At 54.0% G+C, this 115,343-nt stretch carries 108 protein-coding genes, 3 tRNA genes and 1 pseudogene (1 of these 112 running past the window's edge); 55 read left to right on the top strand and 57 right to left on the bottom strand.

The window, feature by feature from the left end; all coding sequences use genetic code 11:
* The 12 genes from tuf to AB1598_00060 all read left to right on the top strand — a co-directional run.
* A partial coding sequence (gene tuf / locus AB1598_00005; protein MEW6143381.1) for an elongation factor Tu occupies positions 1-129 on the top strand: 129 nt, incomplete at its 5' end.
* A 9-nt stretch (positions 130-138) separates the two neighbouring features.
* The gene (gene rpmG, locus AB1598_00010) at positions 139-297 is read left to right on the top strand and encodes a 50S ribosomal protein L33 (GenBank protein ID MEW6143382.1); all 159 of its coding nucleotides are present in this window, start codon (positions 139-141) and stop codon (positions 295-297) included.
* 20 nt (positions 298-317) lie between these two features.
* A tRNA-Trp gene (locus tag AB1598_00015) sits at positions 318-391 on the top strand.
* A gap of 15 nt (positions 392-406) precedes the next feature.
* Positions 407-610, top strand: coding sequence for a preprotein translocase subunit SecE (gene secE / locus AB1598_00020; protein ID MEW6143383.1), 204 nt, complete (start codon positions 407-409; stop codon positions 608-610).
* 26 nt (positions 611-636) lie between these two features.
* A complete protein-coding gene (gene nusG, locus AB1598_00025; protein ID MEW6143384.1) occupies positions 637-1,194 on the top strand; it encodes a transcription termination/antitermination protein NusG in 558 nt (185 codons plus the stop codon).
* Position 1,195: 1 nt separating this feature from the next.
* Positions 1,196-1,612 carry a 50S ribosomal protein L11 gene (gene rplK, locus AB1598_00030; protein MEW6143385.1) on the top strand — a complete coding sequence of 139 codons (417 nt, stop codon included), beginning with the start codon at positions 1,196-1,198 and terminating at the stop codon, positions 1,610-1,612.
* Positions 1,613-1,705: 93 nt separating this feature from the next.
* Positions 1,706-2,431, top strand: a complete 726-nt coding sequence (gene rplA, locus AB1598_00035; protein MEW6143386.1) for a 50S ribosomal protein L1 — start codon at positions 1,706-1,708, stop codon at positions 2,429-2,431.
* Positions 2,432-2,505: 74 nt separating this feature from the next.
* Positions 2,506-3,036, top strand: a complete 531-nt coding sequence (gene rplJ, locus AB1598_00040; protein ID MEW6143387.1) for a 50S ribosomal protein L10 — start codon at positions 2,506-2,508, stop codon at positions 3,034-3,036.
* Between the two features lie 56 nt (positions 3,037-3,092).
* The gene (gene rplL, locus AB1598_00045) at positions 3,093-3,488 is read left to right on the top strand and encodes a 50S ribosomal protein L7/L12 (protein MEW6143388.1); all 396 of its coding nucleotides are present in this window, start codon (positions 3,093-3,095) and stop codon (positions 3,486-3,488) included.
* 246 nt (positions 3,489-3,734) lie between these two features.
* Positions 3,735-7,847: a DNA-directed RNA polymerase subunit beta gene (gene rpoB / locus AB1598_00050; GenBank protein ID MEW6143389.1), complete on the top strand. Its 4,113-nt coding sequence runs from the start codon at positions 3,735-3,737 to the stop codon at positions 7,845-7,847.
* Positions 7,848-7,872: 25 nt separating this feature from the next.
* Positions 7,873-11,958 carry a DNA-directed RNA polymerase subunit beta' gene (gene rpoC, locus AB1598_00055; GenBank protein MEW6143390.1) on the top strand — a complete coding sequence of 1,362 codons (4,086 nt, stop codon included), beginning with the start codon at positions 7,873-7,875 and terminating at the stop codon, positions 11,956-11,958.
* Positions 11,959-12,060: 102 nt separating this feature from the next.
* Positions 12,061-14,748 (top strand): valine--tRNA ligase, encoded by a 2,688-nt coding sequence (locus tag AB1598_00060; GenBank protein MEW6143391.1) that lies wholly within the window; start codon positions 12,061-12,063, stop codon positions 14,746-14,748.
* A gap of 307 nt (positions 14,749-15,055) precedes the next feature.
* Here the strand turns inward: AB1598_00060 and purF are convergent, their stop codons facing one another.
* Positions 15,056-16,474: an amidophosphoribosyltransferase gene (purF, locus tag AB1598_00065; protein ID MEW6143392.1), complete on the bottom strand. Its 1,419-nt coding sequence runs from the start codon at positions 16,472-16,474 to the stop codon at positions 15,056-15,058.
* Entirely contained in the window at positions 16,461-18,671 is a 2,211-nt protein-coding gene (gene purL, locus AB1598_00070; protein MEW6143393.1) for a phosphoribosylformylglycinamidine synthase subunit PurL, read from the bottom strand. Before purL ends, purF begins: the two co-directional genes overlap by 14 nt.
* Positions 18,672-18,896: 225 nt before the next feature.
* Here purL and AB1598_00075 point away from each other — a divergent pair, with 225 nt between their 5' ends.
* The 3 genes from AB1598_00075 to alaS all read left to right on the top strand — a co-directional run bounded on the left by AB1598_00075 (position 18,897) and on the right by alaS (position 23,780).
* The gene (locus tag AB1598_00075; protein ID MEW6143394.1) at positions 18,897-19,889 is read left to right on the top strand and encodes a PrsW family intramembrane metalloprotease; all 993 of its coding nucleotides are present in this window, start codon (positions 18,897-18,899) and stop codon (positions 19,887-19,889) included.
* Between the two features lie 165 nt (positions 19,890-20,054).
* The gene (gene rlmN / locus AB1598_00080) at positions 20,055-21,116 is read left to right on the top strand and encodes a 23S rRNA (adenine(2503)-C(2))-methyltransferase RlmN (GenBank protein MEW6143395.1); all 1,062 of its coding nucleotides are present in this window, start codon (positions 20,055-20,057) and stop codon (positions 21,114-21,116) included.
* 30 nt (positions 21,117-21,146) lie between these two features.
* Positions 21,147-23,780 (top strand): alanine--tRNA ligase, encoded by a 2,634-nt coding sequence (alaS, locus tag AB1598_00085; GenBank protein ID MEW6143396.1) that lies wholly within the window; start codon positions 21,147-21,149, stop codon positions 23,778-23,780.
* A 13-nt stretch (positions 23,781-23,793) separates the two neighbouring features.
* Here the strand turns inward: alaS and rpoH are convergent, their stop codons facing one another.
* Positions 23,794-24,690 carry an RNA polymerase sigma factor RpoH gene (gene rpoH, locus AB1598_00090; GenBank protein ID MEW6143397.1) on the bottom strand — a complete coding sequence of 299 codons (897 nt, stop codon included), beginning with the start codon at positions 24,688-24,690 and terminating at the stop codon, positions 23,794-23,796.
* A gap of 190 nt (positions 24,691-24,880) precedes the next feature.
* Here rpoH and AB1598_00095 point away from each other — a divergent pair.
* Positions 24,881-24,956 (top strand) — tRNA-Asn (locus AB1598_00095).
* Positions 24,957-25,064: 108 nt separating this feature from the next.
* Here the strand turns inward: AB1598_00095 and AB1598_00100 are convergent.
* A complete protein-coding gene (locus tag AB1598_00100) occupies positions 25,065-25,301 on the bottom strand; it encodes a hypothetical protein (protein ID MEW6143398.1) in 237 nt (78 codons plus the stop codon).
* 230 nt (positions 25,302-25,531) lie between these two features.
* Between AB1598_00100 and AB1598_00105 the strand changes: the two genes are divergently transcribed.
* Entirely contained in the window at positions 25,532-25,756 is a 225-nt protein-coding gene (locus AB1598_00105; protein MEW6143399.1) for a hypothetical protein, read from the top strand.
* Positions 25,757-25,761: 5 nt separating this feature from the next.
* Here the strand turns inward: AB1598_00105 and AB1598_00110 are convergent, their stop codons facing one another.
* On the bottom strand, positions 25,762-26,493 hold the full coding sequence (locus tag AB1598_00110; GenBank protein MEW6143400.1) for a DUF72 domain-containing protein: 732 nt from the start codon (positions 26,491-26,493) through the stop codon (positions 25,762-25,764).
* A gap of 35 nt (positions 26,494-26,528) precedes the next feature.
* Positions 26,529-29,243, bottom strand: a complete 2,715-nt coding sequence (locus AB1598_00115) for a glucosidase (protein MEW6143401.1) — start codon at positions 29,241-29,243, stop codon at positions 26,529-26,531.
* Between the two features lie 623 nt (positions 29,244-29,866).
* Here AB1598_00115 and AB1598_00120 point away from each other — a divergent pair.
* The 8 genes from AB1598_00120 (at position 29,867) to AB1598_00155 (ending at position 36,020) form a co-directional block, all read left to right on the top strand.
* Entirely contained in the window at positions 29,867-30,307 is a 441-nt protein-coding gene (locus AB1598_00120) for a hypothetical protein (protein MEW6143402.1), read from the top strand.
* Between the two features lie 32 nt (positions 30,308-30,339).
* A complete protein-coding gene (locus AB1598_00125) occupies positions 30,340-30,558 on the top strand; it encodes a hypothetical protein (protein ID MEW6143403.1) in 219 nt (72 codons plus the stop codon).
* Between the two features lie 115 nt (positions 30,559-30,673).
* Positions 30,674-31,300 carry an aquaporin gene (locus AB1598_00130; protein ID MEW6143404.1) on the top strand — a complete coding sequence of 209 codons (627 nt, stop codon included), beginning with the start codon at positions 30,674-30,676 and terminating at the stop codon, positions 31,298-31,300.
* A 311-nt stretch (positions 31,301-31,611) separates the two neighbouring features.
* Positions 31,612-33,069, top strand: coding sequence for a lytic transglycosylase F (locus AB1598_00135; GenBank protein ID MEW6143405.1), 1,458 nt, complete (start codon positions 31,612-31,614; stop codon positions 33,067-33,069).
* A gap of 110 nt (positions 33,070-33,179) precedes the next feature.
* Entirely contained in the window at positions 33,180-33,998 is an 819-nt protein-coding gene (locus AB1598_00140; GenBank protein MEW6143406.1) for a DUF2092 domain-containing protein, read from the top strand.
* Positions 33,995-34,642 (top strand): hypothetical protein, encoded by a 648-nt coding sequence (locus AB1598_00145; protein ID MEW6143407.1) that lies wholly within the window; start codon positions 33,995-33,997, stop codon positions 34,640-34,642. Before AB1598_00140 ends, AB1598_00145 begins: the two co-directional genes overlap by 4 nt.
* Before the next feature lie 81 nt (positions 34,643-34,723).
* Positions 34,724-35,146 carry a hypothetical protein gene (locus tag AB1598_00150; GenBank protein ID MEW6143408.1) on the top strand — a complete coding sequence of 141 codons (423 nt, stop codon included), beginning with the start codon at positions 34,724-34,726 and terminating at the stop codon, positions 35,144-35,146.
* Positions 35,133-36,020, top strand: coding sequence for a hypothetical protein (locus AB1598_00155; protein MEW6143409.1), 888 nt, complete (start codon positions 35,133-35,135; stop codon positions 36,018-36,020). The genes AB1598_00150 and AB1598_00155 overlap by 14 nt, the downstream gene beginning before the upstream one ends.
* Before the next feature lie 48 nt (positions 36,021-36,068).
* Here the strand turns inward: AB1598_00155 and AB1598_00160 are convergent, their stop codons facing one another.
* From AB1598_00160 to AB1598_00190, 7 genes are all read right to left on the bottom strand, one after another.
* A complete protein-coding gene (locus tag AB1598_00160) occupies positions 36,069-37,778 on the bottom strand; it encodes a cation:proton antiporter (GenBank protein ID MEW6143410.1) in 1,710 nt (569 codons plus the stop codon).
* A 220-nt stretch (positions 37,779-37,998) separates the two neighbouring features.
* Positions 37,999-40,650, bottom strand: coding sequence for an AMP-binding protein (locus AB1598_00165; GenBank protein ID MEW6143411.1), 2,652 nt, complete (start codon positions 40,648-40,650; stop codon positions 37,999-38,001).
* Between the two features lie 273 nt (positions 40,651-40,923).
* A complete protein-coding gene (gnd, locus tag AB1598_00170) occupies positions 40,924-41,940 on the bottom strand; it encodes a phosphogluconate dehydrogenase (NAD(+)-dependent, decarboxylating) (protein ID MEW6143412.1) in 1,017 nt (338 codons plus the stop codon).
* A 327-nt stretch (positions 41,941-42,267) separates the two neighbouring features.
* Positions 42,268-42,540: a hypothetical protein gene (locus AB1598_00175; protein MEW6143413.1), complete on the bottom strand. Its 273-nt coding sequence runs from the start codon at positions 42,538-42,540 to the stop codon at positions 42,268-42,270.
* A 205-nt stretch (positions 42,541-42,745) separates the two neighbouring features.
* Entirely contained in the window at positions 42,746-42,961 is a 216-nt protein-coding gene (locus AB1598_00180) for a zf-HC2 domain-containing protein (protein ID MEW6143414.1), read from the bottom strand.
* Positions 42,962-43,100: 139 nt separating this feature from the next.
* Positions 43,101-43,766, bottom strand: coding sequence for a sigma-70 family RNA polymerase sigma factor (locus AB1598_00185; GenBank protein ID MEW6143415.1), 666 nt, complete (start codon positions 43,764-43,766; stop codon positions 43,101-43,103).
* A 38-nt stretch (positions 43,767-43,804) separates the two neighbouring features.
* Positions 43,805-44,068, bottom strand: a complete 264-nt coding sequence (locus tag AB1598_00190) for an STAS domain-containing protein (protein MEW6143416.1) — start codon at positions 44,066-44,068, stop codon at positions 43,805-43,807.
* Positions 44,069-44,512: 444 nt separating this feature from the next.
* On the opposite strand from AB1598_00190, the gene AB1598_00195 reads away from it, so the two are divergent.
* Positions 44,513-46,678, top strand: coding sequence for a sigma 54-interacting transcriptional regulator (locus tag AB1598_00195; protein ID MEW6143417.1), 2,166 nt, complete (start codon positions 44,513-44,515; stop codon positions 46,676-46,678).
* Between the two features lie 20 nt (positions 46,679-46,698).
* On the opposite strand, the gene AB1598_00200 is transcribed toward AB1598_00195, so the two are convergent.
* From AB1598_00200 to AB1598_00300, 21 genes and pseudogenes are all read right to left on the bottom strand, one after another.
* Positions 46,699-48,702, bottom strand: a complete 2,004-nt coding sequence (locus tag AB1598_00200) for an amylo-alpha-1,6-glucosidase (protein ID MEW6143418.1) — start codon at positions 48,700-48,702, stop codon at positions 46,699-46,701.
* Between the two features lie 58 nt (positions 48,703-48,760).
* Complete coding sequence (locus AB1598_00205) at positions 48,761-51,457, bottom strand: glucosidase (protein MEW6143419.1); 2,697 nt, start codon at positions 51,455-51,457, stop codon at positions 48,761-48,763.
* Between the two features lie 45 nt (positions 51,458-51,502).
* Complete coding sequence (locus tag AB1598_00210) at positions 51,503-51,850, bottom strand: hypothetical protein (GenBank protein ID MEW6143420.1); 348 nt, start codon at positions 51,848-51,850, stop codon at positions 51,503-51,505.
* A gap of 79 nt (positions 51,851-51,929) precedes the next feature.
* A complete protein-coding gene (locus AB1598_00215) occupies positions 51,930-52,109 on the bottom strand; it encodes a hypothetical protein (GenBank protein ID MEW6143421.1) in 180 nt (59 codons plus the stop codon).
* A 40-nt stretch (positions 52,110-52,149) separates the two neighbouring features.
* Entirely contained in the window at positions 52,150-52,716 is a 567-nt protein-coding gene (locus tag AB1598_00220) for an NADPH-dependent FMN reductase (protein ID MEW6143422.1), read from the bottom strand.
* A 21-nt stretch (positions 52,717-52,737) separates the two neighbouring features.
* Positions 52,738-53,769 (bottom strand): VOC family protein, encoded by a 1,032-nt coding sequence (locus AB1598_00225; GenBank protein ID MEW6143423.1) that lies wholly within the window; start codon positions 53,767-53,769, stop codon positions 52,738-52,740.
* A 62-nt stretch (positions 53,770-53,831) separates the two neighbouring features.
* Entirely contained in the window at positions 53,832-55,382 is a 1,551-nt protein-coding gene (locus AB1598_00230) for a GMC family oxidoreductase (GenBank protein ID MEW6143424.1), read from the bottom strand.
* 13 nt (positions 55,383-55,395) lie between these two features.
* The gene (locus AB1598_00235) at positions 55,396-55,878 is read right to left on the bottom strand and encodes a DM13 domain-containing protein (GenBank protein MEW6143425.1); all 483 of its coding nucleotides are present in this window, start codon (positions 55,876-55,878) and stop codon (positions 55,396-55,398) included.
* A gap of 170 nt (positions 55,879-56,048) precedes the next feature.
* Positions 56,049-57,110 carry an SMP-30/gluconolactonase/LRE family protein gene (locus AB1598_00240; protein MEW6143426.1) on the bottom strand — a complete coding sequence of 354 codons (1,062 nt, stop codon included), beginning with the start codon at positions 57,108-57,110 and terminating at the stop codon, positions 56,049-56,051.
* Positions 57,111-57,112: 2 nt separating this feature from the next.
* Positions 57,113-57,547 (bottom strand): annotated as a pseudogene (msrB, locus tag AB1598_00245) (peptide-methionine (R)-S-oxide reductase MsrB).
* 295 nt (positions 57,548-57,842) lie between these two features.
* Positions 57,843-58,475, bottom strand: coding sequence for a TMEM175 family protein (locus AB1598_00250; protein ID MEW6143427.1), 633 nt, complete (start codon positions 58,473-58,475; stop codon positions 57,843-57,845).
* Positions 58,476-58,533: 58 nt separating this feature from the next.
* A complete protein-coding gene (locus AB1598_00255; GenBank protein ID MEW6143428.1) occupies positions 58,534-58,968 on the bottom strand; it encodes a DUF417 family protein in 435 nt (144 codons plus the stop codon).
* Positions 58,969-59,053: 85 nt separating this feature from the next.
* The gene (locus AB1598_00260) at positions 59,054-60,052 is read right to left on the bottom strand and encodes a sugar phosphate nucleotidyltransferase (GenBank protein MEW6143429.1); all 999 of its coding nucleotides are present in this window, start codon (positions 60,050-60,052) and stop codon (positions 59,054-59,056) included.
* Positions 60,053-60,088: 36 nt separating this feature from the next.
* Entirely contained in the window at positions 60,089-61,729 is a 1,641-nt protein-coding gene (locus tag AB1598_00265; protein MEW6143430.1) for an SMP-30/gluconolactonase/LRE family protein, read from the bottom strand.
* Positions 61,726-62,223, bottom strand: a complete 498-nt coding sequence (locus AB1598_00270) for a heme-binding protein (protein MEW6143431.1) — start codon at positions 62,221-62,223, stop codon at positions 61,726-61,728. The genes AB1598_00265 and AB1598_00270 overlap by 4 nt, the downstream gene beginning before the upstream one ends.
* Positions 62,224-62,242: 19 nt before the next feature.
* Entirely contained in the window at positions 62,243-63,103 is an 861-nt protein-coding gene (locus AB1598_00275) for a heme-binding protein (GenBank protein ID MEW6143432.1), read from the bottom strand.
* 96 nt (positions 63,104-63,199) lie between these two features.
* Positions 63,200-63,613, bottom strand: a complete 414-nt coding sequence (locus AB1598_00280) for a hypothetical protein (protein ID MEW6143433.1) — start codon at positions 63,611-63,613, stop codon at positions 63,200-63,202.
* A gap of 34 nt (positions 63,614-63,647) precedes the next feature.
* Positions 63,648-64,472, bottom strand: coding sequence for an aquaporin (locus AB1598_00285; protein ID MEW6143434.1), 825 nt, complete (start codon positions 64,470-64,472; stop codon positions 63,648-63,650).
* A 26-nt stretch (positions 64,473-64,498) separates the two neighbouring features.
* Positions 64,499-65,605 (bottom strand): glucose 1-dehydrogenase, encoded by a 1,107-nt coding sequence (locus AB1598_00290; GenBank protein MEW6143435.1) that lies wholly within the window; start codon positions 65,603-65,605, stop codon positions 64,499-64,501.
* 124 nt (positions 65,606-65,729) lie between these two features.
* Positions 65,730-66,500: a TIGR00730 family Rossman fold protein gene (locus AB1598_00295; GenBank protein MEW6143436.1), complete on the bottom strand. Its 771-nt coding sequence runs from the start codon at positions 66,498-66,500 to the stop codon at positions 65,730-65,732.
* Positions 66,501-66,625: 125 nt separating this feature from the next.
* Positions 66,626-67,789: a DUF6607 family protein gene (locus AB1598_00300; GenBank protein ID MEW6143437.1), complete on the bottom strand. Its 1,164-nt coding sequence runs from the start codon at positions 67,787-67,789 to the stop codon at positions 66,626-66,628.
* A 268-nt stretch (positions 67,790-68,057) separates the two neighbouring features.
* On the opposite strand from AB1598_00300, the gene AB1598_00305 reads away from it, so the two are divergent.
* From AB1598_00305 to AB1598_00315, 3 genes are all read left to right on the top strand, one after another.
* A complete protein-coding gene (locus AB1598_00305) occupies positions 68,058-68,741 on the top strand; it encodes a hypothetical protein (GenBank protein MEW6143438.1) in 684 nt (227 codons plus the stop codon).
* 11 nt (positions 68,742-68,752) lie between these two features.
* Positions 68,753-69,442 carry a hypothetical protein gene (locus AB1598_00310; GenBank protein ID MEW6143439.1) on the top strand — a complete coding sequence of 230 codons (690 nt, stop codon included), beginning with the start codon at positions 68,753-68,755 and terminating at the stop codon, positions 69,440-69,442.
* 144 nt (positions 69,443-69,586) lie between these two features.
* Positions 69,587-69,796, top strand: a complete 210-nt coding sequence (locus AB1598_00315) for a cold-shock protein (GenBank protein ID MEW6143440.1) — start codon at positions 69,587-69,589, stop codon at positions 69,794-69,796.
* Between the two features lie 76 nt (positions 69,797-69,872).
* On the opposite strand, the gene AB1598_00320 is transcribed toward AB1598_00315, so the two are convergent.
* The gene (locus tag AB1598_00320; GenBank protein ID MEW6143441.1) at positions 69,873-70,709 is read right to left on the bottom strand and encodes a DUF2092 domain-containing protein; all 837 of its coding nucleotides are present in this window, start codon (positions 70,707-70,709) and stop codon (positions 69,873-69,875) included.
* Positions 70,710-71,053: 344 nt separating this feature from the next.
* Here AB1598_00320 and AB1598_00325 point away from each other — a divergent pair, with 344 nt between their 5' ends.
* Together AB1598_00325 and AB1598_00330 are read left to right on the top strand one after the other, a co-directional pair.
* Positions 71,054-72,274, top strand: a complete 1,221-nt coding sequence (locus AB1598_00325; protein MEW6143442.1) for a hypothetical protein — start codon at positions 71,054-71,056, stop codon at positions 72,272-72,274.
* Between the two features lie 33 nt (positions 72,275-72,307).
* Positions 72,308-72,514: a hypothetical protein gene (locus AB1598_00330; GenBank protein MEW6143443.1), complete on the top strand. Its 207-nt coding sequence runs from the start codon at positions 72,308-72,310 to the stop codon at positions 72,512-72,514.
* Positions 72,515-72,574: 60 nt separating this feature from the next.
* Here the strand turns inward: AB1598_00330 and AB1598_00335 are convergent, their stop codons facing one another.
* From AB1598_00335 to AB1598_00350, 4 genes are all read right to left on the bottom strand, one after another.
* Positions 72,575-73,276, bottom strand: coding sequence for a hypothetical protein (locus AB1598_00335; protein ID MEW6143444.1), 702 nt, complete (start codon positions 73,274-73,276; stop codon positions 72,575-72,577).
* A 95-nt stretch (positions 73,277-73,371) separates the two neighbouring features.
* Positions 73,372-73,899 (bottom strand): DinB family protein, encoded by a 528-nt coding sequence (locus AB1598_00340; GenBank protein ID MEW6143445.1) that lies wholly within the window; start codon positions 73,897-73,899, stop codon positions 73,372-73,374.
* Between the two features lie 16 nt (positions 73,900-73,915).
* Positions 73,916-74,263 (bottom strand): hypothetical protein, encoded by a 348-nt coding sequence (locus AB1598_00345; protein ID MEW6143446.1) that lies wholly within the window; start codon positions 74,261-74,263, stop codon positions 73,916-73,918.
* A gap of 124 nt (positions 74,264-74,387) precedes the next feature.
* Complete coding sequence (locus AB1598_00350) at positions 74,388-74,867, bottom strand: hypothetical protein (protein MEW6143447.1); 480 nt, start codon at positions 74,865-74,867, stop codon at positions 74,388-74,390.
* A gap of 196 nt (positions 74,868-75,063) precedes the next feature.
* Here AB1598_00350 and AB1598_00355 point away from each other — a divergent pair, with 196 nt between their 5' ends.
* A complete protein-coding gene (locus tag AB1598_00355) occupies positions 75,064-75,474 on the top strand; it encodes a hypothetical protein (protein ID MEW6143448.1) in 411 nt (136 codons plus the stop codon).
* Positions 75,475-75,652: 178 nt separating this feature from the next.
* Here the strand turns inward: AB1598_00355 and AB1598_00360 are convergent, their stop codons facing one another.
* Entirely contained in the window at positions 75,653-76,081 is a 429-nt protein-coding gene (locus tag AB1598_00360; protein MEW6143449.1) for a hypothetical protein, read from the bottom strand.
* A gap of 107 nt (positions 76,082-76,188) precedes the next feature.
* Here AB1598_00360 and AB1598_00365 point away from each other — a divergent pair, with 107 nt between their 5' ends.
* Both AB1598_00365 and AB1598_00370 read left to right on the top strand, forming a co-directional pair.
* A complete protein-coding gene (locus AB1598_00365) occupies positions 76,189-76,815 on the top strand; it encodes an SCO family protein (protein MEW6143450.1) in 627 nt (208 codons plus the stop codon).
* 49 nt (positions 76,816-76,864) lie between these two features.
* On the top strand, positions 76,865-78,331 hold the full coding sequence (locus AB1598_00370; protein MEW6143451.1) for a multicopper oxidase family protein: 1,467 nt from the start codon (positions 76,865-76,867) through the stop codon (positions 78,329-78,331).
* A 60-nt stretch (positions 78,332-78,391) separates the two neighbouring features.
* Here AB1598_00370 and obgE read toward each other — a convergent pair whose 3' ends face one another.
* Positions 78,392-79,411, bottom strand: coding sequence for a GTPase ObgE (obgE, locus tag AB1598_00375; protein ID MEW6143452.1), 1,020 nt, complete (start codon positions 79,409-79,411; stop codon positions 78,392-78,394).
* A 162-nt stretch (positions 79,412-79,573) separates the two neighbouring features.
* On the opposite strand from obgE, the gene AB1598_00380 reads away from it, so the two are divergent.
* The 3 genes from AB1598_00380 to AB1598_00390 are packed head-to-tail and all read left to right on the top strand — an operon-like array spanning position 79,574 to position 82,178.
* Positions 79,574-80,371, top strand: coding sequence for a DUF2470 domain-containing protein (locus AB1598_00380; GenBank protein MEW6143453.1), 798 nt, complete (start codon positions 79,574-79,576; stop codon positions 80,369-80,371).
* A gap of 6 nt (positions 80,372-80,377) precedes the next feature.
* Positions 80,378-81,349, top strand: a complete 972-nt coding sequence (locus AB1598_00385; protein ID MEW6143454.1) for an FAD-dependent oxidoreductase — start codon at positions 80,378-80,380, stop codon at positions 81,347-81,349.
* Positions 81,333-82,178: a fumarylacetoacetate hydrolase family protein gene (locus AB1598_00390; protein ID MEW6143455.1), complete on the top strand. Its 846-nt coding sequence runs from the start codon at positions 81,333-81,335 to the stop codon at positions 82,176-82,178. Before AB1598_00385 ends, AB1598_00390 begins: the two co-directional genes overlap by 17 nt.
* A 46-nt stretch (positions 82,179-82,224) precedes the next feature.
* On the opposite strand, the gene AB1598_00395 is transcribed toward AB1598_00390, so the two are convergent.
* The 6 genes from AB1598_00395 to AB1598_00420 form a co-directional block, all read right to left on the bottom strand.
* Positions 82,225-82,644, bottom strand: a complete 420-nt coding sequence (locus tag AB1598_00395) for a hypothetical protein (GenBank protein MEW6143456.1) — start codon at positions 82,642-82,644, stop codon at positions 82,225-82,227.
* Positions 82,645-82,714: 70 nt separating this feature from the next.
* Positions 82,715-83,380 (bottom strand): tetratricopeptide repeat protein, encoded by a 666-nt coding sequence (locus AB1598_00400; GenBank protein MEW6143457.1) that lies wholly within the window; start codon positions 83,378-83,380, stop codon positions 82,715-82,717.
* A 69-nt stretch (positions 83,381-83,449) separates the two neighbouring features.
* Positions 83,450-83,782, bottom strand: coding sequence for a hypothetical protein (locus tag AB1598_00405; protein ID MEW6143458.1), 333 nt, complete (start codon positions 83,780-83,782; stop codon positions 83,450-83,452).
* A 10-nt stretch (positions 83,783-83,792) separates the two neighbouring features.
* A complete protein-coding gene (locus AB1598_00410) occupies positions 83,793-84,521 on the bottom strand; it encodes an N-acetylmuramoyl-L-alanine amidase-like domain-containing protein (protein MEW6143459.1) in 729 nt (242 codons plus the stop codon).
* 215 nt (positions 84,522-84,736) lie between these two features.
* Entirely contained in the window at positions 84,737-85,099 is a 363-nt protein-coding gene (locus AB1598_00415; protein MEW6143460.1) for a VOC family protein, read from the bottom strand.
* Positions 85,100-85,140: 41 nt separating this feature from the next.
* Complete coding sequence (locus AB1598_00420) at positions 85,141-86,361, bottom strand: alpha/beta hydrolase (protein ID MEW6143461.1); 1,221 nt, start codon at positions 86,359-86,361, stop codon at positions 85,141-85,143.
* A 204-nt stretch (positions 86,362-86,565) separates the two neighbouring features.
* Between AB1598_00420 and AB1598_00425 the strand changes: the two genes are divergently transcribed.
* The gene (locus tag AB1598_00425) at positions 86,566-86,910 is read left to right on the top strand and encodes a spore germination protein GerW family protein (GenBank protein MEW6143462.1); all 345 of its coding nucleotides are present in this window, start codon (positions 86,566-86,568) and stop codon (positions 86,908-86,910) included.
* Between the two features lie 41 nt (positions 86,911-86,951).
* Here the strand turns inward: AB1598_00425 and AB1598_00430 are convergent, their stop codons facing one another.
* Genes AB1598_00430 through hemE form a run of 4 tightly spaced genes read right to left on the bottom strand, consistent with a single transcriptional unit; the run spans position 86,952 to position 90,858 of the window.
* The gene (locus tag AB1598_00430) at positions 86,952-87,380 is read right to left on the bottom strand and encodes a secondary thiamine-phosphate synthase enzyme YjbQ (GenBank protein ID MEW6143463.1); all 429 of its coding nucleotides are present in this window, start codon (positions 87,378-87,380) and stop codon (positions 86,952-86,954) included.
* A 24-nt stretch (positions 87,381-87,404) separates the two neighbouring features.
* Positions 87,405-87,884 carry an SRPBCC family protein gene (locus AB1598_00435; GenBank protein MEW6143464.1) on the bottom strand — a complete coding sequence of 160 codons (480 nt, stop codon included), beginning with the start codon at positions 87,882-87,884 and terminating at the stop codon, positions 87,405-87,407.
* A gap of 52 nt (positions 87,885-87,936) precedes the next feature.
* Entirely contained in the window at positions 87,937-88,875 is a 939-nt protein-coding gene (gene hemH / locus AB1598_00440) for a ferrochelatase (GenBank protein ID MEW6143465.1), read from the bottom strand.
* 27 nt (positions 88,876-88,902) lie between these two features.
* Positions 88,903-90,858, bottom strand: coding sequence for a uroporphyrinogen decarboxylase (gene hemE / locus AB1598_00445; GenBank protein ID MEW6143466.1), 1,956 nt, complete (start codon positions 90,856-90,858; stop codon positions 88,903-88,905).
* 162 nt (positions 90,859-91,020) lie between these two features.
* Between hemE and AB1598_00450 the strand changes: the two genes are divergently transcribed.
* The 5 genes from AB1598_00450 to AB1598_00470 all read left to right on the top strand — a co-directional run bounded on the left by AB1598_00450 (position 91,021) and on the right by AB1598_00470 (position 95,289).
* The gene (locus AB1598_00450; GenBank protein ID MEW6143467.1) at positions 91,021-91,614 is read left to right on the top strand and encodes a 2-hydroxychromene-2-carboxylate isomerase; all 594 of its coding nucleotides are present in this window, start codon (positions 91,021-91,023) and stop codon (positions 91,612-91,614) included.
* 45 nt (positions 91,615-91,659) lie between these two features.
* Positions 91,660-92,253 carry a 2-hydroxychromene-2-carboxylate isomerase gene (locus tag AB1598_00455; GenBank protein MEW6143468.1) on the top strand — a complete coding sequence of 198 codons (594 nt, stop codon included), beginning with the start codon at positions 91,660-91,662 and terminating at the stop codon, positions 92,251-92,253.
* Positions 92,254-92,366: 113 nt separating this feature from the next.
* A complete protein-coding gene (gene lysA, locus AB1598_00460; protein MEW6143469.1) occupies positions 92,367-93,623 on the top strand; it encodes a diaminopimelate decarboxylase in 1,257 nt (418 codons plus the stop codon).
* A 24-nt stretch (positions 93,624-93,647) separates the two neighbouring features.
* On the top strand, positions 93,648-95,180 hold the full coding sequence (locus AB1598_00465) for an AMP-binding protein (GenBank protein MEW6143470.1): 1,533 nt from the start codon (positions 93,648-93,650) through the stop codon (positions 95,178-95,180).
* Positions 95,167-95,289 carry a hypothetical protein gene (locus AB1598_00470; GenBank protein ID MEW6143471.1) on the top strand — a complete coding sequence of 41 codons (123 nt, stop codon included), beginning with the start codon at positions 95,167-95,169 and terminating at the stop codon, positions 95,287-95,289. The genes AB1598_00465 and AB1598_00470 overlap by 14 nt, the downstream gene beginning before the upstream one ends.
* A gap of 159 nt (positions 95,290-95,448) precedes the next feature.
* Here AB1598_00470 and AB1598_00475 read toward each other — a convergent pair whose 3' ends face one another.
* Positions 95,449-95,688, bottom strand: coding sequence for a DNA-binding protein (locus AB1598_00475; GenBank protein ID MEW6143472.1), 240 nt, complete (start codon positions 95,686-95,688; stop codon positions 95,449-95,451).
* Between the two features lie 171 nt (positions 95,689-95,859).
* On the opposite strand from AB1598_00475, the gene AB1598_00480 reads away from it, so the two are divergent.
* Positions 95,860-96,909: an LLM class flavin-dependent oxidoreductase gene (locus AB1598_00480; protein MEW6143473.1), complete on the top strand. Its 1,050-nt coding sequence runs from the start codon at positions 95,860-95,862 to the stop codon at positions 96,907-96,909.
* 45 nt (positions 96,910-96,954) lie between these two features.
* On the opposite strand, the gene AB1598_00485 is transcribed toward AB1598_00480, so the two are convergent.
* Positions 96,955-97,506, bottom strand: a complete 552-nt coding sequence (locus AB1598_00485; protein MEW6143474.1) for a hypothetical protein — start codon at positions 97,504-97,506, stop codon at positions 96,955-96,957.
* A gap of 174 nt (positions 97,507-97,680) precedes the next feature.
* Here AB1598_00485 and AB1598_00490 point away from each other — a divergent pair, with 174 nt between their 5' ends.
* On the top strand, positions 97,681-98,133 hold the full coding sequence (locus AB1598_00490) for a thioesterase family protein (GenBank protein ID MEW6143475.1): 453 nt from the start codon (positions 97,681-97,683) through the stop codon (positions 98,131-98,133).
* Positions 98,134-98,213: 80 nt separating this feature from the next.
* On the opposite strand, the gene AB1598_00495 is transcribed toward AB1598_00490, so the two are convergent.
* Positions 98,214-99,410 (bottom strand): acetyl-CoA C-acetyltransferase, encoded by a 1,197-nt coding sequence (locus AB1598_00495; protein ID MEW6143476.1) that lies wholly within the window; start codon positions 99,408-99,410, stop codon positions 98,214-98,216.
* Between the two features lie 167 nt (positions 99,411-99,577).
* Here AB1598_00495 and AB1598_00500 point away from each other — a divergent pair, with 167 nt between their 5' ends.
* From AB1598_00500 to AB1598_00525, 6 genes are all read left to right on the top strand, one after another.
* Positions 99,578-100,696, top strand: a complete 1,119-nt coding sequence (locus AB1598_00500; GenBank protein MEW6143477.1) for a D-alanine--D-alanine ligase family protein — start codon at positions 99,578-99,580, stop codon at positions 100,694-100,696.
* A 346-nt stretch (positions 100,697-101,042) separates the two neighbouring features.
* Positions 101,043-104,225 carry a PDZ domain-containing protein gene (locus tag AB1598_00505; GenBank protein MEW6143478.1) on the top strand — a complete coding sequence of 1,061 codons (3,183 nt, stop codon included), beginning with the start codon at positions 101,043-101,045 and terminating at the stop codon, positions 104,223-104,225.
* 7 nt (positions 104,226-104,232) lie between these two features.
* On the top strand, positions 104,233-104,658 hold the full coding sequence (locus AB1598_00510) for a hypothetical protein (protein MEW6143479.1): 426 nt from the start codon (positions 104,233-104,235) through the stop codon (positions 104,656-104,658).
* A gap of 157 nt (positions 104,659-104,815) precedes the next feature.
* Positions 104,816-105,352 carry a peptide-methionine (S)-S-oxide reductase MsrA gene (gene msrA, locus AB1598_00515; protein MEW6143480.1) on the top strand — a complete coding sequence of 179 codons (537 nt, stop codon included), beginning with the start codon at positions 104,816-104,818 and terminating at the stop codon, positions 105,350-105,352.
* A 73-nt stretch (positions 105,353-105,425) separates the two neighbouring features.
* On the top strand, positions 105,426-105,728 hold the full coding sequence (locus tag AB1598_00520) for a carboxymuconolactone decarboxylase family protein (protein ID MEW6143481.1): 303 nt from the start codon (positions 105,426-105,428) through the stop codon (positions 105,726-105,728).
* 124 nt (positions 105,729-105,852) lie between these two features.
* Positions 105,853-105,929: transfer RNA gene (locus tag AB1598_00525), tRNA-Pro, on the top strand.
* Positions 105,930-105,933: 4 nt separating this feature from the next.
* Here the strand turns inward: AB1598_00525 and AB1598_00530 are convergent.
* The gene (locus AB1598_00530; GenBank protein ID MEW6143482.1) at positions 105,934-107,370 is read right to left on the bottom strand and encodes a lipase maturation factor family protein; all 1,437 of its coding nucleotides are present in this window, start codon (positions 107,368-107,370) and stop codon (positions 105,934-105,936) included.
* A 275-nt stretch (positions 107,371-107,645) separates the two neighbouring features.
* Here AB1598_00530 and AB1598_00535 point away from each other — a divergent pair, with 275 nt between their 5' ends.
* Positions 107,646-108,899, top strand: coding sequence for an SGNH/GDSL hydrolase family protein (locus AB1598_00535; GenBank protein MEW6143483.1), 1,254 nt, complete (start codon positions 107,646-107,648; stop codon positions 108,897-108,899).
* Here AB1598_00535 and AB1598_00540 read toward each other — a convergent pair.
* A complete protein-coding gene (locus tag AB1598_00540) occupies positions 108,877-109,176 on the bottom strand; it encodes a hypothetical protein (protein MEW6143484.1) in 300 nt (99 codons plus the stop codon). The genes AB1598_00535 and AB1598_00540 overlap by 23 nt on opposite strands.
* 300 nt (positions 109,177-109,476) lie before the next feature.
* On the opposite strand from AB1598_00540, the gene AB1598_00545 reads away from it, so the two are divergent.
* From AB1598_00545 to AB1598_00555, 3 genes are read left to right on the top strand one after another with little or no spacing between them, the layout of a single operon-like run.
* A complete protein-coding gene (locus AB1598_00545) occupies positions 109,477-110,931 on the top strand; it encodes a TolC family protein (protein ID MEW6143485.1) in 1,455 nt (484 codons plus the stop codon).
* A gap of 6 nt (positions 110,932-110,937) precedes the next feature.
* A complete protein-coding gene (locus tag AB1598_00550) occupies positions 110,938-112,050 on the top strand; it encodes an efflux RND transporter periplasmic adaptor subunit (GenBank protein ID MEW6143486.1) in 1,113 nt (370 codons plus the stop codon).
* Positions 112,051-112,055: 5 nt separating this feature from the next.
* Complete coding sequence (locus AB1598_00555; GenBank protein MEW6143487.1) at positions 112,056-115,235, top strand: efflux RND transporter permease subunit; 3,180 nt, start codon at positions 112,056-112,058, stop codon at positions 115,233-115,235.
* A 76-nt stretch (positions 115,236-115,311) separates the two neighbouring features.
* On the opposite strand, the gene amrB is transcribed toward AB1598_00555, so the two are convergent.
* A protein-coding gene (amrB, locus tag AB1598_00560; GenBank protein MEW6143488.1) for an AmmeMemoRadiSam system protein B crosses the window boundary here: on the bottom strand, positions 115,312-115,343 show its end. It continues 826 nt past the right edge of the window; 32 of the gene's 858 nt are visible here — the last part of the coding sequence; its start codon lies beyond the right edge, outside the window; it ends in the stop codon at positions 115,312-115,314.

Below are 115,343 nucleotides of genomic sequence, written 5' to 3' on the forward strand. Positions count from 1 at the left end.
CCTGGGGACAATATTAATATGGACGTAGAGCTGATAGCGCCTGTGGCGTTAGAGGATCAGTTGAGGTTCGCGATAAGGGAAGGGGGAAGGACAGTAGGCGCTGGCGTTGTTACTAAAATCGTGGAGTAGTGGAGAGCTATGGGTGACAATATTCTAGTCGTTGCACTTGCGTGCGTTGAATGCAAGAGAAGGAATTATTCGACAACCAAAAACAAGCAGACTAACAAGGAAAAGATTGAGCTTAAGAAATACTGCAAATGGTGTAAGCGGCATAACGTTCATAAAGAGACGAAGTAGGTCTATATAAAATTCTGAATAGGGCAGTAGCTCAATTAGGGAGAGCACTGGACTCCAAATCCAGCGGTTGGGGGTTCGATTCCCTCCTGCCCTGAATTAGGAAACGTTAATGGACAGATTAAAAAACCTGAGCACGGATGCATCCCAGTTCGCAAAGGACATCGAGAGCGAGGCGAAGCGCATAACCTGGCCGTCAAGGCAGGAAACTGTGAAATCCACTCTGGCTGTCGTTGTGATTTCGGCTGTATTCGCCTCTTTTTTAGGGGTTGTGGATTATTTATTCTCGTGGGTTATCAGGCTCATACTCAGTTAAGAGATCGACGGAGATAATGGTTTTCTATGGCTAAGAGATGGTACGTGGTTCATACCAATACGGGATTCGAAGACAGAGTTAAATCCTATATTGAAGACAGGGCAAAAATGGAAGGCGTCGAAGACCTGGTTTTTGAGGTCCTGGTTCCTACCGAAACCATAGTAGAGCCGGTCAAAGGCGGGAGGAAAAAGACCTCGGTCAGGAAATTCTTCCCAGGATATATTTTGATAAAAATGGAGCTCAACGACAAAAGCTGGCATTTTATCAGGAATATTCCTAAAGTTATCGGTTTCGTGGGCGGCAAGCTGAAGGACGGAAGGATCGACCCCGACTCGGTGCCTGACATAGCCGAGCAGGAAGTGCTCAAGATAAAGCAGCAGATAGAGGAAGGCACGTTAAAGCCCAAGCCAAAGGTCTCGTTCGATAAAGGGGAGACGGTCAAGGTGATAGAAGGGCCATTCGCCAATTTCTCGGGCGTGATCGAGGAAGTGAGACCTGATAAGGCCAAGGTACAGGTGCTTGTGACGATATTCGGAAGGACGACGCCGATAGAACTCGATTTCAATCAAGTGGAGAAGATTTAACATGAAAAAAATAGACGGATACGTGAAACTCCTTGTCGAAGCCGGCAAGGCTACACCGTCCCCTCCGGTAGGGCCGGCTCTCGGTCAGAGGGGAGTTAATATCATGGAATTTTGCAAGGCGTTCAATGCACAGACGCAGAAGGCGGAAGGGGTTCTTCCCGTCGTAGTAACGGTTTACTCGGATAAATCTTTCTCTTTCGAGGTTAAAACGCCGCCTGTTTCGTACCTTCTCAAGAAGGCCGCGAAGATAGAAAAGGGATCGGGTGAGGCTCTGAAGAAAAAGGTTGCGAAATTGACCAGGTCGCAGGTCGAGGAAATAGCGAGGCTCAAGATGCCGGATCTGAATACAAATGACCTGGAAGCGGCCGTAAAGATAGTATCGGGCACCGCGAGGAGCATGGGGATAGAGGTAGGATAGGCCGGCGCCGTAAGGCCTGAGGCGCCTCTCATTTTCCGGGGCGTGGCCGTGGTCGGCTGTGTATTTTGAGATTTGGCAGCGAGGAGATTAGAGATGGTAAAGAAAGGGAAAAAATATACGGAAGTCAGGAAGGCAGTCGACGCCAAGGTTAATTATGGAGTTGATGACGCCATCAGGCTTATCGAAGAGACGAAGACGGCCAAGTTCGACGAAACCGTCGAAGTGGCGGTTACGCTCGGGATCGATCCGAGACAGGCGAACCAGCAGATCAGGGCCGGTATGGTGCTGCCTCACGGCATAGGAAAGGACATAAGGGTGGTCGTTTTCGCCAAAGACGACAAGCAGAGGGAAGCAAGGGAAGCGGGTGCAGACTATGCGGGCCTCGAGGACCTCATAGAAAAGATCTCGGGCGAGAACTGGCTCGAATTCGACGTGTCGATAGCAACTCCCGACGTGATGAACATAGTCGCCAAGCTCGGTAAGGTACTGGGACCGAGAGGCCTCATGCCCAGTCCCAAAGTGGGCACCGTGACGTTCGATGTTGCCCAGGCGGTCAAGGAAGCCAAGGCAGGCAGGATAGAGGTCAAGAACGACAAGGGCGGTGTGGTGCATGCCCCTATAGGGAAGGTTTCTTTCGGGACGGGAAAACTGAAGGACAATTTCCTCGTGTTCATGGACACGCTCCTCAAGATGAAGCCGCCTTCGTCGAAAGGCGTGTTCGTGAGAAAGATTACGCTGTCCAATACCATGGGGCCCGGGATAAAGGTAGATATTTTAAAAGTAAGAGATGAATTAAAGAGCGCGCAGATCGCGGCATAAGCCGGGGATCGGGAATAATGCGGGAGTTTACATGCAAGACTTGTCGAAATCGTTATTGATTAAGGAGCAGAGAAATGCTGAGTAAAGCGGCTAAGAACGAGCTGGTTCGGGAATTTAACGATGTTTTCAAAGCCAACCCGTCGGTTATGGTGGTTGAGTACAAGGGGCTCACTGTAAAGGAACTGGAATCCCTGCGGGCGAGTCTCAGGAAGGCGGACGCAGAGCTCAAGGTCGTTAAGAATACCCTTCTCAGGATAGCCGCCAAAGACACGCAAATTGAACAAATCAACGATTTGTTCGAGGGGCCTACGGCAGTCGCAATATGCGAGAAGGACGCTACGGCCGTAGCCAAGGTGTTCGTGGAATCGTTGAAGAAGTTGCCTCTCCTGAAGATAAAGGGCGGCATAGTGGAGGGAAGCGTCATAGGCGAGGGCCAGATTTCAGACCTTTCGAAGCTCCCTTCGAGGCAGGAGCTTATCTCCCAGTTCCTCGGACTCCTGAAGAGCCCGGTTTCCAACTTCCTCGGGACCCTCAACCAGCTCCAGTCCAAACTGATATATGCGCTCAACGCTGTTAAGGACTCTAAGGAAAAAGAAAATAATTAGAAAAGGACAGTAAAGTAAAGAACATTTTTATTTCATTCAAGGAGGTTTTTTGAATCATGGCTGACATCACGAGGACAGACGTTCTTACGTATCTCGAAAAGGCAAGCATGCTTGAAATTTCGGAGTTGATCAAGGAGATCGAAGTTAAATTCGATGTCAAGGCGGCGGCTCCGCAGATAGCGGTAGCTGCAGTACCCGGCGCCGGAGCAGGCGGCGAAGCCCAGGCGGAGCAGGCTGAACAAACCGAGTTTACAGTGGTTCTTAAAGCGGCAGGCGGGAACAAGATCCAGGTTATTAAAGCTGTAAGGGAAGTTACGTCGCTCGGTCTTAAGGAAGCAAAAGACCTGGTCGAGGGAGCCCCCAAGCCTGTAAAAGAAGGCGTGGATAAACAGGAAGCGGAAAATATTAAGAAAAAGCTTGAAGAAGCGGGCGCTCAAGTAGAAGTAAATTAAGCGTTTGGCCAAAAGTCAGGTATAATATTATATTTACATTGCGGATATGTATATCTGACTTTTGAAGCCTTTTTCCGATCTTGTTTCTATCTCATAATATATGTCTTTTTTTTCGGATAGAAAGCCGAGTCTCTATAGCGGAAAGCTTGATTAGGAATTAGACAGAGGTGGTATGTCCGCCGACAGGCGGATTTTTGTTTAATTGTTTGCTTGAGATTTACATAACATAACGGGGGGTAAGACACATTGAGTCTTGATGGTCTAGAAACGTATCAATTAAGAAAAAGCTTTTCCAAATTACCATCTGTTCTCGAAATACCTCACCTGCTCGAAGTCCAAATCAAATCCTACCACGAATTTCTCCAAGCCGACGTGAAGCCGGAGGACCTTAAGGACATAGGTCTTCACAATGCGTTCAAGACGGTGTTTCCGATAGAGGATTACAACGAGAAAGCCTCTCTCGAATATATAGGGTACAGGTTCGACAGGCCCAAATACGAGGCCCAGGAATGCAGGCTGAAGGGGTACACCTATGTGGCGCCCCTCTACGTGACGTTCCGTCTTGTAATCTGGGATACCGAATCGGGCGCCGAGCGCACAATCAGGGACGTTAAAGAACAGGAAGTTTACTTCGGCGAAATACCTCTCATGACACCTAACGGCTCGTTTATTGTGAACGGGACCGAGAGGGTGATCGTCAACCAGCTCCACCGTTCCCCGGGAGTGTTCTTCGACCAGGTAAGAAACAAGGACAGCGGCGTCGGCAGGTCTTCCTTTTCTGCCAGGATCGTACCGCACGACGGCAGGTGGATAGATTTCGAGTTCGACTCGAAGGATATCCTCCACGTGAGGATAGACAGGAAGAAGAAGTTCCTCGTGACCGTGCTGCTGAAAGCCCTCGGATATGACGAAAGAGAGATAATGCACTATTTCTACCCTGTCGAGACCATTCATATAGAGCCCAAGGGTATGAGCAAAAATGTGAATCACGAAGTCCTCCCCTATCAGAGGTCGAGCGCCGACATCATAGACCCGGCCACGAAAGAGGTTGTGGTGAAGAAAGGCAGGAGGTTCGTAAGGAATATTATCGAGAAGCTCAAGCGGGCGAACATAGAGAGGATACCGATCGATCCCTCCGAGCTGACCGACAAATTTGCGGCGGACGATATAGTGGACAGGAAGTCGGGCGAGGTGATTGTCAATTTTAACGAGCTTATCACCGAGCAGAAGCTCGAGCAGATCAAGAAAGCGGACATTACGGAATTCAGGATATTTTACATAGACAACGTGTCCGTCGTAGCCTCTCTCAGGAACACCATACTCGCGGACAAGATCAAGACACGCGAAGACTCTATAACGGAGATCTACAAGAAATTCAGACCGACCGACCCGCCTACGCTAAGCGTGGCGGAGTCTTTCTTCGACAACATGTTTTTCAATCCGGATACCTACAGGCTCTCACAGGTCGGGCGGCTCAAAATAAACTACAAATTGAACCACGGCATCCCGGACGACGTATCTACGCTCACCAGGGAAGACATAATGGAGACGGTGAGATACCTCTTGGCGCTTAGAGGCGGCAGGGGGACTACCGACGACATCGACCACCTGGGGAACAGGAGGGTGCGTACCGTCGGGGAGCTTATCGAAGACAGGTTCTATCACGGGCTCGAAAGGCTCGCGCGCTCCGTAAAGGAGAAGATGGGCTACCAGGCCGTCGAGAACCTCATGCCGAGCGAGCTGCTCATACCGAAGACCGTGATAGCAGTCGTAAAGGAATTCTTCGCGACGGGACAGCTCTCGCAGTTCATGGACCAGACCAACCCCCTTTCTGAAATCACGCACAAGAGGAGGCTGAGCGCTCTCGGGCCGGGAGGTCTCACTAGGGAGAGGGCGGGGTTCGAGGTCAGGGACGTGCATTCTTCCCACTACGGAAGGATATGCCCGATCGAAACCCCGGAGGGGCCGAACATCGGTCTCATTTCGAGTCTCAGCACGTACGGGAAGATCAACGAATTCGGATTCATTCAAACTCCTTACAGGGTCGTAAAGAACGCGAGGGTTACTGACGAGATCGTATACATGAACGCCCTTGCCGAAGAGAAATACATTATCGCACAGGCCAACGCCCCACTCGATAAGGACGGCAATTTCACGTCGGAATTCATTTCGGCGAGACACAGCGGAGAGTTCCTCATGGTCGAGCGTGAAAAGGTGGAGCTCATGGACGTTTCCCCTTCTCAGCTCGTTTCGGTTTCCGCTTCGCTCATACCGTTTCTCGAGCACGACGACGCGAACAGAGCCCTTATGGGATCGAACATGCAGCGCCAGGCGGTCCCCCTCATACGCACGAACTCCCCTATAGTCGGCACCGGTTTCGAAAGCACGGTGGCCAAGGATTCGGGAGTGACCGTAATCGCGAAGAGGGACGGCATCGTCGAATACGTAGATTCGGCGAGGGTGGTCGTGAGCTCTACTGGAGACGCGTCCGAATCGGAAGCCGGCGTCGATATGTACAACCTGTTGAAATTTCAGAAATCCAACCAGAGCACCTGCTGGAACCAGAAGCCCATAGTCTCGAAGGGCCAGGGCATAAAGGCGGGCCAGGTAATCGCCGACGGGCCTTCCACGGACTTCGGCGAGCTCGCTTTAGGGCAGAACGTGCTAGTGGCTTTCATGCCGTGGGGCGGATACAACTTTGAAGACGCAATCCTAATGAGCGAGAGGCTAGCCAAGGAAGACAGGTTCACCTCCATACACATAGAGGAGGTCGAGTGTATCGCCCGCGAAACGAAGCTCGGAAGGGAAGAGATAACGAGGGACATACCGAACGTCAGCGAAGACGCTCTCAGGAACCTCGACGAGAGCGGAATAATCAGGATAGGCGCCGAAGTGAAGCCCGGGGACATAATCGTCGGCAAGATCTCTCCCAAGGGCGAGACTCAGCTCTCTCCCGAGGAGCGCCTGCTCAGGGCTATATTCGGAGACAAGGCCGGGGACGTAAAGGACACTTCTCTCAGGGCCTCGCCCGGCATTTACGGCACGGTAATAGACGTGAAGATGCTCATATCGAGGGTCGTCGATAAAGACGAGAGGGCTAAGAGCATCGAGGATTTCGAGGTAACCCGTCTCAAGCAGGACAGGGACGACGAAATCAAGATATTGAAAGACGACGCTTTCGAGCGTATCAAGTCGCTTGTTATCGGCAAGACGTCTTCCGCCAAGCTCACGGTTTCGAGGAAGACCGTCCTTAAGAAAGGGGACAAGATAACGGAAGAGGTGTTAAAGACTATCCCCTTCGAGAAGTTTGCCGATATAACTATCGAAAGGGGAGACGAGGCGGAGGCGGAGATAAAGCGTATTATCGAAAGGACGCTCGAACAGATAGACCTCACTAACGTAGTCTACGATCAGAGGATCTCCAAGCTGACCAAGCCCGACGAGCTCCCGCCCGGCGTCCTCAAGGTGGTAAAGGTGAATATCGCCGTAAAGAGGAAGCTCCAGGTCGGAGATAAAATGGCCGGAAGGCACGGGAACAAGGGTGTAATCTCCAAGATTCTTGCCGAGGAGGATATGCCCTATCTGCCTGACGGAACGCCCGTCGACATGATACTCAATCCTTTGGGCGTGCCCTCCAGGATGAACGTCGGCCAGGTATTGGAGACTCACCTGGGCTGGGCCGCAAAGGAGCTCGGCAACCAGATAAACGAGATAATGGAAAGGGAATTCAGTCCCCAGGCATTGAAGGCGAAGCTGAAAGAGATATATAAATCCACCGGCACGGAAAAGCTGATCGACAAGATGGATGACGACGACGTTCTTTCCGTGGCCAGGAGGCTCCGGAGCGGCATACCGGTCAAGTCCCCGGTATTCGACGGGGCGTCGGAAGAAGAGATCAAGCACATGCTGGCCGCGACGGGCCTGCCGGACGACGGCAAGACCATACTCTTCGACGGACAGACGGGTGAGCCGTTCGACCAGAAAGTAACGGTTGGCGTTATGTACATGCTGAAGCTCCATCACCTCGTGGAGGAGAAGATCCACGCTAGGGCGATCGGACCGTACTCGCTCGTCACGCAGCAGCCGCTCGGCGGAAAGGCACATTTCGGAGGCCAGCGCCTCGGGGAAATGGAGGTCTGGGCGCTCGAAGCGTACGGGGCTTCGTACACTCTGCAGGAATTTCTGACAGTAAAATCGGACGACGTGATAGGCAGAACCAGGATTTTTGATTCGATCGTCAAGGGCGATATGAATTTCGAGCCGGGCCTGCCGGAGTCGTTCAAGGTCCTTCAAAAGGAGCTCCAGGCGCTCGCTCTGGACGTCGACCTTCTCGAGGAAGAAGAACAGGGCAGGAATTGAAAAAAAGATTAGGGAGGGAGTGAACGTGGACGTAGATACCCTTTTTGAAAAACCTAAGAATCCATCTGAGTACTCGGCGGTAAAGATATCTATAGCTTCTCCTGAGAAGATCAAGGAATGGTCGCACGGAGAAGTAAGAAAGCCGGAGACAATCAATTACAGGACATTCAAGCCGGAAAGGAGCGGCCTTTTTTGCGCAAAGATATTCGGGCCGGTCAAGGATTACGAATGCACTTGCGGAAAATACAAGAGACTCAAGCACAGGGGCATAACCTGCGAAAAATGCGGGGTCGAGGTAATCTCGTCCAAGGTCAGAAGGGAGCGTATGGCCCACATCGAGCTGTCGTCCCCGGTAGCGCACATATGGTTTCTGAGGAGCATACCTTCGAGAATAGGAATGCTGCTCGATATGACGCTCAAGGACCTGGAAAAGGCCCTTTACTACGAATCGTACGTAGTGCTCGATCCGGGAGGCACGAACCTCAAGTTCGGGGAAGTCCTGAGCGAGGATAAATACAGGAAGGCCGTCGAGGAGTACGGCCACAGCTTCAAGGTCGGAATGGGGGCGGAGACGATAAGGGAGATGCTCAAGAAGATCGACCTCGTCGAGCTCTCGGACCAGCTGAGGCACGAAATGAAGAACACGTCCTCCCCTATAAAAAGGGCGAGGATAGCGAAGAGGCTCCGTATATGCGAGGCGTTCAGGAAATCGAAGAACCGCCCCGAGTGGATGATCCTTACGAGGATACCCGTTCTGCCGCCGGATCTCAGGCCGCTTGTTCCGCTCGACGGAGGCAGGTTCGCGACGTCCGACCTCAACGACCTCTACAGGCGCGTAATAAACAGGAATAACAGGCTCAAGAAATTACTCGAGCTCGGAGCGCCCGATATAATCGTAAGAAACGAGAAGAGGATGCTCCAGGAGTCGGTGGACGCGCTGCTTGAGAACGGGCGCAGGGGAAGGCCGGTGCTCGGTCACAACCACAGGCCGCTCAAGAGCCTCTCCGATATAATCAAGGGCAAGCAGGGAAGGTTCAGGCAGAACCTCCTAGGAAAGCGGGTCGACTACTCCGGCCGTTCGGTCATCACGGTCGGCCCCGAGCTCAAGCTCCACCAGTGCGGAATACCCAAGCAGATGGGTCTCGAGCTTTTCAGGCCCTTCATATACCAGAAGCTCGAAAAGTGGGGAGCCGCCGCGACGATAAAAATCGCAAAGAAACTCGTAGAACAGGAGGCCCCGATAGTCTGGGACGCGCTCGACGAGGTGATCAAGGAGCACCCCGTGCTGCTCAACCGCGCTCCTACGCTCCACCGCCTGAGCATTCAGGCGTTCGAGCCCATACTCATCGAGGATAAGGCCATTCAGATTCACCCGCTCGTATGCCCCGCCTATAACGCGGACTTCGACGGCGACCAGATGGCCGTGCACGTACCGCTTTCGGTCGAGGCACAGACGGAGTGCAGGGCGCTCGTGATGTCAACTAACAACATTCTCTCCCCCGCCCACGGGAAGCCGATAATTCTACCTACCCAGGACATAGTCCTCGGCATCTACTACATGACGAGAGACATGGCCTACGACAAGGGGGACGGCAAGATTTTCTCGAGCATAGACGAGGTCCAGATGGCCTACGATTCCGGGGAGATCGGCATACACGCAAAGATAAAGGTGCGCGTGAAAGGCAAGCTTTACGAGACCACGGCCGGACGCGTGCTCCTCTACGATATCATGCCCAAGGACATACCCTTCGAGCTCGTAAACAGGGTCATGACCAAGAGGGCCATTGAAGAGCTCGTCGATACCTGTTTCAGGATGGCGGGCGGAAAGAACACCGTGATTCTGGCCGACAGGATGAGGACGCTCGGGTTCAAGTATTCGACGAGAGCCGGAATATCCATCTCGATCGACGACATGAGCATCCCGGAGAAGAAGAGGGACCTGCTCCAGAAAGCGCAGGACGAGGTGGTCAAGGTACAGAACCAGTACTCCCAGGGTCTCATCACGGACGGCGAGAGGTACAACAAGGTTATAGACATCTGGGCGCGTACGAGCGACGAAGTCGCCCAGGAAATGATGAGGGATATCTCGTACGAAGAGGTCATCGACAAGGAAGGAAACGTAAGGAGAGGGACGAGCTCAAACCCCATATACATGATGATAGATTCAGGCGCGAGGGGCAGCCAGACCCAGGTCAGGCAGCTCGCCGGTATGAGGGGACTCATGGCGAAGCCTTCGGGGGAAATCATAGAGACGCCCATTACGTCCAACTTCCGCGAAGGGCTGACGGTTCTTCAGTACTTCATTTCGACGCACGGCGCGAGGAAGGGTCTCGCCGACACCGCGCTCAAGACCGCGAACGCCGGTTATCTGACGAGGAGGCTCATCGACGTCGCTCAGGACGTGATGATAAAAGAATTCGACTGCGGTACGGTCGAGGGCATCACGGTCAGCGACCTCGTCGAGGGCGGTGAGATCATAGAAAGGGTGGGCGAAAGGGTGCTCGGAAGGGTTACCGTCGACGATATAATCGACCCGGTAAGCGGAGAGGTGATAGTCGCTGCCAACGAGGAAATCGACGAGCAGGCTGCGTCCAAAATAGACGAAGCCGGCAGCATCACTGAAGTAAAAATAAGGTCTGTATTGACGTGCGAGACGCGGATAGGCGTGTGCGTGCTCTGTTACGGCAGGAACCTCGCGACGGGTAAGCTAGTCAACATAGGGGAGGCGGTCGGTATCATAGCCGCCCAGTCGATCGGCGAGCCTGGGACGCAGCTCACCATGAGAACGTTCCACATCGGAGGCGCCGCGAGTCAGAGGGCTGCCGAAAGCACGCTCGAGTCGACCCACGAAGGCACGGTTAAATTCAGCACGGTGAGGACCGTAAAGAGCAAGGACGGGAGCCTCGTCGTCATTAACCGCACCGGCACGCTGATCATAGTCGACGATAAGGGCTACGAGAGGGAGCGTTATCCGCTCGCGCTCGGAGCCAGGCTGAAAATAAACGAAGGCGAGAGGGTCAAGGAAGGTCAGCTCCTGGCGGAGTGGGACCCTTACACGACCCCGTTCATTTCCGAATTCGACGGAAAGGTCGGGTTCGTAGACCTCGAGCAGGGTATAACTCTTAAGGAACAGGTAGACGAAGTAACGGGTATTTATAAAAAGGTTGTAATCGAATCCAAGAACCTCGACCTCCACCCGGGTCTCGTTATCACGACCGAGGACGGAAGGAGCATACAGTACTCCCTTCCGATAGGGGCGATCATCGAGGTGAACGAAGGCGACGAGGTGAGCGCGGGCGGAATAGTCGCTAAGATCGCGAGAGCGACCGCGAAAACGAAAGACATCACTGGAGGTCTCCCCAGGGTAGCCGAGCTCTTCGAGGCGAGGATGCCCAAAGACCCTGCGGTCGTTACGGAGATCGACGGTATAGTCAGCTACGGAAAGGACCTCAAGGGTAAGAGGCGGGTGGTCGTAACGCCCGAGATCGGCGAGCCCAAGGAATACCTGGTACCGAGAGGAAAGCACGTGCTCGTCAGGGAAGGCGAGCAGGTGGCTTCAGGGGACCAGCTCGTCGACGGCTCCGTCAACCCGCACGACATACTCAGGATTCGGGGCGAAAGGGCGCTTACGAGGTACCTAGTAGACGAGATACAGGAGGTCTACAGGCTCCAGGGCGTCAAGATTAACGACAAGCACATCGAGGCCATAGTGAGGCAGATGCTGAAGAGGGTAAGGATAAAAGACCCGGGCGACACCATAATGCTCGTCGGAGAGGCGATCGAAAAGCACATCTTCTTCGAGGAGAACGAGAGGGTTGTCGCGCAGGGCGGAAGACCCGCGTCTGCGGAGCCGCTCCTCCTCGGCATAACCAGGGCGTCGCTCAGCACGGACAGCTGGCTCTCGGCCGCATCGTTCCAGGAGACCACGAGGGTTCTCACCGAGGCAGCCTGCGAAGGCAAGGAAGACGGTCTCAGGGGCCTCAAGGAAAACGTGATCATGGGAAGGCTGATACCTGCAGGTACGGGACTCCCGATTTACAGGAACATAGACGTCGAAGTGCCCGTTCTCGAAGTGCCCGTGCCCGCGGCCGCTTCAGCGGACGAAGAATAACAATTGCGAATAAACCGGGTCGGGGAGCCTCACCGCTCCCGGGCCCGATATCTCTATTCTTTCAATCATTAAGCCGATATGCCTGACGAAAATAAAACCCAAATGGATAAGGTCTATGATCCGAAGAAGGTTGAAGAGAAGTGGTACGCCGACTGGATCGAAAAGGGTTACTATAAGTCGTCGACGTCGTCGGGTCAAAAACCCCCTTATTCCATCGTAATCCCTCCTCCGAACGTGACGGGGTCCCTCCACATCGGACACGCTCTCAACAACACGCTCCAGGACATCCTCATACGCTGGAAGAGGATGAAGGGGTCGGACGCCCTATGGGTTCCCGGCACAGACCACGCCGGTATAGCGACGCAGATGATGGTGGAGCGCGAGCTCGAGAAGGAAGGCACGTCCAGGGTGAAGATGGGCAGGGGCGCCTTCGTCGAGCGGGTCTGGAAGTGGAAGGAGGAGTCGGGCGATACGATCACGCGCCAGTTAAGGCGCCTGGGCGCTCTCCCGGATTGGGAAATGGAGCGGTTCACCATGGACGAAGGGCTTTCTCACGCGGTGAGGAAGGTATTCGTCGACCTCTACAATGAGAAGCTCATATACAAGGACAAGAGGCTCGTCAACTGGGACCCGAAGCTCTGCACGGCGATCTCCGATCTCGAGGTCGACCAGCGCGAGGTATCGGGGCATTTCTGGCATTTCAAATATCCTATCGAGGGCAGAAAGAACGAATTCATAACGGTCGCAACAACGAGGCCCGAGACGATGCTCGGCGACACCGCCGTCGCTGTGCATCCGGACGATGCGCGTTACAAGCACCTCGTCGGGAAGAACGCGGTTCTCCCGCTTGCCGAGAGGCCCATACCGATAATCGCGGACGAATACAGCGACCCCGAGAAGGGGACGGGGGCGGTGAAGATCACCCCGGCCCACGACTTCAACGACTTCGAGGTCGGGCGTCGGCACGGCCTCCCGATGATAAACATATTCGACGAGACCGCCCGCCTTAACGACAACGCCCCCGCTAAATACAGGGGGCTCGACAGGTTCGAGGCGAGGAAGCGCGTGATTGAGGACATGGAGGCTCTCGGCTTACTCGACAAGGTGGAAGATACCCGGCACACGGTCCCATACGGAGACAGGTCGGGCGCGGTGGTCGAGCCCTGGCTCACGGACCAGTGGTACGTTGACGCGGCGACCCTCGCTGTGCCCGCGATAAAGGCCGTGGAGGAAGGGAGGATAAGGTTCGTCCCTAAATACTGGGAGAGCACTTATTTCGAGTGGCTTAAGAAAATAGAGCCCTGGTGCATATCCCGCCAGCTCTGGTGGGGTCATCAGATACCGGCCTGGTACGCGCCCGATGGGGAGATATTCGTCGCTCTTACGGAAGAAGAGGCGCAGAAGGCTGCGAAAGAGCATTACGGAAAGGAAACGGAATTGAAGAGGGACCCTGACGTCCTCGATACGTGGTTCTCGTCCGGGCTCTGGCCGTTCTCGACGCTCGGGTGGCCCGAAGAAACACCCGAGCTCAAGAGATACTATCCGACGAGCGTACTCGTCACGGGGTTCGACATAATCTTCTTCTGGGTCGCGCGCATGATCATGCAGGGACTCCACTTTATGGGTGAGGTGCCGTTCAGGGAAGTCTACATACACGGGCTCATTAGGGACGAAAAAGGGCACAAGATGAGCAAGACCCGCGGGAACGTCATAGACCCCCTCGACGTGATAGAAGAAAACGGGGCCGACGCCTTGAGGTTCAGCCTGACCGCTCTCGCCACTCAGGGGAGGGACATAAAGCTCTCCATGCCAGTCATTCAGGGCTACAGGAACTTCATAAACAAGATATGGAACGCCTCCCGCTTCCTCATAATGAACCTCGGGGAATACGACGACAGCGTAAAAATTCCAGACGACGAGCTTTCCACGTACGATAAGTGGATACTCATGAAGCTGAACGAAACTGTAAAAGAGGTGGGCGACTCGTTCGAGGGCTATGAATTCGACAAGGCGGCGGGTGCCATATACAAGTTCTTCTGGTCGGAATACTGCGACTGGTATATAGAGTCTGTAAAGCCTGTGCTATACGGGGACGACCCACAAGGGAAGCAAAGGACGAAGGGCGTCCTCGTGCGTGTGCTCAAGACCGCATTACAATTGCTTCACCCGATTGCCCCCTTCATATCGGAAGAGCTCTACCAGAGGCTCCGCGTGTTCGGGGTTGAACTTAACGCCGTCGACGGCGGCGCTGCGGAGAGCATAGTGGTAAGCTCGTTCCCCGAATGTAACGAAACCCAGATCTTCCGCGACGAGCACGACGAGGTCGAGCTTATGAAGGAGATCGTCGTCGGGATAAGGAACCTCCGGGCAGTGATCGGGCTCCACCCGTCCGAGAAGGTGAGCGTCGTGCTTCTTCCCGAGAGCGCGAAGGCGCGTAAGCAGATAGAGGCCAACAGGGGCTTCATACTCAGCCTTGCGTCACTCTCCGGGTTCGAGATCGCGAAGAAAGACAAGCCTAAAAAGGCAATCGCCCAAGTCATACCGGGCGTCGAGATATTCCTCCCAGTCGAAGGGCTCATCGATGTCGGGAAAGAGACCGAGAGGATAAAGAAAGAGATAGGCAAGATTTCCAAAGACCTTGAACGAACCGAAAAGAAGCTCTCCAACCCCGAATTCCTCGAACGCGCCCCCGAAGAGGTCGTCCAGAAAGAGCGCGCAATCTTCGAGGAGCTATCCTTTCAGATAAAGAAGATGGAAGACGTGCTCAACAAGCTGAGCGAGATAGGTTAGATTATAAATCACTCAAATCTGTCTTGGATTTTCTCGCTACCCGCAAAAGCCATTAGCGCCTTTCAAGCTCCCGCTCCATCGCGTCGAGCACAATCTTGCTCATAGCGCAGTTGTGCTTTTTTGCCCTCATTTTGAGGCGCTTGTGCAAGGCGTCGGGGGTGTTTTTAATTTGAAGGTTTGCCATATCATGACGATAGCGCTTTATTATAATGACGACAACATGCTAAAGAAAGAGGGTCAAATAGATAATCTATTCAGAGAGTAGAAACCTGTGCTGGTAAGATAATATGAGTATTTTTCAGCTGTGTCACTCCCCGAAAAGGCCCAACTGTTTTTGTTTGGTCTTCTTGAGGTCGGTTAGCTCGACGGGGTATCTGCCGGAGAAGCAGGCGTTGCAGAAGCTCTCTGTGCCGTTCATCTTCTTGGTGTCGTCGACCGCCTTCATTACGCCTTCGAGGCTTAAATAACCCAGTGAATCGGATGTTATGTACTTTCTTATCTCGTCAATATCCAAAGAATTGGCGATCAACTCTTCCTTGAGCGGCGTGTCTATGCCGTAATAGCACGAGAACTTCGTCGGGGGCGAGCTTATTCTCATATGTACTTCCTTCGCTCCGGCCGCGCGCACCATCTTCACTATCTTCCTCGACGTTGTCCCCCTCACTATAGAGTCGTCCACTATCACGACCCTTTTGCCTTCGAGCACTTCCTTTATCGCGTTCAGCTTGAGCCTAACGCCGAAGTTCCTTATCGACTGCTGGGGCTCTATGAACGTCCTCCCTACGTAGTGGCTCCTAAGTAGCCCCAATTCGAGCGGGAGCCCGGATTCCTCGGAGAACCCCATGGCCGCGGGCACACCGGAATCAGGGACAGCGACGATTATATCCGCGTCGGCTGGCTGCTCTATTGCGAGCTGCTTTCCTAGTGCCCTCCTCACCTGGTACACGTTCCTTCCCGTCTGGAAGCTGTCGGGCCTCGCGAAATAGATGTATTCGAATACGCAGTATGCGTGCCTGGCCTCCGGGAAGGGCTTGAACGACTCGGTGCCGTTTTCATTCACTACGACTATCTCGCCCGGCTCTATCTCCCTGACAAACTCGGCCTCTATGAGATCGAAAGCGCAGGTCTCGGACGCGAACACGACCGAGTCCCCGAGCTTGCCCATGACGAGAGGCCTGAACCCGTAGGGGTCCCTCACTGCTATCATGGCTTCGGGCGTGAGGAAGAGGAGCGAATAGGCCCCCTTGCACTTGGCAAGGGCTTCTACGATCCTCTGGAGGAGGGTCTCTTCTTTCGATTTCGCGATTAAATGTACGATGACTTCTGTGTCCGTCGTGGACTGGAATATCGCGCCTTCGGCTTCGAGCTCTTCTCTCAATGTCCTCGCGTTAGTCAGGTTGCCGTTATGCGCAATGGCGAGGGCCCCGCGGAAATAGTTGATGACGATGGGCTGCATGTTCTTCGCCTGGCTCGAGCCCGTGGTCGAGTAGCGCACGTGCCCGATCGCGTTCTGCCCCGTGAGGTGCGATAGTATGTCTTCCGTGAAAATGTCGGAGACGAGACCCATGGCGCGGTGGTTGTGGAGGTTTACGCCGTCAGAGGTTACGATGCCGGCGCTTTCCTGTCCCCTGTGCTGGAGCGCATGAAGCCCCAGGTATGTGAGGTTTGAAGCCTCGACATGACCGTAGATGCCGAATACGCCGCACTCTTCTTTAAGCTTTGGCATAGCTTTTAAGGTTGTTCTCGAAACCCCCCGCCCAGGCTCTCCGGGCTTCCGATACCGGAATATCTATCAATCCCTTTATTAAAAACCCCTGCCCTCCGACCGTTCCAATTACGCTCATGGGTACATTATTTGATTCCGAAATTTTTCTAAGGATTCCTAAGTCTTTTTCGTCGAGTGAAACGACCGCTCTCGCCTGGGATTCCGAAAATAAGAGTGCATCCCTTCTGATTGAGCCTGACAGTTCGACCTCAATGCCTAAAGTGTATTCCGGGGTGAAACAGGATTCTGCGAGCGAAAGAGCTATCCCTCCCTCGGAAAGATCGTGCGCCGACTTAATTATACCCCTATCCGCCGCTTCTAGCAAAGCCCGGACAAGGTTCGATTCCGCCTCGAGATCGAGTACCGGAGGCTCCCCCGCAACTATGCCGCGGACCTGCTTCAAATACTCGCTCCCTCCCAGCTCTTCCTTCGTTTCTCCTAAAAGGACTATCGTATCCCCTTCGTCCTTAAACCACTGTGTTATATGCTTTTCGACATCGGCAATGAGGCCTACCATTCCGATCGCGGGCGTCGGGTATATGGCTTTACGGCCCGTCTGGTTGTAGAAGCTCACGTTCCCGCTCACGACAGGGGTGTTGAGGCTGAGCGCCGCCTCGGATATGCCCTCTATCGCCCGTTTGAACTGCCACATCACTCCGGGCTCCTCCGGGCTCCCGAAATTTAGGCAGTCGGTGATAGCTAGCGGTATCGCCCCCGAGCAGGCAAGGTTCCTGGCGCTCTCGGCGACCGCGATTGCTCCCCCCGTGTAAGGGTCGAGGTAACAGTATGTGGAGTTGCAGTTGACCGTCATCGCGAGGGCTTTCTTAGTGCCTTTTATCCTTACGACCGCAGCGTCCGAGCCCGGGAGCACGACCGTGTTCGTCCTGACCATGTAATCGTACTGCTCCCATACGGAGCGCTTCTCCGCAAGCGTGGGCGAGGAGAGGAGCTTCAAAAGCACAATGTTGAGGTCCTTCGGGACAGGTATGGAGGATAGATCCAGATTCCTCGTTTCTTTTATATACGCGGGCTCGCTGAAGGGCCTGTCGTAAACAGGCGCCTCTTCCGAGATGAGGCTTATCGGTATCTCTGCGACGGTCTTTCCCTCTTCCGCGATGACGAGCCTGCCCGAGTCCGTCACCTCTCCGATGACGCTGAAGTCGAGCCCCCATTTCCTGAATATTTTTTCAGCTATTTCCTCTTTCCCTTTTTCGAGCACGATGAGCATGCGCTCCTGCGATTCGGAGAGCATTACCTCGTAGGGCGTCATGGACTCTTCCCTCCTCGGCACCTTCTCGATGTCGATCCTTATGCCCGTGCCTGCCCTCTCGGCCATCTCCGTGGAAGAAGACGTGAGCCCTGCCGCCCCCATATCCTGTATGCCCACTACGACGCCCGTCTTGAATAATTCGAGGCAGGCTTCGAGGAGGAGCTTTTCGGTAAACGGGTCGCCCACCTGAACGGCGGGCCTTTTCTCCTCGGCTTCCTTGGTGAATGTCTCTGATGCCATTACGGCGCCGTGTATGCCGTCCCTTCCCGTCTTAGAGCCGACATAGATTACAGGGTTCCCCAGTCCCTTTGCGTAGCCCCTGAATATTTCGTCCTTATTCGTGATCCCGAGGGCGAATACGTTGACGAGGGGGTTGCCGTTGTAGCATTCGTCGAAGTAAACCTCCCCGCCCACGGTCGGTATCCCTATGCAGTTCCCGTAACCCGCTATGCCCGATACGACCCCGCCCACGAGGTATTTTGTCTTGGGCAGGGATGGGTCGCCGAACCTGAGTGAATCCAGTACCGCGATAGGCCTCGCCCCCATCGTGAATATGTCCCGCAATATGCCTCCAACTCCCGTGGCTGCGCCCTGGTAAGGCTCGATGAACGACGGGTGGTTATGGCTCTCCATCTTGAAAACGGCGCATTGCCCGTCGCCGATATCTATAATGCCGGCGTTCTCCCCGGGGCCCTGTATGACCACTTCGCCCGACGTGGGGAATTTTCTCAGGTGGACTCTCGAGCTTTTGTAGGAGCAGTGTTCGGACCACATGGCGGCTAGGATGCCGAGCTCGGTGATATTGGGCTCCCTGCCGAGTGTATCCACTATCTTTTTGTATTCTTCTTCGGTCAGCCCGTGGTCAAGAGCGGTTTTCAGGTCGGACATTTAGTCTCTATCACTCTCTATAAGTTAATATACCAGTTATTAGGGGTCTAATCACCGGATGTGCTTCGAACTACCTATATCTGCGGGATAATTTAATTTGACATCATTTTCGCCGTTGTCAAAATCGATGGATCACATCCATCCGTTTTTGTTAAGATATTGCATTACGGCGCACCGGGAGTCCTTGCAATCACGGTTATTAGACACTAATATGATTATCAATTTATGGACCACGCGATCATTTTCGTTTCATTGATAGTGGCTGTCGCCCCCATGGTGGCGCTGCTCTTTTTCATCTGGTGGGTCGACCAGTACGACAGGGAGCCGCTCAAATACGTGTTCGCGTCTTTCCTCTGGGGCGGTCTCGGGGCGATTGCCTTTTCCATACTCGGTACTGAAGCCGGAATAAGGATGCTGGGGGGCTTCGTGAACAGTACCGGGTTCGATTTTCCGGCCGTGGTCCTGGCCCCTTTCATAGAGGAATTCATGAAGGGTCTCATAGTTTTCTTCCTCCTCAGGTACAGGCATTTCGATAACGTAACAGACGGTCTCGTTTACGGCGCCGCCTCCGGTCTCGGGTTCGGCATGACGGAGAATTTCATGTACTTCACCCAGTTCGCCGGTAATTCGCCCGGCTACGAGTGGCTGAACCTCCTCTTCGTGAGGAGCATGATGACGGCGAACATGCACTGCGCGGCGAGCGCCACGTTCGGCGCCGGAATAAGCAAACTGAAGGACGGAGGGAAAAACGCCTGGCTGTCCGTGGGCGGATTTTATCTACTGGCCGTGTTCCTACACGCCACGTGGAACTTCCTCGTCACGTCGAGGGTTGAGGCCTACTGGGGACTTGCGGTTATCATCCTTTTCGTTTATATCGTTTTCATATTCGTGATTTTCGTGAAGGGGATTCTCGGAGAGAGGAAGCAGCGGGAAGTGGTCCTCGTAGAGGAGTTCGACCTGGGTGTCCTGCCCGCCGATCATAGAAAGATATTGATGTCCTACAGGGCGATGAGGAAGGGGGGCTGGTTCCCCGAGTATCTGAATAAGGACAAATACCTCTCGCTCGTAAGCAGGCTCGCCTTACGCAAAACATCTTATTACAAATCTGAGGGCAGCCGGCAGGCCGCCCTCCAGAAGGAGATAGTCGAGCTCAGGGTGGAGCTCAAGAGGTTCGCCGACCTATTGCAGCAATTACAACAGGAAAAGGCCGCGACTTAGTTACGTTTTTTTTTCGATTTGCCGGTTTCCCCCCCTGAAATCGTATTGCTCCGTCATGCCGTTTTTAAGGGTTCCGCCTATTGTATAAATTTTATGCCCCCTGTATCCTTACTTGGATAATAAAATCACGGGTTTAACGATATAAAGAAGAGATAGAAAGAAGAAATGAACATCAAGGATTTGAGTCCGGTGGAATTAGAAAAATTCATTACGGATAATGGATTAGAGCCGTTCCGCGCCCGCCAGATCGGCAAATGGCTTTACAGAAAGGGTGCCCTGTCGTTCGACGAAATGACGGATCTCTCCAAGGGCACTAGAGAGCTGCTCAAGAGCACATTCTCAGCGGGAGATTCGATGGAGATAGCGGAAGAGCAGGTATCGGCCGACGGCACGAGGAAGTTCCTTTTCAGACTCCTCGACGGCAAGCAGATAGAGAGTGTTCTGATTCCCGACAAGGGGAGGCACACGCTCTGCATATCTTCACAGGTCGGATGCGCGCTGGGGTGCACGTTCTGCCTCACCGGCACGATCGGGAAAATAAGGAACCTGACTCCTTCCGAAATTATAGATCAATACATGCTCGTCAACCGCCTGACGGGCGGCTCTGTCACCAATATCGTATTTATGGGAATGGGGGAGCCGCTGGACAACCTTGAGAACCTCGTGAGGGCGCTCAAGACCATGACGGACGAGAATTTCCTCGGTCTCTCGCCCAGGAGGATAACGGTTTCTACTTCGGGCATCGTTCCGAAAATAAAAGAGCTTGGCGAGCAGGTCTCCGTCAACCTGGCCGTGTCGCTCAACGCGCCGCGGGACGAATTGAGGGACGTCATTATGCCTATAAATAAAAGGTATCCGATAAAGGAGCTCATCAAGGCGAGCGTGAAATTCCCCGTGCCCCCGAGGAAAGCGCTCATGTTCGAGTATGTCCTTTTGAGCAAGGTCAACGATTCCGACAGGGACGCTTACGACCTGGGACACCTGCTATCCGGTATAAATTGCAAAGTGAACCTCATTCCCTTCAACGAGGCTGGTCCTCTGCCTTACCGCTCGCCGACTCGTGAGAGGGTGCTCCGTTTCCAGGAGATACTGGTGTCGTTCGGGTTGAACGTCAGGATAAGGAAGAGCAGGGGGCGGGATATCCTGGGGGCATGCGGTCAGCTTGCCGCCGAATACCCGGTCAGGAAAATAAAGAACATTAAAGTCTCGGCTCAGGCGGTTTTATAAGGTTAAAACAAACACGGGAATCTCGGTCATATGACAGGTTCGGAAATAAGAAACAGGTTTCTCGAGTATTTTGTGGGCAAGGGCCATACGGTCGTGAAGAGCTCTTCGCTTATTCCCAAGAACGACCCGACGCTCCTTTTCACTAACGCAGGTATGGTCCAGTTCAAAGACGTGTTCCTCGGGCTCGACAAGAGGGATTACAAGAGGGCCGCGTCCTCCCAGAAATGCGTCAGGGCCGGCGGGAAGCATAACGACTTGGAGAACGTCGGCTACACGTCGAGGCATCATACGTTTTTCGAGATGCTCGGCAATTTCTCGTTCGGGGATTATTTCAAGAAGGAGGCCATAGAGTTCGCCTGGGAGCTTATCACCGTTGTCTTCAGGCTCCCCGAGGACAGGCTATGGGTGACGGTATTCACGGAGGACGACGAGGCAGCTGAGCTGTGGCGGAAAGTCGTCGGGCTTCCTGCCGATAGAATCGTCAGGCTGGGTGAGAAAGATAATTTCTGGGCGATGGGGGAGACAGGCCCCTGCGGCCCGTGCTCCGAGATAATAATAGACCAGGGAGACGGTTTCGGCTGCGGGAAGCCGGACTGCGCGGTAGGGTGCGACTGCGACAGGTTCCTCGAGCTATGGAACCTCGTATTTATGCAGTACGACAGGGACAAGTCGGGCAGGCTCAATCCGCTGCCAAACCCGAGCATAGACACGGGCATGGGGCTCGAGAGGATCACGGCCGTGCTCCAGGGCGTGAAGAGCAACTACGATACAGACCTCTTGAGGGGGATAATTTCAAGCGTGGAAGAAATAGCCGGGAAGCGGTACGGGGGAGATCCGTCGACCGACGTATCCATGAGGGTTATGGCCGACCACGCGCGCGCGGTCACGTTCCTCATATCGGACGGCGTATTCCCGTCCAATGAGGGCAGGGGCTACGTGCTGAGGAGGATACTCAGACGCGCCGTCCGGCATGCAAAGAAGCTCGGTATAGAGGAGCCTTGTCTTTACAGGGTTACGGGCAAGGTCAGGGATATAATGCGGGACGCTTATCCGGAGCTCGACGAGAGGATCGGCTTCGTTGCCGAGGTCGTCAGGAACGAAGAAGAGCGTTTCTTCGAAACTATAGACAGGGGCCTCGAGCTGCTCAACGCGGAGATCGAAAAGAGGGAGGCGGAGAATGTCCTTCCCGGAGAGGTGGTCTTCAAGTTATACGACACGTTCGGATTCCCTGTAGACCTCACGCAGGACATCGCGCGGGAGCGCGGGCTCACGCTCGATTACGAGGGGTTCGACAGGGAGATGGAGAGGCAGAGGGAGAAGTCGAGGAAGGCATGGAAAGGGGCAGGCGAAGAGGGCCTCGAGCCTCACTATAAAGATTTCGTCTCGGGCGGGCTCACCGTTACGTTCACAGGATACAGTAAGACCCGCGATACGGGAAGAATAACCGCGATAGTCAAAGATGGCGTATTGGTCGATAGCGCGGCCCAGGGTGATAAAGTCGACATCATAACGGACAAGACGCCATTCTACGGAGAGTCGGGAGGACAGGTCGGCGACAAGGGGATAATGGAGGGCGAGAGCGGCACGGCCGAAGTCGTCGACACGAAGAAGCCTCTCCCCAATATAATCGTTCATCACGCGGTGATAAAGAAAGGCTCTCTATGGGTCGGGGACGAAGTCTCGCTCAGGGTGAACGAGAAGCTCAGGCACGGGGCGGAGACACACCATTCGACTACGCACATCCTGCACGCAGTGCTCAGGGAAGTGCTCGGAAAGCACGTGGGCCAGGCGGGCTCGCTCGTTGCGCCCGGGAGGCTCAGGTTCGATTTCACTCACCATTCATCCGTAGACGAGAAGGAGCTGAGGAAGATCGAAGACATCATCAACGAAAGGATAAGGTGGGACGACAGGGTCGTCACGGAGCCTGACGTCCCCTACGACGAGGCAATGAAAAGGGGCGCGATGGCGTTCTTCCAGGAGAAGTACGGGGACAGGGTGAGGGTCGTGAGCATAGGGGATTACAGCAAGGAGCTCTGCGGCGGGACTCACCTCGAATCGGCCGGAGAGGCCGGGCTGTTCAAGATAGTTTCCGAGACCGCATCGGCCGCGGGCGTGAGACGCATAGAGGCCGTATCGGGCGAGTCCGCATGGAACTTCGTGAGGGGCATTGAGGAAAAGCTCGCCGAGGCCTCCCGCATACTGAGGGTCCCGGAATCTGACGTAATACCCAGGATAGGGAAGCTCGTCGAGGAGAACGAGGCGATCAGGAAAGAGCTCGAGACCGTCAAGAGCAGGATGCTCAGCGAGAGGACAGGGGACATCATGGAGAGCGTAAAGAACGTGAACGGGCTCAACGTGCTGTCGGTAGAGATACCGGACGCCGACCCCGACCAGTTGAGGAAGGTCTGGGACGATGTGAGGTCGAAGCTCAGCTCGGGGATCGCCGTGCTGGGCACCAGGGACGACGGCAAGGCGTATCTGCTCGTCGGCGTTACGAGCGACCTCCACAAGAAATACCACTCGGGCAATATCGTGAAGGAGCTTGCGCCCGTGATAGGCGGGAAGGGCGGGGGCAGGCCCGACATGGCTCAGGCGGGCGGGAACAACCCCGAGAAGCTCCCCGAGGCGCTGGAGAAGGTCTTCGAGATCCTGGCCGCGGCCTGATCCGCGAATCCGCTTACTTACTTATTCCCCTCTCAGCGAGTACGTCCTTTATCTTCTTAAGCGCCGCGCTCTCTATCTGTCTGACTCGCTCTCTCGATATATTGAATTTGCTGCCGAGCTCTTCGAGCGTGAGAGGCTTATCGGCGAGCACCCGCTTCTCTATGATGTACCTTTCCCTCTCCTTAAGCGTTTTGAGGGCGACGGCCATTCCGCTCCTCACCCTCTCTTCCTCTTGGGCCTTCGTCAGCAGCTCTTCCTGTGTGGCTTCCCCTCCAGTGAGGAAGTCGAGGTGCGAGGCGTCCCGCTCGTCCGTAAGCCCCACGTCAAGCGACAGGTCCTTGCCGCCCATCCTCTGCTCCATCTCGATCACCGCTTCGTCCGGCACGTTGAGCCTTTCGGCGAGCTCCCTGTAGTCTTCTGAGCTCAGCGCCTCGCCGCCCATCTCGAGCTCTTTTTTCGTCGAGCGGAGCTTGTAGAAGAGCTTCCGCTGGGCTTGCGTCGTGCCTACCTTGACGAGGCTCCAGCTCTTTATTATGTAGTTCTGTATGTACGCCCTGATCCACCAGACGGCGTAGGAGATCAGGCGGTAGCCCTTGGTCGGGTCGAACCCCTTTACCGCGTGCATGAGCCCGACGTTCCCCTCCTGTATGATGTCCATAGTGCTGAACCCGTAGTTCTTGTATTCGTTCGCCACCCTGACGACGAATTTCAGGTTGGACGTGACGAGCTTGCGGGCGGCGTCGAGGTCGCCCTCGTCCCTGTACTTTTTGGCGAGCTTGTACTCTTCCTCCCGGCTGAGGACGGGGTAATTGCTTATCTCCGCGATGTATCTGTGGAGGGACGTAGTAGGGGCTGGGAGGAGTGTGGTCGCGTGCTTCTTTTCTTTCTTTTTTTCTTGATCCTGAGACATTTGGCCAGCTTATCTATCGAGAAGTATTAATTTAGTATACGTTTGCGGGCAGTGCTTATCAATAAACGATTTAGTCAGCTGTGTAACGCGCCGTGATCGTTATACATATGAAATTAACGGGAATCCCTTGACTCGAATACTCCTAATGGATAAATTATTCTCCCTTGGCTCAGAACTCATAAAAATCGGTTCCGGCGTAGCTCAGCTGGCAGAGCGGGTGGCTGTTAACCACCATGTCGGGAGTTCGAATCTCTCCGCCGGAGCCAATTTTCTTCAATAAAAAATCGGCATCCCCTTGAATTTTACTTACGGCTGCTATATTCCCGTATTCATAACTACTATGATCACCGGTGAAAGGAAGTACACTCCAACATCTACTCACCGTACGCCAGTCTGTCCATCATTTCGGCGAAGGAGGTCCATGGTATGCGTTTCCGTTTTTGACGGTTCCTGCCGTACCAGAAGAGCGATCCCCGGCCTATAATTAATTCCCCCAGCTTCTGCTTGCTTGCGAATATTTCCAGGTTGAGTGAGCTCCCCGCCTTGCTCAGCACGGGAACATGGAATGATGCTTTCACGGTATGTTTTTTTATCGCTTTCTTTTTTGCCATGTTTCCTCCTATACTAATCGATTATGGATTCATACTACCGGATTCGCTGCGCAATTTAATAAAATTGTCAATAAATTATACTACATGTCATCGAGCGATGTAAAATAGCCGTTCGCATTCCGGCTGAAATCCCGGATGCGCCATTCCGATTCCGCGTGTAATATAATGAAGCGTTCCGGACCGGATCATACGGACTGATAAATAAAGAAGAGGTGTCTCTAGGGGATTGTATGAAGCGGATAATCATTCTGGGTTTGGCTTTATTTCTCTCTAGCTGTTACGGGATATCCGAGCAGGACAGGTCTGTGGAGTACGAGCTGCGTTATCAGAAGAGGCTCGACTGCACTCAGACGAAGAATACGAGCGAGACCGCCAATATCACCCAGTGTCCGAAAATAAAGCCCGATACGGTTGACACTTCCAAGCTAAGCAATTCCGCAAACCAATCGGAATGATGCTATTACGCCACCATCTCCTGTAACCTCATCGCGTCCTGAGGCGCATAACCCGCTTCGTCGTTGTCGAAATAGCAGAATACCTCCATGCCTTGTTTCGCCCACCCCGAAAACGCGCCTGCCCAACCTTCAAGCACGTGGTCCGAATATTTTCCCCTGTACGGCCCGTCGGGCCCGTGAAGTCTTACGTAGACTATGTCCGCAGTGACGATCCTCGGGGATAGAACTCTGCCTATTTCGTATATGCAGAATGCCATGTTGTGTCTTTCGAGGATCTCGTAAACGCGTTTGTCGAACCAGGATGTGTCCCTGAACTCGAACGCATAGCTGCGGTTGCGGGGCAGCGATCTGACAAACGATTCCAGTCTCTCGGCATCGACGTGCCATCTTGGCGGGAGCTGGAATAAAATCGGCCCGAGCTTATTCTCGAATAGCGAAACCGTATTTACGAGAAAGGATACAGCTTCCAGGGGCTCCTTTAATTTTTTCATGTGCGTGATATAGCGGCTGGCTTTGACCGAGAATATGAATTTCTCGGGCACAGTGTCGCGCCATTCCCGGACGGTTTCCTTGTCAGGCATTCTGTAAAAGGAGCTGTTGATCTCCACCGTGTGGAAGAACTTCGAATAATATTCGAGGTACCTATCGCTTTTGATATGGTCTGGATAAAACGGGCCTTCCCAGTGCCCGTAATGCCAGCCCGACGTCCCGATGTGGATGTGCCTATCCTTAGCCATTAAGGGGCCTTGCTATTGATAATACGGCTGAAATGCTATTTCTTCTTCTTATACACCTCTGCGCCGCCGCGGGGGACTTCGAGAATGAGCTCACTCGTTACGTATCCGTACATCTGTATGAGCTTGGCTACGAGCCCCGTCCAGCCAGTCTGGTGACTCGCGCCAATGCCCGCGCCGTTGTCGCCGTGAAAATACTCGTAAAATAATATGTAGTCCCTGAAGTTCGGGTCGGACTGGAATTTCCCGGCCGCTCCGTAAACCGGCCTCCTTCCTTTTTCGTCTCTGGTAAATATGCTCTTCAGCCGCCTGGATATTTCATCGGCAGCTTCGTAAAGGGTCATGAATTTCCCGGAGCCGGTCGGGCACTCTACCTTGAACTCGTCGCCGTAATATTTATAGAGGTGGAGGAGCGCCCTGATTATCAGTATGTTTATCGGGAACCATATCGGGCCCCGCCAGTTGGAGTTCCCCCCGAAGAGCCCGGAGCTGGATTCGGCGGGCATATACTCGACCTTATACTCCTCGCCATGCACTTTGAATATATATGGATGCTCCCTGTGGTAGCGGGAGATGGAGCGTATGCCGTAGTCGCTCAGGAACTCGTTTTCGTCGAGCATGCTCGATAGCACGCGCCTCAGCTTGTCCTCATTGAGTATGGAAAGCAGGTACCTGTTCGCGTAACCGGTTTTTGCGATCGGATGTATGTTCGCGAGAAGGTCGGGCATCCTGTCGAGTCGTTTTTTCAACCGCTCCTTGAATTTCGGGAAGCGCTCTACCGTCTCATAATCGTAAACTGTCGATGCGCAGAGGGGAAGGAGGCCTACGAGCGACCTTACCTTCAGGCGCTCGGCGCTCCCGTCGGGGAACCTCAGTATGTCGTAGAAAAAACCGTCCTCCTCGTCCCACATCTCGTCGTGGCTCTCGCCCGTGCGGTCCATAGCGGATGCGATCCAGAGGAAATGCTCGGCGAACTTCAAGGCCATTTCCTCGTACGTCTGGTCGAACTTCGCGAGCTCGAAGGCTATCTCCAGCATGTTCTGGCAGAACATCGCCATCCACGCGGTGCCGTCCGCCTGCTCCAGGAACCCTCCTGTAGGCAGCGGCGAGCTGCGGTCGAATACCCCGATATTGTCGAGGCCGAGGAATCCGCCTTCGAAGATATTCTTCCCGTGACGGTCCTTCCTGTTCACCCACCATGTGAAGTTGAGCACGAGCTTGTCGAATACGTGCTTCAGGAACTCGACGCTCCCCTTTCCGTAGAGCTGCTTCTGGGTATTGTAGAGGAAGAGACAGGCGAAGGCGTGCACGGGCGGGTTCACGTCGCTGAAGTTCCATTCATACGCCGGTATCTGTCCGTTCGGGTGTAGATAGACCTCGCGGAGCATGAGCTCGAGCTGATACCTTGAGAAATCGGGGTCTACCATGTCGAGCGCGATAGTATGAAAGCCGAGGTCCCAGGCTGCGTACCAGGGGTATTCCCACTTGTCGGGCATCGATATCACGTCGTCGTTTATCATGTGGAACCATTCCCTGTTCCTCACGCTCTTCCCGGATCTCATGGTCATGATGTCTGCGCCGTGCTCTCGCAGCCACTTGTCGAGATCGAAATAATAGTATTGCTTTGTCCATAGCATCCCCGCCAGGGCCTGACGCATCACGTTCTTTGAATCCTTATCGATGGATGGAGGGGTAATGGAATCGTAGAACTCGTCAGCTTCCATCTTTCGCACGGCCGTTGTCTTGTCGAAATCCCTGAACGGGTTTCTACCCGCGGGCTCGGGGGATTTGTCGGATAAGACGAGGCGCACGGTCTTTTCCTCTCCGGCCGCGATCGTGAGGCTATAATGAGCCGAGACCTTGGTGCCTGTCTTGCGCGGATTGACTGCTTCTTTCCTCCCACTCACTATATAATCGTTGATCCCGTCCTTGACATAGGGGCTCGGGTTGGGCGTTCCGAAAATCCGCTCCGTGTTCGTTTCGTTCTCGGTAAATAAAAGGTCCGCTTTGCCCTCGTAGTATAGAAACCGTTGCCCGAGAATCTCGTGGGAAGCCTCGGCTGCAGTGAATTCTTTTCCTGTTTTTATCTGCCTGATCGAAGGCTTGGGAGTGGGTTCGGACCACGACCAGGTGTTCCTGAACCATAGCGTGGGAAGGACATGTAGCTCCGCGGTCTCTTTCCCGCGGTTGACGGCAGTGATGCTTATCAGAATTTCTTCCGGTGAATCCTTAGCATATTCTACGAAAACGTCGAAATACCTGTCGTCGTCGAATACGCCCGTATTTATCAGCTCGTATTCGAGCTGGTTTCTCGTTGCCTCTCTGTTCTTCCGCACCAGGTCTCGGTAAGGGTAAGCGGCATGAGGATATTTATAAAGGTATTTCATGTACGAATGGGTCGGCGTGCTGTCTATATAGAAGTAATATTCTTTCACGTCCTCTCCGTGGTTCCCCTCGCTGTTCGTAAGGCCGAAGAGGCGTTCCTTGATTATGGGGTCGTTGCCGTTCCAGAGAGCAATGGCAAAGCACAGAGTCTGCTTGTCGTCCGAGATGCCGGCGAGCCCGTCCTCGCCCCACCTGTAGGCGCGTGAGCGCGCGTGGTCGTGTGGGAAGTAGTCCCACGCGGTGCCCGTATCGCTGTAGTCTTCCCTCACCGTCCCCCACTGCCTTTCACTCAGATAAGGCCCCCACTTCTTCCACGGGGTTATCTTCTCCCTCGAATCGTCGAGGCGTTTCTTCTCTGCGTTGTCCACCTTAAACTCCTTTTGTATAACCTGTCGGCACCGGTCGGACTGTGTTCGTACTATTATAAATTTTTTGCCCGATTATTATTAATGCCTGACATCGTTCTCTTTATTATGGCTGGAAATAATACTATTTACCGGCGGGATTTACCACTAAAGGGAAAAGAACAGTTCCGGGTTTAAGCGAAGCCTGATTTTCCGCTTCAGTGCATCAAAATAAGTAACCATAAATGGCGGTTAAGGATAGATACCGCCGTATGTGCAAATATTTTATTTACAAATAACATTTTTATTCCATTTGAGCATCAGACGTGCTAGAATCGGAGTGTATTGCTTCTAAAGAGCAGGGGATACGTAGCGGGATTCCGTAGTCTGTTTGCTGTAACTGACCGAATGCTAGGGGGGTGATCGGGTTAATCCGGGCAAACAATAATTAAAGGGTGCTGCCTGCCGGGACGGGGTCTCTCACAAGATACGCGTTCTCATGACCTATTCGGATATTCTTTTCCGATCCGGGATTTTCCGAATCGGTAATTCCAGTACAATTTCCTGTTCCCTTTCCGATTCCGGCGTAACAGACAAGAATATTTCGATGGCGTTGAAAAAATCATATTAAATGCGGAGGGGTAGTCATGCGTAGATCGAGTGTGTTTCAATTTCTTTTGTTGTTATCGGTGGCCTGTATCGGAGCCGTCTCCTTCCCTTCGGGAGCCTCTTCGGAAGAAACAGTAGCGGAAGCCGTAGAAAGGGAGATGCCCGTGCTCAAGGGAGACCAGTGGCTGACCATGGATGAGAATGCGAAGGTCGCGTTCATATGGGGCGCCGGTCACGTCGTTATTATCGAAGAGGTGTTAATGGAAAGATATCCCGACCAGAAGCGGGATACGTTCGTGACGAAGGTCGTGGAGGCGTCCGCGAATTCTCCCATGACGATGAGTCAGGTCGCGGCCATGGTCGATAAGTTCTATCAGGACAATCCCGACAAGACGGATACGCCTGTTATGGCCGTGATTTGGGAGACTATGGTAAAACCCAATATTAAGACGGGTATTGCCGGGAAGCCTTTGAAATAAGCTGACAGGACTTCAAAAAAAGGAGATCAAAAATGAAAAAAATCAAATATCTGATTCTGGCAGCTTCTCTAATCCTACCCGTCGCGGGGTGCACAAATATGTCGAAGACTCAGCAGGCCACACTTAGCGGAGGCGCGATAGGCGCGGGCGCCGGGCTCGGCATCGCCGCTCTCTCTGGCGGGAACCTCTGGGTGGGGACGGCAGTTGGCGCTGGCGCCGGGGCTCTCACCGGATATATGATCAGCAAATGAGACCCGGATCGGCAAAGAGACTGTCTCCGTTTGATTTGACCAGGGCGGCGGTAAGCGAGGTGTATTGAGACAGTCGGTGACGTAACAGTATCCAGATTAGAGGGAGGGTAATGATATGAAAAAGTATGCGGTTGAGTTCATAGGAACTTTCTTCTTCGTGCTGACAGTGGGTTTGACGGTAATAGAGCCGGGGGCTGGCGTAATGGCTCCCCTCGCGATTGGCTCGGTGCTGATGGTGATGGTATATGCGGGCGGACACATCTCGGGCGGGCACTACAATCCGGCTGTGACTCTCGCTGTCTGGATGAGAGGGCGCTGTCCCTCGGCCGACGCGCCTATCTACATGATTGCCCAGTGGGCGGCCGCGGTCGTTGCGGGCTTTCTCGCTCTTTATTTGAAAGGCATGCCTGAGATCGCACCGTTAACGCCCAACGTCGTATATGCGTTAATCGTCGAGTTTCTTTTCACCTTCGCGCTCGCTTATGTTGTGCTCAACTCGGCGACTTCAAAGAATACCGCAGGTAATTCATTCTACGGGCTCGCCATCGGCTTTACGGTCGTGATCGCGGCCTATTCCGCGGGAGCCATCTCGGGCGGGGCGTTCAATCCGGCGATCGCTCTCGGGATAACCGTGATGGGAATATCAGCGGTGAGCAATATATGGATCTTCCTCGTCGCCAATTTCCTGGGCGGCGCCGTCGCGGCGCTCGTGTTCAACGCGCTCAACCCGGACGATAAATAATCAAAGCAAGTTCAGATACCTCGGCTGCTGGAAGATAGACAAGGTTCTCAAGAGAGTCACTTCGTTTATTCGAGGTTTCAACGGGACTTCAAAAGTGCGGCCTGATTGGCTCTCAAGCTATCAACATGTCTATCCCGGGGGTTCGAGAGTCTCTTGCGGGTGAAATTCTTGAGTTATAAACTTATACGTGAAAGGGTCTTATGTGCCGGGTCAGATTACCGATAGCATTATTTCTCATCTTGCTGGTGCTCGCTGCAATTTCGCTGATGGCCTGTAAGGGGAAGGAGGAGTCTCAACCGCCGGCGAATAAAATGGACAAGACTGCGCCAACCGAGGTTTCCGCGGATTCGGAAGAGGACGATTTTGGCTTTCAGGAAGCGCAGGACGATGAGTCGAACCCTATCTTCAGGAGCTTCCGTCCGGACAGGCAGCGGTTCGGCGACTTCGGCATGATGAAAAAAGAGCGTATAATCCGCGCTCTCGTACCTTACAGCCTGACATTCTATTTCGTGGATAAAGGAGTCCAGCATGGGGCTTCCTATGAATACCTCAAGGCCTTCGAGGAAAAAATAAATAAAGACCTGAAAACGGGCAACCTGAAAATCCACGTCATTATCATCCCCACATCCCGTGACCAGATGATACCCAGGCTCGTCAACGGTTACGGCGACCTTGCTCTCGGGAATTACACGATAACTGAAGGCAGGCTCAAGAAGGTGGATTTCTCGGCCCCTCTTTTCACAGGGGTGAGGGAAATAGTTGTGACCGGACCCGATTCCCCCGAGATAAAGACGCTCGACGACTTGTCCGGGCAGGAGGTCTGGGTGAGGATGTCGAGCAGCTACGACGAGAGCCTTGAGACGCTGAACGAGAGTTTGAAAAAGGCGGGGAAGAAGCCGGTCATCATCAAGGCCGCAGACGAGAACCTCGAGGACGAGGACATACTGGAGATGGTGAACGCCGGACTAATAGAGTTTACGGTTGTCGACAGTCACATATCGGAATTCTGGTCTCAGATTTTTGAGGAATTGGAATTACATCCCGACCTCGCCCTCAGGACGGACGGCAGTATCGCATGGATGATGAGAAAAGACAGCCCCGAGCTCAAAAAAGTAGTCGACGGCTTCATCGAAGAGCATAAGATGGGGACGCTTTTCGGGAATACGATTTTCAAAAGATACCTGCGGAGCACGGATTGGGTGGACGACTCGCTCGAAGGGGAAGACCGCGAAAGGTTCGATTCCATGGTCGAGTTGTTCAAGAAATATGCGGGGCGGTACGATTTCGACTGGCTGATGATCGCCGCGCAGGGTTATCAGGAATCGCAGCTCGATCAGAGTAAGCGGAGCCCGGCCGGAGCCGTCGGCGTAATGCAGATCCTTCCGTCTACGGCAAAGGACCCTAATGTCGGCATTCCGGACATTGATAAACTTGATAACAACATACACGCCGGGACCAAATACCTCCGCTTCATGACAGACCGGTATTTCGACGAGCCCGATATGAAACCCCCCGACCGCATGCTTTTCGCCTTTGCTTCTTATAATGCGGGGCCGAGGAAGATCGCTCAGATGAGGGAGCTTGCGGAGAAAAGGGGGCTCGACCCGGACATCTGGTTCAGGAACGTGGACATAGTGGTTTCCGACAAGATAGGGAGGGAGACCGTCACTTATGTCGGCAATATATATAAATATTACATCGCCTACCAGATGGCTCTCGAGCGGAATAAAAAGAAGGAAGCCGTCAGGCAGGCCCAAGGGTTGGAATGATTTCCGATTCGTGCACCAGCCTGCGCTGCCGATGCGTGTAGAGGTTGTCAGTATTAGCTTAGTGTTTTTTTTGATCAAAAGTTTGTTAGAATTAACAAAGGGGGTGTGTTATGAAGAGACAGGCTTTCAGGGTATGTACCTGTTTTACCATTCTTTTTTTCTTCTTCGTTTTACCCGCATATCCACAGACGGAGCAGGGCGTCGAGGTCAAAGACGCGCCCAGGATCGATCCCGAATCCATGTCTGATCTTTTGGAATCGCTCGAATTCCTCTCCAAGGCGGGGAGATTCAGCTTCACCGCGGAAACGGAATACGACGCACTTCAGGGGAACGGGCAGAAGATAGAGTTCGGAGGTGTCCATAAGCTGACGGTTGTCCGTCCCGACAAGGTGCGCTCGGATATAGTTTCAAGGGACGGGACGAAGAAGGTGTTCGTGTTCGACGGGAAGGACATCTATTTCTCCGACCTTGAGCAGAACGTCTACGCGAGCGTGCCGAGGCCGGGGGATATCAACCAGGCCATAGACTACTTCACCGAAGACCTCCAGATGCCGCTCCCGCTCGGACAGATCATCTCGACCGACGTGTCCGAGATGGTGAAGAAGGAGATTTACGCGGGAGGGTTCGTCGACCAGGCGACGATAAACGGGGTACTTTGCGACCACCTGGCGTTCAGGACGGAGAACATAGACTTTCAGGTCTGGATCGCAGCCGAGGGCGACCCGCTACAGATGAGGCTCGTCATCGACTACAAAAACGCTCCGGGAGAGCCGCAGTTCAGGGCGATGTTCAAGGACTGGAACTTCAAGCCCGAAGTATCCGGTTCGCTCTTCGTGTTCGTACCGGCGGAGAATATGCAGAAGATCGCTTTCGCGCCGGTCCTGCGCGCGGAGATAAAAACCGAGGAAAATGAGGGAGAGAAGAAATGAGAACCGACAAAACATTGCTGATGAAGATATTTATTTTCATGATGATTTTCATGTTTCTTGGAAGCATAGCTTTAGAGACCTATGCGAGGGGCAGAGGTTCAGGCAGAGGGGCGCACAGGAGTGCTAACAGGAACATTAGCAGGCAGGGACCGGCGAGGACGGGCTCGATGAGGTCGAGCGATTTCAGCCGGCAATCGAGCCGCTCGAGCTCCAGGCAAGTGCAGAGGAGCAGCCAGGCGGACAGACAGGCGAAGGTGAAGGATTATAGAGACACGCATGGAGACGGAGACAGAGATTTTCAGAAGGACAGGCAGGAATACCAGACTGAGCGAAGGGAAGACTGGCAGGACTATGGGGATAAAGCGCGGGAGGACCGTCAGGAGTATGCAGAGCGCTACGATTACAACGAATACAACGACGACTGGGAGTGGGGCGATGATATTGAGTACCCTTACGCAGCGGCGACCGTTATTGCGGTAGGCACTGCGCTGACAATCTCCGCATTCAACTCGCTCACGTGCACTCCGACGATCGTCTCTGTCGGCGGAGTGACTTATTACCAATGCGGCTCGAACTGGTATAACCAGGCTTATCAAGACGGGGACGTGGTGTATGTATCCGTCGGTGCTCCTCCGGGTTACTGACGATCACACCGCCGGGCCACTGGTATTGCAGAACTGCTCCGAATCTGAAGCTGGAAGCGGCATAGGTCGATGATTAAGTTCATGCGTATTAAGAGCTGTATCTGCTATATACCGGTAATACTGCTCATATCGGTCGCGCTGATTCAAATACTACTTGCCCATGCATACGGACTCGCCCCCTGGTCGGGCGGCGGTTTCGGGATGTTTTCAACCCAGGACGCGGCGCAGAGCAGGCACATACACGCCTACGCTCTCAGTCCCGGCGTAAGGAGAGAGCTGGTTATACCGGAGAGGCTGCGGGAGAGGGCTCTTAAGGTTGCGGCTTTCCCATCCGATTCCAGACTCAAAGGCCTGGCGCTTGAGCTTGCGGAAATTCCGACCCCTGACTCAGGGCCGCTCGAATCGATAGTCATACAAGTTTGGAAAACCGACTACGACAAGTCAACTCTGAGTCCGTCCGGAGAAATTGTGAAGTCTCTGGAGGTCAGGTTTGACGGGCGTTGATTCGAGTATCGATAAGCCGTTCAGACGGTACATTTCGGAAATAGCCGGGACGGGCGCCGTCGACCTCTCACTAAGGCTCACACTCCTCGACCTTCTGCTGCGGCCGGTCGGAGGCTGGACGGTGCGCCCTTTCACTCTGGCGCTCGCAGCCGCCGGGCTCCTGATGCCGGGACTTCTGCGAAGCCCGTTCGTCTGGTTTTCCCTTGCATATTTTACGGGTGCCAGGGTGCTCCTCGACTGGCCTCTCGCGGACAACCACGCGTTTCTACTCTTTTACTGGTGCCTTGCCGTCTCGATCGCAACCGTATCGCGCGATGCCGGACGGTGCCTCTCGTTAAACGGCAAAATGATGATCGGTCTCGCTTTCGCGTTTTCGGTCCTATGGAAAGTGTTCCTGTCCGGGGATTTTATGGACGGACGGTTCTTCAGGATAGCCATGCTTACGGATTACCGTTTCGAGTGGTTCGCATATGTGGTCGGCGGGCTGACTGCCGGGGAGCTCGAGAGCTTGAAGCAGTTCGTCAGTCAGCACGTAGACGGTCAAATGCCGTTTTCCGTGAGTGAAACTCCGGTTCAGCCGGCGCGTTTCATAATGGTTTCACAAATTCTCACTTATTGGACGGTATTTATCGAGAGCGCCGTCGCATTACTTTTTCTTATACCTGAAAAGACCGGAATTTCGCGGTTTCGGGACTTGCTCCTCGTTGTATTCTGCGTGACGACGTATTCCGTCGCTACCGTGGACGGGTTCGGGTGGCTCCTCATCGCGATGGGCGTGTCTCAATGCGGCGAGGGAAGGAGGGCTGTCAGGTTCCTCTATGTTGCGGCGTTCTTCCTCATTATCTTTTACGGATACCTGGCAAAGATGCGGTAGGACAATCGGAATGCCCTTTACGGTTCCGCCGCGTTCGTTTCTGTTGGGCTAAGCCGGCTGGGTCTCGACGGACGAGCTCTTCACGAGCGCTAGGAATTCCGTATAACTTTTTGTCTTTAACACCCGTTCAGTCATTCCGTATCCGCGGAAAAGCTTCGCCAGCTCGGCCGTGATTTCGAGCTGCGTATCCGGGTCGTTGACGGGGGTGAGGATGAGGAATATCACGTGCGCGAGCTTGTCGTCGGGCGCGTCGAAATCGATACCCGTGTCGGAGACGCCGACCGCCACTATGGGCTTGCTGATGCCGTCGATTCGGGCGTGGGGGAGCGCGACCCCGTTGCCGATCCCCGTGGGAAGCGTCTCCTCCCTTTCCCAGACGGCCGCTTCCACTTCGCTCGTGTTCAGGCCCGACGCTTCGCAAGCCATCGACGTAAGCTCGTGTATAGCCATGCGGCTCGAGAAGGCTTGCAGCTCGCGTGTAAAGAGCCTTGAGGAGATGGCATCCTGGAACGTCCTTTTCTTGCCGAGACGGAGTATCAGCTTCATAGCCGGGCCGCTCATCATCGAAGTGACGATGGCCATGATTACAAGTGCAACGAACAGGCGCGGTCGTATAATGCCCGCCTGCAGGGCGAGGAGGCCCAGGATTATTTCCATCGCGCCCCTGGCGTTCATCGCGAACCCGACCGCCCAGGCGTCGCGCTTAGGCATATTACCCCACCTTGCGCCGAGTATTCCGCCCGCGAGCTTGCAGACGCACGCGATCAGCAATACGGTCAATACGGGCGTGAGATCGAATTGTTTGACGAAATTTACATTCAATCCTATGCTTGCGAAAAATACCGGTGCGAAAATAAAGGAAACGAACTCGTCGATAATTACCCTTGTACGCTCGCGCAAGTGCGAGGAATCCCCTACCGCCACTCCTACTATGAAAGCGCCGAATATGGCGTGGATCCCGATCCATTCGGTAAACGCAGCTCCGAGAAGCGCCAGGATGAGAGCGAAACTCACCACTCCGCCGGGCCACCGTGTATAAGCCTGTAAAAAAGGGAGGGATCTATGAATGAGCGAGCGTCCTACTGTGAGCATGAATCCTGCGAACGTCAGAGTAAGCGCGATCGTCAAAAGAATGTTGTTAGAATGTCCTGCCTCGACGCCTATGAGACCTAGGATAATAGCGAAGATTATCCACCCTATAAGGTCGTTCAATATAGCGGCGCTTATGACCACCATTCCGAAATCGCTCCTGTATAGATCGAGGTCCATAAGCGTCTTGGCGATAACGGGGAGCGCCGTAATTGATAAAGCTGTAGCGAAAAAAAGACTGAATACGACAGGGTCGGCGTCTACGTCGCGGCCGAGAGCCAGCGGAGCGATTAATGCTACAATTAATCCAAGGAAAAACGGGATTACCATACCCGCGGTGCCGACTTTGAGCCCTATCCTGCCCTGCCTCCAAATGGTAGAGAGGTCGACCTCCATGCCGGCAACGAGCATCAAAAGTGTAACTGAAAGCGTTGTGATTGCGTTGAGAGCGACAGAGCTTGGACCGTCCTGCGGAAATAAATAAGCGCTTGTATCGGGCGAAATGCTTCCGAGGACTGTCGGACCGAGTATCACGCCCGCGAGGAGCTCGCCGAGTACGGCCGGCTGATGGAGCTTCTGGGCGAGCTCCCCCAGCACACGCGCCACCCCGAGCAATAAGCCGAGCGACAGGAAGAAGATTACAATATTGTCAGGTGTAAGGCTCTGCATAGCTGTTATTCCGAAAAAATGAAACCACCGCCCTGCATAGGCAGGATTAGCGTCTGTAATATTTTTTCATACCGGACCCGGTTTTATTTCTGTGTATTGGTTATGGGAGATAACCCATAAGGACGGGGACCCGTTTGCCCGTCTGAGTAATTTTGCCGGGTAATTAATGGTAAATCAATCAGGAATTGCGCATGCGCGCACTTTAGATTTTTTATGTCGGTTAGCTAGCTTGGAGGCGTGTGTTATGTGTTCCCTCCATCTCCTTCATATCGGAGAGCCATCGAGATAGGGTGGTCTCGTATAGCTCGTTCTTTTCCCGATCGCCTCTTGCCGGCTCGATCGGGTCCATGACGGTGAGTGTCACTGTCGGGAACCTCAAACCGGGGTTAAGTGGTGAGAGCGTTTTTAAAGCACCTTCGATATATACAGGCACTATAGGGACTCCGTTCTCGACACTCAACAGTCCGGCGCCTGCCCTTGGCTTCATCACTTTACCCGTGCTCGTGCGCTCGCCTTCGGGGAATATGCATACGGACATGCCCCGTTTAAGTCCTTCGGACGCGAGCCTCAGAGACTCCCCGTACGTCCTCGCGGTGCCCGTGAGTATTATCCTGAACGGACGGACTAACCAGGAAAGCGGAGGCCTGGCGAAGTACTCTCCGAATCCCGTGAACAGGAGCCGGTCGAGCATCCTGCCGGGAAGGAGCGCGAATACCAGTATGGGGTCGATCATGCTCTGGTGGTTGGGGCATATCAGCAGAGGGGTATCTGCAGGTATTTTGTCTGTATTCCTGATTTTTGCCCTGAACGCCAAAAGCACTATCAATCTGACTATTAACTGGACGGCTCTCATGGCCGTTCTCTTCAATACGCCCCTTCTTAAATTAAATATCTCGTCGAGAGATTCGCCTTCCCTCTCTTCACGCGGCGTTTTTTCTTCGCCCGCCGTTTGAGGACGCTGTCCCGGTAATTTCCTGAGTATGTCTCCGATTGTGCGGAGCTTCGGGATTTCGCTTTCGGGTATAAATACACTATACTCCTTTTCAAGGAGATCCATAATCTGGACGAGCATGAGGGAATCGAGTCCGAGGTCGAGCGTGAGGTCGTCGTCCGGGTGAAAGGGCCCGTCGAGATCGGTCATCTCGGAGAACCGATTTAGAAACGACGCCGATTGCGGCATCTTTAGTAATTCTGCGTCTTCTGCGTCCGTCATTTTTCGCAAAGGTTCTTCTCCACTCTTCAGCTCCTCTGCTATCTTTTCGATCTCGTTTCTTTTGAATTTGCCGAGCCTTGTTTTGGGCAGTTCTTCGTTGTATACGATCACGTCCGATATCTGCATGTATGACGGAAGGCTCGAGCCCTTCATGGAGATTATGGAACGGATCCTTTCGCTCACTCCGAAGATACCCCTTTCCTGTATCTCCTTCATCTCGGGCACCACTACCATACGGAGCCCGACGAGGCTGCCGGAAGGGGATTTTAACGGTATCACGCACATCTCCCTTATGAGGGGGCTCTCTTTATACAGGTTCTCCACGTCTTCGGGGTAGATGTTCTTTCCCGTCGGAAGCACTATGACCTCTTTCGCCCTGCCCGTGATGTATAGGTAGCCCTCCCGGTCGAGCGACCCCAGGTCCCCCGAGTAAAGCCAGCCCTCTCTCAGGAGCTCGCGCGTGGCGGCCTCGTTCTTGTAATAACCGACCGTGATGTTCGGACCCTTTATGCAGATCTCTCCCGTACCGGCAGCGTCCGGGTTGTCTATTCTGACCTCGACGCCAGGAAGAGGTTTCCCCGCGCTTCCCGGCGCAGGCTTATATGGAGAAGTCAGCGTGGATATAGCGGTAGTCTCCGTGAGTCCATACCCCTCGGCCATGCGGAACCCCAGGGAGAGGAAACCGCGGAATACTCTCGGGTCGAGCCTTGCCCCGCCCGATGTGAAAAATCTGAGCTGCCCGCCGAAAGGCTCGTGAATTTGTCCGAAGAATATCCTGCCCAGTCTCAAGCCGAGTATCTTCCATCCGAGCTCCGAGATTTTAAAGAGACTTCTGAACATAAGCCTTTGCGTGAGGGGCAGGCGAGCGACCCTTTTCTCGATATCGTTATAAATTAGCTCGAACAGCCTGGGAACCCCCGGGAAAATCGTGACCGTGGTCTCCCTGACCGCAGCCAGAAGGTCTCCGCTTTTAAGCGATTCCGAAAACGTTACGGAAGCCCCCGCAAATAGCGGGGACAGGAGCGCGACGATCGACGAATAGCCGTGGTGAAGCGGGAGAATATTCAGGATATTGTCGTCAGGCGATACGTCGACCGACTGCAATATCGCTTTCACGGTGCTGAGCACGTTGTCGTTTGTCAGCTGGACGCCTTTCGGTGTGCCAGTGGTGCCTGACGTAAATAATATAGCCATTACGTCATCGGGCTCCGGTATACTGGGCTCGATAGATAAGTCTTCAGGGAGTCCGCTGATTGCGTCATCCATAACGATAACGTTTATTCCGGGGCTCTTTCCGGTCAGCTCTGCTCTGAGTTTATCGGCGCGGGAGGGGTCTGTTAACACCGCTTTCGATTCCGAGAAATCGAGGAAGTTGATAATTTCACGCGCGCCGAATAATGAGTCGAGCGGTACGACGGTCGCCCCTAGAAAGTGGATCGAGAAATAGGAGATAACCCAGGAGATCGAGTTCTCTCCGTAAAGGGCTATGCGGTCTCCCGCCTTTAATCCCATCCCGGCGAGATTAGATTCCGCTGCGAGGCAGCTTCTGTATAAATCCCGGAAGCTCACCCGGGAGTACGCCCCTTCTTTATTTCTATACGCGAGGGCGGTCCTTTCGGGTTCTTTCTCGGCCCATTGCCTGAGTCGCGGCGCAAACATCAGTCAGCTCCTAAAACCATACCTAATAATTTAATTTAGACAGCGTAAGTATTCCATCGGATAGGTGATTGTAATCTGCTTTGACAGGGTGAAGGATTCGTTCCGGCATATATGCCTGTTAAACGGTGGGCCCGCATAAGCCCTGTATGCAGGCATAACCGAACGGACGATATAAGACACGCAGACCCGATATACGCGGATACCCGGTATTCAGGATGCCCGCTCGGCAGTGAATAGGGGGCATCCGTAGGGGTCGTATCAGTGATAAGAGTTTCATTTAGCTGATTTTTCCAGGTGTCCCCCGAACTCGTAACGCATGGCCGAGAGGAGCCTGTTCTGAAATTCCGCATCGCCCCGGGAGCTGAACCGCGCGTAAAGCGCCGTGGATAGAACAGGCACGGGAACCGCTTCGTCGATTGCGGCCTTAATCGTCCAGCGCCCCTCGCCCGAGTCCGAAACCCGTCCTGCGAAGTTGGAAAGGGCGGGGTCCTGGAGCAGTGCGGTCGCGGTCAGGTCGAGGAGCCATGAAGCTATGACGCTTCCGCGCCTCCACACCTCGGTGATGTCGGGCAGGTTCAGGTCATACTGGTAGTGCTCAGGGTCGCGGAGAGGGGTTGTTTCGGCGTCGATCTCGCTCTTCTGCTTGCCTATGTTTGCGGCCTTCAGCACCCCCAGCCCTTCGGCGTATGCTGCCATTATGCCGTACTCGATGCCGTTGTGGACCATCTTTACGAAGTGTCCCGCTCCGTTCAGGCCGCAGTGCAGGTAGCCTTGCTCGGACGTGCCGCCGACTTTATCCCGGCCAGGGGTGCGGGGAATGTCGCCCATGCCCGGCGCCAGAGTGGCGAAGATCGGGTCGAGGTGCTTCACTACGGAATCTTCACCGCCGATCATCATGCAGTACCCGCGCTCGAGTCCCCAGACGCCTCCGCTCGTCCCCACGTCCACGTAATGGAATCCTTTCGGAGCTAGCTCCTTTGCCCGCCTTATGTCGTCCACGTAATACGAGTTGCCGCCGTCGATGAGTATGTCCCCCGGCTCGAGATAGGGAATTATGCCGGAAATTGTTTCGTCGACTACTGCCGCCGGAACCATCATCCAGACCGCCCGCGGCTTCGCGAGTTTCTTTACGAAATCCTCCAGAGAGGAGGCTCCAACCGCCTTCTCCTGAGCGAGCTCGTTCACCGCTTTCTGTGACCTGTCGTATACAACACACTCGTGGCCTCCCTTGAGGAGCCGTCTAACCATGTTCCCGCCCATCCTGCCGAGTCCGATCATACCTAGCTGCATAATTGCCTCCTTTATGAGATGTGAGAATTATCACTTCAGCACTAGAGTTTAGTGCACGACTCGGTTTATGACAACCGGTATCGTTTCGGGTCTTCCACATCAGTTCTTTGACATTGAAGGTTCATCTCGGGATTCGATGCAGCGCCGGAGCCGGTAAGATTTACACGCACCTGCTGATCACACAGTCGGATCATCCAGCCTTATTGTATAAATCCATGCTTAAATTTGTAGCGGCAATCTTGTAAAACGAGTGATGTAATCGGTGAAGAAATGGATTGTGGGGGAGGGGAGATTTCAAATCTCCCCTCTTGTTTCTAGGTCTATAAATTAATCTACCCAGAGAATCCAGCCCTGGTTGTTACCCTCTATCTTCCCGGCGATGGTCACATTTTCTCTCTGGGGCATCAAGGAGACTTTCATCAACCCGTCCTGGAGACCCTGCAGGGTGTAGACGGTCCCTTCCTTCGTCATAATGACGTGCTGATGGGGCGGCAGGGTATTGCAAGGCCCCGTGGCTATAACGGGTGTAACGGTGCCTTTCTTGTAATCGGGTATCAGGCATATTACGGTACCCGTTACGCTGCCTGGCGTAGCCTTCATCGGTTCCTGAGCAAAAGATCCGACCGTGAAAAGACCGGAAAAAAGGACTGCTACTACTAATGTAAATGCAAGTACTCTTAACCTATACATTTTTAATACCTCCCTATATTGATTTTTTCTACTACTGCTTATTATACAATTATACGCAGCGAATAAGAATACAGATCCATTTTTTAATTTCTTGGAATACCGAGAAACGCCTTATTCATTTTTTGAGGAGAAATCTCTTTGTAAGTTCAATTGTTTTTTTATATGTGTTCAGGAAGGCTACGCAGTCCGGGCATATTTGCAGGTGCTTTTCGAACTCCGAACCGGTCTCCGGGCTGAGCTCCCCGCTCAGAAATTCGAGGATCAGACTGGTGGCATCTTTGCAAGTATCTACCGTTTGTATTTTGTTTCTCGAGTTGGATCGTCCGGCCATTTTTTTCCTTTTTATACGGTTAGACGTATCGAGGATAAAATGGGATCCGAAAAATTATGGGAATTTTTATTACCTTGAAATTTTACCTCGTTTCTGCCGCGGTGCCGGTATATGTTCTCCCGTAAATGATATTTATAGACTATGCCGCCGAATACCCCAGCTGGACCGCCAGCTTGGCGCGGAGGAAGAGTCTCGCCCTGTGGAGCCTCCCTTTCACCGCCAGGACGCTCAGGCCGAGGACCTTCCCGATCTCGGGATTGGTCAGCTCCTCTATTTCACTGAGCACCACCACGGTCCTGTCCATAGGTGAAAGCTGCTGCATTGCCTTTTCGATAATCGCCTGTATCTCCTTCTCCGCAACTTGTTTTTCGACCTCCTGAGACCAGTCCACTACCGGCCGCTCGGCATGGTGTCCGTCGTCCTCGAACCTCGGCATATAATCGTCGAGCGAAACGGTCCTGTCCCTTTTTATTTTCCTCAACCTGGATATAGCTTCGTTCGTAACGAGGCGGTACAGCCAGGTTGAGAACTTGGAATCGGTGCGGAAGGTTTGCGCTTTTCTAAATATCGTCAGCGATACCTCCTGGACCACGTCCTCGGCGTCGCTGTGATTGCTGGTCACTTTCAGGGCCGTGCGGTAGATCCTCTCCCTGTAGCGGTTCAGTATTTCGTTGAGGGCTTCTTCGCTGCCGTATTCCGCGATCAGGTGAACGAGGCTCTCGTCCGACCTCTTCGATATGTCCGTCAATGTCGTTTGTACCATCTTTACCCTGTCTTCAGTTTTTTTGGTCCTTACCATACTCATGATGCTGATTCTCCCTCGAGTCTTTTTTTTGTATGTCCTTAATCCGCGAGATCGCTAAGCAATGTCCTGATGAAAGGAGAGCATTTGACTATCCTCAGACGTCCGTCCTTTAACTTCGAAAGCGCTTCGAGACCGCCCTCGTCTATAAATGTCACACCCGAGAGATCGAGTGTGATGGTTTTTGCCGCACCGTCGAGGTGACATTTACAGGCTTCCTCCAGTTCATGCAGATACATTCCCTCGATCTTACCGTCCAGTTTCAAGGTAATGCTTTTTTCGTCGTGCTTAATTTTCGATATCATCAGCATTTCTCGGTTCTTCCTCGTATTCACAATTTTCTTATACAAATTCGACGCTGTTCGATTCCCCGGACTCGTCATCCATGTTTCTGTCAATCGTCGTTTCCATATGTTTTATTCAAATGCAACGACCGTGCCAAACCTGGATAAATTCGGTTAAAAGACTCCAACTGCTCTATATTATTGGTTATTATGGATTCGGCGACGAATCCGGCTGCGGCGAGTGACCCGTTATCATCCATGAAATATGGTGGCTCCCACGAAATATCGTGGCGGCGCGATAGGGATTATGATAGGGTAATATCGGATGCAGTGTTTGTATTGACATTGACCGGACCTGGAAAAATACTTTAATGAACCGGAAATGCGTAGATACATATGAGCGAAAACAAGCACTTGGACGAACTGAATAAGGTTTCGATTCAGATTTCTCCGAATCCTCGCGAGTTGAAGCGTTCGGAGGGAGCAATATCCGCGCCCGGGGCCGAATACGGAGTCGACGAGAATAACGAGGCGTATCCTGAGGGCGGAAACGGAATCAACGAGCTTGAGATACTCAACCACCTCGCCCAGGGCACGGCTTCGGTCGTAGGCGCTAATTTTTTTAATTCTCTCGTTCAGCACCTGGCCTCGGCAATGAAAGTCCGCTACGCGTTCATAGCGCAGTGTACCGACAGCACTATGACCAGGGTCCGCACGCTGTCGTTCTGGCTCGATGACCGCTTCGGCGAGAACATAGAGTTCGAGCTGAGGGGCACTCCGTGCGAAAACGTGATCGCGGGCAGCGTGTGCGTGTACCCCGAAAGGCTCCAGTCGCTCTTCCCCGAGGACGCGGGTCTCGTCGACATGAACGCTCAGAGCTATCTCGGAATACCCATACGTGACACCTGGGAAAACGTGCTCGGTCATATAGCCGTGATAGACGATAAACCCATGACTCAGGAGCCATTGGGAATAAACGTGCTCCAGATATTCGCCTCCCGCGCGGGTGCGGAGATAGAGCGCAAACGAGCCGAGGATTCGCTCAGGGAAAATTATATGGTTCTCGCGAAGAAGAACCGGTACGAAACCATTATCGGCAACGTTACGAGGCTCGTGCACCAATCGCTCAAGCCTGAAGAGGTATTCGAAAACGCGGTCGAGGCGCTAAGCAAAAATATAGAGATGGTGAACTGTGCCGGGATATACCTGATCGAAGGGGACGAGGCTGTGCTTAAGGCACAGAGGGGTTATCCCGTCAAGTATCTCGAGTTCACGAGCAGGATACCGCGTCCCAAAGGGTTTACATGGGAGACCATACAAAAAGGGGAGCCCAGCTATTGTCCTGACATCGACGCTGTCGAAGCCGCAAGCGTCGCCAGACGGGCTGGGGTCAAGAGCTTTCTTTGCGTGCCGATAAGGAGCAGGGGAGAAGTTATAGGTACTCTCGACATCACGTCCTTCCATAAGGACGCGTTCGACGAGGACGAGCTCAAGCTGCTCGAAATCGTATCGAGACAGATAGAGACTGCGGTCAACAACGCCAGGCAGGCGGACGAGCTCAAGGAGTCGCAGATATCGCTCCGGAAAGCGCTCGCTGAGGTAGAAGAGCTCAAGAACAGGCTCCAGATCGAGAACGTCTATCTGCGCGAAGAAATAAATACGGAAAACAACTTCGAAGAGATAGTCGGAAGGTCGGATGAGATAAAGAGGGTCTTGAGGAGCGTCGAACAGGTCGCCCGCACAGGTACGACCGTGTTGATTCACGGGGAGACGGGCACCGGCAAGGAGCTCGTCGCGCGCGCGATCCATAACCTCAGTGACAGGAGGCAGAGGACGCTCGTGAAAGTCAACTGCGGCGCAATATCTGCGGGTCTCGTGGAGAGCGAGCTGTTCGGACACGAGAAGGGGGCGTTCACAGGCGCGCTTCAAAAGAGGGTCGGAAGGTTCGAGCTCGCGGACGGGGGAACCGTATTCCTCGATGAAGTAGGGGAGCTCCCGGCGGACGTCCAGGTTAAGCTGCTGAGGGTTCTACAGGAGGGCGAATTCGAGAGGGTAGGGAGCAGCGAGACGATCAAGGTCGACGTTAGGGTGATCGCGGCCACAAACAGGGACCTCGAGGAAGCGGTAAGGGATAAATCGTTCAGGTCGGACCTTTTTTACAGGCTCAATATTTTCCCGATAAACGTGCCGCCTTTACGCGAGAGGAAATCCGATATTCCGCTCCTCGCCAATTTCTTCCTGACCAAATTCTCGAAGAAGCTGGGGCGGGACTTCACGGGCTTCTCAAAAGGCACAATAGACAGTCTTCTGGATTATAGCTGGCCCGGAAACATCAGGGAGCTTCAAAACATCGTCGAGAGGGCAGTCGTGATTTCCAATTCGCCCGAGATCGATATCGACGACTCCATTCTTGGCGGAGGTAGCGTCTCTCAGGATTATCCTTCGGATGAGAATAAAAGTCTCGAGGATGTCGAGCGCAGCCATATTTTAAATGTACTTGAGGAGTCGGGCTGGGTGATAGACGGGAAGAAGGGGGCTGCGGCTGTTCTCAACATCAACCCCAACACCCTGAGATCCCGCATGAAGAAGCTCGGCATCAAAAAACCGGAGAGAGCGGCCCGCGGTCTGTGACGCCGCTTTCGAGAGTTTATCTACTTAGATTTCTTTCCGCCTTTTCTTTCTATTTCCGTCGATGCCCGAATGAGCTCTGCTACAGTCCAGGCCTGGGCGATGCATCCTCTCGGCGTCATCGGTGCGTCGCCGTCGAATATCTCGCTCAGGCTACCCACGCCGTGAGAGCGGATCTGGGCGAACATCGGGATCAAAAATCCTCTGGCTTTATCCGTATCCCCGTAGACCCTCAAGTGAGCGAGGGCGAAATGTCCGAGTAGGAAGCCCCATACGGTACCCTGGTGGTAAGCCCCGTCCCTCGACGCAGGGCCTCCGCCGTAATGCCCCTTGTAGTCCGGGTGATCGGGCGAAAGACTTTTGAGACCGTGTGACGTAAGGAGACTGAGCGCGCAGGCCTCGACAACCTTCTTCTGCTTCTCCGTAGCGAGTGGGCTCTCCGGAAGAGAGACGGCGAAGAGCTGGTTCGGTCTTAAAGACGGGTCGCTACCGGCAGGGCCGTCGATGACGTCATAGCAGCAGCCGGATTCATAGTTCCAGAAGCGCGAGAATCCCTTTAATGCAGCAGCTGCGGAGGATTCATATTTTATGTACGGCTTTTTCAGAAGCCTGGCGAATTTCGTCATGGAAAGAAGGGCGTTGTACCAGAGCGCATTTACTTCCACAGGCTTTCCGATCCGCGGAGTGACGACCCAGTCCCCGACCTTCGCGTCCATCCACGTGAGCTGGACTCCTTCCTGACCCGCGTGAAGGAGGCCGTCCTTTGGATCGACCTTGATATTGTAACGTGTGCCTTTGATATGCCAGTCTATGATACTCTCGAGAACGGGATAGAGCTCTTCCAGGAAAGCGGCGTCTTTTGTTTCTTCGACGTAGGAGCGTATGGCTTCGAAGTACCAGAGCGTCGCATCGACGGTATTGTATTCGGGCTTTTCCCCCGCGTCGGGGAAGCGGTTCGGGAGCATACCCTGATCGACATATGCAGAAAATGTCTTGATAATCGACCTCGCGATCTCGGGGCGTCCCGTTGCTATGGTGAGACCGGGGATGCTTATCATCGTGTCCCTGCCCCAGTCCCCGAACCAGTGATAGCCGGCTATCACGCTCTTGCCGTCTTTATCCTGCTCCGAAGGCCTGCTCACGATGAACTGGTCCGCCGCAAGCACGAGCTGCTTCATATCCGGATTTATTTCCTTACCGTTTTTCTTGAATGTGCTTCTGAATCTTTGATCGATCTGATCCTCGTATCCTTTCCTCGCCCCGAGCGTCCTCGATCCGTCCAATTCGGGAGATTCCGATGTGCTTAGGGTGATTGTGAATGATTCGCCTTCCCGTAGAGTGCAGCTCAGGTTCGCCGCATGGAGGTGGTCTTCTACATGGTCGAGCCCCCTGTATTCTTCGAGCACCAGGCTGAAGCCGTAATACCAGTCGCCGGCGGGCTCCGCCTCCGCTTTATCCGAAAGTATATAGAACGTCTGGGCGCCGTCGTAGGCCGTTACACGTATTCCGTTTCCGGCCTTTTCGACCTTCATCTTCCAGCCTCCCGCGTGCGTCGAGCCGTGATAGTCCCTGTAGTTCACGAACGCTTTCATGCTCAATACGAGGGGACGGGAGGCCCTCTTCAGCTCGTATCTGATATACGTGGTGTTGCTCCCCTGCGCCATCCATATACGTTTCTCGATCAGTGCGTCGGCGCAGGCGAAATCCCAGGTCGGGATTCCTCCGTCGAGATAAAACCTTTCGATGTTTATATATCCCGCTGGATCGACTGTGCCGTCTGCCCATCTGTTAGAGCTCAGGGGATAGTTTTTATCTTCGTATATGGCCGTCTCGTCGAGCTTCGTCACGAGAAGGTTTCTCCCGAGAGGAGGGTTAAGGGCCGCGATCAGGAGCCCATGGTACCTCCGGGTAAGCAATCCCGCGATCGTGCCCGACGCGAAGCCGCCTATTCCGTTCGTAACGAGCCATTCTCTTTTCTCGGCGGATTCGAGCTCGCAGCAGATTTCCCGTCCGAATTCTATTGTCATATCAGGGTCATCCTCTCGTACAGGTCAGTTTATATTATGTATGGCGGTTATAGTCAAGTTACGTGTGGTCCCAGCGCCTGGCTCTCTTCTTTTTTTCAGGTTCCGGTAGCGCCGAGTATTCCGCTGTCTGCTGGATGAGCTTGGCGACGAGTCCGGTCCATCCGGTCTGGTGGCTCGCCCCCACTCCCGCGCCGTTGTCGCCGTGAAAATACTCGTGGAACGGTAGGAAGCCGCTCCATTCGGGGTCCGACTGAAACTTCTCCGTGCCGCCGAAGACTGGCCTCCTGCCTCTATCGTCTTTAAGGAAGATGGTAATGAGCCTTCGGGATATCTCGGAAGCCGCCTCCCAGAGAGTCATATACTTTCCGGAGCCCGTCGGGCACTCGACCTTAAAGTCGTCCCCGAGGTAGTAGTGGAATTTCTGTAGAGCTTCTATTATCAGGTAGTTGACTGGGAACCAGATCGGGCCGCGCCAGTTGGAGTTCCCTCCGAAGAGTCCGCTCGTGGATTCCGCGGGCTCGTAATCGACCCTGTACTCGTGCCCGTTCACGTGGAAAACGTAGGGGTTGTCTTTATGATATCTCGACAAGGCGCGTATGCCGTAGGGACTGAGAAACTCGGATTCGTCGAACATCTTTCCGAGCACCTTCCTAAGCTTTTCCTTGTCCACGATTGAGAGGAGCCTCCTTTCACTCGTACCCGCTGTTTTCATGCAGGCTACGTTTTCCCTGAGGTCCGGGCGGTTTTCTATAAACCATGCGAGCCTCCCGCCGAATCCTTTCAGGCTCTCGACAATTTCGGGCTCGAGCGTCTGGATCGCGAATAACGGGATCAGACCGACCATGGAGCGTACCTTCATCGGAAGGTGCCTGCCGTCGGGGAGGTGGAGAACGTCGTAGTAAAAGCCGTCCTCTTCGTCCCAGAGCCCCTTCCTGTCCATCCCTATCATGTTCATTGCCTTCGCTATGTACAGGAAGTGCTCGTAGAACTTGCTCGCTATATCTTCGTAGCTGGGGTTCTCCTTCGCGAGCTCGAGCGCGATAGCGAGCATGTTGAGGCAGTACATGCCCATCCAGCTCGTGCCGTCAGCCTGCTCGATATGACCGCCCGTAGGCAGCTGGGCGCTCCTGTCGAAGACGCCTATGTTGTCGAGTCCGAGGAACCCGCCTTCGAAGACGTTCCTCCCCTCCCTGTCCTTTCTGTTGACCCACCATGTAAAGTTAAGCAGGAGCTTCTGGAAGACGCTTTCGAGGAAGCGCATGTCCTTCCTGCCGTACATTTTCTTCTCTATATTGTAGATCCTCCACGTTGCCCAGGCGTGCACGGGCGGGTTCACGTCGCCGAACGCCCACTCGTAGGCGGGTATCTGACCGTTCGGATGCATGTACCACTCCCTCGTGAGTAGTGTCAGCTGGCGCTTGGCGAATTCGGGGTCGACGATCGCAAGGGGTATCGTGTGGAACGCGAGGTCCCAGGCCGCGAACCACGGGTACTCCCATTTGTCGGGCATCGAGAGAATGTCGTCGTTATAGAGGTGCGCCCATTCCCGGTTCCTTCCTCCCTTCCGTTCAGGCGGAGGGGAAGGGTTGTTGGGGTCTCCCTTGAGCCAGTCCTCAATGACATAGTAATAGAACTGCTTCGTCCAGAGCAGTCCAGCGAACGCCTGTCTCTGCACGTCTTTCAGCTCTTTACTGGCGTCGAAAGGGTTAATACGCTCGTAGAATTCGTCGGCTTCCCGCTTACGGTCTTCGAATACCTTTTCGAACTCCGGGCCGAAGGGCGACGTGAGCCTGTCCGAATCGGTCAGGCGCAGCCTGATTGTTTTTGCCCTGCCGCCCGGAATCTGTACAACGTAATGAGCGGACATCTTCGTGCCTGTACCGGCGGGATTGACCGCTTCGCTCTTCCCGTGCACGATGTAGTCGTTTATACCGTCCTTTACATAAGGTGAAGAGTTTTTGATTCCAAACAGCTTCTCCGAATTGGTCTCGTTCTCGGAGAAAAGGAGCTCATCCGGGTTCTCTGAATATAGAAACCTCTTCCCCAGTGTCGGATGATCGGCCTCTACGCGGCTTTGATCCTTCACATTCCCCGCCTTGCTCAAGGAAGGCTTAGCCCCCCCGTTCCATGACCATGTATTCCTGAACCAGAGGGTCGGCAGAAGATGGAGAGTCGCGGTTTTTTGCCCCCTGTTATGAGCTGTTATCTTGATCAGCACATCGTCGCTCGAAGCCTTCGAATATTCAACGAAAACATCGAAATAGCGGTTATCGTCGAATACTCCGGTGTCGATAAGCTCATATTCGAGGTCGTGTTTACCCCTCTTCCTATTTTCCTCGACGAGCTTTGAGTAGGGGTATGCTTCCTGGGGGTACTTATACAAATATTTCATATACGAATGAGTAGGCGTGTTATCCACATAATAGTAGTACTCCTTTACATCCTCCCCGTGGTTCCCCTCGCCGCCCGTGAGTCCGAATATTCTCTCCTTCAGGATGTTATCTTTGCCGTTCCAGAGGGCGAGAGCGAAGCATAGCCTCTGGTGGTTGTCGGAGATGCCTCCGATCCCGTCTTCTCCCCACCTGTATGCCCTCGAGCGAGCGTGCTCGTGCGGGAAGTAATCCCATGCCGTCCCGTAGGGACTGTAATCCTCCCTCACGGTCCCCCACTGTCTCTCGCTCAGGTAGGGACCCCACCGTCTCCAGTGCTTTTTTTTGTTTCTGTCCTCTTCCAGCCTCGTTTCTTCTTTTGTCATAATATCACTCCAGTCTTGTAATATTCTTAAGCCGCGTATTTTCTTTTATCCGATCATATCGAGGACCGTTTCCTCGAGTGACCTGTCTTGCCTGTCCTCCGGCCGCCTACATATCGAGGACTCTCTGCCTTTGCGCCCTCTGATTACATCCTCCCCGGGGAAGGACACTATCATAACGACCTTATCCGTTAGCCCGGCGAAGGTCTCGTTCTTAAGACGTTTCAGGAATTGAAGAAGATCCGATTCGTTCCCCTCGACTGCAGCGCCCGACGAGTTGAGTCTGTAATCGAGTCCCGTCTCTTCGGCAAGAATGGCAATCGACATCACGCAGTCGTTGAGACTGAAGGGCGTTTCAAAGTCTACCGGATAGAGTGTGATTTTAAGAGTGCTCATGGTATCGTCCGTATTATTGACTCCGATTCGGACTTTTGGTCCGCGCATAAATTATCGTCGTCCGGCGCGTCCGGCCGGTTTAACCTGCGGGTCTCATCTCCACATTGCCGCAGCCGGGACATGTGAATATATCCTCCATAACGCCTCCGAAAACCGGGTCGGGTTCATAGCCGCCCGCAGCTTCCTCATAACTTATTTTCTCCGCATGGTTATTCATCTCGGCCCCGCACTTGGGGCAATTTAATTTTTTCTTCGTCATGCGACCTCCTGCCTTCGTATATCGTTATACGGCGGAATTCTCATATTTCTACGTTCTCGCGTCCGTATCTCAGCACCGTTGCCATCCACACGAGCTCTTTTATGAATTTTTCGGCGCGCTTCACGTACGCCTCGTCGAGGAGTTTCCCGGTCCCGTCAAAGGCGTTCTGCACGACCGAGAAATTGACGTCCCAGAAAATGGCGACTAGTCCGAGCTCTCTCACCACCGGGAGGAGGTTCTCGATCACCCTCGTGCCGCCGAAAGGACCCGCCGAGACGCCGCAGATGCCGACTGCTTTATGTATATACTCCTTGAGGTTGGTATCGAGAGCGTGTTTTAAAATTCCCGGATAACCGTGGTTGTATTCGGGCGCAACGATGACGAAAGCATCCGCTTTCATCGCGGTCTCTGAGAAGCCCGCGTCCTTGATCCGCTCGCCCGCGTCGTCTGTAGGGAAGGGGATATTCCGTATATCGACTACCTCGGTCTTGACGTTCTCCTGCTTCATGATCTCGCGCGCCATAAAATTCGCCACGTGCTCGCTCATTCGTCCCTTTCTCGTCGTCCCCAGAATCACCGGGATGAATAGAGGTCTCTCGGATTCCATCTTCTGCTCCTTGTACCGTGATTATTTTTCTATGACCCGCATTACGTGTCCGTCGGGGTCCCTGACGAGAAAGCCCCTTTTAAAACCGAGCTCTCCGTCCGTTACATCGACGGATCTCGCCGATATTATCGAGTATCCCTTATTTCTCAATGTCTCTGCAAGTCCGCCGGCATCTTCTGTTTCGAGAGTCGTCTGCCAGTGCAGAATGTCATTTGCTTTTTCGTCAGCCGGGGCGGGTCGTCCATCCCCTGGCGCCAGGTATTCGAGTAATTCTACTCCGGGCCCTTCCGCGGACTTTAACGACGTTATGCGCAGCACCGCGCCGAAGACGTTATTCAGGTGCTCCTGCTCCGTGCCGTAATTTACGCTCTCGCCCGCGACATTCATGCCAAGCTCGTCCCTGTAGAATTCGAGGCTCTCCTCCGTATCTTCCACGACTATCGCCGTGTGATCTATACCTAAAAATAGTTTATCATCATTAGTCCGCCATTTGGGATTGCCTTTCCCCTCGGGGAAATAAATTATCTCCAGAAAATGGCCGTCCGGGTCCCTGAAGTAAAATGCCCTTATGCCTCCGGCTGCCTTGTTCCATTCGGGGATCGTTTGGGGCGCTGATGAGGCGTACCTGACTTTATTACTCCGGAGGTGCTCGAACGCCTTATCCATATCGCTTACGACGATCGCTATGTGCTGGAACCAGAGGTCGTTGCTTCTCGTGTCCGTCGGGAAAGGCCTTCCTTTCGGTGTCAGGTACTCGGTCAGCTCTATGGTCTCGTTGCCGAGCTGCAAGCGCACGACCCTCATCCTCAGGCCGAATATCCCCTGCAGGCGCTCGTAATCGTCACCGAGCACTTCTACGTCGGATATCTTTCTGAAGCCCAGCACGTTAGAGTAGAAATCCACCGAAGCGTCCATATCGGAGACAGTCATTCCCACTGCTTCTACCGAGAATATCGGGGATTTGCTTTCGGCCTGCCCCACTCCCCCGCTTGCAAGGGCTGCTGCGAGGATAATAAGTAAGACCAGGCAGTATCTGTATAATCTGACGCTCATCGGCTTCATATTATTCTCGGTCACGTATTGCGGCGTTTCATATAGATTGTTATTCGGTGCATTCATCCGAGCCTTTCGAGTATCCGGTCTCCAACGCGGAGCGCGTTCGCCATTATGGTGAGTGCGGGGTTGACCGCGCCGCACGAGGGAAAGAAGCTCGCGTCCACGACGTAGAGGTTATCGAGGTCGTGCGCCCTGCAGGTCTCGTCGAGAGCCGATGAAGCCGGGTCATTGCCGAACCGTATCGTTCCGTTCTGATGGGCGACACCCGCGAGTGGTATCTGCTGGCCTATGAAGAGGTTCCGCGGTATCAGGTGCTCTTCGTGACATCCGATCGTGTTCATGAGACCCTTGAGCTTGGAGATGAGCCGTTTGTGTGATTCCTGGTTGTTGGGTTTATACGAGAGGACTATATTCCCTTTCGAGTCGAGGGTCACCCTGTTGTCGGGGTCGGGCAGGTCCTCGGACGTGATCCAGAAGTCGAGCGAGTGCTTCGCCATAATATCGAGAGTCATCCCCGGGACGATCGCTGGCGCTCCGGCCGACAGCGTCGCCGCATCGAGCTTGCCTACGAACGAGATGTGTCCCATTGGGAATTCGTAATCTACCGCGCCGAAATAATAGTCGTTGAGAGCGAGCGTTTTCTGAAAAACAGTCGGATTCGGCTTCTTCGAAAGCGCCATAAGTATCGAGTTCACGTGTCCCATGTAGTGCCTCCCGACGACGCCCGAGCTGTTGGCAAGCCCGTTAGGGTGCCTGTCGTTCGCCGATCTGAGGAGGAGCGCAGCCGAGTTAATAGCGCCGCACGATGAGACAACGATATCGGCGCTGAATTCTTCACTGCGACCGTTCCTCTCGACTATCACTTTAGTAACCTCGCGTCCCGAGGGGCTCGTTTCGAGACGCGCTACGTATGAATTCGTGAGGAGCGTCACGTTTTCGTGCTCGAGCGCAGGGTCGACACATAGCACCTGTGCGTCTGATTTCGCATTTACGAGACACGGGTGGCCGTCGCATGTGCTGCACCTTATGCACGGGCTCTTTCTCGGGTTATTTTCGTCGAGCCTTATCCCTATCGGGACGTGGAACGGCTTGAGGCCGCTCTTTTCAAGGTCGTCGTGAAGCTCCTGCATCCTGGGTTCGTGGGACACGGGAGGATGGGGGTATGGTGCGCTCGCGGGAGGCTCTGTCGGATCTTCTCCGCGTTTACCGTGCACATGGTATAGTTCTTCGGCCTTCGTGTAGTAAGGCTCGAGCTCCTCGTACGTTACGGGCCACTCGGGAGAGATTCCATCCTTGTGCCTGAGCTCGCCGAAATCCTCTTTCCTTAAACGAAAGAGCGCAGCCCCGTAGAACTTCGTGTTCCCTCCCACGTAGTAGTTTGTGTGGGGATGGAGAGGCTTTCCTTCCTTGTCGCGCCAGATTTCCTTTGTCTGGTATTTGCCCTGGACGTTTACGGCGCGCGTGTCCCAGTTGTCCTTCTCGCGCGGCACATAATCCCCGCGCTCGAGGAGCAGTATTTTCTTGCCCGAGGGGGCGAGGGCATGAGCCAGAGTGCCGCCGCCAGCGCCAGTCCCTATTATGATTACGTCGTAGTGGTTGCCTGATGACATTGCCGTAGCCTCTTTAGTTGGACGCGATGAGCGGTGCGGTGCCGAAGTTCACACCGAAACGCTTGCACCAGATAGTAACCGAGTGGTAGTCCGCGAGGGTTACATCTGCCGGTATTTCGTAGTTCTGATCGCCGATATTGCCTTTAAGCGCTCCCAGCTCTATGTATCCAGCGTTTGTCACGGTGTCGTTATCGTTTGCGTCCTGAGCCGCGCCCAAAAATACACGGACGTCGGGGCCGTTCGACGTCTCGAAACCGGTCAGACGCAGCACCCGCTTTCCGTCGGGGAGCTCGTATATAGAAGCCGTACCCTTTGTCTCGTGCGCGACGCCGTGAAAAATCCCTTCCGTAATCAGCCTGGGTGAATCGCTCTGCCCTGACGAAGCGGTCACAAGACCCTCGTTCACGTTCTCGTTTATAAACAGCTTTTCAGGTCTGAACAGATACCAGGCAATTACTATCACTACTAGCCCCAATGCTATAATCAACTTTCTCATTTCGGTAATGCCTCCGTTTGATGAATTGAACGAGGGATAAGCAGGTCTGCTGATGTCCTCGTTCGGTTTTGGTATGTTAGACGTGCGAACCTGAACGAGGGATTTATGTGTAGTTTTGAAGTGGTATCAGAAAATGAGCTGCCCGGGTCTTGCTCTTTTGTGGGAGAACGTTAGTAACCGGGCCCGGTCGTGCTGAGCTTGATCCTGTATACAGCCGTGCTTGCGGTTATGTAGAGGGAGGAGCCGTCATCGCCCCAATTCACGTTCGAAGTCGGCACGCCCGTCCTTATGGTGCCGAGGTGCGTCGCGTCGGGAGAGAATATATATACGCCGCCCGGTCCCGCACCGAACACATTGCCGTGCTTATCCGTTTTCATTCCGTCAGGCGCGCCTTTATTCGTTCTTGCGAATTCCGCAGCATCGTGGAATACCCTTCCGTTCGAGATCGTACCGTCGTCGTTGACGTCATACGCGAGCCATGCTGGCCTCTCCGGGCTTACGTCCGTGATATACAGGGTTTTTTCGTCCGGAGAGAACGCGATGCCGTTAGGCGCTTTGATCCCGGAAGTGATTAAAGTAACACGCCCGTCTGCGGAGACCCTGTACACGCCCTGGAAGGGGAGCTCTTTTGCCGGGTCGTCGAACGTTCCGGGGAGGCCGAAGGGCGGGTCTGTGAAATATAGGTCGCCGTTTGATTTCAATACGAGGTCGTTAGGGCTGTTGAGCCTTTTCCCCTCGTACTTATCTATCACCACTGTTTTTGTTCCGTCTTCCTGCAGTTTGGTGATCCGTCTGTCTCCGTGCTCTGCGAGGAGGAGCATTCCCGCTCCATCCATAGCGAGGCCGTTCGAGCCGGGCTCTTTTCCATTAAACGGCTCTTTTCCAGTATAACCGCTCGGTTTGAGAAAGAGGGAGACACCCTTCCCATCTTCCCACTTGAATACCGCGTTATTCGGGATATCCGAGAAGAGGAGGAATCCGCCTTCCTTATTCCAGACGGGCCCTTCGACCCACGCGAAGCCGTCGGCGATTTTCTCGAGCGTCGCGTCTTTGGGGATAATGGCATTGATCCGCGGGTCGAGTCTTTGAATTTTGGTTACGGTGGGCGGCGGCTCGTCAGCACCGAAGGAAGGTTCTGTGAATAAGGATAAAAAAGCCGCTGCATATAACATGAGGGTTATATGCAGCAGCCTTAAAGTGGTTTTCAGTCCGTACCTCTTCGAGTGAGGCATAATTATTCGAATATCACGATATATTCTTCGTACCCTTCCTTTTTCAGGTCCTCTTTGGGTATGAATCGGAGCGATGCAGAGTTGATGCAATACCTAAGTCCTGTCGGGGCGGGGCCGTCGTCGAACACGTGTCCTAGGTGCGAGTCGGCTTCCTTGCTCCTCACTTCTATCCTTCTCACGAGCATGCTGTTGTCCGTCACCTCGACTATATTCTCTGCCGCGAGAGGCTTCGAGAAGCTCGGCCATCCAGTGCCCGAGTCGTACTTGTCTTTCGAGCTGAATAGGGGCTCTCCTGATACTATGTCCACGTATATTCCTTCCTTGTGGTTGTCCCAGTATTCGTTATTGAACGGCCTTTCCGTCCCGCTTTCCTGGGTGACCTGATACTGGAGCGGGGTGAGCTTCTTCTTTAACTCCTCTTTGGAAGGCTTTACAAAACCGCCATTCGTATCTGCCGGTTTACTCGCTTTATCCCCGCTATCGCTGTTATTCGTTGATGCATCGCTCACGGTCTGATCGGAGCTGTCCTCGGCGCGCATAATCCTGTCGATATCCAGCCAGTTCAAAGCTGCGAAGATCGCGACGATTACCGCCACTGCTAATACTGTCGTTTTAATCATCTTAAGTACCCTCTCCATATTGGTTTATAAATCTTAACCTATCTATACGGAAGCCGGGCGTATTTGGATTTCTGCCTTACTGTTAATTTCCCGGGTTCTGCGATCAATTGTCTTATCTGGATGCGGCTTGCGGAGACAGCTTCCCCGTGAGAGTATAAAACGGAAGAAGTAGAGCATAGACAATGAGGAGTATCTCGACGCTCCAGAAACAGACGAGCATCGCTATAGTCGCGATTACGGGGATTATGAGGAATCTGAAACGGACGGAGTCCGCATATTCGCGGGTTACGAAGTCCGCCATAAGGTCGGGCTTCGAGCTCGCATAGACCCACTGGAAATAGAGCGTCCATCCTATGAGGGTGAGGTTGGCCCCGAAGAACAGCGGTGCTATCTGGGTCTGACCGAACGAGTTAATAAGGCTCGTCGAGAAAGGGAGAAGCGAAACGAACATGAAGAAAAGTATATTCAGCCAGAGGAGCGTACGGTCAGAGTGTCTTATCGAATGATACATGTAGTGATGCGCCACCCAGTAAATTCCGAGGCCGATGAAGCTTACGACGTAAGAGAGGAACATGGGCCACATCTCGAAGAGCGCGGGAGCGAGCTGGATATTGGAGGCGTGCCGGGGAAGGTCGGAGGTCTTGAGCTCGAATACGAGGAGCGTCATGACGATTGCGAATATACCGTCGCTGAGCGCTTCGATCCTGTTCTTCCCTAATTCAAATGGTTTTGCTTGTATATTCATTGACATAATTCCCCGTTGGTAAGTTCTCTTTTGCCGGACGGCGGACTGTCGTCCGCGGTCATCTTGTTTCCTTCAGCGATTCGCCTAAAGACCATACCGAAGCCCCCAGGAAAAGGAGGTCTTTTATTAACGACCCGCCGGCCGGAGAAAGAGCGGGGAAGCCGCCGAGGGCGGGCTCCCAACCGGGCAGCGTGAAGATAAACGATAAGGTTGTGAGGAACGTGCAGGCGGCGAGTGCGCTGCCCAAAGTGCAAATCCTCGGACTAACAGGCCTCATCGCAATCATAAGGGCTATGACGATCTCGAACGTTCCCAGCAGATTCGATACGGTCCTGACGCTAAGTATTCCGTACATCCAGCTCATAACCGGATTAGACGCTATGAGCGGCTGAATGGTTTCGGCTTCGTAAGCAGTGAACTTCATCGCTCCGATCCAGATCAGGATGAGCACGACACTATACCGGAGCATAATCTCGCCCGACCTCTGGATCATTAATCCCGACGGCTGAAATTTATTAAATGTGTAGGAGTCTTCTCTCAACTGCAACTGATTTTCCTGCAATTGATTAATAGTCCGGTTACGCTATCTTACGGGTGAGGTTCCCTTTCTTGTGGCTCCATTCGGTCATGATGCCGATGTTCTCGAGTGTCGAAAGGACGCGTCCGGGCTCGCCCAGGTCGCTCCACTCGACGTCTTTTACTGCTAGGGTCAGGAGGTCCTCAGTCGATACCTCGAGTACTCTATGCGAGAAATTCGCAGGGGTTAGTCTTTCATAGATGTAATCTATTGCGTCGCTCTCCTCGGGGGTGCCTATCGTGTCGGAAACTCTCAGGAAGTCGCGATAAAGAGCCGGGACCGACCTCCCGATCATTTCCAGGAAAGAGGACACTTTTCCTGTCATGACGAAGCTGTTCCAGAGGCAGCCTTTGTCGAACAGCTCTGCCGCTCTGGATTTATCGGGCTTTTCCCAGAACCGCTTGACCCGCTTGAGCGGGCTTTGCATTTTCTCGGCGGACAGCTGACAGGGCTCGATCCAGCCGTATTCCGTTTCAGCCGAGCTCGGCGTGATCCCCAGGAGGACGATCATTCCAGGCTGCCGTTCAATGCCTTCGAAGGCGGTCTCTACCTGTTTCATGAAAATACAGTCGTCGGACAGGTAATGGTCGGAGGGAAAGAACGTGACCGAGGCATCGGGATCTACCTTCGCGATCCGGAGAAGGCTGTACAGGATCGCGGGCGCGGTGCCGAGGTTGGCAGGCTGGTCAACGAACCGGCTCCTCTCGAATTTATCGAAGAGGTAGCCGTAAAACTTTTCGTGCGTCCGTGTGACTGAGAGGAGTATGTTGCTCCGCGGAATCCCGCTCTCGACGCGCCTCACGGTCCTTTCGAGTAGCGACTCGTCTCCCAGTATATGGCAGAATTGCTTCGGCCTTTCATCTCCCGAAATTATTCTCGTCAGCGAGCGGAGCCTCGTGCCGTCGCCTCCTGCTAAAATAATGCCCCATCTATGGCCTTCGGAAGTGACTTTGCCGCTGCGATGATTGGATTTATGAGGTGCATTGAAGCGTGCTTTCATGTGGGTGTCCTTGAGATTTAAATACTTAAATTTTTTCTAATTATAATGCGCTTTTGCTCCCTGTATACCGAGACGCATCATGTAGAGCCCGCTCTGGGCGCATAAAAACAGGGTCTTTCCGTCCTCCCCTCCCCAGGCCACGTTGTGTATGTGTTGTGGAGCGATGATAGTTCCTAAATGCTTCCCCTCGCTTGAAATCACCCAGAGTCCGCCAGGGCCAGATACATACAGGTTCCCGTTGGAATCGACTTTAATCCCGTCTATCGCGTCCTCTCCGGGCGCGCCGGTCATATCGAAGAAGCGCTCACCATCGGAGAGCGTGCCGTCCTCCATGGCTTCGTACCGCATTACGACCTTGTTCTCCGGATCCCAGTTCCCTACGTAAAGATATTTTTCATCGGGAGAGAAGGCAATACCGTTAGGCCCTTTGAGATCCTTATTGAGTAAGGTTATCTCGCCATCCGGTGAAATCCGGTATACGCCGCTCCATGGAATTTCTTTTCTCGGGTCGTTCTCGAACATGGGCAGACCGAACGGAGGGTCCGTGAAATATACCGAGCCGTCGGACTTGTAAACGAGATCGTTCGGGCTGTTTAATCTCTTGCCCTCGAAGCTCTCGGCAAGGACTGTGACGGTCCCGTCTTTCTCTATTCTCGAAACCCTGTGGTTTCCGTGCTCGTCTACGGTAAGCCTGCCTTCATTGTCGAGTGCGAGCCCGTTCGAGCCGGGCTGAGTGTATTCTCCGATGTCGGAGCCCGAATAGCCGCTCGGCTTCCTGAATTCGGTAAGCTCACCGTCTTTCGAGTATTTATAGATAATATTGCTGTTGGGGTCGCTGAAGAGGAGGTATTCGCCGTCCTTTACCCAGACAGGGCCCTCTGTGAATTTGAAGCCTTCGGCGAGCTTGAATATCTTCGGATTGGGCCCTGCGATAGCGTCCATGGCCGGGTCCAGTCTTATTACTTCCACGTTCACTTCAGACGGTTTTAACGCTACGGGGGATTCGGTGCCCGGATAGAATTCGAGCTTCGCATCTCTCATCCATATAAAATTGGTAGGCGGGTTCGATATAGGGCCGTTCATACCGAATACGGCGATCTGGATGGTATCGCCGGTCTTCACGCCGCGTCCGATGACGAGCCTGTTGGGTGCGTTCCATCCGGCAACGACTGAGCCGCCCTCCTGGCCGAGGTGACGCGCGAGCTCGCCGTTTACCCAGACCTCGGCGTAGTCGTCTATTGCGGTCTCGAACACGACAGTCGAGCCTGCGGTAGCGTACCCGTCTACGCTTTCGGGGATCGTTACCCTGATCCTGTACCAGTTAAAGCATATCCTTCCGGTCGAGCGGCGCTTGTTGAGCGTCCCGGGTGCGATCTTGTCCCATTTCGAGTCGTCATAGTCCGCTCCGCCCGCTTTAGGGGTGTAGTCGTATGTCTTGACTGCCTCTCCCGTGGGCTGACCGTCTGCGCCAGGGCCTTTGAACTCGACTTCAGTTATCTCGACATCGCTGTAGAGCCATTGTCCTTTTACGAGCTCCACTCCCGCCGAAGTCGTGAGGTCTATCACAGCGGAAGGTTTTCCCGTCGGCACGTCGGCTGACGTCGTGCCGTGAGCAGCGAGGGCGGAAATGATCGACAGGAGGAATGCGGCGGTATATATGATCGATTCGAGTCTCATTGTATTTCTCCGGAAACCGTTTTATCGCTGACTGCCGAGGCGCCCACGAGAGCGATCTCCTCGTCTTCCTGGGGGGTGTTCCCGCTTACGCCGATCGCGCCTACGACCTTTCCTTCAATTATTATCGGTATGCCTCCCTGGAGAGGTGTTGCGCCTGGAAGCGCGAGCGCCGCAACGCGTCCGTCCCGTATTTGGTCTTCGAAGACCTTGCTCGGCCTCCTGAATATCGCGGCTGTGCGGGCCTTTCCTATACCCACTTCGACGCTCGCGACCTGTGTATCGTCGAGGCGCTCGAGGAGTATTAACTGCCCGCCGTCGTCGACGACTGCGATCACCACGGTCGCGCCCCTTTTTGCCGCTTCCATCTCCGCTGCCTCAACTGCCTTCTTCGCGGCGCTGAGTGTGAGGACAGGCTTGGTAGGGGTTTCAGCCTGTGCCGAGAGTGCTGCAGGAAGTAGAAATATTAAGAGCATAGTTATTAGTTTCGTTCTCATTTGCATTTTCTCCCCGGAATTAACCGACCTTGACGACGTAATAGAGTACGGGCCCTTTCACGTCCTTAAACCAGTGCGGGACTCCTGCGGGCACTATAATAACGTCGCCAGGATTGATGTCGCGAGTTTCGCCGCCGGATATCTCCTTCCCGCGTATCTCGTCGGGCGCTGTCGTCTTTCCTTCGACCACTGTCCCGCCGGTTACGAGCGTTGCAGACCCTTCTAGGACGTAGATGATGTCCGTATCTTTAGTATGGATCTCGGCGACGCCCGGCTCTGTCCTCCGGCTCGCGTGTACTTTATAACCCGCGACTTCCGTGAGCGGCACGCCCTTGGCGAATGCCGCCGAGACCTTGCTGTTGTCGAAGTACGTGACGGGACCTGGATTCGCCGCACCTGTCTCCATCGTCATTAAAGCATTTGCCCCGGCTATCGCGAGCTCTTCGTCCTGCTGGGCGCTCGCAGCACCGCTCACTCCGACGGCACCAACTATCTCCCCGTCGATGGTTATCGGCACCCCGCCCTGGAGAGGGGTGAAATCCTGCAAGGCGACCATGCTGGTGCGTCCGTTCTTTATCACGTCCTCAAAGAATTTCGTCGGCTTTTTAAAGAGCGCAGCCGTCTTCGCCTTGCCGATCGATATATTCGCTCCGGCCGCGAATGTGCCGTCCAGCCGCTCAAGTGCCACGAGGTTCCCCCCGTCGTCCACTACTGCTATAACCCCGCCCGGGGCGTTTAATCTCTCGGCTTCGGCCTTTGCAGCCGCGATCACGGTGTTCGCGCCTTCGAGAGTGATCGATTTCTTCCCGGTGACCTGCGCGCCGGCAGATACAGCCGACGTTATGAACAGTACCGCTAATACCAGTTCCAGTATTCTCATTTTCGATGCCTCCGATATCGTATTCCTCTTTCCCATTGTCGGACCGGAGGGACTCCGCTCCGGGAGCCCCGCCGATCGGTCTCGCTTTTTTTTACCCTAGTTCACGTGCTGAGCGAACGGTGCTTCCCCGAGCAGCGACTCCGCGTAAGCGCACCAGATCTGGACTTTCGCAACGTCCGGGACGTACGAAGGTACGGTGATCGACGTATTGATCTTGTCGCCCTTTATGGGCAGGCGCTGGAGAAGATAGACGTTCCCCTTCGAGTCGACTACCTGCCAGTGCGGGTCCGGAGTCTGGGGCACTACAAAATCGTCGGACAGCGTAAGGACTGTTTTGCCTCCCTCTTTGGTAAGGGTTACGGTCCCGCCGTTCACCTTTACGCCTGAGAAGGGCTGGGAAATCATCGAATCGGCTGCATAGCTGACCGCTGCTCCGGTCACCAGCATGAGAACCATAATCACCGAGACGACGCGTGACTTGAGACCTGCCGAATTTAAGATTCTGAGCATTGTACTTCCTCCTGTGTAATTGGTTTTTATTCTCCTAAAGGAAACTCCTTGCTTTTTCAGTCATAAAATCCGTATTTTCGGACTTAACTTCCCCCGGATATCCGCAGTGTATGCAGCGCTTGTCGTTCTGGTGATGGAGCTTGGCGCAGGCAACCGCGGCAGACCCTTTGATGAGCACATACGCTTCAGCGGCGAGCAGCATCCCGAGTACAGGCGCCGTAAAGTAGATCCATAGCCCGGCGTGGCTGTCGGCGAAGAGGCTCGATCCGAGGGAGCGCGCCGGGTTCATGCTCATCCCGGAGATAGGGGCTTCGAATGTTATGTAGGCTGCTACGAGGAGCCCCGCGAATATTCCCGTGTATCTCGCTATTCTCGGGGTGTTTGAAACAATGAGCACCACGGTCATCAATACGAAGGATATGACAACCTCTGCTATGAAAGCCGGTATCACCCCGTTCATTCCGGGAAACGTCGCGGCGTAGTTCACATGGGGATGGGATGCGATCTTTCCTAACAGCACATGTGCAATGAGCACGCCGGTCGCGGCGCCCGCAAACTGGGCAAGGACGTAGAAAACGGCGTCCCACATCTTTACTTTCCCGAGCCTCAGGAATGTGAGGGTTACAGACGGATTGATGTGCGCCCCCGACTGCTTTCCCCAGGGTGAATAGATTATCGATATGGCGGTGAGCCCCATTGCGATTCCCATGAACATCCTTCTAGTCATGGGATCTGTTATCGCTAAGTGAACGGGCGATGAGGGGTGCTCGAGAAGCGCGACGAAGAAGCAGGCGGATATCATGAAGAAACCCAGCCCTACGCCTTCCATCAGATATTCAGGCCAATGTTTTTTTAACATTGTCATCACGTCTTTATGACCCCGGCTCAGTTGAGCGGCGCTACCTCGCAGAACACCTTGATCGCTCCCTTTGCGTCGGTGAGCGTGCTCATGAGCTCCTTGTAATTGTCGAGTCCTTTCACTGGATGTGTGAGGAATTTTGCAAGAAGCCCGGGCCACTCGTGCTCCGCGTGTGAGAGGTCCTTGACCCCCATCTCGAAGTACTCGCGGTTCGCGTTGACTGTGCCTACGACCACCTTGTTCCCGAGGACGAACCCGAGGTTTATCATGTCGGCGGGAACCTCTATCTTGCGCTCGCCTCCTGTGACGCTCGACAGCACGAGCACGCCGTTTTTCCCGAGTATGTTCATCGCCTCGAACACTATGGGAGAAAAGCCCGTCGCCTCGAAGATAATGTCGAACGGACCGTGAATTTCGGAGGCTTCCATCAGGTTTATATTGTCCGTGCTGTGGTAGCAGGCGCCCATCTCCTCGATGAGGTCCGAGTTTAGATACGGCGGCTTCGTCCTGCCGAACGTATGCACCTGCATCCCTCTAAGCCTGAGAGCCATCGTGGCGAGGAGCCCGATCGTACCCGCTCCCAGAACCGCCGCACGCCTCGGATGCCATACACGCAGGCGTCTCTGTATCTCGTATGCCTGGGCTATGCCTTTTTCGATGACGCTCGCGGGTTCCAGCAGCACGCCGTACTCTTTGAGACCCCGGGGCACTTTTACGAGGTATTCGGGCTCGTCGACGTAATATTCGGTCAGGAATCCGTGCAGGAGATTGATGCCGTGCTCGAAATAGCTGTCGTCGGTCGTCGTATCGTACTTGCCTATCTTGTCGTATATGCTCCCGCCGGGTCTTCTGACCGTTGCGGTGACGTAATCGCCGGGAACGAACTCCGTCACGTTCTTCCCCACTTCTTCGACAATTCCGAAGCTCTCGTGCCCGATCACCAGGAAATCGTATCCCGAAGGAGCGGCCCCGTACTCGGCGGCGTTTATCTCCTTATCCGTCCCGTCCACGCCCACGCGGAGCACCCTCACGAGCACACCTCGCCCGTCAGGGACTACGTTGATGTCAGGTTTCGGCAGCTCGGTTAGGTGCACGCTGCCCGGCTTGCCCGGGATGACTGCTATCGCTTTCATGACTCGGCTCTCCTTGATTCTGAAGTTGCCAAGTTAGACGAAGGGAGAGAAGGGATGGATTTACGGCGCGGTTATACAGAAGCCATAATAATTCGCAGACGGGCGAGATAACTAACGGGATGCGTCAGACTTTTTTCTCAAGGAGTATCTTCGACGGCTTTGGAATCTTTTTCAGTTTTATGCCGAACTTCTCTACTATATTCTTCTCTATGTAGGAGACGGCTTCGTCGACCGAATCGGTGAACACGAGGAAGCCGAGGTCGTTCTCGTCAAGCGTCTGCTCCATGACCATCAGGTCGAGAAAATCCATTAGGGGCTTGAAGTAGTCCCTGCCTAGCAGGATTATCGGGAAGTTGTATATCTTCTTCGTCTGTATAAGGGTCAGGGTTTCGAAGAGCTCGTCCATCGTCCCCGCACCTCCGGGGAGCACGACGAACGCGTACGAGTATTTCAGCAGCATCAATTTTCTGACAAAGAAATACTTGAACGTGACCATGATGTCGAGGTAGGGGTTCGGTTTCTGCTCCATCGGGAGTTTGATGTTGCATCCGATGGACCTGCCGCCAGCTTCCTTCGCCCCTCTGTTGGCGGCCTCCATTATTCCGGGGCCGCCCCCCGTCATAACCGCGAATCCCATTGTCGCGAGCTCATACCCCATCCTCCTCGCAAGCTCGTATTTGGGGCTGCCTTCCTTCGTCCTCGCCGAGCCGAATACCGTCACGACGGGGCCCACGAAATGGAGGATCCTGAAACCCCTGATGAATTCGCGCATCACGCGGAAGAGGAACCAGAGCTCTCTAAGCCTCGAGTGCGGTCCTTCGATGAACTGCATCTCCTCGACGCGGGGCGAGGGGGTTTCCCTTCGGTAGAAGAAGCTTCTCAGGTCTTTTAGCAAGTTCGTTCCAGTCGCGGCGATTTTATAACGTCATCGCCGCTCCTTAATGCCGTATATCTTTTAAATACCCCAAGCCGGCGGACTATGTCAATAGGCTCAGGCGCGGAACCGGTTCTAACGCAGGCTCAGTAGACGTTTTTATCGGCCGGTTTGCCCGGTTCGATAACGTAGGCGTTAATGATCCCCGTCACGTATTCCCTGCCTTCCGTCTCGTTGTACTCGCCGCCTTCGGCCAGTCTGTCTGAGTAGTCGAAAAGATATTCATAGAGCTTTCTGTCCTCGTACGTATTCTTTAGCCTGAGAGTCGGGTTCGCGCTAATGACTCCTTCCCACACCTCTCTTACGTCGGCCCAGAACGGGGACGTCAGCTCCCAGTATTCCTTGGCGGCGGAATCGTTGAAATCCGATACCCTCTCATACCTGTCGAGTCCTATCTCCTTTGCGATATAGGGGTCTTCTCCGGATGCCTCGCCGTCCTCGCCGACGACCATTTTGTGGTTGTCCTGCTCGTGCACCCAGCCTGAGGGTGTTATGGTGACGCGGTTCACTCCCGAGAGCACGTTATAATCGTCCCTGACGGTAAATTCACGCCTCGGCAACGGACGCGGCGTGACCGCGCTCGTCCAGGCAGCATAATTGCCGTCATACACCCATTCGCCGAGACTCTCGTACCTCGGCGTATCGTCTACCTGATAAACCGCCTGGGACCACTTTCCCCGGGCTTCGTTCTCCGGCACCCGTACCGTCTGCCACGTGTTGTTGCCCCTGTATTCTAGAATCTCCTCGTCCTCGTATGTCCAGTCCTGTCGCCAGTGCTTGGTGACAGCCGGGCCTTCCACGTTTCCGTTCTCGTCGAGGAAATACATGACGAGTATGTGCTGTAGGCTTATGAAATTCCCGTCGTCCTCGATGACCTTTATATATTCAGTCGCCCAGGACTGGTAAGGCCTGTCGACTTTGTATCCGGTACGGAGCGGGATCGTCTCGATGAAGTTGAATGTGACCCTGTATGTTCCGGCCATGGAAAGGATAGCCCGCCTGTCCCGCTCGTACTTCGTTAATCCAGGCTCCCTGAGGGAGGCGAGAGCGGGATTGGGACTTTGATCGAGAGTAACCGGAGCGCCTTTCGTTACTCCGCCCCGGGGCTTCATCTCGTCCGCGTCGGAGAATTCCCAGCTGAAAGTAAATTGATGCACTTCGCCGGGATTGTTCTGAACGCCGGATTTGGCAGCGCAGCCGCTTAGAATAATCGGCAAATAAATAAGTAGCGGCAGGAGCTTCTTCGTCATAACCGATCTCTCACGCAGACTGATGTTCATGAGTGGTAGACAGGCTCTTGTATATCCCGTTTCTAACATTTGAAAGCATTCAAAAGATTACCCAAACCGGGAGAAGATTCGAATTAAAAGAGGATTTTTGTAAGTATCAGTGGGAGATAGTTTTAATGATAAGCGCCGGATTCAAGTTATTTGCTTCGGCAGGAGCTTCGGATTTTTTTGGCTGTATATTTTGTCAACGGTGAGAAATCCAATTCAACGACCGATTAAAGGAGGAATCATGAGCGTTCGTAGTTTCATGATGGCTTTATTCTCATTATTGTTATTTTCGGCGACCTCAGCGCCGTTGCAGTCGAGCGCCGAAGTACTCTGCTCGAACAAGAAAAGCGGAATCGTAAAGATCCGCCCCGAAGAATGCAAGTCCAACGAGAATGTGGTCGATCTGAGCGGCATCGCCCAGGCCCCTGGGGTCAAGCCCCCGCGGTGGAGGTGGCTCGGTGAGGGGGAGGGTACCTACTGGTACGTACCAAACGCGAACCTGCCCGCAGTCGAATGGGATACTTCCGACCCTGTGAACTATTCGCCTGTCATGGACCAGACCGTCTGGCACATAGAGCATTATGAGGACGGATATTTCTTCGGCACCGTAGTCGCGCAGATAGGGATGCATCCGCCGCAGTGTCAGTACCTGATAGGCTCGGTAACGCCGAACGGCAGTGTCTATATTAGCTTCAATTCTCTCACCGATCCGCCGGTAGGCTCGCCTTCGCTTACAACAGGGACAGGGAAAATGGTGCTTAAGGGGAATGACTGGACTTTCAACATGCAGATGGCTTCGGGCTCCTCTTCAAACCAGGTCACTCACTGGGCATTTATGCTCGAATGTACGCCGGATGAGGAATGCTGGACGGACTTGCCGGGGATACAGCAAAGCCTGCCCGATTTCCTTTCCAACTGCGATTAAGGGAGAAAATAATGAGCGTTCGCAATTTCGTGCTGGTTTTATTTTCATTATCCTTACTTACAGCAACATCGGCGCCGCTGTATTCGGATGCCGAGGTACTTTGTTCGAACAATAAGAGCGGAATCGTAAAGCTTCGTCCCGAGGAATGCGAGCCCAACGAGAGTGTCGTCGATCTGAGCGGTATCGCACAGGCCCCGGGAGTCAAGCCGCCCCGCTGGAGATGGATCGGAGAAGGGGAGGGCACCTACTGGTACGTACCGAATGCGAACCTGCCGGCGGTCGTATGGAATGCCTCCGATCCTATGAACTATTCACCTATCCCGGTCCAGACAGTCTGGCATATAGAGCATTATGAGGACGGATATTTCTTCGGCACCGTAGTTCCGCAGTTCGGAGCATTTCCGCCGCAGTGTCAGTATATGATAGGTTCGGTGACTCCGAACGGCAGTGTCTATATCAGCTTCAATTCTCTCACCGATCCGCCCGCGGGGTCGCCATCGCTTACGACAGGAGTGGGGGAAATGGTGCTAAAAGGGGACGAATGGACTGTCAACATGCAGATGTCCTCCGGCTCCTCTTCCATACACATAACTCACTGGGCTTACATGCTCGAATGCACGCCCGATGAGGAATGCTGGACGGATTTGCCGGGAGTACACGAGAGCCTGCCTGATTTCCTTGCCAACTGTGCTCAGGAATAGGGGGGATTTGATAATAGTTGACGGCGGGAATTAAATAAGTTAAAATAAAGTTAAGGTTGCAGTAGTTCTTGTCAAATGTAAGATTACCATCTTAATGCGTGAACCACTTGCATAACCCAATTTAAAATAGGAGGTAGCACCCTAATGGCTGAACGTACAATTGGCACTGTAAAGTGGTTCAATTCTACAAAAGGCTTCGGTTTCATTGAGGTCGAAAACGGCGATGACGTTTTCGTCCATTACAGTGAGATCAAGGCCACCGGGTTCCGCACGCTGGAAGAAGGTCAGCGCGTGGAGTTCACCGTTGTAAAGGGACAGAAAGGTCCCCAGGCTCAGAACGTAGTACTGGCTTAACGGTAAAAAAAACGGTGAGCCGGGGCGATCCCCGGCTCACCTCTTTTATCTCCAACCTTTCTTTTTTCCCCTATTCTTACTGGAAGGCTCTTATACTACCGATCTTATACTTCTGGTTTTCGGTGATCTGATCGAATTCCACCCGGCTGTTTACGTCTGGTATCTCGGGCTTGAAAGCGAAGTTCGTGATCGGCTTTCCGAAGACCCAGTCTTTTATCAGTGCGATGAACTGGGGCGATTCCGCCATGTTCTTATACGTTATCACCAGCTTTCGTGGTACAGGGCGCTTGCCGTCTTCGATCCAGATCTGCCAGTCGATGTCCTTCTCCACGAACACCAGGTGGTGGCAGTTGGCGCCCATGACCTTGCTCATACCGAAATAGGCGCCTGAAATCACGTCGGCCGTCATGACCTTATATGTGTCTATGAACAGGAACTCGCTCAGGGCGGGCGTAAACTGATACTGCTCTTTCAGCTTGTTAAGGGCCTGGTCCACGGTTCCTGGAAGCGTCGCGAGCGAGAAATCGTTGAGCGGCACTTCGAGAAGAGTCGCCTGTCCCGCGTCGTACCAGAGTTTATATCCGCCCAGGTCGGTGACATAGCCCACGTAAAATTTGTCCGGCTTTTTCAAGTATACGGTTTCTTCGGCGTTATACATGATCTTCTGTTTGGATTCGAGCACGTCATCGAACATCATTTCAGCCTTATAGGTGTACTCGTATTGACTGCCCATGTAGTAGCTCATGTCCTGGAGGATGCCGGCCGCCTTGGGGTCAATGTTCGGATTAACGTCCTGTGCCAAAGCGTTTTTGCTCGGGGAAAATGAGCAGTAACCCGCTGACATCACCGTAATCAAAATCGAGAGAAAGACTATACTTGGTTTTTTTAGTAAAGATTGTGCGTTATTGATCATAACTACCCCTCCTTTTTCTTTATAGTAGGCGCGTATTTTATCTTTGTAAAGCCTCCGGACATCGAATCGGAGTTTATACAGTATCACAATTGGTTCACTTTTTTCAATATGCCGGCGTCCGGTCGGGATGCGATCCGCCCAGCTCTCCGAATTGCGGGTAGTCGTCCATTCGGACCCGTTTAACTTTTTCTTCATCCTGTCCGGTCTGAATTCATGGGGGTTGACACGGAATGGAAAGAGACCAATAATTCGACAAATATTTAACAATGCGGATGCCCGCCGCATAAGGCACGGAAGACATCGGATTGATTCCGATATTTCAATGACATGAGGAGATGCAGGTTATGAACTATTTACGCATTTTAGCGGTTGTTATTTTCACCGTGCAGTTTTTCATTGTCCCTCGCTCCTACGCCGGATTCATGTTCGTGCCGAACGACCTGATGACCACACCGTTCGGCCCCGCCTATGCGGACATACTGCTCGAGCCCACAAATTTCCTCCCGTGCGAAGGCGGTCCGTTTGCGCTCTGTTATTACTCGGGACCCGAGCCGGAATCCTGCGAGCTCATCGGCGACGGCACTTTCGCAAATTGCAAATGCTTCGAGATCGCATACGGAAAATATTTCGTCGATATTAACGCGATACTCGATCTCGACGAGTACCTCGAAACCGTGGACGCGTGCGGAGCCGACGGGAGCGGGTGCCAGGCTACCAACTCGGCCCCTGTCTGTGAGTCCATCAACAACGGAAGCTTCATTCCGGAATCCGACGTCGTTTCGGTTTTCAGCTTCGACTGCGTCCCCGAAGAGGGTATCGGGGACACCGACTGCCCGCAGTCCCCGTATGCCGGATGCATGACCGCCCCTTGTTTCAGAACGGGGGAAGCGGGCATAGTCGAATGCACGTGCCCGACGTACGACGGCCCTTATCAGGTCGGGCTCAACGACCAAGCCTGCACACTGGGGGACGAGCTCGTATGGTCTGCGGCGTACAACCCCAACCTGACCGGCACTACGCCTGTCCCCCCGCCGGGAGGCTGCATTCCGGATGTGCCTGAATCGCTCGGGGGATGCCCTCTGATAACCCCCGATATTCCGCCGCCCCCGCCTGGCGTCGACTGCGGCGAGGTGTGCGAAGAATATAACGGGTGTCAGACGTCTGACGGCGTTCAATCGGGATATACATGCGACGCGACATTATGCACATCGAGCTGCGACGACAGAAATCTCCTCGGCGAGGCGTGCTCCGGGCTCGAGGGGTGCGATATATCCGAGATAGCGAAGCTCGAATCCGAGGTCGGGTGCAGCTGCTGCGCGAGCCAGATATGCGGGTGCGAAGCGAACAACAAGACCGAGAACGCGGTATTCGGCCTTAATCAGATACAGAGGGACAGGGATATTACGCCCCAGTGCGACATCAACGGTACGCTATGCGGTGAGCGCCGGGGCAGCGGCTCAAGCTGCGCCCTCGCAGCTCCCGGGGAGGGCGGAGACTTCCCCTTGCTTCTCATTCTTCCCGGGTTGATTCTTGCGATAAGGCTGCGGAGAAAGCTGGGATATTGATTTGCGCCGCTCTGGGATGATATACTCGCTTGTATGATGAGAGCGTTAAATATTACAGTTTGGCTGTCCGTTCTGATAATCGCCACATTTTTCTATATGACTGCGAAGCCCGTGAAATGCGACGACTGCAATCAGGGCAAGAGGTGCAACACTTCGTTCGACTGCGGGGAGATCGAGGTCTGTTACTGCCAGTCCAACCCCGAGGAAGAAGGCGGCGAAGGGGTCTGTTATTTTGAATAACCTCGGTCAGGCGACGGTGATCTAATAGACTGTCGCCTCTCTCCTATCAGGTTCGTCCTCTCACTCGCACCCCTTTCTCCACTCCTCTATTGCGCTGTTAAATCCCCTCAGCGCGGGCGGGACGTCGATGCTGAACAGCATTATGTCCACCGGGTCTATGTCCTGCTGATACGCGTTGAAAGTATCCCCGCTTGCGTAAACGAGGGTGCTGCCGGACGCGTCGAAACTCTCAATTGCACCGCCTGCAGGCTTTGAGTATGCGACGAAGGACTTTAGGTTCTTGGTATCCTGCTCGGGACCGACTTTTCCTCCGCTCGAATTTGCGGGCGTAAGCTGAAGCTGATCGCCTAAGATCGCTTTTGCGCCTTTCCTGTCCATGACGAGAATAATCAGCCCACCGCCGTTCTCGTCGAACGATTCGATGTTCGCGGCCTGGAAAAATATCGGAGGCGCCAGCTTTCCGGAATCCGAATACCGGCACCCGAGGAGGCCTGTGCCTGCAAATTCGTTCCTGCCGGGAACTGCCTGGATCGACGGCACGACTAGATAACACTCGGCTCCGCATATGAGATCCCGTGGTATGGAAATTTTCGGATCTCTCTTCGAATCCGCCGAGATTCCGTTTATAAGGCTGGATGAATTATCGGATATGGTTTGAAGAGGAGTTTTGACATTGAAACCCTCTGTCTGCGCATGCGCTGAAAATCCCGTAAATAAGGCGAATAAAACGACTGATACAATCTGCATCTTAAGTTTCATCATATTTATAGTCTCCGGGAGTAGAGGTCGTTAGAATTCGAGCGACACTTTAAACTATTCTCTGAGTATTAAGAAAGCGTTAAGATAACGTTAAAATACTATTTGCTCTTCTTATAATCTTGCAGCGACGGCAGCCAGGGTATATCGGTGATTCCGGGATCGATCCCGAGCTGCTTGATTAGTGTAGTCAGTTGGCCGCGGTGGTGGGTCTGGTGATTGAACATGTGAGTGGCTAGTATCCATTTCGGCATTGTCCTTGCTATGCCGTCCACATTGCTTATATATTCGTAGTCACTATCCAGGTGTTCAGGGGTTAGTGTCTCAGCCCACTCTATTATTTCGACGTCTATTTTTTCCTGAGCGGCTCTGATCTCATTAAAATCCTCGAAAATATCTGCACCGAGTCTCCTCGGCGTGAATTTGTTGTCGCGGAGCCTTTCGAGCCAGGCTATATCGCCGTAATAAATGTGGTTGAGAGTGCCATGGATCGATTTGAAAAACGCCCCCATGTCCTTCTTCCGTTCGGCATCCGATAACCGGCTGCAGACGTCATACAGCTTGCCGTCCATCCACCTGTTATATTGGGCCATCAGCTCGAAGTAATTATTGGGGGACAAGACGGGCACGTCTCCTTTGTTTCCCTTACAGCAAATGATAAATGAGCATGAAGACGTAGCGGAGGTTTTTCACTTTGTCCCGCACCTCGTGAGTGTCGCTCATGGTCCTCACCTGGAGCTCGAGGAAGCTGTTGTAGTGTGTTGCGACCGTCCGGAACTCGTCGAAGTTGATCCTGATCGGGTCGTAGATCATTATCGGACGGACGTTCAGAGTAGCGCTTTCGACGACTATATCGTCCCCCTCCACGTGCGCGCGGAACCAGCGTTCGGAATCGGGCAGGGGCAGCTCGATCCCTTCCCCCACCTTCGATTTGAGAAGCTCCCATTCTTCCCTTTTGGATTCGCCGAATGCGATCTTTCTGTCGTATAGCACTGTCCCGTACCTCCTGTGTGAATGCCTGGGCGTAGAGAGAATTTAACCGTTTTTTCAGGAATTGCTAACTAGCATCCTTTCGTTCCGGTTTAACAGAAGTGCACGCGGGTTCCGGGGCTGCCGGTTATTCGTCATCTATTATCGGCGTGTTTTCGTTTACGACGGGGTCGGGCTCGTTTACGACTGCTTCGTCGGGCTCTTCGACGACGGGTTCCGGTTCGTCTTCGACCGCTCCGGCTCCTCCTGCGGCGGGCTCGTTTACGACGTCCACGTCCTCGTTGATTACCGGCTCGTTAATGACTTCGGGCTCGTCATCTATTATATACGGCTCCGGCTGGTCGATAGGGGGGTCGGGCTCCGTGATTACACTGTCCCCTGAGAGAGCGGGGTCATCTATGTCCTCCGGCCCGGGAGCCTGAGGCACATCCGGCATCGGAGGCACCATGTCGTCGTCATCGTATTGTACGAGGGGCGTCTCTTCTCCCGAGTAAAGAGCAGACGCTTTGGCGGCGTCTGCATAAGAGACTGCCGGGCCGAGACCTATGACGGCAAATAGCAATAATACATTGCCCGCCGAAGAAGCGAAGAATCTATAGTTTTTCATGCATTCTCTCCTGTATTGCTATTCAGTTGTTATATTTACCTTTTGCGGTATTGTCAATAGGGCGCTCCCGGCAGTGCTTTAGGTTCTCCCTCCAAATAAGTACCCGACCCTCCTAGCGTACAAGTGGCGCGGGCCGTTTGACGAGCGGTGCGGGCTGCCGTACGAGGGGAGCAGGCTGTTTAACGAGCGGTGCGGATTGACGCACGAGAGGCGCAGGGTGATTGACGAGGGGGGCGGATTGCCGTACAAGGGGTGCCGGACGGTTGACGAGGGGGGCGGATTGACGCACGAGAGGCGCAGGGCGATTGACGAGGGGGTATGGCTGCTCGACAAGGGGAGCCGGGTGTTCGACGAGGGGATCCGGCATGTCGACAAGCGGCGGAGGCTGGTCTACGAGCGGGTCCGTTTGCTCCACAAGAGGCTCTTCGTATTCCGGCAGGACCCATTCCTCTTCCGAATAATACTCCGGCATATCTCCATCCGGGTAAAGCTCGGCTTCATCTCCATTCGGCTCCGTCTCATTATTATAAGGCTCGGCTTCGCCGATGGGCAGGTCGGTTTCAGGCGCGACGTAGGTTTCGTCAAACTCAATAAGCGGATTTTCTGAGTTCGCGGGAAATTCGGCTCCCGAGGCGGGAATGCCTTTGACTGATGTAGCGATCATGAAAATTAAAATTGCGGGAAATATTGAGCGAATGAAAGATAAAGTTGCAGGTGCCGAATAATTGCTGATTGCTTTCATAGTGGAGCCGTGGAATGCCCGGGCTTATCGCCGTATCTATTTCTCAGTCTTTGACAGGTGTCGCAGACAACACTTCTATATCGCTTAGCTTGTAGTTCTGGTTGCCAGCGCCCATCGTCAACCCGCCCTTCAAATAGGTCTGTTTGCTCTTGGGGGGAAGTGTAAGGGGAAGCATTCCTGTCGACGTGGCTATGATGCCTGCCGCGGGCTGTGAATATGAGGTATATATAAGATTGACCCTAATATCCTTGTACGTCACGTCAGAGGTGTTCTCGATCGTAACGGAGCTCAGTATAGCCACTCTCGCTGCCGTGTAGAACGACCAGTCCGTTATCTTGATGTACCACTCAGGGTGCAAGACCTGGTTACTGTCGTAACTGAATTTGTCCGAATCGGTAGGGTTCTGGGCAAAAGAAGCGGTGCCGGATAAAACGATAATTATGGCTATTATCAGAGTCAACGTATTTTTCATTGTAAATAGTTTAACCAATTATACGTATATACCACAATAATAGATTTCAGGTATGAAATCCCTCCATTGTTTACGGTCTCGGGTTATAATGTACGGAATTATTCGCTATGATAAGGAATCTCCTCTTACTCCTGATATTTGCAGCCGCAGTAGCCGGGTGGGCTTTTCTGGCGTATCTGTTTTTTAATTATGACTTTTCCGAGAAATACTTCGGCAAGGCATACAGCCGGCAGGCTCCTGAGTTCAATCTCATAGACCAGGACGGACGCCCCATATCCCTCAAAAGGTTCCGGGATAAGGTGGTCCTCATAGAATGGGGATATACGAACTGCCCCGACGTGTGCCCCGTAACCCTTTCCAAGCTGAATAAAGTAATGGAGTACCTGGGCGATGAAGCGCAGCACGTCCAGGTGCTCTTCGTTACGGTAGACCCCGGGAGGGATACCGCAGACAGGCTGAAGACATACGTGCCATATTTCAACAAGGCATTTATAGGAGTTACCGGGCCGCCTGAGAAAATTGAAAAGGCCGCGAGGGACTACGGCGTCACTGTCGTCAAACACGAGGAGGTGTACGGGAGGAGCGAAAAGGACCATTGGGACAGGTATCTCATGACGCACACGAACACTGTTTTCCTCGTCGACAGGGAAGGTATGCTACTTCTGACTTATCCTCACTACCTCCTAGAGCCTGAAAAGATCGCAGGCGATATAAAAAAGCTATTGCGGGAGTGATGAAATGTCCCTAAAATGTTGATAACCAGGCAGTTAGAAAGGAGGACTGATGCGAACCTATACCAAGGCTGCAGGCGCACTTGCAATTATCCTCGTTATTTCCTTTCTGTCGGTGAGCGGATGCGAAAACAACAAGCATAAGCCCCGTGGGGAGGCCTTCCGGAACCCGCCGATCATATCCAGCGTCGGAGGGGTGATCGACGAGGAATTCGACGTCCTGTTTTCGCTGAATGAAGTGAACGGCAAGCAATTCACGAGCCCGACATATAACGGTCTCTACACGCCGCCCGTGCTTCGTGTAAATCCGGGGGACACGATCAGGCTCAGGGTGAATAACCTTATCGATCAGATGACGAATATGCATTATCACGGCATGAACGTGAGCCCTTTGAGCCCGTCGGACGATATATTCATCATGATAACGCCGTCGGGGAGCTTCGACTATGAAGTGCAGATACCGGAAGACCATCCCGAAGGCATGTTCTATTATCATACGCACCTCTACGGCCTGACGGAGCAACAGATTATGGGCGGGCTTTCGGGAGGGCTTATAGTCAACGGAGTGCTCGCACCGTTCCCGCAGCTAGCGGGCATTACGGAGCAGATCATGTACCTGAAGGACGTCCAGATAATAGACGGCCAGGTGCCGCCGGGTGACGACATAGATATAAGTGCCCCGACGAACCCTACGGTCAACGGACAGACGAACCCCGTTCTTTCGATACGCCCTGGCGAGACGCAGTTCTGGCACATCGCAAACATAGGCGCAGACCATTACTATAACCTCGTGCTCGAGGGCCACGAGTTCTATGAAATCGAAAGGGACGGAAACAGGCACAACCAGACTGTGGTGAAGGAAGAGGAATTCATGCCGACAGCCTCCCGCGTGGGAGTCCTGGTTCAGGGCGGGAAACCGGGTGTTTACAGGCTGAGGGCCAAGAAGATAAATACCGGGCCCCAGGGGGACCAGTACGGCGGTGAGACTGTTTTGACTATGGTCGTCGAGGGCGATCCCGTCGAAGACCCGATCGAGCTGCCTATTCCCCAGGCGGAGTTCCCGGCCGTGGAGAACCTCTGCGACCAGCCTGTTCAGAGGGAAAGGAATTTCGTATTCTCCGAGACCGAGAACGGCGATACGTTCTTCATTAACGGTAAGGAATTCGATCCGGAACGTGTCGATACCTTCGTGGAGATAGGGACCCTCGAGAGGTGGACGATTCAGAATACGTCCCAGGAGCTCCATGTTTTCCACATCCACCTTACAGACTTCCAGGTTTGCGAGATTAACGGAGTGGAGCAGCCGTTCGTAGGGCATCAGGATACGGTGAACCTGCCTTACCAGGGACAGGACCCCAGCTGGGAAGGCCCAGGCGAGGTCGTCGTGGTTATCGATTTCACGAACCCGATAATAGAGGGGAAGGCCGTTTACCATTGTCACATCGGGCAGCACGAGGATAACGGTATGATGGCCGTGTTCGAGGCGTGTTTTGCAGACGAGTGCCCTCCGGATATGTGACGAGTCCTGAATCCGGCTTGATATGTTGATTGAAGAATTGGCGATATTCTACTGGGAATACTAGGATTTTTCGGCAGAAAGGCTTTCCAGCCTTTTTGCCGTTTCCATTACTAGCTCTTTTAATCCTTCCCCGGTCGCGGAGGATACCGGAAAGACCTTTATCCTTTTCTTCTTGAAGTACTTTTCGATTTCTTCAAGCTTTATTCTGGACTCCGTTATATCGATTTTATTAGGCGCGACGATCTGGGGTTTCTTCGAGAGCTCCGGGCTGTAGGCTTCGAGCTCCCTGTTAAGTGTTTCGTAATCGTCAATCGGGTCCCTTCCCGTTGCCGGAGAGAGATCGAGAAGATGTATGAGGAGCTTCGTGCGCTCTATGTGTCTCAGGAACTGAATGCCTAGTCCCGCACCCTCATGAGCGCCTTCAATTATGCCAGGTATGTCCGCTACCACGAACGTTTTTCCATCGCCGTAACTGACGACTCCCAGGTTCGGCACGAGCGTTGTGAAAGGGTAATCCGCGACCTTCGGCCTGGCGGCCGAGATTCTCGATATTAGCGTCGATTTACCGGCGTTAGGGAACCCGATTATGCCCACGTCTGCAAGGAGCTTCAGCTCAAGGAGTAGCGTCCTCTCTTCGCATTCGCCTCCGGGTTCCGCAATCCTCGGCGCCTGGTTGGTCGATGTGGCGAACCGGGCGTTGCCTTTTCCGCCCCTGCCTCCTTTTGCGACTAGCAGGGTTTCGTTCTTTTCGGTCAGGTCGCCGAGGACTTCTCCCGTTTCGAAATCCCTAACTATCGTCCCTACCGGTACCGGGATGTAGAGCGTGTCGGCGTTCTTGCCGTGCATATCCTTTCCCTTGCCGTGCTCGCCCCTTTTCGCCTTGTAGTGCTGCTTGTACCTGTGGTCGAGGAGGGACGACATGTTTTCATTCGTTATAAGAACGACGTCGCCCCCGTTCCCGCCGTCCCCTCCGTTGGGACCTCCGTGCGGGACGTACTTCTCCCTCCTGAAACTGACGCAGCCCCTGCCTCCGGCTCCTGATTTCACATATATCTTCGCTTCGTCTATGAACTTGACCATGGGTCGATATTATAATCGCATCGGAAAACTATTGCATTACGCCGTCAGCGGGAAAGCTTCTTAAGCTGTAATGTATAATTTAAATGCGCTTGAAAGAGAACGGACTGCATCGTTTGACTCGTATTCTTTTTTGAAATCTGCGCTCATCGGGAGAGATAACGAATGTCTAAGACAAGTTCGAGGCAGCACGGATGGACGTCCTCGTCGGAAACACGGGAACCCGCGCCCGCGTCTTCCTTTGCCGAGCGGGTGAGAACACTCGTTTACAGGAACAGGGTAGGGACTCTTTCGACGAATTCGAAGAAGCACCCGGGCTCGCCGTTCGGATCGCTCATGCCTTACGGGCTCGACGCCATGGGGCACCCGGTGTTCCTTATCAGCACGATGGCCGTGCATACGCAGAACCTCGAGCGTGACCCGCGCGCAAGCCTATTTATATCGCAGACCGATTCCGAGTGTGACCCGCTCGACGCCTCGCGCGTTACGCTCATGGGCGATGTGTCGAAGGTCCCCGAAGGAGAGACGGGCGACGTGAGGGAGCTTTATCTCTCGCGCTACAGAAACGCGTCTTACTGGGTGGACTTCGATGATTTCTCGTTCTACCGCATGGATATTGCGGACATCTATTTCGTAGGCGGCTTCGGCGCGATGGGGTGGGTGACTGCTGACGATTATTACGCGGCCGAAGTCGATCCGCTGGCCGATGACTCGCAGGGGATAGTCAGGCATATGAACGAGGACCACGGAGACGCGCTCCTATTGCTTGCGAAAAAGTTTACCGGCGCGGATGCGGAGGAGGCCTCGATGACGTCCGTCGACAGGCTTGGTTTCAATTTGCGCCTTAAAGCAGGCACTGAGATGTTCAACAGGCGGATCGGTTTTATCAGGGAGGCGAGGAGCAGGGAAGAGGCGAGGGCGGCGATCATCGAGATGGTAGGTCTTGCGAGGAAGGGAGAGTAGTTTTATATGAGAGAAAGAAGCGCGGTCATACTCGGCGCGGGGGTGTCGGGACTTACGTGCGGGGTAAGGCTGCTGGAAGCGGGTTTCAGCGTAAGCATCAAAGCTTATGCGCTGCCTTCCGACACTACATCTAGCGTAGCGCCCGCTTACTGGTATCCCTATAAGGTCGCTCCGCAAGAGAGGGTGCTGGGATGGGCGGCTTATTCGTACGGAAAGTTCGTCGGTCTGAGCCTTATCCCTGAGAGCGGCATCTCGATGTCCGGTCTCCTCAAGATATATGAACAGAGGGTGGACGAGCCGTTCTGGAAGTCTGCGGTGAGAGCCTTCCGGCGGGCGGAGCCCGGGGAGCTTCCTCCTGGATACGTCGACGGGTTCGTCACCGAAGTGCCGCGAATAGAGACGCCGGTGTATATGCGGTATCTGCAGAATAGGTTCGCCGAATTGGGTGGAGCATTGGAGGAACTCGACAGGGAAGCGGTTTCACTCGAAGAAATTTATGGGGAAGGGCAGTTATTAATTAATTGCACCGGACTCGGCTCGCGGCGATTATGCCGCGACGGAAGCACATTCCCGATCCGCGGGCAGATAGTGATCGTGAAGAATATAGGGTTAGAGCGTATCGTCAGCGTCGACTCCGGCAGGCTCGCCCCGATATACATAGTTCCCCGGGACGAAGACTGTATTCTGGGAGGCACTGCGGAAGAGGGTGACTGGGATTTGAATATTGATCCCGATACCTCTGACAAAATTCTGACGAAGTGCATAGCGATCGAGCCCTCGTTGGCAAATGCCGAGATCATAGGTCATAAGGTAGGTCTCCGTCCCGGAAGGACGGAGGTGAGGCTCGAGCTCGAAGAGCTGCCCGGTGGCGGGGCGGTAATACACGACTACGGCCACGGCGGGGCGGGCTTTACGCTCTCCTGGGGCTGCGCCGAAGAAGTGCTCAGACTTGCGGAGGAATATGTTTCCGGGAACTAGAATCAATACAAGAATCGCAGCGTTATTCGCGCTGGCCGTGTTTTTCGTATTCGTCTCGGCTTCGGGTACGAAGGAAGGAGCGGTATTAATTCTTGAGGCCGAGCGCGGGAATAGGCCCTTACCCGTTCTTACTCAGCAATATCCCGATCTTTCAATTGAAGACGCTTATGATATTCAGGCCGAATATGTCCGTTTGAAACTCGGCGGGGATAAGATAGCCGGTTACAAGGCGGGACTCACGTCGAAAGCGGCACAGGAGAAGTTCGTCGTGGACACCCCTGTTTCGGGCGTATTGTTCTCGTCAGGAACGCATGAGAGCACGGCGGTAATAGAGGGTTCGAAATTCCGGAGCTTGGTGATAGAAACCGAGATAGGTTTTGTCGCTGGCAAGCGGATAGAGGAAAAGATCATTGACATCGCTCGTCTCAGGGAGTACATCGGCGCGGTCCTGCCTGTAATCGAGCTCCCCGAAACGGGATTCGCGGATATGAAAAAAATAAAAGCTCAGGACATTGTCGCCGCGAACGTGGGGTCGGCCGTCTTTATAACGGGCGCTCGAAGACCGCTCGCCGACGCCGATCCGGACGACATTACGGTCAAGCTCGTCTCAGACGGTGAAACTCTTAATCAGGGTAAGGGTTCCGACGCATTGGGCGGTCAATGGGAGGCTCTCCTCTGGCTCGTAAATTCGGCGATCGGGAACGGATGGAAAATTGAAAGAGGGGATATTCTCATAACGGGCGCGCTGGGTAAGGTCGTGCCAGCGAAGCCTGGGCGCTACCAAGCGCAATTCGGAGAGCTCGGGGACATATCGTTCGACATAAAGTGATACTTCCTTTCGAACCGATGATTCCGGGCGCGTTTGTAAATATTTGCTACTTGCCGCCCGCCTGCTTCGCAACTTCAAGCTGCATAACATTCTCGAGCACGTCGACCCAGTAACGCCACCAATACGAGTTAGGCTTGTGCGCGCTCTTCTGGACGTCAGCCCATGAAATCACCTGGTGTATGTTCCCGTGAAAGAGAAGAAGCTTCTCGGCGGCGTCTTTTGTCTCCTCGGGGTCGATCTCGATTTTATCGAGCTGCGCCTCGATCTGGTCCTTGATGTCGTCTATGTAGGGGGCGATCCTGTCCGAAAGCTCTTTAATGGCTTCGGTGGCCTGGATCGTATCGCCTTCGAGCTCTTCCGAGCTTTTGTTGATGAGGTCTACGAAATCGAGAATTTTGTCGAGGTTGAGTCTCGCTTTTACGCCTTCCTTGGAAAGGTCTGTCAGCTCTTTTGCGTTAAGGGCCATTTAGTGCCTCCTCTCTTTAGCCTGCGGGAGTAATAAGGTTAGCATCTTTTGATAAAAATAACAGCTTCGTTCAGGGGAGGAGAGCCTTCAGCTCCTCATCGGCCAGGGCCTTTTCCCCGAGCGACGGCTCGAGCTCTAAGGCCCGCTTCAGGTCCGAAGCTGCTTTTTCAAGCTCGCCTGTTCTGGCGTGAATCCCTGCCCGGTTAAAGAGTGCGTCCGGGTAGTCGGGACTTAGCTCGAGAGCCCTGTCGTAGGCCTTGAGTGCGCCTTTTATTTTATCCAGATTATGGAGAGATACCGCTTTGTTATACCATGCTTCGATATAATTCCCCTGAATAGCAATGGCCCTGTCGTAGGCTTCGATCGCTTCGAGGTCTCTTCCGAGCGCGCTCAGGGCGGCTCCCTTGTTGCACCAAGCGACCGAAAACCCGGGATCGAGCCCGAGCGCCTTCCCGGCGGCTTCGAGCGACTCCTCGTACCTGCCTGCCTTTCCGAGGGCGGACGCCTTGTTGTTCCACGCCTCGGCGTAGCGCGGGTTTATTCTTAACGCATTGTCGTAGGCAAGAATTTCCTCTTCGACGCGGCCCATGACCGAGAACGTTATGCCCTTGTTATACCAGGCCTCCGCGAATCCGGGCCTGAGCTCAATGGCCTTGTCGAGCGCCTCTATGGCGAGCTCGAATTCGCCCCTGTAGTAATGATCCGCCGCCTCGAGCACTAAATCTTCCGGGTTCAAATCTCGCTCCGTTCTGTTGTTCATTGTTGTTAAAGTGCTCACCCCTGATGTTTCCGTCGAGTGTGTGATTCAGGAAAGAGCAGTTAATACGATCCATATCAGAAGGATTACATTCAACGCGCCGAGCACGTAGAACACGATATGGTTTGCTCTCACTGACTTGTTTTTCAGAACGCTGTGTGAGAGTTTCCTTGAAAAATACAGGAAGGCAATCGCGATTATTATGACTATCAGGAACGAGGTCGAGCCTATATTGGTTCCGAGCCGGCTGGATATGTAAATTGCGTAAAAGATCACGAAGAAAAACAGGAAATTTGACAGCAGCCATGAAGAGAAGATCGAATAAGCTTCTTTTATCTTTTCCGGGGTGTTCAGATCGGGCTTCAGTCGTTCGAGTATCATGCGCGGTTAGTTATTTTAAAGGCCTGTATATTACCAGCCCCGGTTTATTTTCCATGTATACGCTCAGGTCTTCGTCGACGACCTTCTGATTCTTTTCCTTAGAGGAAGCGTGTCTCAAAAAAACCTTCCCGTCCTTTTTGATTACGATCCCCGTATGAGAGACGTCGAGTCCCTCTTTATCGGTATAGATGCCGACGAAGTCGCCCGTCATAAGCTTGCTCAATACTGACGGGCTCAGCGCCTCTGAGGGTATATAGTAGAAGGTCCTGTTGGTTACAGGAATCCCGGGCAGATAATACGTGCCGTCCGTTTTGAGGTTGAGGTTTTTCGAGACTTCGACCGCTTTCTTATCGCCCGTCGCGTATGTCACGTCCTCGACGTATACGTAATTATTAATCGGCCAGTCGGAGAAAAAGTGGTTCCTGTTGCGGAACGAGACAACGCCGTCCCGGTATCTTATCTTTCGGAGATTGTCCTTGAATTCCGGGAACGAGCTCGACAGGCTAATCGCCTCGACATAGTCTATGTAGGTAAAACAGTCCATGCCCTCTAGGTCGATTGTGAAGACTTCGGGAGTGTTTATATCTCCCGTGAGCGTCGAGCCGACATAAGGAGTGCCGAGGAATTTCCCGGATATAAAATCTACACGCTCGCCCGCGCTCCCGATTTTCGAAGATTCGGTCATGATCTCGGTAAGATCGCTCTCTGTCCATTTTCCGAGCTTTATCACTTCGGTCATGTTCCCTTCCATTCCGGCTTTGGCATAAACGGTGAACAATACAACACAGCAGGCTAACGTCGATGCGCCTAATAATAGGCGTATGTGCGAAAATATGATATGCCATACGATACTCATTGATACCCCTTTTGGAAATAATATAAAGTGTACCCGTATGACATGTTAATCGGAATCGTGGAAGTATGCATATTTATTCGATTCTACGTTCTGTATGCTCACTCGGGCTTGTGGCAGACGGCCTCGATATTGTGCCCGTCGGGATCGAGCACGAAGGCCCCGTAGTAGTTCGGGTGATAATGCGCCCTGATTCCGGGCGGTCCGTTGTCTCTCCCACCGGCTGACAGGGCAGCTTCATGGAACTTCCTGACCTGCTCCCTGTTCTCCGCCGCAAAAGCGATGTGTATTTTGTCGTGGACTGCGCCTTCGCCGAACCAGAATTCGGGCTTGCCTTTCGCGCCGAACCCTGCCGCTCCCTCTACTTCCATAACGAGCTCGTAATTAAGCGGCCTGAGAGCTTTCGTGTAAAACTCTTTTGATCTTGCAAAGTCGCTTACCGGAATACCTACGTGATCCAGCATCATATGTACCTCCCGTGGAATTTTACGTGCTCACACTTCGATCAATCGAATATCTCGTCGAGCCAGTCCAGTGCAACCGCTGCCGCAAAAGATGGGTTCCCGACCTGGCAGTGCGTGTCCGCGCCTTCGAAGTCCGTGAACTGGTATTTAGTCACGGGCCCGGGGACTTTTTCGGCGAACTCGTTGAATTGCTTTTCGGGCTCTCCGCCCTCGCCCGAGCCTTCGAGCGCGAGACAAGGGCATTTTATATTCTTTATAGCGTCGCCTACTGCGAATTCCCTGAGATAAATAAACGTATCCCTGAACGTGGGCTGACCGTAGCGAACGATGAGGTTCGTAGTCCTCGACTTCGCCTCGGGAGGGAATAAATCGTCCGGGATATTCGGAATGTCCTCCACTGCAAAATTCCGGTCGTCCGGTATGTCCGCGGGGTCGAATCCGACGAAAGCGCTAAGGTAGTCGTGAAGGTTAAGTATGGGCGAGTTCGGGATGAGGGCCTTAATCCTAGGTTCGTACGCGGCAGAGCGGGTCGAGAAATATCCTCCAACGCTTATGCCCATGAGGGCGAGCTTAGAAGGGTCGATCTCAGGTCTGTCGATGATAAAGTCAATTACAGTCTTCGTGACGTTCTCGAAATCGGGCTCGAAATGCGTGCGCGTAAAGAACCTGTAGAGGTCCATCTGACCGGGCCCGGCGTAGTGTACTACGTTGTATCCCCTCTCGAGAGCGGGGTACCCGTGCATCAGGTACTCCTCTTCGAGCGTGCCGTCGAATCCGCTGACTATGAGAAGCGTTTTCCTCTTCTGCGCTTCGAGGCCGGGCGACATGATGTAAACGGGGAGATCTATGTTCCTGTAGGTCAGCATCTCTTCCTCGAAAGTGTGCCAGACGTACTTCATGGCTTCGATAAAGCAGTCGCGGGACTTTATCCCGAGCTCCCTGTGCCTGGGGTCGAGCGGGCTCGTGTAGTACTCGGCCGCGCGGAATGAGTTGGAAGCTTTCAGGAACATCTCGCGGGCGCTCACCGTATGGCCTTTCGATGCCCGTTTGTGCGCGTCTTTCATCTGCCACTCGGCGAGATTCGAGAACTCGTCGACCCAGCTCCCGGGGTCCCCGTCCTTGATGCGCCCCGCTGCCGAGAGGCATTCCCCGACGGACGCTCCCCCGAACGACGTCGAGCCCAATTGCCTCAGGAGCTGAAAGTCCATTTCCTCGTTCTCGAAACCTTTGACGCGTGTTTTGCTCCGTGTTATTTCAGCCATGGGGGCTCCAAAAGTTTATAAATGCGGATTTATTATCGATGTCGAGACGGATTAAATATAATGTCTGGCAGGTACTTTAACAACTGTTTAATACAATTTTCCAAGGCACTCCTGCTATATTTGTAGTAGTATTATATTGGTTGATGCACATATCGGCATAATTCGCGCACGAGCGGATTTCCGGATGGCGGAAGGGGGCAGCAAATGACCATTAAAGATTTTTTCGATTCTCTTTCTGAGCGGATTCACGCAGGGGCGAGCGTAAAAGCGGTGTACGGCGACCCGATCGAGGCTCAAGGGAAGACGATTATCCCCGTGGCGAAGGTTATGTACGGTTTCGGCGGGGGATACGGCGACCAAAGGTCGGATAAGAAAGAGGGGTTGGACAGGGAAGGGGGCGGTGCGGGAGCCGGGGTACGGGCAAAGCCGGTCGGGGTTATCGAAGTGACGGAAGAAGACACTCGTTTTATTCCATGTACGAGCGGGAGAAAGATAGCAGCTCTCCTGGCAGTCGGATTTATAGCCGGGTTTCTAATGGGCAGGAGATAAAAAGCCGGACCGGCTCATTCTTCCCTTGTGGCGACTTATTCTCACTTCCTCTCCCCTATAATCGTTACTATCAGCTTCCTCGGGCCGCCGTGGTTACGGTGCTCGCAGAGGTATATGCCCTGCCACGTGCCGAGATTGAACCTGCCGTCCTTCACGGGGACTGTCACGGAGCTACCGAGGATCGACGCCTTTATATGGGCCGGCATATCGTCCGGGCCTTCGAGCGTGTGCTCGTAGTAAGGGGCTCCTTCCGGGACAGATTCGTTGAAATAGGATTCGAAATCCACCCTGACTTCAGGCGATGCGTTCTCGTTTATCGTAAGCGAAGCGGAGGTATGACAGATGAATAAGTGCGCGATGCCTACCGAGTATTCGGACAACTCCCTCACTTGCTCGGCTATCTCGCGTGTGACGAGATGGAAGCCGCGTCTTTTCGGGGAGAGCGTGATTTCTTTCTGTATGCAGTTCATAAGCGGGGCAGGGGGATTATGCTCTCATCCCCCTTTATCTTCAATTACGGCTGCGCAGAGCCTCCGGGCTAACCCCTCGGCTCCCCAGCTCATCACTATGTCGTGGTTCCATTTGAAGAGCGGCCTCGCAAGTGGGGCGATGAGATTCATCCAGGCTTTGGTGGTGTTAACCTGCCAGTCGTATCTTGCCGTCGTATATTCGCCGTCGTTTGATATATTCCATATGCCCCTGCCGTCTAATTCCCCTCTGGCAATGCCCTCCATGACCGACATAGGCTCGACGCGTACCGTTTCCATATCGAACGTGAGCCTGTATGGAAGCATGCTCTTCCACGTGTAGCGGCGTACGCTACCCACGCCCAGGCCGTCTCCCTTTTTAAGCTCAATGACTTCTTCAACCCCTTTCCACCATTCGGGCCACCTCTCCGAATAGTAAATTTCGTTCCATACCTTGCCGAGGGGGGCTTTAATGCGCCAGGTCGTCACGAATTTATAATCGGCCATTATTGCAGGGTTCCTGAGTAATATATTTATTTCTATATTACGGATACTGCCCTCACTCGGATCTCCCGATAGTTCTTTTTACTTCGTCAGCCATCGCCTCTATGAATTTGGGGTCGTCGTTCACGGTTTGCGCTCGGATGAGCGTTATCCCCGCCTCGTCCGCGGCTTCCTTCGCCTCGATCCCTATATCGAACAGGACCTCCACGTGGTCGCAGAGGAACCCTATCGGCTGCACGATCAAATAACGCCCCCCTTCTTTCGCGATCTCTCTTATCACTTCGCATACGTCGGGCTCGAGCCAAGGGTCCTGGGGGCGTCCGCTCCTGCTCTGGTATACGAGCCTCCATTTATCGTGGTTGAGTCTCCCCGCGATGAGGCGCGCGGTTGTCGTGAGCTGCTCGACGTAGGGAGAGCTTTCCGCCATCGGGACGGGTATGCTGTGCGCGGAGAACAGTATAAGCGTGTCATTCCTCTCATCGGGCGGTATTTGCTCGAAGCATTCGGCTGCGCGATCGGCGGAATCCTCTATAAAAAGAGGGTGATCGAATAGGGGCGCGGTGTATTCGCATTCGATCTCGACGCCCGTTTCCGCAATCGCGTCCTCAATGTCCTTCACGTATCTCTCCCAGCTCGCCTCGCACTGGTGAGCGGCCATTATCATCCCTATTGCTTTCTTGACTCCCCGATCAGACATATCTTTCAGGGTGTCGGGAATGAACGGGTGCCAGTTCCTCATGCCGACGAATACTGGGATCTTGCTCCCGTTTTCGGAGAGCGCGTTTTCCAGCCCCTTTGCCTGTTTATACGTATATTCGTTGATCGGAGACCTGCCGCCTATAAGCTCGTAATGGTGGGCTACCTCATCGAGCCTCTCTTTAGGAATGGGTCGCCCCTTCGCCACGAGCTCGAGGAAAGGGCGGATGTCTTCCGGTTTTTCGGGCCCTCCGTATCCGAGCAGCAGCACGGCATCGAACTTATTCCCCATCGTCATCGACCTTCCTTTATTGCCGGAGTCTTGTTATTTCCCCGCCGAGTATTCGTGCACCGTGTCCACGAGCGCGAGCACGTTGTCTACAGGCGTTTTCGGGAGTATGCCGTGGCCGAGGTTGAATATATGTCCGGGCCTTCCCTCTGCCTTGTCGAGTATCTCCTCGGCTCTCTTCTTTATCTCGGAGTGTCCCGCATAGAGAACGACCGGGTCGAGGTTCCCCTGCACCGCTACGTCGTAGCCGACCCTCTTCCAGGCCGACGCCAGGTCGACCCTCCAGTCGAGTCCGATGATGGAGCTCCCGCATTCCTTCATCATCTCGAGGAGAGCCGAAGTCCCTGTGCCGAAATATATCACGGGTACGCCTCTCCCGAGCGAGCCTATGAGCTTCGTCATGTGCGGCTGTACGAACTCTTTAAAATCGCCGGGCGACAGGCACCCGACCCAGCTGTCGAAAAGCTGAACGGCGTCCGAGCCCGACTCTATCTGTTTGTTCAGGTATCTGCCTGTGGCGTCCGTCAATATTTCCATGAGCGTGTGCCATGCGCCAGCGTCCTTGTACATGAGCTGCTTCGTGTTCTCGTAATTCCGCGAGCCCCCACCCTCTATGACGTAAGAGGCGATGGTAAAGGGCGCGCCCGCGAATCCGATAAGCGCCTTCTCCGGGTCAAGCGCACGGCGTGTTACGCTCACCGCGTCGTAAACGAATCTCATGCTCTCGGGGTTGAATTCCCTCAAGCGTTCTATTGCGTTCCCCGAGCGCACGGGCCTCGGTATTCTGGGTCCTTCCGCCCTGGAGAACTCGAGATCCACTCCGAGCGGCTCGATTATGAGCAGGATGTCCGAAAAAATTATTGCCGCGTCCACGCCGAGCCTGTCGACCGCGCTCAGGGTAACTTCCGCCGCGAGCTCGGGAGTTTTGCAGAGATCGAGGAACGAAACCTTCGCCCGGAGCTCCCTGTATTCGCGCATGAACCTGCCCGCCTGGCGCATGAGCCAGACGGGCGTGTAGTCTGTCTTCTCCCTGCGGCACGCTTTCATGAACGCCGAGTTGTACGTTATATCTGTTCTCGTTTCTTTCTTATCCCCGTCCCAGACCATTTGAACGCGGTGCCAGCTGCTCGTGTCCACTCCGTTGCGGTGAGCTGTCCGTTTTTTCCTCAAGAGCTCGTTACCGCTCCTCGCCATCTCGCGTATAAGGTTCCCCATCTTGGGGCTGTCGGGTTCATAGTCGGGGGAAAGGCCGAACCTCATGAGCGCTTCCGTCGTTGTCGGCCCTATGGAGCCTATAGCCACTTCTTTAAAACCCTCTTTGAGACTGTCCTCAAGCCCATCTTCTGAAGCTACCTTGAAGAGGTGGTAAATCTGTTGCGAGCTCGTAAAGAGGGATATATCCTCTTTTCTTTCCGAGATGGACCTTATAGCCTCGCGGAGCGGTTTCGTATCTTCGGGCAGGTCCCATTTATATACGGGGACCGCCGTCACGTAGGCGCCCCTTTGCTTTAGCTCCTTTAAGAATTCTTCGTTCGAGATTCCGTATTCCTGGACGGCGACGTTCTTGCCGCTGATCTCGAGTTCGCTGTCGAGAGTCGTAAGCACGTCGTGCCATGTGTTAGGCTCGGGGACAGTGATATCCGGTTTCAGTCCGAGCTCTCTGAGCGCGGCTACGGGCTTGGGGCCGCGTACGACGATGGTAGTGTCCTCCAGGGCTTTGACCAATTTATCGAGCGGATATCTGGTCGAGACCGCCTTGGCCAGCGCGCGCGTGCCCACTCCGGTCATAAGGATTACGATGTCGTATTTACCGGCGAAAAGTTTTTCAGCGAATTTGAATACCTCGGTCGCTTCCTCAAACGGGACTTCCCTCATCGACGGGGCGACCCTGGGGACCCCCCCGTGATACTGTATCAGCTTCTCTATTTCCTGGGCTCTCCGGCTCTCAAACGCCGTGACCCTGAGTCCGTTGAAAGAAAAATTACTCGTCATTGTGGCTGGTTATAAATATATGTTTGAGTTTATCACAGTAAGGACGGCGGTCAATCACCGGGGGGACCGTACCAGCGGGAGCGTCGGTAATCTCTCCTCCTTGATATTAAACCCCTTATTTCATATAATCCCCTTTACACGGATGGTGCACGGAGACCGGGAATGGGAAAGAAGGTCGAATTTTACTACGATTTCAGCAGCCCTTACACGTACATAGCCTCGACGAGGATAGAAAGGATATGCCGGGACAACGGGGCCGAGCTCGAATGGAAGCCCTTTTTGCTGGGCGGGCTCTTCAACGATACGGGAGTGAAACCCGCTGTAGAGATCGGCAACAAATTCGCGTATATAAAACAGGATACGCAGGATTCGGCGAAATATTACGGCGTCGATTTCAGATTCCCTGCAATTTTCCCCCTCAACTCCGTAAAGGCGATGAGAGGTGCTTTCGCCGCGGCGGAGAAGGGTAAGTTGGTCGAATACAACCACGAGATGTTCAGGCTGTACTGGACCGAAGGGAAAGACCTCAGCAAGGACGACGTGCTAAGGGAAGCGGTCGCCGGAATAGGCATCGACTCCGACTGGTTTATCGCGCGCATAGGGGAGCAGGAAATAAAAGACAGGCTCAGGATTGAGACCTCGAGCGCTGCTGCGCGGGGGGCTTTCGGTGCCCCCACAATATTCATCGGGGAAAAGATGTTCTGGGGGAACGACAGGCTCGATTTCGTGGACCGCTGGTTGAAGGGGAATTTGTGAGCACTGCCCTGATAATCCTGCAATAACCGGTTCCGGAGAATAGCAATGGGAAAGAAGGTTGAATTCTTTTACGATTTCACGAGTCCCTACACATATATTGCGTCTAAGAGGATAGAGAAGATATGTGAGGACAACGGGGCCGAGCTCGAATGGAAGCCCTTTTTCATGGGCGGCCTCTTCGTTGAAACGGGCGTTAAAGCGCCAGTCGATATCGCCAACAAATTCGCGTACGTAAAGCAGGACACGCGGGACCTGGCGAAACACTACGGCGTCGACTTTAAATTTCCCGCGGTTTTTCCTCTCCACAGCGTAAAACCGATGCGGGGGGCTTTCGCCGCGGAGGAAAAGGGGAAATTGACGGAGTATACGCATGAAATGTTCAGGCTGTTCTGGACGGAGGGCAAAGACCTCAGCAAGGACGACGCGCTCATAGAAGCGGTCGCCGGCATAGGAATCGACCCCGTGTGGTTTATCGCACGCATAGGGGAGCAGGAGCTAAAAGACAGGCTCAGGGAGGAGACCTCGAAGGCGGCCGAGCGCGGGGTGTTCGGCGCCCCGACCATATTCGTCGGCGAGAAGATGTTCTGGGGTAACGACAGGCTCGGTTTCGTGGACGAATATTTGAAGGGGAAACTGTAGAAAATTACGGTCGCTTGTATATCCCGTACGGGTTCCTGCTTCAATAATCCCTGTTTTCATTTGAATTAATTCGTGTAAATTTTTACCGGCTTGCTCCAAGGAGAATTCAGAAAATGCACCATTCCTATCGATACAGGGACGGCGAGCTCTATGTCGAGGACGTCCCCGCAAGAATGATCGCGGAAGCCGTCGGGACCCCGTGTTATGTGTACAGCTGCTCGGTGTTGAGGGACGCGTTCCTTAGCTACAAGGACGCATTCTCCGGTATCGATCCGCTCATGTGCTATTCGGTGAAGGCGAATTCCAACCTCGCGGTCCTGAACGCGTTCGCGAGGCTCGGGGCCGGGTTCGATATCGTTTCTCTGGGCGAGCTCATAAGGGTCAAGCGCGCGGGGGGCGATCCGTCGAAGGTCGTATTTTCGGGAGTGGGCAAGACCGAAGAAGAGATGAGGGTCGCGATCGAAGCGGGGATACTCTTTTTCAACGTCGAGTCCGTCGAGGAGCTCCGACTCCTCGACAAAGTGGGGAAAGAGCTCGGCAGGAAAGCGCCCGTCGCTCTCCGCGTCAACCCGGACATAGACCCGAAGACGCACCCCTATATATCGACCGGCTTCAAGAAGAGCAAGTTCGGCATCGAGATTGGACAGGCGGTAGAAGTCTACGAGGAAGCGAGCACTATGGAGGGCGTCAGGGTAACCGCTATCGACGCTCACATCGGCTCCCAGATATTCGAGCTCGCTCCGTTCGTCGATTCGTTAAGGAAGCTCGTGGACCTGGCCGACGGTCTCGTAGGCAAAGGCATCGGTATCGAATACATAGACATCGGAGGCGGCCTCGGGATAAGCTACAAGATGGACGAGATACCTCCTCACCCGAAGGAGTATGCGGATGTGATTACGGGCCTCGTCGGTGGCAAGCCGTATAAGCTCGTGCTCGAGCCCGGGAGGTCGCTCGTGGGAAACGCCGGCATACTCGTGACAAAGGTCTTATTCCTGAAGGAAGGTACTGAAAAGAAATTCGTTATAGTCGACGCGGCGATGAACGACTTGATCCGTCCCGCGTTCTACGAGTCGTACCACGAGATACTGACCGTGAGCGGCCCGGCAAAGGCCGTAGAAAAAGTGGATGTCGTCGGCCCTATATGCGAGTCGGGCGACTTCCTCGCGAAGGACAGGAAATTCCCCCATGTAAAGAGCGGCGACCTGCTTACTGTGATGAGCGCAGGCGCCTACGGCTTCGTCATGTCGTCCAACTACAACACGCGGCCGCGCGTACCGGAAGTCCTCGTAAAAGGCGGCGAGTTCCGGATAGTCAGGAAGAGGGAGACCTACGACGAGATGCTCGGCGGGGAATCGATCCCCGACTTTTGATCTGGGGACGTAAAGGGGGCTTGAATGATATTAGGCCGCTTATATGAAAGTCATTTAAAATCAAACCCGGAGAAAACGGCGGTGTTCTTCCGGGGGAATTCATATACGTATGCGGACCTGGACAGATACGCGAATGACTCGGTCAATGCGCTTCTCGGCATTGGTATCGGCAAGGGAGACAGGGTCGCGTTGTTTATGCGTAACTGCACTGAGCTGATCGGGCTTTACTTCGCATGTTTTAAGATAGGCGCTATCGCCGTTCCGCTCAACAACCGTTATGTGAAGGATGAGGTCGTATATGCGGTAAACCAGTGCGCAGCCGGGGTTTTGATAGCCGATTGCGGGCTCTATCCGAGAGTGGAGGGAATAGGGAGCAGCGCGCCGTCCGTTAAACGCATGTTTACAATAGGGGAATTTCCGGGCGGCGGCGTCCGCTCATGGGAAAGCGTCGTTAGCAGCTCACCTGTGAAAGAGGAGCGGCCTCACGTGAATTATGACGATACGGCGATGATTTTTTACACCTCGGGGAGCACAAGCAAGCCCAAAGGCGTAACGCATACTCATAAAGCGCTCTTCAGTCTTAGCAAGAGCCGTAGCATAACTCAGGAGCTTGCAGCAGATGATATAGGGCTCGTCGTGACAGCGGTCTGTCATCTCGGCGGGTCCGGCGGATTATGCTTTCCGCTTCTTTATGCCGGAGGGTCGGTAGTAATCATGGAGGGGCCTGACCCTGCGCTTTTTCTCAAATACGTCGAGACATACCGTCCGACACGCACTCTTTTACTCCCCGCACAACTGATCGATGTGATGGACCATCCGAAGTCGGGAAAGGTCGATTTTGGATGTTTCAAGGAGGTCGAATGCGGTGGGGACTATATAGCCAGCGACCTTTACGAGCGCTTCAGTGCGGTCACCGGCTTTGAGCTCAATCAGTTATACGGGCTCACCGAATGTGAAGGCGCTTGTTTCACTCCTCCCCGCCTGCCGGTCAAGCGCGGATCGATCGGAGTGCCGAGAGACGGGGTTGAAGTATGCCTTGTCGATCATGACGGCCGCGAAGCGGGGATTGGGGAAGCGGGGGAAATCCGGATAAAGAGCGACAGCACCATGTCCGGTTACTGGAATGACGAAGAAAACACATCGCTGGCGCTACGGGACGGATACCTTTTGACCGGAGACATAGGCAAAAGGGATGAATCGGGATACTACTACTATCTGGGCCGCATCAAGGAGATTATCATCAAGGGCGGCTCCAATGTGTCGCCCGGAGAGGTCGAGGAGGTGCTGGACGACCATCCGGACGTTACGTTGAGCGGAGTGGTCGGAGTGCCCGACAAACACTACGGCCAGCTGATACATGCTTTTATAGAGCTGAAGTCGGGCTTGAAAGACGCCCCCGATGAGGCGGCGTTTAAGTCATACGCATCGGAAAAGCTTGCCGCCTACAAGGTCCCCGACTACTGGACATTCGTAGATAGTTTGCCCCGGAACGAGGTGGGGAAAATTGACCGGAGAGGACTTCATGCACTCGCGGGAAAACTGGATGCTTCGAGCTAGAAACCCGATTCCCGAAGTCCCCGCAAATGGTGGCGGGTTCCGGGCAATCAGGAAGAGGGAGACCTACGACGAGATGCTGAGCCTGGAATCTATACCCGAATTTGACTAAGGGTGGGTCATAGCCGCTCTATTACGAATATCGCCTTTATCCGCCGTGCAGTCTGCTCTTGCGGTTACAAAGATTCTTTCCGCTTACCCAGCCGGCACCATATTTTCAGTTGTTTATTGATACGGGTCTGCTCCCCCGGGTCTGAACGACCTAAAGGGATTAGATGCTGCCGTTAACGTCGATGAGCTTCTCGGCTTCCTGTATCACTTCTCCAAGCCTCTCTTTAAAGAGGTTGATTCCACCGAGTGGGATTACTATGCAGGACCTGCCCCCGCTGAGCTCCGTTATCCTGAGATATTTGCCTTTGTGATTTTCTTTCACGTCGAAGAAGAAGCGCTTCGATTCGATATCGACGTGCTTGCTCGCATGTTCCTTCTCGTCTTTCTCAAGTCTGTCCATTTTCTTTCTACCTCCGCCTCTTTCCCGCTCGTTTTAGTGGGGAATTCGCTGTAGTTGTGTATTTAGGGTAGGAAATAATAACTCTTGGTTTTAGAAAAATCAAGATAACGGTTTAAAATAGTTTTGTGTATAATCACTGAGCGTTATGGACATAAAAAGGGGGCTTGGAAAGTGGGCGGAAACATAAAATTCGGTATCGCGGCGCCTGTTCCGGGCGAGTCGGTCGAAGGTCTGATCGAGTTCACGAAGTCCGCGGAGGACGCCGGATTCGACACGGTCTGGTTCCCTGACCATATCGTATTCATGGCACCGAGGATCACGCCCGAGGTCTGGTCTGTCGTGACCGCAGCCGCCGTGAAGACCGGAAGAATAAAAATGGGAACGGTCGGCGACGCCCACAGGATGCACCCTGCCGTGTTCGCCCACCGTCTCGCGACCGTGGACAGGATTTCGAACGGGAGGATTTTCGTTTGCGTCGGGTACGGGGAGAAGATGAACCTCGACCCATACGGCATAGCGTGGGATAGTCCGCTCACGCGCGTCGAGGAATCGATAAAGATCATGCGCTCTCTCTGGAGCGGGGGGCCCGTGAATTTCGACGGGGAGATATACAGGCTCAGGGACGCCGAGCTCAGGATAGAGCCCGTGAATGACAAGCGGGTCCCGATATACGTAGCCGCGACCGGGCCGAGGGCGCTGAGAGTCGCGGGGAAATACGGGGACGGATGGGTGACGAACGCAATGCCGCCGAGGCTCTTCGCCGAGAAGGCGAGGGCGGTCGCGGATGCGGCGCGGGAAAGGGAGGACGGCTCGTCAGGCCCCGAGAAGACGCTTTACATCTTCACCTCGATTGCGGGGGACAAGGACGAGGCCTACAAATCGCTCGAGCCCATAAAGCACGCGCTCATATGGCCCGAGCTCCTCGCACAGGCCGGTTACGATATCAAGATCGGCGACGAATATAAAGGGCTCGAATACACGAAGATCATGCCCAACGATACCGTGATGCTGAAGAAATTCAGGGAGATGGGCGATAAGTATTATTCCCGCGACATCGTATTCGATTTCGTAGCCGCAGGCTCAAAGAGTGACGTAATAAAGAGACTCGAAGAATATGCAGGCGCGGGCGTCGATCATTTCATACTGAGAGACTTCAGCCCGGACAGACAGCTTTCGATGAACGTTCTCTCCGGGGAGATTATGCCCTATTTCAGAGGGTGAAACCGTGGGTGTAAAGATGGTGCGGGTATCAGCGCGTCTAAGGCCTCAGTGCCTTACCCTCGATAGCTGGGCGGCGAAACTTCTGAAGGGGTCGCCGTGGTTTTCGGGGCCGAAATAGACCTTCCTCATGTAATCGAGAGCGCCTGAATAGAACTCGAACTCACGCGACAGCTTGCTGAACATGATGGGGTTCCCCTCGCCCCTTTCCAAATCCAGCCTCGATACGACGAAGTAGGACTTCATCCCCTCGTTCATGTAATAGCGGAGGTATGAGCCCCTGTTCACGTAATCCCTGAATATGCCGCTCATGAAAAGGGCGAAATCCCCGACGTACTTCCTCACTTCCCTTTCGTACCCGGAGTCGCTAGCCTGCATGTTTTTGCTTTCGAGGAGCATCTCAACTATCGTCTGTATCTTTTTGCCTTCGGAGTCGCTCAGCTTATACAGGCTCTCTGTGCGGGCGAATTCGGTGAGCATGTCTATCAGGTACCCGGCTGCGTCCCTGTCCTTTTCCTTGCCCAGGTCCGTGAAGCTCGTGTGGACGAGGCCGCTGAAGAACGATTTAATGGAAGCAGAGTTGATTCTACCGACTGTCATCGCGCGATGTTCACCCGTGCCGCTTCGTTGAGTATAATACAAATTTAGCAAATGATTCGGCAGGATGTCAACCGGGAATTTAAACCGGGAGATGAAGCGGCGGTTTCCTTCCGGGCTTCCTGAATTCCGACCGGGCATGGAAGGCAAACAATAAGGTTTTAAAAGGACGCTCGAATGGCGAGGATAAAGATGGAGTTCCCGAGGAGCCCGGTGTTTTCCACGGACATAGACCTCAGGATAAGCGACATAAACTACGGGGGGCACCTGGGGCACGATTCCATACTGTCTCTCACGCACGAGGCGAGGGTCAGGTTCTTCAGGCATTTCGGCTTCTCGGAGCTCGACGTGGACGGGCCCGGGATAATAATGTCGGACGTAGCGATCGTCTATAAGTCCGAGAGCTTCTACGGTGAGACGATGGTGATAGACATAGCGGTGTGCGATTTCGTCAAATACGGCTGCGATCTCGTTTACAGGCTTACAGAAAAGGGGTCGGGGAAGGTGGTCGCAATCGCGAAAACCGGGATCGTGTTCATGAATTACGCCGAACGGAAGATCGCCCCTGTGCCGAAGAAGTTCAAGAAACTATTCAGACCGCGGAAGTATTCGCTCACGATCCAGGGTTGAATTCGATTACGGTAGGTTATACTGAACGACAGATAAGGCAAGGGGAGGGAGGTTACCCTCCCCCTGTTAACTCGTTAAATCTAGCTCTTTTCCTTTTCGACTATAATCGCGATACCCATGCCGCCTCCGATGCAGAGAGCGGCGAGCCCGCGCTTAACTTTCTTTCTCTTCTCCATCTCGTGAAGGAGCGTAACGAGAATTCTCGTCCCCGAAGCGCCGATCGGATGGCCTAACGCGATAGCGCCGCCGTTCACGTTAATCTTCTCTTCGGGTATCGGCAGGTCCCTCAGCACCGCGAGAGACTGGGCCGCGAACGCTTCGTTCAGCTCGAAGAGGTCTATGTCGTCTAACGACAGCTTTGCCTTGTCGAGCGCCTTCTGTATCGCCGGGACAGGGCCTATTCCCATGATAGAGGGGTCTACTCCGCCTACGGCGTATGAAATGATTGACGCCACGGGCTTAAGCCCCAGGTCTTTCGCCTTCTTCTCTGACGTGACGAGCACTGCGGCCGCGCCGTCGTTGATTCCGGAAGCGTTACCAGCGGAAACGGTGCCGCCTACTTTAAATACAGCGCGGAGTCCTTTTAATCCCTCTAAAGTCGTGTCGCCCTTCGGGTGCTCGTCTCTCTCGAAAGCTACGGGGTCGCCTCTTCTCTGGGGGATCATTATCGGGACTATCTCGTCCTTGAACTTCCCCTCTTCCTGTGCGGCCTTGCATTTCATCTGGCTCTTGTACGCGAATTCGTCCTGCTCGTCCTTCGTGATGTTGTATGATTCGGCGAGGTTCTCGGCCGTGACTCCCATGTGGTAGTCGTTGAATATGTCCCAGAGGCCGTCATAAACCATGCCGTCCACGATTTCGTCTTTAGGCATGCCCATCCTGTAGCCGTAACGGGCTTTCTGGAGATAGAAGGGGGCGAGGTTCATGTTCTCGGTGCCGCCTGCGATAATCGCCTCGGAGTCACCCGCCTTGATCGCCTGTGCCGCGAGCGCGATCGACTGGACTCCCGATCCGCAAACCCTGTTGATGGTGAACGCAGGTGTTTCCACGGGCAGTCCCGATTCGATCGCGACCTGCCTCGAAATATTCATCCCTTGTCCCGCGCTCAGGATGTTCCCCATTATGCAGTCGTCAATTTCCTTGGGATCGACCCCTGTACGGTCGAGGATTTCCTTTACTACCGTGGCTCCCAGCTTTGCCGGGCTGATCTCTTTCAATGTTCCGCCAAACGCCCCAATAGCAGTTCTTAGCGGCTCGCTAATTACGACTTTCTGCATATCTAGCCTCCTTGATATTTATTCCCTTCCAATGCCGTGAGTGGATTTTACATTAAGGCTTTTTATTTGCAAGCTAGCGGAGACCCGGTCTTGACAACGATATGCGGTTTGGGTAACCCGTTAATGATTTTTACCTGATAAACTATCTATTCGGGAGTATAGCATACTTGTCCAAATTAACGGTGGGAGTGATATTCGGCGGGAGGTCCGTTGAGCACGAGGTGTCGCTCCTCTCGGCGAAGTCCATAATCAGTAGCATCGATCCCGGGAAATACGATGTCTTCCCAATATTTATAGAGAAAAGCGGGACCTGGCGGAGGGCGTCCGTGTCTTCATGGCTCGACGAAGGCGGTCTCGAATTCTTTGAAGACTCTTTCCTGTCTCCCTCTCTAAACCCCGGAAAACCCGTATTTTACGAAATATCGGGCAAAAAGATTGTCAGAGAGCACGCAGTCGGAGTGGTCTTTCCCGTCCTCCACGGGACATACGGGGAGGACGGCACCGTGCAGGGCATGTTCGAGCTTATGGGAATACCGTACGTCGGAGCCTCCGTTCTCGGCTCCGCTGTAGGGATGGACAAGATCGTGATGAAGACGCTGCTCAAGGAATCAGGGCTCCCTGTCGTCGGGTATCTCGGTTTTTATAAATCCGACTGGGAGTCGGGCAAGCAGGCGGTCAGGGCGAGGATACTAAAAGAGATCGGGATACCCTGCTTCATTAAATCGGCGAACCTCGGGTCGAGCGTAGGCATAACGAAGGTAAATTCGGAGGGCGAGCTAGACCGGGCTGTCGCCTATTCGTGCCGCTTCTCGGAAAGGGTCATAGTCGAGCGCGCGGTGAGGAAGCCGAGGGAGATAGAGGTGAGCGTGCTGGGTAACGACAGTCCCCGGGCGTCCTGCGCGGGGGAGGTCGTCCCGCACAGGGAGTTCTACGACTACACGGCGAAATATCTCGAGGAGGGGACTGGGCTTATAGCCCCGGCCGAGCTCGATGAGAAGACCGCGGAGAGGCTGAGGGACTACGCCGTGCGCACGTTCAGGGCGCTTGACTGCAGCGGTATGGGCAGGGTGGATTTCCTGATCGAAGAGGGAACGAACCAAATATACGTGAGCGAGATAAACACGATCCCGGGCTTTACTCAGATAAGCATGTACCCGCGCCTCTGGGAGGAGAGCGGGGTGAGCTTTCCCGAGCTCGTGAACAGGCTTATCGAGCTCGCCGTGGAGAGGCGGAGGAGGGCTGACGGCCTCGAATCCGACTATTCTGAAATCTCCGGGCAGGATTGATCCCGGTTCGTTGAAGAATCCGTCCGTTTTTTTTAATTGAATCCACAGGAAGTCGAGAATTCGTATTCACTGAAATACGCCTTAAGACCGCCGGCAGGGCTTCGACCCGAATATTCTATGAGCCGGGAAGGCCGGATTTCATGAGGTATATTTTAATGGCAAGTGAGTTTATATTTTGACAATGGATTATTACGGCGGTTGTAATAGGTCGATGCGAAAACTAAATTGCGCATTTTCGAACTTATCGCGGGAACCCCGGATGATATGGGTCTTGCCGGTTCTGCTATTGTGTTCGGTACTTGGCATCATATCCGGATCGGCGGAGCCTCCGGCCGATAAGGCGGGCATGGATACGAAACCGGACGCCCTCATGCTCCGCTTTCCCGATGTGAGCTCGGACAGGATAGTATTCGTCTACGCCGGGGACATCTGGGTTGTCCCGAAAGCGGGCGGGGTCGCGAGCAGGCTCAGCTCTCCCAGGGGGAGCGAGCTCTTCCCCAAATTCTCTCCCGACGGCGCAGATATCGCCTTCAGCGGCAATTACGACGGCAATACCGATATATATGTGATGCCGTCAGGAGGCGGAGTGCCTGAGAGGATCACTCACCACCCGGACGACGACCTCGTTGCCGAGTGGTACCCGGACGGGAAAAGCATACTCTTCCGCTCCAACATGCTGAGCCCGACCCAAAGGTACAACAGGCTCTTCAAGGTCTCGAAACAAGGGGGCATGCCCGAAGCCCTCCCGCTCCCCTACGGCGAGCTCGGGAGCTTCAGCCCCGATGGCCAGAAGCTCGCCTTCGAATACATGGCTCCCATGAGAGGCGTATGGAAAAGATACAAGGGCGGGATGGCTAGCGACATATGGATATACGATTTCTCCTCAGGCGCTATCGAGAAGCTGACCGATTTCCCCGGGACGGACACGCTGCCGATGTGGCGCGGTGACAGGATATATTTCCTTTCCGACAGAGGGGAGGAGAAGAAACTGAACCTGTGGGTCTACGAGACAGGCACGAAGAAGACGAGACAGGTCACGGATTTCGCGGAATTCGACGTGAAGTGGCCGAGCCTCGGGCCTGACGACATAGTTTTCGAGAACGGCGGCAGGCTCTACCTGCTTAGCCTTCCGGACGAGACCGTGAGCGAGGTCTCCGTCGAAGTCCCGTACGACCTCCCGGAGGTGCGTCCGCGGCAGAAGGACCTCTCGGACAATATCTCGGACATGTCCGTATCTCCCAACGGCAAGAGGGCCCTCTTCGAGGCCCGCGGCGAAGTGCTGACCGTTCCTGCGGGGGAAGGGAGTGTGCGGAACCTGACCAACACGTCGGGCGTTGCGGAGCGCTTCCCGGCGTGGTCGCCCGACGGTAAATACGTCGCATACCTTTCCGATAGATCGGGCGAGTACGAGCTTTACATGAGGCTCAGCAACGGCGAGGGGGAGGAGCAGAGGATAACGAATGACGGGAAGGTCTACCGCTATCACCCCGTCTGGTCGCCCGACAGCAGGAAGCTCGCCTTCAGCGACAAGACCGGAAGACTCTTTATCGTCGATACGAGCGGGAAGGTCCCGAAAGAAGTCGATAAAGACGATTACGAGGGCATAGGCTCCTATTCGTGGTCGCCCGACAGCAGGTGGCTCGCTTACGCAAAGAGTACGCCTAACAATCTGAGGTCTATTTTCATATACGATACGAAGTCGGGAGTAACGCGCAGGGTTACGAGCGATTTCTATAACGACAACGGCCCTGTATTCGATCCCGACGGGAAATACCTCTATTTCTACTCCGACCGCGGATTCAGCCCCGTGTACGGCGACATGGACGATACATGGGTTTACCCGAATTCGACCCAGGTCTATGCGGTAACCCTGAGAAAAGATACGCAGTCCCCTATCGCGCCACGGAGCGAAGAGGAATATTCGCCGGGGAAGGATTCGCAGAAGGAAACTGCGGGCACGGACGGCGGTGTCGCTATCGACTTCGGCGGTATAGAAGACAGGGCGGTCAAAATACCCGTCGACGCCGGGAACTTCGGACCGCTCAATGCCGCAAAGGGCAGGATCGTCTATCTCAGGTTCCCTCCTGCGGGAAGCGGGAAGGACTCCCCAAACGGCGTCCTCCAGTTCTTCGACCTCGGCGACAGGAAGGAAAAGACGGTGATAGCCGGGATAAGCGACTACGCGCTCTCTGCGAACGGCGCGAAGGCGCTCTACCGGTCGGGCGATACGTACAGTATCATCGATCTCTCGGAGGGGAAGAACCCCGGCGACGGGAGGATAGACGTCGGCGGTATGAAGGCTTTCGTTGACCCGAGGAAGGAATGGTCCCAGATTTTCAACGACGCATGGAGAATAGAAAGGGACTTCTTCTACGACCCGGGAATGCACGGGGTAGACTGGCAGGCGGTGAGGGAAAGGTACAGGAAGCTCCTTCCGTTCGTCGTGGACAGGGAAGACCTCAATTACGTGATAAGCGAAATGGTGGGCGAGCTCAATTCCTCACATACTTATGTGGGCGGGGGCGACATGGACGAACCCGAGACCGTGCCCGTCGGACTCCTGGGCATAGATTTCGAGCTCGATAAAAAGAACAACGCGTACCGTATAAAGAAGATATACAGCGGCGGCGAATTCAACGCCGATATATATTCCCCGCTCGCGGAGCCGGGGGTGAACGTCGGTGAAGGGGATTACATACTGGCCGTCAACGGCAGGAAGCTCGATACCGCGCGCGACCCCTGGGAGGCGTTCCAGGGACTTAACGGCACTCCGGTGACACTTACCGTTAATTCAGCCCCGGATGAGCAGAGCGCGAGGAAGATAACCGTAAAGGTCATATCGAAGACCGAAGAGCAGAAGCTGCGGTACCTCGACCGCGTAGCCGGGAATATGAAGAAGGTGGATAAAGCGACCGGCGGAAGGGTCGGATACGTATACGTCCCCGATACGGGCATATTAGGGCAGAACGAGCTCGTGCGCCAGTTCACACCTCAGACTGAGAAAGAAGGGATTATCATAGACGAGAGGTTCAACGGCGGGGGGCAGGTGCCCGACCGTTTCATAGAGCTCCTCAACAGGCCCAACCTCAATTACTGGGCCGTGCGTGATTTCAAGGACTCGAAGACCCCGACTGTTTCGAATGACGGGCCCAAGGTGATGATGATAAACGGATGGTCGGGCTCCGGAGGGGACGCGTTCCCCTACTACTTCAGGAAGGCAGGGCTGGGCCCGCTCGTCGGGACGAGGACGCTCGGCGGGCTTATAGGCATCAGCGGGAACCCCGGTCTCATAGACGGCGGGTACATCACTGCGCCCGGTTATGCGTTCTGGAACTCGCACGGAAAGTGGGAGATCGAGGGTTACGGAGTAGAGCCGGATTATGAGGTCGAGGATCTGCCTCCAAATATCAAGGGCTCGCAGGACCCGCAGCTCGACAAGGCGATAGAGATAATTACCGACCTCCTCGAAAAGAACCCGCCCGCGAAGCCCGAGCGTCCGAAGTACGAGGACAGATCAGGGGCCGGATAAGCGGGACGTGAAGAAAGTAATCGGTTTGATAACACTTCTCGCCGCACTCCCCGGTCTCGCAGGCGTCTACCTGCTCATTAAATCAGGAAACCTACCGCCTGGTGCTTTGCTCATAGTCGTGAACGCGGTCGTTTTCAGGGGCGTGTGCGGAACTGTCGGTGGGATCCTGCTCTTTGCTGGCAGGAGGTGGGGGAGCTACCTCGCTCTCGTTGCATGGTCTTATCTCATAGTCGTTTCGATACTAACGCTCATAGGGCTCCACGACAAGGGCCTCCAGCTTGTATCTTTACTTCACGGGGAAGTTCCCGCTTCTTTCGGAAAGCCGCTCTTCTGGTCTCTCGCAAAATTAGTCCTCGGAATTCCGGTAGCTTACGCCCTAATGATGGACATACTCCGGGCGAGAAGGTCACTTAGCAGCCGCACCGGAGCATGACAGGATCGTTATTTTATCTTTTTGAAAATTTTCCGGATCCCTCATACAGTTTTGTGCGTACCAATGTAAGATACGTCCGGCTTTTTTACCCGCCGCGCACTACGTATACTAGTTATTTATATGCCCACATGTCTTCAGGGAGACTGACACCATGGTAATGACCGATAAGAGATACGAGAAGGCTACATTTTCGGGGGGCTGCTTCTGGTGTATGCAGCCGCCTTTCGACAGGCTCGAGGGAGTAATATCGACTACGGTCGGGTATACGGGCGGGAAGGAGAAAAACCCGAATTACCACGAGGTCTGCATGGGCAGAACGGCACACTTGGAATCGATAGAGGTCATATACGATCCGGAGAGAATCTCCTACGACCAACTCCTCGACGTATTCTGGCTCAACATCGACCCGACCGACGACGGAGGGCAGTTCGTCGACAGGGGCAGGCACTACAAGACCGCTATTTTTTATCATAACGAAGTGCAGAAGAAGACGGCCGAGGAGTCGAAAAGGAAGCTCGGGGAGTCGGGCAGATACAAATCGCCCGTAGTGACCGAGATAAGGCCCGCAATGGAATTCTACCCGGCCGAGGAGTACCATCAAAAATATTACGAGAAAAATCCCATCGGCTACTCACACTACAAGGTCGGCTCCGGCAGGGAGAGGTATATAGAATATATGAAGAATATGAAATAAATGTGTATATCCCGCCCGCCCCGGGTGAGCTTTGCGGAATGAGCGCCGAATTTCACGAAGGAGGACATGCGAAATGGCTGACGATAACAAGAGGTGGTTCGAAAAGAACGCTCCAAAGATGGCGGAGGGGTGGTGGAGCTTCTATAACGCGGTCGAGGGGGAGACCGTGCTCGACAAGAAGACGAAGGCTCTCATAGCCGTATCCGTCGCCGTGCACGGGAGGTGCCCCCACTGCACGGAGTCCCGTATAAAGAAGGCGCTCGCGCTCGGCATAAGCAAGCAGGAGATAAGCGAGGCCATAATGGAGACCGCTCTCCTTTCCTCGGGGACCGAGATATTCTGGGCGAAGGAAGTTTACGACAAATACCTGGGATAGCCCCGCTTAAGGCATTACGACTACCCCGTATTATTGTATTATTAATGACTTCAAGTTCCTATGAAGGCGGAAGTTCTGCGCCTTGTTGTTTTTCCCGGCATGGGTATACTCATTCTTCCTCGGTCGGGGTGTAGCGCAGTCTGGTAGCGCGCGGCGCTTGGGACGCCGAGGTCGGAGGTTCGATCCCTCTCACCCCGACCACTCTTCATTGTTCTCTAAGCGAGACCGGCGGGAAGTAAAGTGCTACGAGCTCTCGGTTCCAAATGGCCCCTGTCCGGCTCCGTTCCTCAGGCGTAGTGAATCGATATTCGTATAATAACGCTCGGACATATTTCGGCGGCTTATCGGGAAAGGGGTTATGCCGGAGAAGTCTTAGTACGGCCTCATCGCCCTCTAAAAGTTTTTCCATAAAATTTATAAACCACGGATGCTGCATCGGCGAAGAGAGCGCGGCAAACCACATCAGCCATTCGAGCCGCAGGTGATAGGGCGCTATCTGCGGCGGTGTGCGGCTCACGTCCCCCGGCTTGCCGATGAATTCATACTCGCGCCAGCGGGTAGACTCCGTAAGCACGGGCTCGTCCGTTCCCTCGACGATCACTTCATAGCGCGGCCGCGTGATTGACCCGAAAGCGCCGTAAGTATTCACCAGGTGGAGCGGCTCGAAAGATGCGTTCATTAGTTGGTTCGGGGACATCATGTTGCTCACAGTAAAAAAACTCAATACCGCAACAAGTGCTGTAAGACCCAGTGTGGCTGACACATAAAAACGGCCGGGCTTGGCAAACTCGGGAAGGCGGATCGGAATAACGCGCTTTAACCATGAGTCGCTGATGGTGCTCAGCGCCAGGACCATCGTGAGCAGTCCCAGAAATGAAAAGTTCCCGCTGGCAAAGAGCCACAAATGAAAGAATATGGTTATGAACCCCGCAACCGCACTTATTTGATACGGCGCAAAATAGGCAAACGGGACGATTAGCTCGGCGAAGTGATTAAAGAGCACTCCCGTTTTGTGGACCCATGCCGGCAGCCAATGGAAATACCAGCTAAATGCGTTCGGCATAGGCTGGGTTTCGTAGTGGTACTGGAGACAGGTCAAATCACGCCAGCAGGCGTCTCCCCGGATTTTTATAAGTCCCGCGCCGAACATCACGCGGAAGAGCAGCCAATTGAAAAGAAGTATTACGAGATAGGACGGTTTGGTCCTTTCGGAACCCAGGAAGATCGCAAGAAACCCGGCTTCCAGAAGCATCATCTCCCAGCCGAATCCGTAAAACGTTTGACCCACGTTTACAAAAGAGAGGTAAACCAGCCAGAGCGCACCCCAGGTTCCTGCAGAGATATAATTGCCGAATTTCTCAGAGAACCCCGAAAGTGCAAACAGGGAAAGAGCGATACCGATCCATCCGAACAAATCGAAGGCGAAATCGGTCGGGGACCAGAAGAAGATGCTCGGCGATTCGATGAAACGCACCTGCTCTACGAATTGCGGGACTGGAAGAAGTCCGTGCTCTCCTAAAAGAGGCTTGAACTGATGAACGACGGCTATGAAAGCGATCAGATAAACGAATGCCAGGCCCCGCTGAAGGACGAGTCTTGTCAGCCAGTAGCTATCTGTCCATTTAATCCCTTTTATGTTCATATCATTTTATCATCACATTCGATCCCTCTCACCCCGACTGTATACCCCCGGTACGCACATCCACGATTCAATTTCCGGATCCCGGGAAGGCTGTCCCTGTCCTGACCCGTTAACTCAATTCGGTCAAAATATGTACCTTGTGCCGAAATTGATATTTATTTAATATTAGTTATATCCCCGTTTGCAGTGGAGAAGGCGGTTGAATGCGGGTTTCGCGGAACCGATAATCGGATGCGGCGTTCGAAAAGCTCTGATTAAATATTCAACCAACAGAAATGAAACACAAGCATATTATTCTCTCGGTTATAACCGCTCTGCTGACTCTTGTTTTCGTGGAGATCGGGCTGCGTTTATTGGTGCGTCCGTCTAATAACTCCTACGGAGTGCTTTTTAACAAAGATTTGCCCCCCTTCAAACTTATCCCCTCGGATATTATTCCGGAATGGGAAAGCGGCAAAAAACGCGAGCTGTTCGATTTCAAAGTCGTTGACGGGAAGAAGCTGAGGTTTGACGATTTCTTCCCCATTCTCAGGGACGACCCGCTGCTGGGTTTCACGGTCGGGGAAAATTACATCTCAACCAACGGCTGGAGACATTCCAACAACTTCGGAGCGAGATCAAGCGAGCCGCTTTCCCCGGATAAGCCGCACAACCGAGAGCGGGTCCTTTTTTTCGGCGATTCTTATACCGCCGGGGCTACCATTCCGCAGGACCAGACAATCATTCACTATCTGAATGAAAAAAGGCCGGACGTGGAGTTCGTGAATTTCGGCGTCGAAGGCTACAGCACGGGACAGGCGTTTCTTAGGTTTCGGACTTTAAAAGACAAACTCGAATTCGACCGTGTATTCCTGGTGTTCGTTCCGAACATGGACCTGTGGAGGGATATTAACGTGAACAGATATATCGGCGGCTCCTGGGCTGGATATTATTGCTATAACATACCCGTATTTGTTATCGAAGGCGGGAAACTCGAGCTTATACCGCCTCCCTACGGCTCGCTCGAAGAATTATTCGAGGATAACCGGGATTCTGTACAGTCCCGGTACAGGGAGCACCTGAGAAAATATGATAATTACTACAGCTCCATGTATGAATCTGTGTACCTGCTCGACAATTTTGTTGTTTTCAAGCTTCTCAGAAAATTCTTCAACCGCGTGAAATTCGAGTACGAAAGAACGTTCGGTATTTCGGAGAGCGTCATGGACGCGCGCTCCGAAGCTCAGACAGTGACTAAAGGAATCATCGACGAGATGGGCAGGGAAGCTCAATCTAATGGCGCTCGGTTTTCATTGATCGTTCTTCCCACGGACTCCGATATAAGAAGGTATAAGACAGAAGATTCGTATAAGAAATCCTGGGATGAGATGACTCGATTTATCTGTTCGGGAGAGATCGTCTGTTATGACTTTATGGACGACCTGTCGGGCCTTACCGAGGAAGAGCTGGATACAGGAAACGACGGTACGCATTACGGTCCTAAAACTAACGAACGGATCGCTGACCTCATATTAGAAAAATCCTTTTGAAACTCTCTCGTCGAAGGAACTTCGCGCCGTATCGAAGCTGTGCGGTGAGTCCGCCGCTGGCCCCGCGCGGGTCACTGTCCGGGACGTGTTTCTCGAGCGCCCGGGATACCTTCGAGCCTCCCGATTTAAAGAGCCGGCTGATAATCAGAACCGCGGGACGGGGACTGACCTGGAACGCAACGTAAGCAGCTGCGCCGAGGACGACGATCACGATGAGAATCCAGAGAAGGACTCTGATCGCGACAGGCATCAATCTCCGGCCGCCTGCTTCGTTCATTTTCGTCTCTCCCTGCAGTGACTGATTATCAGGCCTTAAGAATGCGGTGCGGATAACCGACTTCCCCCATACTACAAAGAATCTTATTCCGAGTCAATACACGGCAAGGCCTGCTGGGACCGTATGTTCGTTTGTCTGTCATCTGTCCTATATTCTTACACTTGCAGGCTCCCTGAAATTGATTATAACTTCCTGTTAACATGCAAAATAATCGGATGGCATCGCTCTTGCCATAATTTAATATCGAATAAAATTACTTCTGCATCCCGCATAGACGCATATGCATCGTAACTGATGTTTTTGAACGGTCGTAAGGAGGGCGAGGAAGAAGATAGAGAACGCGCTCCGAAAATTATAGGGAGCGGTCTTGAATTATTCGACGGAGTCGAGAAAAATCACAAGATGATAATAAAAGGTAAGATGGGAAACGTATCCGTTTGTTTTGTTTTTCTCTTTCTTATCGCCCGCGTCGGTTTTGCCGAAGATGTCGTTTTCAACCTCAGGGACGCCATCAGTACCGCGCTCGAGAACAACAACGAGCTCAGGGCATTCGAGAGTTCCGTTTCGGCGGAGAAGGCGGACGTAGGCATTTCGCGCAGTTATCTGCTCCCTCAAATAAATCTCGAGGAGGCCTTCGTACGCACTAACAACCCGACCGGGGTGTTCTCCATCAAGCTGAACGAGGGACGTTTCAAGGAGTCCGATTTCGAGATCTCGAGCCTGAATAACCCCGACCCTGTTAGCGATTTCGAGACGGACATCTCCGTGGAGCAGCCGGTATTGGCAGTACAGGAGGCGCTCGCCCTGAAATCGGCCAAGAAAGAATATCTGGCAAAGAGGGAAGAGTACGGAAGGCAGAGGGAATATGTCGCCTTCAGGGTAGTGGAGACCTACGTGCAGGTCGGGACTGCGAAGGAGTTCGTCGAGGTCGCGCGGAAGGCGCTCGAGGACGCAAATGAGCAGCTGAGGATAGCGAATTCGAGGTTCAAGTCGGGCATGGGCATTTACTCGGACACGCTCCGGGCGGAGACCGCTGTAACGGAGGCGGAGCAGCAGCTCGTGAGCACGGAGAAGAACCTCAAGGTCGCTAAGCGTTCTCTCGGGCTCCTACTCGGTCTCGACGAGTCGGTCGATACCGAAGCCGTGACGGAAGAGATCGAGCTCAGGGAATTCGACTACTACGCTGAGAAATCCCTCTCGCGCAAGGATGTGGCCTCCCTCCAGCACCGTTATGAAAGTGCCAAGACGAACGTGAGCATTGCCGATGCGGGATACCTTCCGAGGATAGGTGTTAGGGGCACGTACCAGCTTAACGACAGGGACGTGCCGTTCGGCTCGGAAGGCGACAGCTGGTTCGTAGCGGCTTTCCTACGATGGGAGATTTTCAACGGAGGTAGGAGGGAGTACGAGAGGGCGAGGGCGAGCCACACGGCATCGCAGATCGAGGAGAGCCTCGAAGGCATGAAAAAGAGCGTCTCCCTGAGCGTATACGATTCCTATCTCGCTGTCGAGGAAGCGAAGAAGAACGTGGAGCTCGCGGAGAAATCTCTCGAAACGGCGGCGGAAGGGACAAGACTCGTGAGGAAGAGGTACGAAAACTCGTTGTCTCCGTTCTACGACCTCCTCGACTCGCAGCTTAATCTCGACAGGGCGAGGGCAAACCTCGTCTCCAAACGCAACGGGTGCTTAGTCTCGGTCGCTAGGCTCTCGTTCGAGAGCGGGACTATTCTCGATGATTTAGGAATAACGGATTAAACCGATATGAACGGCATGAAAAGCATAAGGGTATTGCTGATTTTGTTTCTACTCGTTGCTTCCTGCGGGGGCGGCTCGGATTCCGATAAAAAAGACGCCGATAGTGACGTTATCAAGGGCGTCGGGACGGAGAGAGTCCACAAAAAAGTGGTCGTCGAATATTACAGTACTTCCGGGACCGTGAGGGCTAAAACCGTAAGCGACGTCGCGAGCAGGGCGATGGGCACCGTAACCTCCATTAAGGTGCGTGAAGGGGACACGGTTGCGGAAGGAGATGTCCTGCTCACGCTTGACGACAGGGACTTCAGGCAGAGGGCGCTTGCGGCGAAAGAAGCGTACAGCGAGGCGCTCCATTACCTGGAGACGGCGGAGAGCAGCAAACGCCTCACGGAGCTCACGTACGAGAGGTATAAGAGCCTTTACGACGATAAAGCCATATCCGCTCATGAAATGGACGAGATGGAGAGCCAAAGGGAAATAGCCGCGAGCGAATTCGAGCGTGCGCGGGCATCGCTCGGCAGGGCCAAAGCGAATATGGAGGAAGCCGAGATCAACCTGGGATTCACGGAGATCAGGTCCCCTGTCACGGGCATCGTGACCGGGAAGGAAGCGGAAGTCGGCAGCATGGCCGTCCCCGGCCGTGTCCTGCTCAGGGTTGAGGACAATTCTTCTTTCAGGCTGGATGTGAATGTCGACGAAAAAATGTCGGGCCGGCTCGAGCCCGGCATGACCGTTTACGCCGACGTGGACGCGCTCGGCAGCCGTCTCGAGGGAACGGTTACGGAGGTCGTTCCGGCGGTCGACCCCTCGACGAGGACCTTCCTCGTGAAGATCGGGCTCGGCGGCGAGTCCCTGAAGACGGGTCTCTATGGTACCGTCCTCATACCGTCGGGCAAGCGTGAGGCGATACTCATTCCCCGTTCCGCCGTCGTGGAAAAAGGCCAGCTCGAAGGGGTCTATACAGTAGACGAAAACGGGACCGCGACATACAGGCTCGTCCGGACCGGCAGGGAATATGACGGTAATGTAGAGGTGCTGTCAGGGCTCAGGGACGGCGACGTTGTCGTAGTGGAAGGGGCCGGCAGGGTAACCGACGGAGTGCGCGTCGAGGTCGACTGACTGTTATGAATACGGGAATAGCGGGCAGAATAGCCGGCACTTTTATTGAGTCGAAGCTCACGCCGCTCATCGTAATCGCGTCTCTCGCGATGGGCATATTCGCCGTGATCATAACCCCCCGTGAAGAAGAGCCCCAGATAATCGTCCCCATGGTCGATGTTTTCGTTTCCTACCCCGGAGCTTCGTCCGCAGAGGTGGAGGAGCGCGTGACGAGACCCATGGGTAAGCTCCTCTGGGAGGTCGAAGGCGTCGAATACCTCTATACCATGTCCAAACCGGGGATGAGCGTCGCGACAGTGAGGTTCTATGTCGGCGAGGACATGGAGGACAGCATCGTAAGGCTCTACAACAAGCTCATGTCAAATTACGACATGATTCCTCCCGGAGTGTCCGAGCCTCTCGTAAAACCGAAATCTATAGACGACGTGCCTATTTTGGCGTTCACGCTATGGAGCGACAGGTACGGCGGTTATGAGCTGAGGAGGGTGGCATATGAAGTCGCCGATGAGCTCAAAAAGGACAGCGAGGTCTCGGAATACAGAGTAACAGGGGGACAGCGGAGACAGATAACCATTACCCTCTATCCGGCTAAGCTAAGGGCTTACTCACTCACCCCTTTGGGTATCGCGGACGCTCTCGACAAGTCTAATTTCACCATCAAGAGCGGCGCATTCCCCTCTGCCGTCGGTGAGTATGTGGTCGAGACGGAGGGATTCCTCAGGAATGCGGACGATATAGGCGGTGTCACGGTCGGCGTTCGCGACGGACGCCCGGTCTATCTCCGTGACGTCGCCGGTATAACGGACGGGCCCGGAGAGCCGTCCGAGTACGTATTCATAGGGTTCGGCGGGGCTTCTGAAAAATACAGGAAAGGGTATTCTGAAGCGGTCACGGTCTCGCTCGCCAAGAAAAAGGGCACGAACGCGACTCACATCGCCGAGAGGCTCCATGAGAAGCTCGAGCACATGAAAGGGAGCGTCATACCCGAGGGGGTGGAGATTGAAACGACCAGGAATTACGGCGAGTCGGCTAAAGAGAAATCGGACGAACTCCTGAAGCATATGTTCATCGCGGCCCTCTCGGTCACGTTCCTAATCGCAATTGCGCTCGGATGGAGGGAGTCCATAGTCGTGCTCGTGGCGATACCTGTCACTCTCGCGCTCACTATATTCGTTACATATATGTTCGGCTACACGCTCAACCGTGTGACACTCTTCGCGCTTATTTTCTCGATCGGCATACTCGTCGACGACGCCATAGTTGTCGTCGAGAATATTTACAGGCACTTCAAGATATCGGGCGTGAGCGCAGCCGTCGCCGTAAGGGCGGTAGACGAGGTCGGGAACCCGACCATACTGGCCACGTTCACGGTCATAGCCGCGTTACTTCCGATGGCGTTCGTGTCGGGGCTCATGGGGCCATATATGAGACCCATACCGATAGGGGCGTCCGCGGCCATGCTGATATCGCTATTCATCGCGTTCATAATCAGCCCGTGGCTGAGCTACATCGTGCTCAGGGGCGTAAAAAGGTCCGGCAAGCCCGAAGGTGAAGAGGGCAGGCTCCTGAGTAGGCTCAACCATATATACGAGGGGAATCTCAGAGGGCTTCTCGGAAGCGGCAAAAAGAGGGTCAAGGCCTATGCGCTGGTATCTCTCCTGCTCGCGGCGTCGTGCCTCCTCGTACTCTTCAAAGCCGTGACTGTGAAGATGCTACCTTTCGATAACAAGAGCGAGCTCCAGGTGATAATAGACATGCCCGAGGGGAGCACACTCGAGGATACGGCCGCTCTGTCGCGGGAGATTGGAGATTACCTGGGGACTGTGCCCGAAGTCCTCGACTATGAGCTCTACACCGGCACCGCGGCCCCTGTCAACTTCAACGGCCTCGTAAGGCACTATTTCCTGAGAGAGGGCCCGAACGTATCCGACATACAGGTGAATTTCGTTCCCAAGGGCGAGAGGGACGCCCAGAGCCACGACATAGCCAAGAGGATAAGGCCCCGCATCAAGGAGATAGGAGATAAGTATGGCGCCAGGATAAAAATCGCAGAAGTCCCGCCGGGGCCCCCGGTGCTGAGCACTCTCGTCGCCGAGATATACGGGCCCGACCCGAAACGGCAGACAGAGATAGCCCGTCAGGTGATGAAGATATTTGAAGGGACGGAAGGAGTCGTCGACGTGGACTGGTACGTCGAGGACGATCAGAAAAAGGCGGTATTCGAGGTCGACAGGGAGAAGGCCTCTAGGAACGGTATAAGCCCCGAGGACATTGCGAGGACGCTCCGGATCCTCCTCTCCGGGAGCCCCGCCGGCCTCGCTCACGTAGAGAAGGACAAGGAGCCGGTAGAGCTCGTCCTGAGGGCCCCTCTATCCGAGAGGGCCGGAATCGAAAGCCTGAAGGAGATAGGGGTCGCCGCGCCCGAAGGCGGACAAGTGAGCGTCTCGGAACTTGCCGACGTTAGGGAAACCGTCGAGGACAAGACCGTCTACGGAAAGAATCTGAAGAGGGTCGTATACGTAACTGCCGATGTGGCCGGGAGGGAAGAGAGCCCCGTCTACGCGATTCTCGGTATGGGGGAAGCGATTAACGGCCTCGAGCTGCCGGAAGGATACGTATTGAAACAGTATTCCTCCATTCAGCCCCCTCTTGAAGACGTGTATTCGATGAAATGGGACGGCGAGTGGCAGATAACCTACGAAGTCTTCAGGGACCTGGGAATAGCCTTCGCCGCTGTCCTCGTGCTCATATACGTCATGATCGTGGGATGGTTCAGGTCTTTCATAGTGCCGCTCGTCATTATGGCCCCGATCCCCCTTTCGCTGATCGGCATACTGCCGGGACACGCACTCCTGGGCGCGTTCTTCACCGCGACGTCGATGATAGGCTTCATCGCGGGCGCGGGCATAGTCGTAAGGAATTCGATCATACTCGTAGATTTTATAGAGCTCAAGCTGTCGGAAGGCATGGCCCTCGGGGACGCCGTAGTGGAGGCAGGAGTCATAAGGTTCAGGCCTATGCTCCTCACCGCATCCGCTGTTGTCGTCGGATCGTCCGTTATTCTCTTCGATCCAATCTTCCAGGGCCTTGCGATCTCGCTCATGGCCGGCGAGGTAGCGGCGACTCTCATATCCAGAACGATGGTACCGCTGCTCTACTACGAGTACAGGAGCAGGGTATCCTAGATCCGTCCCGTACGCGCGTGATTTCCGGTCAATGGAAGACCGTAGAAGTTTTGCTTTACATTCGGCGGTGAGGGCGTCATGCCTTATTGAGCGATTTGGCTTTACCGG

It is taken from the genome of Thermodesulfobacteriota bacterium, from assembly GCA_040754335.1.
Classification (GTDB): Bacteria; Desulfobacterota_D; UBA1144; order Nemesobacterales; family UBA2774; genus 2-12-FULL-53-21.

Bases quoted from the DNA above. Each gene is read 5' to 3' on its own strand.
- rpmG (MEW6143382.1), top strand. From the start codon at position 139: ATGGGTGACAATATTCTAGTCGTTGCACTTGCGTGCGTTGAATGCAAG.
- secE (MEW6143383.1), top strand. From the start codon at position 407: ATGGACAGATTAAAAAACCTGAGCACGGATGCATCCCAGTTCGCAAAG.
- nusG (MEW6143384.1), top strand. From the start codon at position 637: ATGGCTAAGAGATGGTACGTGGTTCATACCAATACGGGATTCGAAGAC.
- rplK (MEW6143385.1), top strand. From the start codon at position 1,196: ATGAAAAAAATAGACGGATACGTGAAACTCCTTGTCGAAGCCGGCAAG.
- rplA (MEW6143386.1), top strand. From the start codon at position 1,706: ATGGTAAAGAAAGGGAAAAAATATACGGAAGTCAGGAAGGCAGTCGAC.
- rplJ (MEW6143387.1), top strand. From the start codon at position 2,506: ATGCTGAGTAAAGCGGCTAAGAACGAGCTGGTTCGGGAATTTAACGAT.
- rplL (MEW6143388.1), top strand. From the start codon at position 3,093: ATGGCTGACATCACGAGGACAGACGTTCTTACGTATCTCGAAAAGGCA.
- AB1598_00060 (MEW6143391.1), top strand. From the start codon at position 12,061: ATGGATAAGGTCTATGATCCGAAGAAGGTTGAAGAGAAGTGGTACGCC.
- purF (MEW6143392.1), bottom strand. From the start codon at position 16,474: ATGCCAAAGCTTAAAGAAGAGTGCGGCGTATTCGGCATCTACGGTCAT.
- purL (MEW6143393.1), bottom strand. From the start codon at position 18,671: ATGTCCGACCTGAAAACCGCTCTTGACCACGGGCTGACCGAAGAAGAA.
- AB1598_00075 (MEW6143394.1), top strand. From the start codon at position 18,897: ATGGACCACGCGATCATTTTCGTTTCATTGATAGTGGCTGTCGCCCCC.
- rlmN (MEW6143395.1), top strand. From the start codon at position 20,055: ATGAACATCAAGGATTTGAGTCCGGTGGAATTAGAAAAATTCATTACG.
- alaS (MEW6143396.1), top strand. From the start codon at position 21,147: ATGACAGGTTCGGAAATAAGAAACAGGTTTCTCGAGTATTTTGTGGGC.
- rpoH (MEW6143397.1), bottom strand. From the start codon at position 24,690: ATGTCTCAGGATCAAGAAAAAAAGAAAGAAAAGAAGCACGCGACCACA.
- AB1598_00100 (MEW6143398.1), bottom strand. From the start codon at position 25,301: ATGGCAAAAAAGAAAGCGATAAAAAAACATACCGTGAAAGCATCATTC.
- AB1598_00105 (MEW6143399.1), top strand. From the start codon at position 25,532: ATGAAGCGGATAATCATTCTGGGTTTGGCTTTATTTCTCTCTAGCTGT.
- AB1598_00110 (MEW6143400.1), bottom strand. From the start codon at position 26,493: ATGGCTAAGGATAGGCACATCCACATCGGGACGTCGGGCTGGCATTAC.
- AB1598_00120 (MEW6143402.1), top strand. From the start codon at position 29,867: ATGCGTAGATCGAGTGTGTTTCAATTTCTTTTGTTGTTATCGGTGGCC.
- AB1598_00125 (MEW6143403.1), top strand. From the start codon at position 30,340: ATGAAAAAAATCAAATATCTGATTCTGGCAGCTTCTCTAATCCTACCC.
- AB1598_00130 (MEW6143404.1), top strand. From the start codon at position 30,674: ATGAAAAAGTATGCGGTTGAGTTCATAGGAACTTTCTTCTTCGTGCTG.
- AB1598_00135 (MEW6143405.1), top strand. From the start codon at position 31,612: ATGGACAAGACTGCGCCAACCGAGGTTTCCGCGGATTCGGAAGAGGAC.
- AB1598_00140 (MEW6143406.1), top strand. From the start codon at position 33,180: ATGAAGAGACAGGCTTTCAGGGTATGTACCTGTTTTACCATTCTTTTT.
- AB1598_00145 (MEW6143407.1), top strand. From the start codon at position 33,995: ATGAGAACCGACAAAACATTGCTGATGAAGATATTTATTTTCATGATG.
- AB1598_00150 (MEW6143408.1), top strand. From the start codon at position 34,724: ATGCGTATTAAGAGCTGTATCTGCTATATACCGGTAATACTGCTCATA.
- AB1598_00160 (MEW6143410.1), bottom strand. From the start codon at position 37,778: ATGCAGAGCCTTACACCTGACAATATTGTAATCTTCTTCCTGTCGCTC.
- AB1598_00165 (MEW6143411.1), bottom strand. From the start codon at position 40,650: ATGTTTGCGCCGCGACTCAGGCAATGGGCCGAGAAAGAACCCGAAAGG.
- gnd (MEW6143412.1), bottom strand. From the start codon at position 41,940: ATGCAGCTAGGTATGATCGGACTCGGCAGGATGGGCGGGAACATGGTT.
- AB1598_00175 (MEW6143413.1), bottom strand. From the start codon at position 42,540: ATGAAGGCTACGCCAGGCAGCGTAACGGGTACCGTAATATGCCTGATA.
- AB1598_00180 (MEW6143414.1), bottom strand. From the start codon at position 42,961: ATGGCCGGACGATCCAACTCGAGAAACAAAATACAAACGGTAGATACT.
- AB1598_00185 (MEW6143415.1), bottom strand. From the start codon at position 43,766: ATGAGTATGGTAAGGACCAAAAAAACTGAAGACAGGGTAAAGATGGTA.
- AB1598_00190 (MEW6143416.1), bottom strand. From the start codon at position 44,068: ATGATATCGAAAATTAAGCACGACGAAAAAAGCATTACCTTGAAACTG.
- AB1598_00200 (MEW6143418.1), bottom strand. From the start codon at position 48,702: ATGACAATAGAATTCGGACGGGAAATCTGCTGCGAGCTCGAATCCGCC.
- AB1598_00205 (MEW6143419.1), bottom strand. From the start codon at position 51,457: ATGACAAAAGAAGAAACGAGGCTGGAAGAGGACAGAAACAAAAAAAAG.
- AB1598_00210 (MEW6143420.1), bottom strand. From the start codon at position 51,850: ATGAGCACTCTTAAAATCACACTCTATCCGGTAGACTTTGAAACGCCC.
- AB1598_00215 (MEW6143421.1), bottom strand. From the start codon at position 52,109: ATGACGAAGAAAAAATTAAATTGCCCCAAGTGCGGGGCCGAGATGAAT.
- AB1598_00220 (MEW6143422.1), bottom strand. From the start codon at position 52,716: ATGGAATCCGAGAGACCTCTATTCATCCCGGTGATTCTGGGGACGACG.
- AB1598_00225 (MEW6143423.1), bottom strand. From the start codon at position 53,769: ATGAGCGTCAGATTATACAGATACTGCCTGGTCTTACTTATTATCCTC.
- AB1598_00230 (MEW6143424.1), bottom strand. From the start codon at position 55,382: ATGTCATCAGGCAACCACTACGACGTAATCATAATAGGGACTGGCGCT.
- AB1598_00235 (MEW6143425.1), bottom strand. From the start codon at position 55,878: ATGAGAAAGTTGATTATAGCATTGGGGCTAGTAGTGATAGTAATTGCC.
- AB1598_00240 (MEW6143426.1), bottom strand. From the start codon at position 57,110: ATGCCTCACTCGAAGAGGTACGGACTGAAAACCACTTTAAGGCTGCTG.
- AB1598_00250 (MEW6143427.1), bottom strand. From the start codon at position 58,475: ATGAATATACAAGCAAAACCATTTGAATTAGGGAAGAACAGGATCGAA.
- AB1598_00255 (MEW6143428.1), bottom strand. From the start codon at position 58,968: ATGATCCAGAGGTCGGGCGAGATTATGCTCCGGTATAGTGTCGTGCTC.
- AB1598_00260 (MEW6143429.1), bottom strand. From the start codon at position 60,052: ATGAAAGCACGCTTCAATGCACCTCATAAATCCAATCATCGCAGCGGC.
- AB1598_00265 (MEW6143430.1), bottom strand. From the start codon at position 61,729: ATGAGACTCGAATCGATCATATATACCGCCGCATTCCTCCTGTCGATC.
- AB1598_00270 (MEW6143431.1), bottom strand. From the start codon at position 62,223: ATGAGAACGAAACTAATAACTATGCTCTTAATATTTCTACTTCCTGCA.
- AB1598_00275 (MEW6143432.1), bottom strand. From the start codon at position 63,103: ATGAGAATACTGGAACTGGTATTAGCGGTACTGTTCATAACGTCGGCT.
- AB1598_00280 (MEW6143433.1), bottom strand. From the start codon at position 63,613: ATGCTCAGAATCTTAAATTCGGCAGGTCTCAAGTCACGCGTCGTCTCG.
- AB1598_00285 (MEW6143434.1), bottom strand. From the start codon at position 64,472: ATGTTAAAAAAACATTGGCCTGAATATCTGATGGAAGGCGTAGGGCTG.
- AB1598_00290 (MEW6143435.1), bottom strand. From the start codon at position 65,605: ATGAAAGCGATAGCAGTCATCCCGGGCAAGCCGGGCAGCGTGCACCTA.
- AB1598_00300 (MEW6143437.1), bottom strand. From the start codon at position 67,789: ATGACGAAGAAGCTCCTGCCGCTACTTATTTATTTGCCGATTATTCTA.
- AB1598_00305 (MEW6143438.1), top strand. From the start codon at position 68,058: ATGAGCGTTCGTAGTTTCATGATGGCTTTATTCTCATTATTGTTATTT.
- AB1598_00310 (MEW6143439.1), top strand. From the start codon at position 68,753: ATGAGCGTTCGCAATTTCGTGCTGGTTTTATTTTCATTATCCTTACTT.
- AB1598_00315 (MEW6143440.1), top strand. From the start codon at position 69,587: ATGGCTGAACGTACAATTGGCACTGTAAAGTGGTTCAATTCTACAAAA.
- AB1598_00320 (MEW6143441.1), bottom strand. From the start codon at position 70,709: ATGATCAATAACGCACAATCTTTACTAAAAAAACCAAGTATAGTCTTT.
- AB1598_00325 (MEW6143442.1), top strand. From the start codon at position 71,054: ATGAACTATTTACGCATTTTAGCGGTTGTTATTTTCACCGTGCAGTTT.
- AB1598_00330 (MEW6143443.1), top strand. From the start codon at position 72,308: ATGATGAGAGCGTTAAATATTACAGTTTGGCTGTCCGTTCTGATAATC.
- AB1598_00335 (MEW6143444.1), bottom strand. From the start codon at position 73,276: ATGATGAAACTTAAGATGCAGATTGTATCAGTCGTTTTATTCGCCTTA.
- AB1598_00350 (MEW6143447.1), bottom strand. From the start codon at position 74,867: ATGAAAAACTATAGATTCTTCGCTTCTTCGGCGGGCAATGTATTATTG.
- AB1598_00360 (MEW6143449.1), bottom strand. From the start codon at position 76,081: ATGAAAAATACGTTGACTCTGATAATAGCCATAATTATCGTTTTATCC.
- AB1598_00365 (MEW6143450.1), top strand. From the start codon at position 76,189: ATGATAAGGAATCTCCTCTTACTCCTGATATTTGCAGCCGCAGTAGCC.
- AB1598_00370 (MEW6143451.1), top strand. From the start codon at position 76,865: ATGCGAACCTATACCAAGGCTGCAGGCGCACTTGCAATTATCCTCGTT.
- obgE (MEW6143452.1), bottom strand. From the start codon at position 79,411: ATGGTCAAGTTCATAGACGAAGCGAAGATATATGTGAAATCAGGAGCC.
- AB1598_00380 (MEW6143453.1), top strand. From the start codon at position 79,574: ATGTCTAAGACAAGTTCGAGGCAGCACGGATGGACGTCCTCGTCGGAA.
- AB1598_00385 (MEW6143454.1), top strand. From the start codon at position 80,378: ATGAGAGAAAGAAGCGCGGTCATACTCGGCGCGGGGGTGTCGGGACTT.
- AB1598_00390 (MEW6143455.1), top strand. From the start codon at position 81,333: ATGTTTCCGGGAACTAGAATCAATACAAGAATCGCAGCGTTATTCGCG.
- AB1598_00395 (MEW6143456.1), bottom strand. From the start codon at position 82,644: ATGGCCCTTAACGCAAAAGAGCTGACAGACCTTTCCAAGGAAGGCGTA.
- AB1598_00405 (MEW6143458.1), bottom strand. From the start codon at position 83,782: ATGATACTCGAACGACTGAAGCCCGATCTGAACACCCCGGAAAAGATA.
- AB1598_00410 (MEW6143459.1), bottom strand. From the start codon at position 84,521: ATGACCGAAGTGATAAAGCTCGGAAAATGGACAGAGAGCGATCTTACC.
- AB1598_00415 (MEW6143460.1), bottom strand. From the start codon at position 85,099: ATGCTGGATCACGTAGGTATTCCGGTAAGCGACTTTGCAAGATCAAAA.
- AB1598_00420 (MEW6143461.1), bottom strand. From the start codon at position 86,361: ATGGCTGAAATAACACGGAGCAAAACACGCGTCAAAGGTTTCGAGAAC.
- AB1598_00425 (MEW6143462.1), top strand. From the start codon at position 86,566: ATGACCATTAAAGATTTTTTCGATTCTCTTTCTGAGCGGATTCACGCA.
- AB1598_00430 (MEW6143463.1), bottom strand. From the start codon at position 87,380: ATGAACTGCATACAGAAAGAAATCACGCTCTCCCCGAAAAGACGCGGC.
- AB1598_00435 (MEW6143464.1), bottom strand. From the start codon at position 87,884: ATGGCCGATTATAAATTCGTGACGACCTGGCGCATTAAAGCCCCCCTC.
- hemH (MEW6143465.1), bottom strand. From the start codon at position 88,875: ATGACGATGGGGAATAAGTTCGATGCCGTGCTGCTGCTCGGATACGGA.
- hemE (MEW6143466.1), bottom strand. From the start codon at position 90,858: ATGACGAGTAATTTTTCTTTCAACGGACTCAGGGTCACGGCGTTTGAG.
- AB1598_00450 (MEW6143467.1), top strand. From the start codon at position 91,021: ATGGGAAAGAAGGTCGAATTTTACTACGATTTCAGCAGCCCTTACACG.
- AB1598_00455 (MEW6143468.1), top strand. From the start codon at position 91,660: ATGGGAAAGAAGGTTGAATTCTTTTACGATTTCACGAGTCCCTACACA.
- lysA (MEW6143469.1), top strand. From the start codon at position 92,367: ATGCACCATTCCTATCGATACAGGGACGGCGAGCTCTATGTCGAGGAC.
- AB1598_00465 (MEW6143470.1), top strand. From the start codon at position 93,648: ATGATATTAGGCCGCTTATATGAAAGTCATTTAAAATCAAACCCGGAG.
- AB1598_00470 (MEW6143471.1), top strand. From the start codon at position 95,167: ATGCTTCGAGCTAGAAACCCGATTCCCGAAGTCCCCGCAAATGGTGGC.
- AB1598_00475 (MEW6143472.1), bottom strand. From the start codon at position 95,688: ATGGACAGACTTGAGAAAGACGAGAAGGAACATGCGAGCAAGCACGTC.
- AB1598_00485 (MEW6143474.1), bottom strand. From the start codon at position 97,506: ATGACAGTCGGTAGAATCAACTCTGCTTCCATTAAATCGTTCTTCAGC.
- AB1598_00490 (MEW6143475.1), top strand. From the start codon at position 97,681: ATGGCGAGGATAAAGATGGAGTTCCCGAGGAGCCCGGTGTTTTCCACG.
- AB1598_00495 (MEW6143476.1), bottom strand. From the start codon at position 99,410: ATGCAGAAAGTCGTAATTAGCGAGCCGCTAAGAACTGCTATTGGGGCG.
- AB1598_00505 (MEW6143478.1), top strand. From the start codon at position 101,043: ATGGATACGAAACCGGACGCCCTCATGCTCCGCTTTCCCGATGTGAGC.
- msrA (MEW6143480.1), top strand. From the start codon at position 104,816: ATGACCGATAAGAGATACGAGAAGGCTACATTTTCGGGGGGCTGCTTC.
- AB1598_00520 (MEW6143481.1), top strand. From the start codon at position 105,426: ATGGCTGACGATAACAAGAGGTGGTTCGAAAAGAACGCTCCAAAGATG.
- AB1598_00530 (MEW6143482.1), bottom strand. From the start codon at position 107,370: ATGAACATAAAAGGGATTAAATGGACAGATAGCTACTGGCTGACAAGA.
- AB1598_00535 (MEW6143483.1), top strand. From the start codon at position 107,646: ATGAAACACAAGCATATTATTCTCTCGGTTATAACCGCTCTGCTGACT.
- AB1598_00540 (MEW6143484.1), bottom strand. From the start codon at position 109,176: ATGAACGAAGCAGGCGGCCGGAGATTGATGCCTGTCGCGATCAGAGTC.
- AB1598_00550 (MEW6143486.1), top strand. From the start codon at position 110,938: ATGAACGGCATGAAAAGCATAAGGGTATTGCTGATTTTGTTTCTACTC.
- AB1598_00555 (MEW6143487.1), top strand. From the start codon at position 112,056: ATGAATACGGGAATAGCGGGCAGAATAGCCGGCACTTTTATTGAGTCG.